This window comes from Collinsella sp. TF09-1AT (genome assembly GCF_003436895.1).
Taxonomy (GTDB): Bacteria; Actinomycetota; Coriobacteriia; order Coriobacteriales; family Coriobacteriaceae; genus Collinsella.
The window spans coordinates 115,344-230,686 of record NZ_QSRC01000004.1 but is presented as its reverse complement, the minus strand read 5'-3'; the positions used below and the strand labels follow the sequence as shown (position 1 = coordinate 230,686).

Sequence of the window (115,343 nt, the reverse complement as noted above, 5' to 3'; positions counted from 1 at the left end):
GTTACCTGGAAGGCTCGCGGCGGTGAGGATGCCGACCCGCTGTACACGGCGTTTAAACATCGCAACGCCGACTGGCTCGAGAAGTACTGCGTTTACATGGCCGTTAAGAAGTACTTTGAGGGCGAGTCGCGCCACGATTGGCCGGCAGATGTCGCGCGCTACAACGAGCATCTGATCGACGACAAGCGTTTCCACGACGAGGCCGAGCTGCAGGCGTACATGCAGTACCGCTTTGACCTGGCCTGGTGCGAGCTTATGAACTATGCGCACAAGAAGGGTATCGAGGTCATCGGCGACATTCCTATGTATGTCTCGGACGATTCGGCCGATGCGTGGAGCGAGCCCGAGAACTTCTGGCTGTCCGATACCGGCAAGGCGATTGAGATTTCCGGTGCGCCGCCCGACAACTTTGCGCCCAAGGGCCAGGTGTGGGGCAACCCGACGTTCCGATGGGATCACATGAAGCAGAACGGCTATAGCTGGTGGATGGATCGCCTGCGTCGCGCGTTCTCGCTCTACGACCGCGTGCGTCTGGATCACTTCCTGGGATTCCACAGCTACTTTAGCATTCCTGCGGGCAAGGCCTGCGCCGACGGTCGCTGGCTGGCGGGACCGGGCAAAGACCTGTTCCAGACCGCCTACGATGAGCTGGGTCCGCTCAACTTTATCGCTGAGGACTTGGGCTATCTGACGCCTGGCGTTCGCGCCATGGCTTTGACCTGCGGCTTCCCCGGCATGGACGTGCTGGAGTTTAGCGACTACGACGTCCGTTGCGGCGTGCACCCCACGCCTGGCAAGATCCTGTACACCTCGACGCACGATACGTCGACGTTGGCCGGGTGGTGCACGCGTTCCTTTGCGGGCGGCGATGGACCGAGCGGTGTCGAGGTGGCGGCCAAGCTGATGAGCGACGCGCTGGCAAGCGACGCTCCCCTCGTGATGATGCCGCTACAGGATGTTCTGGGGCTAGGCGACGACGCGCGCATGAACGTACCGGGCGTGGCCACGGGCAACTGGACCTGGCAGGCTGACGAGGCCGACGTTGCGGCCGCCGAGGGCAAAACTGCGCAGCTCCTGCGCGACACCCATAGATTCTGGGGCGAGGCGTGATAAAACGCCCGATATAGGGTACAGTACAGACGTTTGAATTTTTGCGGGCAGAGTAATCTGCCCGCTTTGTGCTGAAAAGGAAGTATTATGGCCCGCTACGATTACAAGTGCTCGAGCTGCGGCAACGTGTTTGAGGTTGAGCATCCCATGTCCGAGACCCCCGAGGTCGTTTGCCCGAGCTGCGGCGCTCCGGCGGCCAAGACGTTCTCGGCCAACGGCATTAAATTTGAGGGCAGCGGTTTCTACAACACCGACCAGCGAAGCGGCGGCTCAAGCACCAGCGCCACCAGCGGCTGCTGCGCCAATTGCCCGCACAACCACTAACAGCCGAACAACCAACCACACGCCAACATAAACACAAACGAGGGCGGCCTGCGACTACACCAGTCGCAGGCCGCCCTTTTTCGTAATGTCAACGCCTTTGCGCCAATACGGTCTGGGTAGCTAAAATAGCCCCGTCCAAAATTAGCTACTTTGGCGGACCAGGCGGGCGCAGAAGTGGCCGTCGTAGGAGTCGGCGTTTACCGGCACGCTTTGGAAGAGGCCTCGGTCGTTTTGGCGTACAGAAACGAGCTTCTTGGCCTGCTCGAAGTCGGGCAGTTGCAGAATCTGTGCCCCGGAAAGCGGTGCCATGGTAAAGCCGGCACTCTCGGGAGAAGCAAGGAACGCGTCCACGACCTGCGTGTTCTCCTCGTCGAAGACCGAGCACGTCGCATAGATGAGTTCACCGCCGGCAGCCACGCGCACGGCTGCTTCCTTGAGCATTGCCAGCTGCAGCTTGGGCAACTCGGTCGTAACGTCATTCTCAGTTAGGCGCCATGGGATCTCGGGATGACGGCGCATGGTGCCGGTGCCCGAGCACGGTGCATCGATAAAGACCGTGTCGAACTTTACCGGCTCGCCAAGCATGGCATCAAACGATGTGAGCACCTCATCAAGCTCGCAAGCATCGCCCGAAACCGTACGAACGCCCTGAATACCGGCCTTATGCAGGCGAGCGAGATTCAGATCGCACTTGCGATCATGCAGATCGAGCGCCGTATGCTGACGCTCATAGCCCGCACGCTTGGCCTGGCACATCATCACATAGGTCTTGGTGCCACGGCCGGCGCCAATCTCAAGACAACGCCCAGGACGGGTCGCCGCGGTCGCGATAAGCTGGGCATTGAGATCCGAGGCCACGGCCGCAGCGCGCTCAAACACGCCCGACGCAACCGTGACCTGCGCATCGACCGGAGCATGGCAGCCCGGGAAGACAGGCGCAACGAGCTGCGAGATATACGGATCGGGCTTAGTCGCAAACGCATTCTCGTGCAGGGCCAGCGGCGCGGGGGCCAGATTGCCGGCAAAGTTAAGCGCACCCCCTGGCGTGTCAAACGACGCCATAATGCGAGCGCACAGCCAACGCGGCAGACCCATCAGGCGCGACAGACGGACCAAGCGCCGCTCAGACTCATCCACATCGGACGCAGTAGCAAAGTCCTCAACATTGTCCGCAACCTTGTGCAGCACGGCATTGGCCAAGCCAGCGGCGGACTTAGCACCGCAGCGAACCAGCTCAACACCCTGACTTACGGCAACGCGGCCAGGCGTATGCAGATAGAGCATCTCGAAGACCGAGATACGAAGCGCCATGCGAACACGCGGTGCAACCTTTTTGGGCTTATCGAGAAACTGGTCGAGCAGCTCATCCAAAATGCCCTGCGTGGCAGCAACGCCCAGCGCCAAGCGGGCAGCAAAAGCGGAATCGCGCTGGTCAATAGCCTTGGCCGATGCGCGAGAGGACAGCACGTCACGCGCATACATGCCGCGGCGGTCAGCTTCCATTAGCACATCGAGTGAAAGCTTGCGCGCAGGAGACAGCTTGCTCACGACAAAACACCCCAGATAAGATCGGCACCCTGCAGGCCAGCAGCCCAAGCAGAAGCGGCCATAGCACGCTTGCCATCGGGCTTAACTTCGAGCAACTCAACCGTGCCATCGGAAAGACCAAGGTAAACACGCTTGTTCTTAACGTTAACGGCGCCCTCTCCAAGCGACACATCAGCCGGCGCAGCATCGAGCACGCGCACGGTCTTACCGGCAATCACGCAACGAGCAGGCGCGGTATCGGACGAAGCCAGCACATGGCGCACGCAATCAAGCGCCGCCATGTGCGGATCCAAGCGCATCTCCTGCTTAGAAATCTTGGCAGCATGAGTGACGAGCGCCTCATCCTGCTCAGTCCAAACAGCCGAACCATCGGCAAGCGAGGGAAGCGTATCGGCAAGCAACTTGCCGCCAAGCTCAGCAAGCTCCATGGTCAAAGCCTCGGCATGCTTACCGGCGACTGACGTAGACGCCTGGGCGCAATAAGCGCCGGTATCCACGCCATGCCCAATGCGCATGATAGAAACGCCAGCAATCTCATCACAAGCGAGAATCGCACGCTGAATAGGAGCAGCCCCACGCCAACGAGGCAGCAGGGACGCATGAACATTCACAATACCGAGCGGCGCCATATGCAGCACCTCATCGGGCAAAATGCAGCCATAGGCAGCCACACAGAAAATGTCAGCCTGGGCAGCCCGGAGCGCCTCAATAACCTCCGGCGTCATACGATTAGCTTCAATAACCGGCAACCCCAGCTCAAGCGAGCGAGCCTTAACAGGAGACGGCTCCAGCTTCTTACCACGTCCGCGAACAGCATCAGGACGAGTAATTACGAGCGCAATATCATTGCCAGCCTCTACAAGCGAAGTCAGCGAAGGCACAGCAAAATCAGGCGTACCCATAAACACAATACGCATAAAAGTTAGTCTCCTCTCAATAACGAGCCGAGACGGCTACAAAAAAGCGTTCCAGGTCGCAAGCGCACCCAGCGCAAGAACAGTTCAACAAAGACAAATATACCTAAAAACAAAGAAAGAGCCGCATAAAAGCAGCCCTCCCAACAAAGCACCTATCAGCGAAGACGCCCTTCCCTGGCCCGACGGCACCCGGGCGAGTCAAGCAGCGTCAACGTAGTCCCCGGGGCGCCCGCCTATATCGTCCCGCGCGCAGTTTCGCAGCGCAGCGAGAATGTTTGAGCACGGGATGATATAGGCGGGCGCCCCGGGGACGGACAAACCTACTCAGTCTCGCCCGGTCGAGCGCCGCGGGCCAGGGCGTCCTGGTACTCCTTGACAGCCTTGAGTCTCTGCATCGGCTTCAGTCGCTCAAACATGGTGTTGCCGTGCAGGTGATCGATCTCGTGCTGTAGGCACACGCAGAACAAATCGCCCGAAGCCTCGAAGCGAATCAGGTTGGCGTCCAGATCGTACGCCTCGACGACGACATGGTCGGGACGCTCGATCTCGCAGTTAATGCCCGGAATGGACAGGCAACCCTCACTAAAGGGCACCAGATGGTCACTCTGCTCAACAATGACGGGATTGATAAGCACGTACGGGTCGTAGTCGTTCTTGTCGGTGTAGTCGCAGTCGATGGTGACGAGCTGAATAAGCTCGCCGATCTGCGGGGCAGCCAGGCCGCAGCCGGCGTTCTCGAACATCATCTTCTTCATCTTCTCGGCAAGTGCCTCGATCGCCGGGGTAATCTCCTCGATGACGGCGCACTCCTGGCGCAGACGAGGGTCGGGCGACAGTACGATTCCGTTGGCTTCCATGGCCATCCTTTCGGGTTGTTACATCAAATCATAGGCATCGACGTCAACGCTCACGCTCACGCCGCGCACGGAGCCCACCTCTTTGAGGCAGGCGTCGATATCGTCAGAGACATGGTACCCCACGGGCGACTTCACAAGCAGGTGGAAGCGATAACGGTCCTTGGCTCTTTCGATTACACACGAAGCCGGGCCCAGCACCTGCGGCACGGCACTCCCCGCCCGCAAAAAATCGGGCGCGGCGGCATGCCAGCGACGCTTGAGGAGCTTCGCGATGCGCCCAATATAATCCCGTGCATCATCTGCATTCGCCGACCACACCAAAATGTTGACTAGTCGAACAAACGGCGGATACAGCGCGTCGCGGCGCTGGTCCAGGTCGTGGTCGGTAAAGATCGAACGGTCATGCTCGGCAACGGCGCGAATGACCGGATCATCGGGCAGGTAGGTCTGGATGATGACCTCGCCGGGGCGATCGCCGCGGCCGGCGCGCCCCGCCACCTGCTCCAGCAAATCGTAGGCACGCTCCCCCGCGCGAAAATCGGGCAGTTTGAGCGCAAAGTCGGCATTGACCACGCCCACGAGCGTGACCTCGGGAAAGTCGAGCCCCTTGGCGATCATCTGGGTGCCCAGCAGCACCGCGCAATCGGCGGCATCAAACTGCTCGAGCAGCTTTTTGTGCGCGTCCTTGCCACGCGTGGAGTCGGCGTCCATGCGAATGATGGCGACGTCCTCAGGAAGCATCTGGTGCAGTGCGTCCTCGATCTGCTGCGTGCCCAGGCCCATTTTTGCCAGGTAGCGGCTACCGCATTTGGGGCAACGGCTCGTGGGCGCCGGATACGGCTGCACGCGCCAGGACGATCCGCAGGTGTGGCACTGCAGGGTGTGCGTGCGCTCGTGATACGTGAGTGCGGTGGAGCAGTGGTTGCAGGTGGGCACGCAGCCGCATTCGCGGCACATCAAAAACGGCGCAAAACCGCGGCGGTTGTGCAGCAACACGGCCTTTTCGCGACGCTCGACCACACGCTCCAAGCCCTCCATCAGCGGCTTTGAGAACATGGAGCGGCTGCCGTGCGAAAACTCGCGGCGCAGGTCGGCAATACGGACCGTAGGCAGCACGGCGTGTCCCGGGCGCTCGAGCATCTCGACGCGCGTCCAGGTAACACCGTTGTACGTGCCGCGGCGGCAGCGGTCGAGAGCCTCGGCAGAAGGCGTGGCCGACCCCAGCACGAGCGGGCAGCGATAGCGGCGCGCCATCTCGGCCGCCACCTCGCGCGCGTGGTAACGCGGGCTGGAGCCTTGCTTGTAACTGGTCTCGTGCTCCTCGTCAATGATGATGAGGCCCAGGTCGTTAAGCGGGCAAAAGAGCGCCGAGCGTGCACCGACGACCACGCGGGCGGCACCGCTGACGACCATATCCCACTGGTCCAGGCGCTCGCCGGCCGAAAGCCGCGAATGGAAAACGGCGACCGTCTCGCCAAAGCGCGAGCGGAAGCGGCCGACGGTCTGGGCCGTCAGCGAGATCTCGGGCACCAGCACGCAGGCCGAACAGCCGGCTGCGAGCACGCGCTCGATGGCGGAGAGGTAAACCTCAGTTTTGCCGGAGCCAGTGACGCCGTCGACCAGCACCACGTCGCCATGAGCGTCCAGACGGGCGCGCTCAATCTGGGCGAGTGCCTGTTGCTGTCCGTTGGTAAGGGAGACTGGCGCCTTGCCGCTTGCCGAGGACAGCGTGGTCTGCTCGCTGCAGCCACGCCACGCACGGCGCTCCTCCACCACCACGACGCCGCGCTTTTCGAGCGCCTTGATGGTCGCCGACATGCTGTTATAGAGAAGGTTGAGGTCTCGGGTCGTGACCGGCCCGCACTGGAGTGCCTCGATAAGCTGACGCTGGCGGACCGCGGTCTTGGGCGGCGTATAGTCAAATCCCTCGGGCGTAAGCATGACCCAACGGTTTTGAATGGGCTTGACGGCGGGACGCTCAACCGCCCATACGCCGTCGTCGCCCTTGACCACACGCGGGCTGCCGCCCGGAGGCAAAAACAGACGCAGACACTCGGAAAGCGTTGCGACGTACTCGCGGCTCATCCAGCGTGCGATACGGGCAGCCTCGGCGGTAAAGAGCGGTTTGCTGAGGATGGCCTCGATGGCTTTAATGCGCGCGGGGTCGAAGGCGTTGTTGCCCTGCAGGTCGCCCAGCTCAGGCGCAATGTCGACGATATAGCCCGCGGCGGCACGGTTACCAAAGTGGACCAGGACCGTGGACCCGATCTGTGCCTCGTTAGCAAGGGTTTGCGGGATGCCGTAGGCAAATGGCTCGGACAGCGCACGCGTCGGGATGTCGAGGACCACGCTCGCGTAGGCGGCGATGGGGTCAGGTGTATGCTCGGGCTTGGCCGGTGCAGCGGCAGGCACGGGCGCCGCTGGAGCCTCCTCCGGTTCCGGCGAACCAAACAGCGACAGTTGTTGAGCCATACACCACCTCTAACGAACGGACCTGAAAGGGCTGGGACAAAATAATCAGTAGTGTTTGTCCCATGGCCGATACGAGTGTCGAGCGTGTTGCGTCGCTCGAACATGGGGCAAACACTACTGATTATTTTGTCCCAGCAACACGCTCATCGGTACAGAAACAAGAGCCCCGCTCGGGTGAACGGGGCTCGGATACATACGTGTGCGCAGCGATTACAGTGCCATCGTGCGGGCGCGGTCGATGCGCGCCAGGCAGTCGTCGCGGCCGACGAGCGCCATGGTCTCGCCCAACGGAGGGCTCACCATGTTGCCGCAAACGGCGACGCGCACGGTCTGGAACACCACGCGCTTCTTGAGGTCCATCTGCTCGGGCAGCGGCTCAAGCGCGGCGTCGATGTTGGCAGCCGTCCACTCGTCCACACCCTCGAGCGCGGCCTTGGCGGCATCCAGAATGGCACCCATGCCCTCCTTGGCCAGGCCCTTGTTGACGGATTTCTCGTCATACTCGAGCGTCTCGGCCGTGGCAAAGATGGGAGCGGCGACGGTCACGGTGTCGGCCGGCATCTTGGTGCGCGGCTTGACGATGGCAGCGAGCGCGTCGATCCAATCCTCGCCGTACTCGACATTACCCTCGATGAGACCTGCCTCGTGCAGCTCGGGGACCATGATCTCGTCGGCAAACTGAGCATCGGACATGCCATTGATGTACTCGGCGTTGACCCAATCGAGCTTCTTGGGGTCGAAGGTCGCCGGGTTCTTGGAGATGCGATCGAGCGAGAACTTGCTGGCCAGGACATCGCGCGGGATGATCGTGGTCTCGCCGTCGAGCGACCAGCCGAGCAGCGCCAGGTAGTTGACGAAGGCATCGGACAGGTAGCCGGCGTCGCGGTACTCCTCCACCGAGGTGGCGCCGTGGCGCTTGGAGAGCTTCTTGCCGTCGGCGCCCAGGATCATGGAGATGTGGGCGAACGTAGGCACGGGCGCGCCGAGGGCCTCGTAGACCATGACCTGGCGCGGGGTATTGGACAGATGGTCGTCGCCGCGAATGACGTGGGTGATCTTCATCATGGCGTCGTCGACGACGGTCGCAAAGTTATACGTAGGCGTGCCATCGGAGCGGAAGATGACAAAGTCGTCGAGCTCCTTGGCGTCGAAGGTCACCTCGCCGTGGACGGCGTCGTGGATACGGACGTCGCCGCGGTCCTCGGGTACCTTGATGCGCAGGACGTAGGACTCGCCGGCCTCGATGCGGCGACGGGCCTCCTCGGGATCAAGATCGCGGCAACGGCGCTGATAGCCCTGAAAGGGGTCCTTGCGCTCCTGCGCGGCCTTGCGATCGGCGTCGAGCTGCTCCTTGGTGCAGAAGCAGGGATAGGCCTTGCCCTCGTCCCAAAGCTTCTGGGCGGCCTGCTTGTACAGGTCCAGGCGCTCAGTCTGGGCGTAGGGGCCAAAGTCGCCGCCCACCTCGGGACCCTCGTCCCAGTCCAGGCCCAGCCAACGCATGGCGCGCAGGATGATCTGCGTATTCTCGTCGGTGGAGCGGGTGGGGTCGGTGTCGTCGATGCGCAGGATGAACGTGCCTCCGTTTGCGCGGGCAAAAGCCCAGTTATAAATAGCGGTGCGGGCGCCGCCGATGTGCAGCTTGCCCGTCGGTGAGGGTGCAAAGCGGACGCGAACGTCTGATGCCATGGAAATCTCCTCGATTGCAGGATGGATGTCGAACCGTACCAGTATAAAGCAACAATGCCCACCTCCGCACAAAGGGCACCGACCCAGTCATTGGGTAGCTAATTTGGGACGGGGCTTTTTTAGCCACCCTATGTCGAGGTAGGCCTCTGGCTCCGAAGACTCCGGATTGGGTAGCTAAAAAAGCCCCGTCCCAAATTAGCTACCCCCAAAGCGATGTATGACTAGGTGCGGAAAGGGTGTGAATGTTTGATTTACGCGCTATGATGTGCCCTTGCATAGAGAGCTCGGCGGAATGGTAACGGTCGCCGGGACACGTTTTTGAAGGGACTATCATGTCAGAAGAACTTCGTTCCATCCCACCCCAACACGGGTCCTTTGTTTTTACGTCGGAGTCGGTGACCGAAGGTCATCCCGATAAGATCGCTGACCAGATCAGCGACGCCGTCCTCGACGCAATCCTCGCCAAAGAAATAGAGCTCCAGGAACAGGGCTACATCGCCCCCAACGGCGTGCCTGCCAACGTGGAGAACGTCCGCTGCGCCTGCGAGACCCTCGTGACCACCGGCACCGTCATCGTCGCCGGCGAGATTCGCACCCAGGCCTACGTCGACGTACAGGAAATCGCCCGCGGCGTTATCCGCCGCATTGGCTACAACCGTGCCAAGTTCGGTTTTGACTGCGACACCTGCGGCGTTATGAGCCTCATCCACGAGCAGTCGCCCGATATCGCCCAGGGCGTCGACGAGTCCTTCGAGACCCAGACCGGCGCTACCACCGACCCGATCGACCTGATCGGCGCCGGCGACCAGGGCATGATGTTCGGTTATGCCTCCAACGAGACCAAGACCCTCATGCCCATGCCACACTACCTGGCAAGCCGCCTGGCCGAGCGCCTGGCCGCCGTGCGTCACGACGGCACCCTCGCCTATCTGCGTCCCGACGGCAAGACCCAGGTCACCGTGCGCTATGAGGACGGCAAGCCCGTGGAGGTCACGACCATCGTCATCTCCACGCAGCACGCCGCCGAGATCGAGGACATGGGCAAGATCAAGGCCGACCTCATCGAGCACGTCATCACCCCGGTCATGGCCGCCGAGAACATGCCGTGGGACAACGCGGACATCTACGTAAACCCCACCGGTCGCTTTGTCGTGGGCGGCCCCATGGGCGACACGGGGCTCACCGGCCGCAAGATCATCGTCGACACCTACGGCGGCTACGGTCGTCACGGCGGCGGTGCCTTTAGCGGCAAGGACTGCACCAAGGTCGACCGCTCCGCCGCGTATGCCGCGCGCTGGGTCGCCAAGAACGTGGTCGCCGCCGGTCTAGCCGACCGCTGCGAAGTCGAGCTTGCCTACGCCATCGGCGTTTCCAAGCCCCTCTCAATCATGGTCGACACCTTCGGTACCGCGCATGTTGCCGAGGACAAGATCGTCGAGGCCGTAGGGAAGATCTTCGACCTGCGCCCGGGCGCAATCATCCGCGACCTAGACCTGCGTCGCCCCATCTACGAAAAGACGGCAGCCTACGGTCACTTTGGCCGAGAAGACGCCGACTTCACCTGGGAGAAGACCGACCGTGTCGAAGAACTCAAAGCAGCCTGCGGCCTGTAAGCTAACCCGAAAAGCTACAGCAAATAACAACGCACCAAAAGAAGTACCGACTCCAACCGGTACTTCTTTTTTATTTAAACGGTGGTGAAGATAAGCCGACCTGGGACATGGAATAGGTCACATGCCGATAAATATTGCAGCAGAGCGACTCCAACCATGTATCCTAAGTTCCGAGGGCTTTAGTATTTGGTCGATCGCGAGTTCCGCACGAGCCGGAGGCCACTTAATGTGGCCTCCGTGCGAGCAGGACTGTCCGAGCAGGCGACCAAATACTAAAGCCCTCGGAACGGCGGGACAGTGCATGCCCCGCCCTCGGGACGATGGGACAAAACAAAGGAGCACCCATGGCAGGCAAGCCGCAAACACTAGCTACGACCTCCGCATTCGAGATCTTGGGCCCCGTCATGGTCGGCCCCAGCTCATCGCACACCGCCGGCGCCCTGCGCTGCGCCCAAGTTGCCGCCAGCCTGCTGGAAGGCCGCATCACCAAAGTCACCTTTGGCCTGTGGAACTCCTTCGCCCACACCTACCGCGGCCACGGCACCGATCGTGCGCTCGTCGCGGGCATCCTGGGCCTCGACACCGATGACGAGAACATCAAGCAGGCCTTCGACCTCGCACGCGAGCAGGGCCTCGAATATAACTTTGACATCAAGGGCGATGACGCCTCCATCCACCCCAACACCGTCGACATCGACATGGTCGACGACACGGGCGCTACGGCACAGGTCCGCGGCGAGAGCCTGGGCGGTGGCAAGATGCGCATCAGCCGCATTAACGGCGTCGGCGTTGACATCTCGGGTATGTACTCCACGCTCTTCGTGGCGCACCAGGATGTTCCCGGCGTGCTCGCCGCGCTCACGAACCTGCTCGCCTACGCCCACGTGAACATCGCCTTCTGCCGCACCTACCGCACCGAGGTGGGCGGCCAGGCCTACTCCGTCTTTGAGACCGACGGCGCGCCCGACGACACCGTCGTCCCTATGCTGCGCAAGCTCGACAATGTCGATTACGCGACCTTTATCGAGCTCCCAGGTTCTGCCTCGTCGCTCTCCCCCGGCGTCTCAGCAAAGGAAATCTTCGACGACGGCGAGCAGCTGCTCGATGCGTGCGAGGAACTGGGACTCAGCATCGGCGCCGTCATGGCCGTGCGCGAGGCGCGTCTGACCGGCGAGGCCCACGCCGTCGCCGCCATGCGCCGCGTGCTCGACGTCATGCGCGAGGAGACCACGGCCCCCATCGTCAATCCGCAGCGCTCGCTCGGCGGGCTTATCGGCGGCGAGGCCAAGCTTGTCGATGCCACCGGCCGCAACGACCTTGGCTCAAACTTAATGGGCCCCGTCCAGACCGATGCCGTGGCCCGCGCCATGGCCGTCCTGGAGCGCTCCGCCACCATGGGTGTGATCGTCGCTGCCCCCACGGCAGGCTCCGCAGGCGTCGTGCCCGGCTGCGTGCTGGCGCTCGCCGATCACCTTCAGCTCGACGACGAGCAGGTGATGGACGCGCTCTACTGCGCAGCTGCCATCGGCCTCAACCTCACCACGGGCGCCTGCGTCGCCGGCGCCGAGGGCGGATGCCAGGCCGAGGTGGGAAGCGCCGCCGCCATGGCTGCCGCCGCGCTGGTGCAGATGCTCGGCGGCACGCCCGAGCAAGCGCTCGACGCCAGCTCCATCGCGCTGAGTAACCTGCTGGGCCTCGTTTGTGACCCCGTCGGAGGCCTGGTCGAGGTGCCCTGCCAAAACCGCAATGCCATCGGCGTGGCAGCGGCCTTTAGCTCGGCACAACTCGCCCTCGCCGGCATTAAGAGCCTGGTGCCGTTTGACCAGATGGCACATGTCATGCTCTCGGTGGGCCACGCGTTGCCGGCCACGCTGCGCGAGACGGCAAAGGGCGGCATCGCGCAGGCTCCGGCCGCGCTTTCGGCCTGTGCAAAATGCGGTGTGTGCGGGTAGTGACCAAGAACGACTCGATAGTGGGACAACTGTCCCACCTCTTTTGAATGCCACCGTTTCCGTACCACAAACAACTAGGTAATAGCTATAATGCAAGCCCAGTAAAAACACGATGAGCCGCAAGGCGAAATTCGAAGGATATGCATACGATGTCGCAAAACGATCGAACTCAACTGATTCCCGATCCGCAGCAGCCGAGCAGGCACACCGGTGGCGTTCAGTCGCCGCGTCCTATCGCGCCGAGTCACGGTCAGCAGCGTGGTGCGGCAAACGCTCCCCAACGCCCGAACCATCAACGTCAGCAGCGCCAGGCAAACGGCAATGCGCCCAAGCAGCCCCCCGCGCACGGTCGAGGCGATCGCGGCCCCGCGCGCAAACCCGCCGAGAACAATAAGTCGGGCAAAAAGACGACGCTCTTTGTCGTCCTTGGTCTTATCGTCATTGTCTATATCGTAGGCGTCGTAGCGTTCTCCCAGCTAGCCTACCCCAATACCACCATCGCCGGCGTCGACGTCTCGTTCTCCAACGCTTCGTCTGCCGCCACCAAGGTCAACTCGGCATGGAAGCACTATAAGCTCACCGTGACAGGCGATGACTTTAGCTGGACATATCAGCCCGAGTCCGATGAGCCCATCGTCGACGGCGAAGCAGCCGCAAAAGAGATTATCAGCCACAACGAAGCCTTTGTATGGCCGGTCCGCCTTGCGGAATCCTTAAGCGGAAGGATCAAAACAACCGCTACCTCCAACGAAGTCGATCTTGATCAAGACGTCGACCTGTCCATGCTCTCCGACACTTTTGACCAAAAGAAGTTTGAGGAGGATCTGGGCGCCGCCATCGACGAGTTTAACGAGGGGCGTTCGGGCACGTTCGAGGCCAATAGCTCCTATGACGAGCAGGCCGGCAAGTTTACCGTCGAGAAGGCGCGCTCCAACGAAAAACTCGACCGCGAGCATGTCATTAAGTATGCCGAGCTCGAGCTTGCCTCGCTGTCCGAGACCGTAGACCTTTCCAAGCTCGGCAGCGATGCCTACGAGCCGCTCAATGGAACGCTTACCGATGATCAGATTCAGGCCGCATGCGATGCCGCCAACAACTTCCTGGGCGTCAACGTGACCCTCAAGCTCAACGGCGAGGATGCCGGCAAGGTTGATGGCAGCTCCGTATTGCAGTGGATCAGCTTTGCCGATCCGGCCAACCCCACACTCGATACGTCACAGATCAGCAGCTGGGCAACCGAGCTCGCCAACGGCTTTAACACCGTGGGCTCCACTCGCTGGTGGACGCGCGCCGATGGCAAGCAATGTGCCGTTGAAGGCGGCGACTTTGGTTGGTCCATCGACAGCGGCTCGCTCGCCAAGCAGGTCGAGGACGCCATTAACAACAAGCAGACCGGCGAAATCGAGATCAAGTACTCCCAGAAGGCCGACACCTTTACCGCAAAGGGAGAGCCCGACTGGAAGGCATACGTCGATGTCGATCTGTCCGAGCAGCACGCGCGCTACTACGACGAGAGCGGCAATATCGTGTGGGAGGCCAACTTTATCTCAGGAAAACCGGGTGAGGACGCCACTCCCGAAGGCGTCTGGCAGATCAACAGCAACGACGGCGCGAGCACGCTGATTGGCGCCAAGGACCCCGAGACGGGCAAGCCCAAATACGAGAGCCCGGTGAGCTACTGGATGCCGTTTGAGGGCAACATGATCGGCTTCCACGATGCCACCTGGCAAAACGACAAGAGCTTCGATAACGCCGAGTCGTACAAGTGGTGCGGCAGCCACGGTTGCATCAACCTGCGCCTGGCCGACGCCAAGGCACTTCACGACTGCATCAAAGTCGGCCTGTGCGTGGTTGTCCATTCGTAGTGCAACGCGCGCATTCATACAGCGTGGAACCGCTGCGACCAATCTAACAGTTCCGAAAGAAACCGTCCTATGCGCCCGCCCCAACCGGTGGGCGCATATACTTATCGAGGTTCTTTCTATAAAGGAGACGCTATGCCGAATGTCCCCACGATCACCCCGGGCCCGGATAATACCGAGCACACGCCCGAAGGTATCACCGAAACGCTTCCTCTGATCACAGACGTACATGCCGACAAGGAGAGCGGACGCACGAACGACACGGCCGAGATTTCCGATGAAGAGGCATATGCCAAGCTCAAGGCAAAACGTGCCGAACGTCGACGCAAAAAGCTGATTCGACGCGGCATTGCCGCCGGCATCGTGGGTGTCATCGCGCTCATTGCCATTGTCGCAACCCTGGTTATCAATGCGCAGCCACAGGGCGATAGCGGGCCTGCGACCGACATGGTGACCGAGGGCACGTTTAGCACAACGGTCGAAGCGAAAGGCCAGCTCAAACCCATTTCGTCCTCAGTGGTCTCCCCTTCTGTCGACGGCACGGTCGATTCGATAAACGTGCAGGCAGGCCAATCCGTCAACGAGGGCGACGTGCTTATGACCATTAAAAACGACGAGCTCGATCGCAACGTTGCCGAGGCGCAGCGCGCAGTTGCAGCAGCTCAGGAAGACCTCGCCAACGCGCAGAAAGCCGCAACTGCCGCGCAGGCCACCCCAACGACGGACGTCGACGAAGCTTCCGCAGCGGCTGGCATCTCCGCCGCATCAGCGGACACGAACGCCGTATCGGCCGCGCAGCGCAGCCTCGCATCGGCCCAGGCAAACCTCGATCAGGCGAACGCCAAGGCCGCCAGCCGTACGATCACGGCCCCGAGCTCGGGCAGCATCGTGGAGCTCAACGCCAAGGTGGGCGCCACGGTAACAGGCGGCATGATCATGGGCGAAAGCGATACGAGCGGCGGCAAGCAGTGCATGCAGATCGCCGACCTATCTAAGATGAAGGTGACCGTGCAGGTGGGCGAAAAGGACATCGCCAAGATCGCCGTTGGGCAGAGCGCCAACGTCACGTATCCAGCGTTTCCCGATATCGTGAGCCAGGGCACCGTCACGGCTATCGCCTCGGTGGCAAACTCCGACTTCTCCTCCGGGAGCGGCGGCAGCGTGACCTTTAACGTCGACATCCTCATCGAAGCACCCGACAGTCGCCTTAAGCCGGGTATGACTGCCGAGGTCTCGGTAGTGACCGAGAAGCTCGACGACGTGGTGATGGTGCCGACCATGGCGCTGATGACCGAAGATGACGAGCACTATTACGTCAACGTTGCTACCGATAGCGAGGGCAAGCAAACCCGTCGCGTGAAGGTGACCGTCGTGACGCAAAACGACAACGAGGCCGTAGTCGGTAAGACGCAGGTCAAGCGCGACGACCAGGGCAACGAGATCAACCCTGGCGTGCCGGTTACCAAGCTGCGCGATGGCGACACCATCGTGACGGATACCGGCACAGGCATGACGGCAGGCGGCGGCGACAACATGCCTGTCGACGAGGGCATGTAATGCGTCCCGTCATCGACATTCGCAACGCGCATCGCATCTTTGAGAGCGAGGCGGGTTGCGCCCATATCTTGCACAACGTGCGCCTGGCAGTAGATCCCGGCGAGTTCGTCACCATCACCGGCCCCTCGGGCTCGGGCAAGTCAACGCTCATGAACATCCTGGGCTGCCTGGACAAACCGACGGCAGGCGATTATTACCTGCAGGGCCTCAACGTGGCCGAGCTCGATGATGACGAGCTCACCGAAGTCCGCGCCCTGAGCATCGGCTTTGTCTTTCAGAGCTTCAACCTGCTGCCGCGCCTGTCGGTTATCGAAAACGTCATGCTGCCGCTGGCATACACTAACGTGCCCCGTAGCCAGCGAGAAATGCGCGCCGTGCACGCGCTGCAGGCCGTCACGCTGCCCGTCGACCACTGGGACCACCGCATATCCGAGCTCTCGGGCGGCCAGATGCAGCGTGTCGCCATCGCACGCGCCCTCGTCAACGATCCGCCCATCATTTTGGCTGACGAGCCGACGGGAAACCTGGACTCCGCCACGGGAGCGCTCGTCATGGAAACCTTCCGCAAGCTCCAGGAGCGCGGCAAAACCATCGTGCTTATCACACACGACCCCGGCATCGCCGCCGAGGCCGACCGCGCCGTGACCATCCGCGACGGTCGCATTCACGACGGCGCGTATATTCCGCATGCACCGCGGACCCTGCGCAGCGCCGTAGATAGCCTGCCCATGATTTCCGCCTCCGCCAACCCGTCGAAAGGAGTGATGGCATGAGCGCCCGCGATCTCATCCAGGAAGCCCTTCACTCGCTCGAGGCCAACAAGGGGCGCAGCCTGCTCACCATCCTGGGCATTGTCATCGGCATCGCCTCGGTCATTGCCATGACTTCGCTCATCGGCGGCATCCAAAACAGCTTGGTAAACAGCCTGGGCCTCAACGCAGCTCGCATGGTTCAGATCTATTCGTCCCAAGAACTCTCTGATTCTGACGTCCAGAAGCTTCAAAAACTGGTGCCGCAGATAGAACAGATCGGCATTGTCAACAGCGCGTACACCGAGTACAAGACCGGCGATAAAAGCTATACCGTCATGGCACAGGGTGTCGATAGCGACATGCTCGACGCCGTGGGTGCCAGTAAGCTCGTTGCGGGGCGCACCTACACCGATGTCGAGTCAAAGGCAGGCTCGCGCGTGGCGCTCATCAGCCGCGGCGGCGCCGATCAGCTTTACGGCAACGAACGAGATGCGCTGGGAAAAACCATCAAGGTGTCCAACGGCGAGGTGCAGATTGTAGGCGTGATTGATGGCGGCAGCGACTCCATGGGCTCGCTCACTTTGTATATGCCACGTGAAACCATCTCCGGCCTATTTGGCAACGAGAATCTTTCATTCCCCAGCGTGACGGCACTTGCCGCCGAGGGCACGGACATGGATGAGCTCTGCAAGACCATCGAGTCCAAGGTGCGCGCGATGAAGGGCATCGCGGAGGATGATGAGTACGACAGTGTATCGGCGACCTCCATGAAAGGAGCCATCGATGCACTCAACTCCTTTATGGGCGCATTTTCGCTCATCATGGGTGCTGTCGCCAGTATTTCGCTGCTTGTCGGCGGTATCGGCATTATGAACATGATGCTCACCAACGTGACTGAGCGCATCCGCGAGATCGGTATTCGCCGTGCCTTGGGCGCCAGTCGCCGCGATATCACCGCGCAGTTTTTGGCCGAGTCCTCGGCGCTGTGCGTCACCGGTGGCCTGCTGGGTGTCCTGATTGGCTATCTGCTGGCCTGGGGCCTCGCGATGTTTGCCGCAGGATCAGGGGTTCTCAGCGAGCTCGGTGCCAGCGGGCAAATCACACCGAGCTTTTCAATCGCCACGGTGCTGCTGGCCTTCGGCGTCTCCGTCGGCATCGGCGTAATCTTTGGCTTCTACCCCGCTCGCCGTGCGGCAAAGCTCGACCCCGTCGAGTGTCTACGCTACCAGTAAGCCACCACCCTTACGCTGCGGTGAAATAGTGACTGTTTATGCGTCTAAAAGCGCATATTAGACACTATTTCACCGTAACTTAGAAGGTGTCGGGGCATGACACTTCGCCCCAAATCAAATTGATTCGTTGAATAGACACATTACGGATTCTTTAGACGCATTTAATTCCACATATGGGTATTATCTCACACGAAGTACACGTGAAAGGATATACCCATGTCGCTTACACAGTCAGCGGAGCGCGCAGCACTCAACAAACTCATCGATTATCTCGACGACAACCCGCAGGAAAACATCGACAAAATCATGGACCTCGTGAACAAGCTGGTCCCCGACCGCGTGTTTCCCGCGCAGCGCGAGGCGTTCACCAACGTCATCAAGAGCCGCGGCAATTGGTATGACCTGATCATGCGCGTTTTCACCCTCAATCCCAAGATGCGCGCCAAGTTGCTCAAGACGCTTATTGTCGACGGCAACCTGCTCGCTTGGCCGCAACAGGAGAAGAGCCGCGAAAAGTACCAGTGCAATATTCCGTGGGCCATCTTGCTCGATCCCACGAGCGCCTGCAACCTGCACTGCACGGGCTGCTGGGCAGCCGAGTACGGCTATAAGCAGAACCTCTCGTTTGAAGACATCGACTCCATCATCACGCAGGGCAAAGCGCTCGGCACGCATATCTACATCTACACCGGCGGCGAGCCGCTCGTTCGCAAGCGCGACCTCATCAGGATCTGCGAAAAGCACCAAGATTGCGTGTTCCTTTGCTTCACCAACTCCACCCTGATCGACGAGGCGTTTTGCGATGACATGATCCGCGTGGCAAACTTTGTCCCTGCCATCAGCGCCGAGGGCAACGAGCACACCACCGATGCCCGCCGCGGCGAGGGCACCTACGTCAAGATCGAGCATGCCATGAAGCTCCTGCGCGAGCGCAATCTGCCCTTTGGAATATCGACCTGCTGGACGAGCGCCAACGCCGATACCGTCGCCACCGAGGAAAACATGGATTGGATGATCCGCGAGGGAGCGCTCTTCTGCTGGTACTTCCACTTTATGCCTGTCGGGCGCAACGCCACCTCAGAGCTCATGCCCACGCCCGAACAGCGTGAGCACATGTATCGTTTTATACGCGAGATGCGCGAGAAAAAGCCGCTCTTTACGCTCGACTTCCAAAATGACGGTGAGTTCGTGGGCGGCTGCATCGCCGGTGGTCGCCGCTACCTGCACATCAATGCAGCGGGCGACGTGGAGCCCTGCGTGTTCATCCACTATTCCAACGCCAACATCCACGATGTGAGCCTGCTCGATGCGCTGCGCTCTCCCCTCTTTATGAAATACTACGAGGGCCAGCCGTTCAACGACAACTATCTCAAGCCCTGCCCCATGCTCGAGAACCCCGACGTGCTGCCCAAGATGGTGGCCGAGACCGGTGCCAAGAGCACCGACCTGGTCGAGAAGGAATCGCCCGAGCAACTGCGCGAAAAGACCCGCGCCGCAGCCGAGGCCTGGGCGCCCGTGGCAGAACGCATTTGGAACGATCCCGACGATCCGCTCTACATCAAACGCCATGAGGACGAGACGCAGGGCATGGCCGACAGCGACATGCATAAGTTTGAACAGCAGGGCCGCAAGCTCAAGAGCAACTGCTAGCGCTTGATAACGGAGCAGGCAGCAAAGACGCGGGCGCCTCGGGAGGGGCGCCCGTGCTAGGACAAACGGGTCTCCAAGCTCGAAAGACCGTTCAGAGTCAGGTCGTTGGCAACCTCCGAGACGCGCTCGATGGGAACCGAGCCGTCAGACAGCGCCCACGTGCGATAGATACCGATGATACCCGATAGCAAAAACGCCAGATAGTAGTCGAACATCTCGTCCTTGAGACCTTGGGGCAGCAGATCGCGATCAGCAATCTCGTGCTCGAGCGGCACACGAAGACGAGCCATAAAATCATCGAGCGGAATATTCTCGATCAGCTGACGATTGAGCACCAGGTTGTTGCATAGCGCCTCGTTAACGGTTTTAAAGAAGGTCGCCGCCGCGCCCAGGGCGCGCTCGTTGGCGTCGCCGTTCATGGAAGCAAGCGTTTTCTCGACCGAGTCGACAATCATCTCCACCACATCGACGGCAATGGCATCGAGCAGGCCGTCAACCGTACCAAAGTGAACGTAAAAGGTCTTGCGGTCGACATTGGCCTCGCGCGCGATGGCACTCACCGTAATGTCTGCCAGCGGCTTTTCCATGAGCAGGCGCTCGAAAGCGGAAAGGATGGCAGTGCGGCTGCGAACGATGCGGCGATCAATACGCGATTTGCTGGTGGCCATGGGCGTGTCCCTTCGATATACGGGCACTCATCAACAGATGAGAGATAATCTACGTAAGAGGATTATCCCCCATACAGCACAAATATGCCCCGCATCATGAAGAACGCACGACTGCCCTACTGCGACTTAGGATGCTTCTTCTTATTGAGTGCCGACGGAGATACGCGAATACCGTCGCCTGTCTGACGCACATAGGCTTTATGAGCCGGCTTAGCGGTCCCAGAAGCCTTCTGAGCGTGCTTCTTGGGATCAACGGTAACAGCATTCGTGGGGTGCGGCTTAGTGGGCGCAGAGGGCGTCTGAGGCGTGCGGCCGAGTTTGCACATCACGCGATCCCAGCGCGCATGGATGCTCTCGTTGTGGGCGCTCTTAAGGCCCAGCAGGGGCGCAGCCAAAATGGTCGGCGCAATAAACGTAATGAGGCGCCACAGCAGATAGCCGGCGGTCGAAGCCGATCCAAAAAAATGACCCAGGAAAAGCGCGAAGCCACCCTCGGCACCGCCGGTGCCACCGGGCAGGGGAACAGCAGAGCTGAGGAGCTGAACAAAGGCGCTCGCGGCCATGACCGAGAAAAAGTCGACCTCGTGGTGGCCAAAGGCAAGCATCAGAAAATACGGCACCAGATAGAAAAACGCGAGCTGCAGCATGGTGATAAACACGGTGAGCAGCATGGACGAAAAATGGCCAGCCGAAAGCTTGAACTTCTCGGAGAACGAATAGACCTCGCCATCGACAAACGTGCGCCATCCCTCGATCTTAGTGGACGAGACACCTATGCGCTCGAGCCAATTAATGATGCAATGGGCGACGCGCGTGACGGTCTTAGGCATGAGCGCGACGGCAAAGATACCTAGCAAGATGCAGCAGTGTCCGCCAAAGCTAAAGACGCACAGCAGTGTCATGTCGCCATAGCGCTCGGCGAAAAACGGCATGCGAGCAAGTAGCAGGATAGCACCCCAGGCAACAAGGCCAAACTGATACACGATAAAACGCGTGAACTGCGTGGCGCCGGCCTCGCCGACATTTTGGCCCGCTTTGGTCAGGCGGTAAATCTGGGCAGGAGTCGAGCCCATCATCATGGGCGTCAGGTTACCAAAAAAGATGCCGCTCGCCTCGACAGAGATCAGGTCGCGAATGCCGACGGGTGAATTGGGGTCGAGCCAGACGGCGATCGCATAGGCCACAATGCCAAAGAACAGATACATGAACATGCATAGACACGCGACAACGAGCCAGGGCGCCTGGACGCTCGACATAGCAGCCCAGAACTGCCCCATCTGCCCGGTTACCACCAGATAGAGGATATAACCCACCAGCACAACGCCGATAAAGATGGCGCCGCGGCGTGCGCTCTTATTGTCATCGCCGCCCGAGGCCTCAACCTCGACCAGGGGCTTGGACGTATGCTGAGAGGACTCCGTCATGAGACTCCTTCTAACAGTCAAAATAACTTGGTTATTGTACCCGTAAGGGCCATAAGCAGAACGTAAAGCTCTTGTTCAAACGGGAATTGCAGACGGTTGTTTGATAATAAAAAACCCGGCCTTCCGTGGGAAGTCCGGGTATCAGATGCGTGGTAGCCCGTACCAGATTCGAACTGGTGATCTCCGCCTTGAGAGGGCGGCGTCCTAAACCGCTAGACGAACGGGCCATAAATCTCGGCAGAAAAGAAATGGTAGCCCGTACCAGATTCGAACTGGTGATCTCCGCCTTGAGAGGGCGGCGTCCTAAACCGCTAGACGAACGGGCCACATGACATCTGCACTGCCGTGCTGCGAGGAAATATATTACGGGACAAAAAACGCGAGCGCAAGAAAAAATTACAAATTGCCGAAAATTTGTCGGCAGGTTATGGAACGCGCAGGTCAGCAAGGTAGTTAATTTGGGACGGGGCTTTTTTAGCTGCCCTAGCCGTCAATCGACCGAACCGCCGGTGCTGCCAGCAGGGGTAGCTAAAAAAGCCCCGTCCCAATTTAACTACCCTAGGTTGAGATGGACCAAAAGAGCTTCGCGGTCGTTGGGGATGTTGTCCTCGATCAGGGCGTCGAGCGCTGCGTTGAGAAGCTGACCTAGCTCGGGCCCCGGCTTCACACCGGCGCGGATCAGATCGCCGCCGTTGATGGCGAGCATCTTGAGCGTATAGGGCTCCCCTGCCTCCAGTAGCTCGTGCGCCAGCGCGCGCATCTCCTCGATGGTCTCGACGTAATAGAAGCACGACGGGGCCTTGCCGAGCGTATCGGCACGCTTGAGATCCATGAGCTCGTCCATCAGGCGGGCGGTGTCGACGCCCTCGCCCGAAAGCAAGCGCATCATATTGAGCAGACAGGAACGCTCGGGGCGCAACGGTTTATCGTGATACTTGATGAGCAGACACACGTCACGGATCAGGTCATGCGAAAGCGCCAGGCGATCCATAATGACGCGCGCCTTCTTGGCCCCGAGCTCGGGATGACCGTAAAAGTGGCCGCTGCCCGCATGGTCGACCGTAAAACACTCGGGCTTGGAAACGTCGTGCAAAAACGCCGCCCACATCAGGCTCGACGAGGGCGCGACGCCGTCACACAGCGCCAGCTCCCCTGCCACCGTCAGCACGCGGGCAATATGCTCGTAAACGTTAAAGGCATGGTAGACGCTGCGCTGATCAAACCCGCGACCCGCTGCCAACTCGGGCACGGCGGCGCAAACAAGCTCGGGGTAGCGCAGCATGGCGTCTCCCCCGTGGCCGGTCGAAAGGATGCCCTCGAGCTCAATGCCCACACGCTCGCGCGTCACGGCATCGAGCAGCGGCGCGCACTCGGCAAGGGCACGCTTAGTCTCGGGCTCAATCACAAAGTCCAGGCGGCAGGCAAAACGCACCGCACGCAGCATGCGCAGGGCATCCTCGTTAAAGCGACGCTTGGGATCGCCGACGGCACGGATCAGCTTTCGCTCCAAATCACCCTGGCCGTCGTAGCGGTCGACAAGCCCGCGCTCGGGATGCCAGGCCATGGCGTTGACGGTAAAGTCGCGGCGCGCCAGATCGTCCTCAAGCGACGCCGCACGCTCCACGCTTTGCGGATGGCGGCCATCGGTGTAAAAGCCGTCCAGGCGGTACGTAGTGACCTCGATGCGCTCGCCATCACTAATGGCGGTGATGCCGCCAAATTTAATGCCCGATTCAACCACCGCAATGCCGGCAGCCTCGAGTGCTGCCTTGGACTCCTGCCACAGGCCGCTGCAGCACATATCAACATCGTGGCTGGGGCATCCCATAAGGGCATCACGTACCCAACCGCCTACGTACCAAGCCTCAAGACCAGCTGACTCGAGCGCGCGTAGGACGCGCAGGGAGGCGGCTGACGGCTGCGTAGCGTTAAGCGAAACTGTGCACATTCCTGTGGCCTCCTGCAATTGCGAGTGTATTGATTGTTGGTTCTCAAGAAGTCTAGCAAGAAACAGAAGAAGGCGCACACACGAACCCACTTCGCGCACGATTGAGCCCCAAGGGCTCGACAGCAATCTTAAAAAAACACCCGTCTCGAAAAGCCGAGACGGGTGATCGACAAGCAAAGAATGTAACCGTGTGCCGCGCTAGCAAACCTGACGGATGGCAATACCCTTCTTGTACTCCTCCACCTTGGCAAAGTCACCCAGACCCGGGCACTCGACCACGTTGGCGCCGGTTGCCATCGACAGGCGCAGGGCGTCCTCGACGCGCTCGGGGGCGTCGTGCCACACGGACAGGAAAGCGGCCAGGGAGGAGTCGCCCGCGCAGACGGTCGACAGCAGCTTAACCTCAAAAGTACGGTTGGCAAACCAGATGTGCTCGCCGTTGGAGAAGTACGCGCCGTTGCCGCCGAGCGTCAGCAGCACGTTCTTAGCGCCCTTGGCGTGCAGCTCGGCCATGGCACCCTTGACGGACTCATCGTCGCCGCCGCTTACCTTAATGCCAAAGATATCGAGCAGCTCGTCGTCATTAGGCTTAATCAGCAGAGGCTCCATGGCAATGAGGTCTGCCAGCTGATGGCTCGAGATATCGAGCACGAACTCGGCACCCTTGGCCTTGACGCGGCGAAGCACCTCGGACAGGAAACCCTCGGAAGTGTTGGGGGGCAGTGAGCCGCTAATGACCAGGCAGGTCATGTCGTCGAGCGAATCGATGAGCTCGAACATCTCCTGCTCGTTGGCCTCGTTGATGGCGGCACCGGCGTTGACCATGTTGTACTCGGTATCGGGGCCCGCGTTGAGGAACACGTTGACGCGCGTGATGCCATCGGTCCACACGGGCTTGACGGGTACGCCCAGGGCCTCGGCGCCCTTGACGATAAACTCGCCAGAAAAGCCGGCGAAGAAGCCCAGGATCGTGGTGTCGACGCCGTAGTGATCGAGGGTGAACGAGACGTTGAGACCCTTGCCGTTGGGCGTGTAAACGGCGTTGCGGGTACGCGTGACGGTGTTGGCGTCAAGACCGTCACAGGCGATATTGTAGTCGATGGCGGGATTTGCAGTGAGCGTGTAAATCATGAATGTTCCTTTCACAAGGCAACGTGTTAATGAAAGTATATTCCACACATCGGAAAAAGGCTAGGACAACTCGGTAAACGGTGTGAAAGCGATGAAGTACGGCAGAACATGTCTCCCCCATGGGCGAACAAAAAAGGCGCCCCGGGCGAAACCGGGGCGCCGCATGCGCACGAATATGTCGCGTTTCGATTACTGACGATCGAGCTTGCGGACAGCAATGCGCTTGCTGTACTCGTCGACGTGACCAAAGTCGCCAATGCCGACGGACTCGGCAACGTTGGCACCGGTGGCCATAGCGAGCTTCATGGCCTCCTCGACGTTGTCGCGGTTCTTGTACCACTTGTGCAGGAACGCAGCGAGGGTGCAGTCGCCGGCGCAGACGGAAGAGACCAACTTGATGTTGAACTCACGCTTCGCGTACCAGATGTCCTCGCCGTTAGAGAAGTAGGCGTCGCCGCGGCTACCACGGGTGAGCAGCACGTTCTGAACGCCGGCCTCGTGAGCCAGCTTCATGGCAATGCGGACCTCGTCGTCGGTATCGACCGGCACACCGAAGATAGCCTTCATCTCGTGATGGTTCGGCTTGATGAGCAGCGGCTTCTTGTGAGCGAGCTCCTTGAGCTTGTCGGAGGACAGGTCCAGGACGACGTCGGCGCCACGAGCCTGAGCGTGCTCCATGACCTGAGCCAGGAAGTCGGGCGTGGCTTTGGGAGGCACGGAGCCGGAGACGATCAGGCACTCAAGATCGCCCGCGGTGTCCAGGATGTTGTAGAGCTCCTCCTGGTGCTGCGGCGTAATCGGAGCGCCGGGGTTCAGGATGCCGTACTCGTGCTGGCCATCGTTGACGTAGGTGTTGATGCGCGTGATACCGTCGGTCCAGACCGGGCGGCACAGGCAACCGAGGTTCATGACCTCCTCGACGATAAACTTGCCGGTGAAGCCAGCGAAGAAGCCGAGCGCGACGGTGTCGACCCCCATCTTCTTGAAGGCGAAGGACACGTCGAGGCCCTTGCCGTTGGCCGTGTAGCTGGCCGAACCGGTGCGGACGTTCTCATCGGGCTCAAGCGGAGAGCTCGAAACCGTCATGTCGACAGCCGGGTTAGCAGTTAGCGTGTAGAACATTTACAGTACCCCCTGTATACGTGAGGGCCGCGTGGCCGGCCCATTCCAGCCACGCGGTTACCTCTGATACCAAATTAGCGAGCCGCGGACTCGAGCAGCGCCTTGACCTCGGCGGCGGTGTTGCAGGCGAGCGCCTTCTCGGCGAGCTCGTCGCACTCGGCCCTGGTCCACTGGCTGATGGTCTTGCGGGCGCGCAGGATCGACGGAGCGCTCATCGAGAACTCCTCCAGGCCCCAGCTGATCAACAGCGGCTCAAGCAGCGGATCGGCAGCGGCCTCGCCGCACATGCCGACCATGATGCCTGCCTTCACGCCGCTCTCGATGATGTTCTTGAGAGAGCGGAGCACGGCGGGATAGTACACCTGGTACAGGTTGGAGATGGTGTCGTTGCCACGGTCGGCGCACATGGTGTAGCCAATCAGGTCGTTGGTGCCGATGGAGAAGAAGTCGGCGACCTCGGCCAGGCGGTCAGCGAGCAGCGAGGCGGCAGGCGTCTCGACCATAATGCCGACCTCGATGTTCTCGTTGAACTTGCGGCCCTCTTCGGTCAGCTCAGCCTTGCACTGCTCGACGAGCTCCTTAACGGCCACGACTTCCTCGACGCAGGTGACGAGCGGGATCATGATCTTGACGTCGCCAAAGGCGCTGGCGCGCAGCAGGGCGCGGAGCTGCACCTTGTACTGGTCGGGGTTGGCCAGGCAGTAACGCACGGCGCGGAAGCCCATGAAGGGGTTCTCTTCCTTGACCATGTGCAGGTACGGAATCTCCTTGTCGCCACCCACATCGAGCGTGCGGATGATGACCGGAGCGCCCTTAAGCGCACTGGCGACCTTGCGGTAGGCGTTGAACTGCTCCTCCTCGGAAGGAAGCTCGGCGGAGTCCATGAACAGGAACTCGGAGCGGAACAGGCCGATAGCCTCGGCGTCGTGATCGAGCGCGTTGGGCACGTCATCGGGGTTGCCGATGTTGCAGGCGATGATCTTCTTGATGCCATCGGCAGTCACAGAAGGCTTGCCGCGGAAGGACTCGAGGGCTGCCTTCTCGGCAGCGAAGGCCTCGGCCTTGGCGGTGTAGGCGGCAAGCGTCTCCTCGTCGGGATCGGCCTCGACAACACCCTTGCCACCGTCGACGACGACGGTCATGCCGTTGCGCAGTGCGGTGCAGCTGTTGGAAACCGAAAGGACGGCTGGAATCTCGAGGGCACGTGCGATGATCGCGGAGTGCGACGTACGGCCACCGGTCTCGGTGACGATACCGGCAACGTGAGCCTTGTCGATCGTGGCGGTCATGGACGGCGTGAGGTCGTGCACGACAACGACGGTGTTCTCGGGCAGGACGGAGAGGTCGACGACCTCCTTGCCCAGCAGCTCGGCCAGAATACCGGTGCGGATGTCGGCGATGTCGGCCGCGCGCAGACGGAACATCTCATCGTCCATGGACAGGAACATGTTCTCGAACATGGTCGAGGTGTCCATGAGCGCCTGCTCGGCGCAGGTGCCGCCATCAATGGCGGCGTTGATGGCGTCGGTCATGCCCGGGTCCTGAGCCAGGACAATGTGTCCGCTCATGATCTCGGCCTCGGCCTCGCCCACCGTCTCCTTCATGTGGTCGGCCTGAGCCTGGGTCTTATCGCAGAAGACCGAAAGAGCGGTCTGATAGCGCTCCTTCTCTGCTGCCGAATCAGCAACCTCGTGCGGCTCAAACGTCAAGTCGGGATCGACGGCGACCATGACGGTGCCGATACCGATGCCCTCAGAAGCGTTGACTCCCTGATACATTCCCATTCCTCTCTCCGTGTCATGTGATAAAGCGTTTTGCCATATCCATGACAAAAGAGCGCAGCTACCTTAAAACAGGTCACTGCGCCCCTAAACATGAACTTAGTTGTTCAACATGCGACCCGTTTGAGTTCTACTCGCCAAGACCGCTCTTGATGAGCTCGATGGCAGCAGCCAGAGCCTCGGCCTCATCAGCGCCGTCGCACTTGACCTCAACCTCGGTGCCGCAGGGGATACCAGCAGCCATGAGGGCCATCGGGGACTTGCCGTTGACCTCCTTCTCGGGGGTGACGACTGTCACGTCACAGGCGTACTTGCCCATGGTGGAGGCGAACAGACCAGCCGGACGCATGTGCAGACCCTGAGGATTAACGAGGGTAGCCTTCTCAGAAACCATAGTTGACTCCTTTTTTGTGTTTAACCCCTGTCATGCATGTGGCAGGAGTCAGATTCACGACGTTGTTTATATTAACTCACATCAAACGGTTTTTCATTGTGTTTCAGACGAATTATTGGACAGATGTGTTTGTCGTCCGCTTGCTCGCCGGGCGGGGCGGTTAAGTTTGCTGCTCTACAGTCCTGCGCAAGACGGAAAGCACATTAAGTGCTTTCCTTTGCGTGCGGAACTCGCGACAAACTTAATCGCCCCGCCCAGCGAGCAAGCTGCGGAAACTCGGTCGGTCCAGAGCAATGTCGGCTGAAAGGAATTCTGGCTGATGGGATAAACCGGTGTGTTCTCTGTTTCCGAAAAAGGCGGAGGCCCTGGAGAGGGTCTCCGCCTTTATTACAGGGGGCGATGTAATTCGCGAACTGTGGGATTAGACCAGGCGGGCGTTGATCGTCTTTGCGATCTCGGCAGCGTCGGTGGAACCCTTGACGGTGGCACGGAAGTCCTCGTCCATGAGCGCCTCGGCGACCTTGGACAGGATCTTGAGGTGCGTGGTGCCAGCCTGGGCACCCGGGATGAGCAGAGCGATGGCCACGTTGACGGGAGCGCCGTCCATGGTGTCCCAACCGGTCACGCCAGACTCGTCCTTGACGACGATGACGGCAGCCTCGGTAATGGCGTCGGACTTGGCATGCGGAATGGCGAAGCCCTCCATCATGCCCGTGGTGCCCTCGGCCTCGCGAGCCAGGAAGGCGTTCATCACGGCGTCGGCGTCACTGGCGATACCGGCCTTGACAGCCTGGTTGGAAACGAAGCTCAGAGCCTCGTCACGAGAAGTGAAGTCCTCGGCGACAAAAACGTTCTCGACCTTCACGAAGTCGGCAGCCTCGGCCTTGGGGGCCTCGACAGCAGCGGGCTTGGGAGCCTCGACCGACTTAGAGGGAGCAGCAGGAGCGGCCTTCTGATTCTTCTCGAAGTCGTGCTTCTTGAAGGCCACGAACAGGATGCCACCGACCACGGCGCCGATGAGGATCGCGAGGACCCACAGCGGACCGTTCTCGACAACGGGCAGGACCAGGAAGCCACCGTGAGGCGCCGGATCGTGAACGTTGAACATAATGGTCAGGATCGAAGCGATAGAGGAACCGAGCATCATGATGGGCATGACGGGCCAGATGTTCTTGGTCATGAACGGAATGGCGCCCTCGGTGATGTGGGTGCAACCAAGGATGAGGTTGACGATACCGGCGTCATGATCCTCCTGGCTGAAGTACTTCTTGCCGACAACGACGGCGAAGGTGGTGATCAGCGGCGGAACGATGCAAGCGGCGGAGACGGCGGCCATGAAGTTGGTACCGAAGTTGTAGGTGTCGGTGCCAACACCGGCGGCCAGGGCCTCGGTGAGCATAGCGGTACCGGTGACATAAGCAGCCTTGTTGACCGGGCCGCCCATGTCAAAGGCGCACATGCAGCCGATAGCAAGACCCAGAACAACGGCGCCAGAGGCGGACAGACCCTTGAGGAAGTCCATCATGGCGGTGTTGATGGCAGCCATGGGGCCGGAAATGCCGAGCATGACCAGGCCGACGATAGCCGTCGAGAACAGCGGGTACAAAAAGATTGCCTTGAGGCCGTCCAGGTTCTTGGGCAGACCGGCAAAGACCTTCTCGAGCAGTAGGATGACATAACCGGCGAGGAAGCCACCGACGATGCCGCCGAGGAAGCCGAACCCCACGCCGGCGCCACCGGCGTCGATCATGCCGGTCTCGGCGTTAACAGGCAGGCCCTGGATGGCGATCATACCGGCAACAAAACCGGGGACGAGAGCCGGGCGCTTGCCGATGGATTCGGCGATATAGGCGGAAAGCACGGGAACCATGAGGTTCATGGCAATGCCGCCGATGATCTTGAGCATAGCGGCGAAGCTGTTGTAGTCGGCAGCCGTCGAATCGAAGGACGTGATGCCCCACAGGAACGAAACGGCGGTCAGGACACCACCGGCGACGACGAAGACCAGCATATGGCTGACGCCGTTCATAAGGTGCTTGTAGATGACGTGGCCGATGGACTCCTTCTCCTCGACCTCGTCCTCGACATCGGCAGCGGCTTCAACCGTGCTGTCGCCCTTGGCGGCGAGCGCGCGGTCAATCAGCTTACCGGCGGCCTCAACGGACAGGGCCTTGGATACACCAACGGAAACCATGGGCTTGCCGGCAAAACGCTCGGCCTGGACATCCTTGTCAGCTGCGACGACGACGGCCTTGGCGCCAGCGATCTCGCTCTTAGTGAGCTCGTTCTCGACACCGACCTGGCCATGAGTCTCGACCTTAATGGTCAGACCGCGCTCGGCAGCTGCCTTCTCCAGCGCCTCCTTCGCCATGAAGGTGTGCGCAATGCCGGTCGGGCAACCGGTCGCGGCAATGATGTCAAACTTAGCCATGTGTCCCTCCTTTTTAAGTTTTGCGCCCGCAGGCGCTCCCCTACACGCGCGTCCTTGCGCGCTTTTCCACAACTGAAAGATACCACCCTACCGTCCGCGTGAGAAGAGACAAGGCGCAATTCTCCGGTGAAAGGTTCTTTCATAACCGTAAACGGTAAGTGAAAGTTTACCATCAACACTTGAAACGGCAAGGTGTATCTTGTAATTGACAATCCCCCTATACTATGACATTACAAAACGAGTCCGATTTTCATGCCAACCAGGAGCCATCCATGACCGATAGTAGCAAGAGCGCGCTTTCCCTCATTAGTACCCATCAGGGATATAGCGAGTCCGAGCAGCGCATTGTCGACTATATATTGGAGCACCAGTCCGAGGCGCCACGCCTCACGGCGGCTCAGCTCTCGCGCGCCGCCGCCACGTCCGAGGCGACCGTTTCTCGCTTCTGCCGCAAGCTTGGCTTTGGTAGCTTCCGCAGCTTTCAGTTTTCGTTGGCAAGGGATTTGGAAAGCCAGCGCAACGAGGGCCTGACTGACGAAGTCTCGCTCGACAATATGGAGCAGAGCCTCAAGAACATTCTGGCTGCCAAGGTGAGCGAGCTTAATGCGACCATCGACGGGATCGACCACGATACGCTGGCGGCTGTTGTGCATGCCCTTAAGCATGCAGGGGTTATTGAGTTTGCGGCTGTGGGCAATACGAACGCGGTCGCGCTCGATGCGACGTTTAAGTTTTCGCAGCTGGGCCTGCGCTGCATGGCAAGCACCATTAGCGAGACATCAATCGGCTTTGCGCTCACGTTGCGCCCGGGTGACGTCATCGTGCTTATCTCAAACTCCGGCAAATCGCGCCGACTGAATCGCATGGCAAAAGCGGCTCGCGACTGCGGCGCAACCATAGTCGTCATCAGCAGCGACAGCAAATCCCCGCTCGCGCGCCTGGCAGACTACACCTTTAATACCGTCAACCACGAAGCGCTGCTGACGACGGGCGACTTTGCGTTCTCTAAAATCAGCGCAACGATGATCATCGAGGTTATCTACAACTTCCTGCTGCCCGAAATCGAGGACGCGCGCGAGCATATCAGCTACTACGAGGAGCTCATCCAGCCGGACAAGGTCGTAGAGTAAAACGCGTTGTGGGACAAAAATTACAGTCTATTTTGTCCCACCAACACCGCTGATACGACCTAACCTCGAGCTTCTTCGAGCATCTGCTTTGCGTGAGCCAAGCTTGCCTCGGACTGATCGCCGCTGAGCATGCGGGCGATCTCGGCGGTACGCGCTTCGCCGGTTACCTCGTCCAAATGCGTCTGGGGAACATCGCCCGGTTCCTTGCTGACAACATAATGCTTGTCGGCCATGACGGCAACCTGTGCCAAGTGGGTTACGACAATCACCTGATGTGTAGCGGCGAGATCTGCCAGCACGCCTGCAAGCGCACGCGCAGTGGAGCCACCAACACCAGCATCAACCTCGTCAAACACCAGCGTATCGACACCGTCTGCGTTACCGAGGACAACCTTGCTTGCCAGCATGACGCGGCTTAGCTCGCCGCCCGACGCAATTCGGCGCAGGGGGCGCGGCGTCAAACCGGCACCGCTGCGGTATAGCAACTCGTAGCTCGAAGGACCAACGGGCGTCCACTCAGCACGGGGAAGATCACGTGACTCCCAGACGAGCTCGGCACTGCCCATCTCCAAGCGCGCCATCTGGCGGCCAACCTCGTGGCAGAAGCGCGGGGCCGCCGTATTGCGAGCGCGCTTAAGTGCCTTGGCAGCGGCAAACAACTCGCGCTCGGCGATCCCGAGCGCCTCACGCGCCTTTTTGATCTGTTCATCGCCATCATCGACCAGGGACAGCAGTTCTTGCGAGCGATCGCGCATGGCAAAAACATCGTCCATGGTGGGACCCCACTGACGCAACAGGCCCTTGAGGTCGGAATACCGCTCACGCATGCGAGCGAGCTCGCGCGGGTCGAAGGCGACGCCATCGCGATAGGCACGAAGTTCGTTCGCGCAATCCTCAAGGGAGATACAGGCATCCGAAAGCGCATCGGCAATGTCACCCAGTTTGCGATCGACGGCAGCCATACGGGAAAGCTCTGCCACGGCACTGTTCACGGCATCGAGCGCTCCCCCTTCGGCGGCAAGCGATGCATGGGCATCGTTAGCTGTGGCAACCAGTACCTCGGCATGTTCGGAGCGCGGCAGCAGTTCCTCGAGTTCCTCATACTCGCCCGGTTTGGGATCGACCTCGCCGATGCGCTCGAGGGCAAAGCGCGCCTCCTCGACGCGGCTCCCCTGCGCACGCGAGGCCTCTTCGACACGTCGAACTTCCTTGGCGGCAGCGCGCGATGCCTTAAAGCAGGTGCGGTACGCATCCAGCGCCTCGAGCGCAGAGCGCCCCGCCCAGGCATCGACCATCGCAACGTGATGCGCCGGGTCGAGCAAGCGCTGATGCTCATGCTGCCCGCACAAATCCATCATCACGCCAACGCACTCCGAAAGCTCGCGCACGCTGGCGATGCGGCCGTCAATTTTAACGCGACTGCGGCCCTCGGCGGAAAGGCTGCGCTGCACGGTGAAGCCTTCCGTGTCGTGCGGCCCGTCGAACAAGCGCGCCTCGACGCTCGCCAGCGCCTCGCCCTCGCGCACCATCGACGAATCCGCGCGCTCGCCCAAAATGAGCTTGAGCGCCGAGAGCAGCGCGGTCTTGCCGGCGCCGGTCTCGCCGGTCAGGACAGTCAGGCCGGTACTCGGCACCAACGTCGCCTCGCGAATGAGTGCAATGTTAGAAACCTGAAGCTCATCGATCATGACGGACTCCGTAGAATACGCGGCTCACCGAGTTATAAAAGCTCTCGGGGCCGTAATCGAGCAGCAGCACATCTCCGGGCCCACGGCGCGCCGCCACGCTCTCGACGGTCCCATCGCAGGTAATAAACTGTCCATCGATAGCGATCGCCGGAACGCTCGGGCGGTCATCAGACATAAAGATTTCGACGACATCACTCGGCGAAGTCAAAAAGGCACGGGCCTGAATGGTGTGCGGGGCAATGGGTACGCAGACCATGCCCGTATAGTCGGGGCTCACGATGGGGCCACCGGCACTCAGCGCGTACCCCGTAGAACCAGTCGCCGTGGACACGACCACGCCATCACCACGCAAGCGATCGATATGGTGGCCCGACACTGTGATGTCAAACTCGACCATATCGGAAAGGGGGCCGCGCGTGAGCGCCATGTCGTTGAGGGCGAACGTGCGCACGACATCCTTCGTGCCATCGTCGCGCACGGACACGATATCCGCGGCGATCGTGGCGCGACGGCTCACGTGCAGCTCGCCGGACAGGGCATCGCTCACGACCTGCAGGATGTCGCGCTCCTCCGGACTCGCAGCAGTTAAAAAGCCCAGGTGGCCATAGGAAAGACCGAGGATAGGAATCTCGCGATAGTTGAGGATGCGAGCCGCGCGCAGCAGCGTGCCGTCGCCGCCGAGCGTAATGACCAGGTCGGCATCGTCAACATCGGGCGCGCTCTGGATCTTGGAGCGCTGATCGGCAGCCCATGCCACCTCGTAGCCCTGGCGCGAAAGCCAAAGCTCGAGCATCAGGCCACTCTCGACCGCCTCTTGCTTGTAGTAATTGGGAACCAGAAAGACCTTCATAGCGTTGCAGCTTTCTCGCTCAAAACCGATACCTGGGATTGCAGCTCATCGTCGGTGCGTTCACCGGGGGCAAACCTCGTGCCGTACAGGAAAAACTCAACGTTGCCCTTGGCACCATGAATGGGTGACACGCACACATCGACCGGGAACAGGCCCTTGGCAGCAAAGAGCTCAATCGCCGCCGCGAGTGTATCGCGGCGCACGGCGGGATCGGTCACAATGCCGCCCTCACCCACCAGCGCCGCCGGAGCCTCAAACTGCGGCTTTACGAGCGTGCAGAATGCGCCCATAGGTGCCAGGCACGCCAGCACCGCATCGATAATGTTCGCAATGCTGGTAAACGAGACATCACACACAGCCAGGTCGATGGCGCCCGCATAGCCAAGCTCGGGCAGCTGCGTCACGTTTGTGCGCTCATGCAGTGTCACGCGATCGTCCTGACGCAACGACCAATCGAACTGGGCGCGACCCACGTCCACCGAGACAACGGTCGCAGCTCCGCGCTTGAGCAGGCAATCGGTAAAGCCGCCGGTAGAGCAGCCAACATCCAGACAGGCAAGGCCCGTCGGATTGATGCCAAACGCATCAAGCGCGCCTTCGAGCTTAAGACCGCCGCGGCCGACATAGGGAATGCGCCCCTTCACGTGCAGCGGCAGACCCGGGGTCACCTTAAGGCCCGGCGAAGTCAAGCGCTTGCCGCCACCCGAGACCAAGCCGGCCATAAGAGTGCGAAGGGCATCCGCGCGATCGGCGCAGATGCCCTGTGAAATCAGTTCGTCATCAAGACGCACGCGTTTCATGAATGCCATCAACCATTCGTATCCGGAGATGCGGCTAGCTATCCTGGGATTCGTTTGCCGCGTCCTCATCGTATTCCTGCTGGAGCTTATCGGCCTCACGCGGAGTCAGCTCAAACTTGTCGACCATATCGACCGCGCGGGAGCCCAGCTCAATCGCCTCGTCAAACAGATCGAGTGAACGCTCCAAGGACGTATCCTTGGAGCGAACGGTAGCGATGATCTGGTCTAGACGGTCCGAGATCTCGTCAAAGTTGCGGACAGAACCCTCTGGCATGACTACTCCTCGACGGAGTCGGCCTCGACGGCCTCAGCAGCGTCCGCATCCTCGGCTAATACGCCGGCGGCAGCCTGAGCGGCAGCGACCTTGGCGGCCGCCTCGGCAGCCTGTGCCTCCTCGCGAGCGCGATCCTCGGCCAGCAGCTCCTGGTACAGGTCCTCGCCCGGCAGCTCCTCGCTGCGAGCGATCTTGCCCAGCACGCCGTTGACAAACGATGCGGACTGGTCGGTACCATAAGCCTTAGCGATTTCTACGGCCTCGTTGATCACGATAGCGTCCGAAACCTCTTCGTCGGTGAGGAAGCGCATCTCATAGACAGCGATACGCAGCAGATTGCGGTCGGCACCGGGCATGCGCATAAGATCCCAGTTCTTGGCGACGGCGCGCAGGGCACAGTCGATGCGATCAATATGCTCGTAGGCACCGCGGCAAAGCACCAACGCATAGGGGTCGAGGGGACCCTTCGAGATCAAGAAATCGCCCTCGAGGACGCGCTCGAGCGGGCTGTCCGTGGCCTCGGCCTGGAACAGCAGCTGCAGCGCCTGACTGCGGGCAAGCGTGCGCCCGCGATAAACCTTAAGGCTCAAAGGTTACTCCTTGGGGAAAACGAGGCCGTCGATGCAAACGTCAACGCGCTCGACCTCAACGCCCACCTGGGCATCGATGGCGGCGACCACTGCGGCGCGAACGGCCTCGGCGAGTTTCTTGAACGGATAGCCAAAGAACACCACGACGCGCACAGTGAGTGCGAGCTTGTCGCCGACGACCTCGGCCTCGACCGCCGGCTCGGAAGCCGGGGCCTTGGACGAGAGCATCATGGAGACAAGGTTGGTGGCAAGGTCCTTGACGCCAACGGAGGCGATGCCCTCGACATCCGACACGGCGCGCGAGACGATGGCGGTCAGAACATCGGGCGAAATGCCGATACCGTCAATCTTGATTTCCTGGGGCATGAGTCCTCCTAGAAGAGTTGGTTGCTAGACGCGGGAGACGAACTTGCCGTCGCGGGTGTCAACCTTGATGACCTCGCCCTCGTTGAGGTACATGGGGACCTGGATGACAGCGCCGGTGTCGATCGTGGCCGGCTTGGTGGAACCCTGGACGGTGTCGCCCTTAAAGCCCGGGTCGGTCTGGACAATGGTGGTCTCGATGAACATCGGCGGGGTCACGCCCATGAGCTCATCGTCGGCGAAGAGCAGCTGGCAGATGTCGTTCTCGCGCAGCCACTTGGAGTTCTCGCCCACCATGTCCTCGGGAACGGGAACCTGCTCATAGGACTCGTTGTCCATGAAGATGTAGTCGGTGCCATCGTTGTAGAGGTACTGGAACTCACGGGTGGTGAGCATGACGCTCTCGAACTTGGTGCCGGCGTTGCAGGTGTTCTCGACGACGCGGCCGCTCTTGATGTCGCGGGTCTTGTAGCGCACAAACGCGCCACCCTTTCCCGGCTTGACATGCTGGAACTCGACGATGGTGTAGACCTTGTCCTTAATGCGGAGACCGAGGCCGTTCTTGAAGTCGGCGGTAGAAATGGTAGGCATAGCGACCTTTCTTGTTATAGGCAGAACGCACAAGCGTCCAAATTACATACGACCGAAATTATACACTTGCAGACGGCGCCTGCAGAGAGCGCATAAAAAGAGAACGCGGGGCGCCCGAATCATTTCGGACGCCCCGCCTCAAACTATCTACGAAGTAGACTAGCAGTCGATAACGTGGAGGTCATGCGGGGTCTTGGTGAAGGGCTCGTAGCCGTTCTCGGTGACCACGCCGTAGTCCTCCAAGCGCACGCCGCCCACACCGGGCAGGTACACGCCGGGCTCCATGGTAATAACCGAGCCAACTTCGATGATGTTCTTGCTACGGTTGAAGTTGGGCAGCTCGTGGATGTCGATACCGACGCCGTGGCCCAGGCCATGGTTGTAGTAATCGCCATAACCGGCATCCCCGATAATCTTCTTGGAGAGCCTGAAGATGTCGTTGCCCTCGACGCCCGGATGGATGGCGGCGATGCACTCCTCGTGCGTACGGCGCACGAGCTCGTACAGGTCGAGCTGCTCCTGGGTAGGCTCGCCCATCACGACGGTACGCGTCATATCGGAGCGGTAGTCGCAATAGCCCGCGCCGTAATCCATGAGGACGAAGTCGCCCTTCTCGATCACGCGGTCACTCGGGACGGCGTGCGGGTTCGCAGTGTTGGGACCGCTCGCGACAATGGAACCAAAGGCCAAGCTGTCGGCGCCGTTGGCGAACATAAAGTTCTCAAGCTCGTTGCGAACCTGCTTCTCGGTCATACCAGGCTTAATAAAGCCGAGCATATGCTGGAAGGCGGCGTCGGTGATCGACTGTGCGTGGCGCATGAGCTCGATCTCCTCGGCATCCTTGACGGCGCGCATCTTACGGATGTCGTCGTGCATCAGCGGCAGCATGCAAGCGACGGAGCGGTCCTCCAGGCCGCGCTGAATGCCCTGGTAGAAGTTAATCTGCATATCGTCCTCGACAGCGCAGACGCGGCACTTGTTGGCCGCGATCTTGCCGGCGACCCAACCGGGGATGGTGCCCTCGTCCATGTCGTAGACCCAGGGACTGCCGGCGGGCGTGTTCTCCTCAAAGCTGTTGAGATAGCGCGAATCGGTATGGAACAGGCACTGGTCAGCCGTAATAAACGCCGCGTGCGGAAACTCGAAGGTGTAATCGAAGACGCCCTTCACGCCCGTAAGCCAACGAAGATTTGCCTCGTCGCGCACCACGATGGCGTCGTAGCCACGCTCGACCATCAGGGCACGGACACGCTCGATACGACCGGCAGGACCGGCAGCAAACTCAGACATGCAGATTCCTTTCTTGTTGTCGTCACATACAGACGGGACGGGCTCAATCAGCGTACGAAAACGCAAGCGATTCGTAACCGATTGAAAACCCGTCCCTCAACATGATACGAAAGACGATGGATGTCAATAAATCTTAGAGAAGTTCCTTACGAGAAGCCAGATACGCCTGGGCATGGCGCTCGAGAACCTCGTCCTCCACGCTGGTCAAACGAATAGCGCCAAGCGCCGCGGGCAACGGCAGCATGCTACGGTTCGAGCGCGCAAACTGCTGCCTGCGGAACTCCTCGACAAACGCGGTAGGCTCCAGGTCGAAGGCAAGTTCCTCGATGCCAAAGTCCTCCAGGCAGTCATCGACATCAAACACATAGTCGATATCGAAGTCGCAGGCATCATGTGCTAGGCGTGCCTCAAAGCGCATGCCCTCGGACAACAGCTGGTAGGCAGGGATCCGCGAAGCGGCATCTCCCAAGCAGGCGCGCAGGGTGCGTTCTCCCGTCTTGCCAAAATCGAGCGCATGCCGAGCGCTCGGGTTCGTGGCCATCAATACGTCCTTGCGGGCAGTCTGAGACCATTGGACGGCATTGACGAGCGCGACCTCCTCACCAGCAAGAATCTCGGGGACAGTCTCAATAAACTGATTCCAGCGCGACTTGCTGCTCGAAAGCATGGTGCCAACAAGTACCGCATAGCCGAGCTTGAGGTCCTCGGGGTCCGCTTCGCGAACAAGGTCGAGGTCACACACGACCAAGCCCGGTTCGGGACGGAACGCGATAGCGGGAAGCGCATTCGCCGACGAAGCGACGAGCGGCTTCATGGTCGTCGCGACCGTGAGCATGGCGTCGAAGGTCGTCGGCAGCAGCGCGCACTCAGTTCGGCCGCACCACTGGTTGGCGCACCAGCTAACAACCGAGCAGGTCGCCGTGTCGCCGACGGCGACAACGAGATCGTCACAGGTAATGCCGTTAGCCGACAGGGCGCCAAAGACGGTATCGGCATCGGCCAGCGTGGCACCGGCAGGCGAAACCTCGAGGACGAGCGGCGACACGGCAAAGCCAGCATCGACCAGAGCGTGCTCAACGACCTCGCCAAAACGCTCTGACGTGGCGGTGTTCCAAACGACCATCGCACGCTTAGGCTTGCCCACGGCCGAGGCAAACATACGCGACAGCTCATCGAACGCGCCCAATCCGACACGGACATCGACGCTGCGGTTTTGGAAATTGATCAGTTGACGGCGAATCATAGCAGTCCACGCTCCAAAAGCATCTCGGCACAAAGGTAGGAAACGTCCTCGAAGGACTTGTTGCGAATATCAAGGGTAAGGTCGGCTGCCTGGCGATACAGCGGACGGCGATGCTCAAACAGGCGCGCGGCATGCTCGGGCGAGCGGAAATCGGGGCGCGTGTCGCACCGACGAATCTGGCGCAACGAGTCCTCGAAGTCGCCCTCGAGGTACACGCACGTACCCATTTCGTGCATCAGTTTAATGTTCACTGGCGTCTCGACGATGCCACCCCCGCACGATACCAGCAGGCTGCGCTCGCTTTGAAGCGAACGGAGTGCCGAGGTCTCGAGCTCGCGAAAACGATCCTCGCCCTCGGTCTCAAAAATCTCGGTAACCGACTTGCCGCATCGACGCACGACCAGGCGGTCGGTATCGATAAAACGCCGCTTGAACATGGTGCCGACGTTGCGCGCGAGCGTCGATTTGCCCGCGCCCAAAAAGCCGATAAAGAAGATATGGTCGCAGCCGTGTTTGATGTGCTGGGACATAGCGAGACCTATTCCTCGCAGGGAAGGTCGCGCAGGGCCCGGCGCTCAAAGATACGGAAGATCTGCGTGTACCACAGGTCCTGGGTTGCTTGCGGCTTGACCAGGATGGTATCGACGCCGGCAAAGTTGCCGCTCCACACGTCCGTGTAGAGCTGATCACCGATCAGCACCGCCTCATCGGCCGTGGCGCCGAGGCGCTTAAGACCCGCCTTGAGGGCAAACGGAGCCGGCTTCATAGCGTGGCTGATGGCCTCGAGCCCCAACTCGCGTGCAGAGCTCATGACCTGGTCGCGATGCCAGTTGTTGGACACCATGCACAGCTTAAAGCCTTTGGCACGGGCGGCATCGAGCCAAGCGGAAACCGCGGCGGGAACCTGCTCGGTATCGCGCGGCACCAGGGTGTTATCGCGATCGAGCAGAATGGCGCGTTTGCCGTCGGCCCACAGGGTATCAAGGTCGATGCGATCGACCGAGGCAACGTATCGTTTGGGGCTAAAAATCCTCATGCTAATTCCAAGACTGTTGATGTTCTTCGTAGGTTTGCGAGAAATACTCCTCGTCCTGTGTAATGTAGAAATACAGGTCATCGGAGTCGGTCGGCTCAAGGGTGGCCTTGAGCGCCTCGAGCGACGGAGAACAGATGGGCGTGGGCGGCAGGCCCTCGTGCTTATAGGTGTTATACGGGCTATCGCTCTGCAGGTCGTCGGCGGTAACCTCGCCGCCGGTAACATACATCATGGTCGCATCGCTGTTGAGATAACGCAGACCGTCAAGCTTACCGGCAAGGCGGTTGTAGAAGACCGAGGCCACGTGCGACCGTTGATCGGCGTTGAGACCCTCGCGCTCAACGATAGAGGAAAGGTTAACGATGTCGTAATCGGACATCTCCACACCGTAGCGCTCCTTGATCTTGGCCTCGCAGCTGGCAAAGTCAAGCGACTTGTACTCGGTCTTAAACTGATCGAGCATGGCGCGAATCACTTCATCGGCCGTCGGCGAATCGCCCAGCGAATAGGTCTTGGGGAACAAGAAGCCCTCGAGCGAATCGTTTGCAGCACCCCTAAGGAAGCTATAATCGTCCACGTAGTTGGAGGCCTTGGCCTGGTTGAGGAAGTCTTCCTTAGAGATGCTGTCGTAGGCCTGGGCCACACGGTCGGCGACTTGATCGACCGTCAAGCCCTCGGGAATCGTCATCGCATTGGAGCCCGCGTTGGGGCCTTCCATGAGTTGCTGCACCACCTTAGTCGCATCCATGAGCGTGGTGAACGAATAAGTGCCGGGCTTAAGCGACATATCGGCGCTGAGCTTTTTTACCGCCGCATAGTAATCCTTGGGATTTTCGACGATATGATTCTCGGAAAGAATCGAGGCGATCGTATCGCCCGAAGCACCGTCGGGAATGGTCACCGTAACCTGCTGACCAGCCGTGACCTTCGAATCCTCGCCGGCAAAGAAGCCCTTGACGACTGGCACGACAAAGAACACGATCGCGACAAGCGCAAGCACGGCGACGACGCCACCGATAATCATAGGCACCGGGGAGCTTTTCTTTTGGGAACCACGGCGGGCGTGCGTGTTATAGCTCGATCGCGTGGCCGGAGCAACGCCGTGCGAGCCATGAGCGTGATGCGAATGCGATTGGGGGACCTGCGTTCGCTGGATAGGTGCCTGCTGCTTAAAGCGGGTACCGCCTGCAGGCTGGGCCGTACGAGCAGTGGGCTGCTGACCCGTCCACTGAGCAGGTTGGGCCGAACGAGAGGAGGACTGCACCGGGCGCGCGGCAGACTGAGCTGCGCGCTGTGTCGGCTGTGCCGGACGCTGGCCAGGTTGGGTAGGGCGCGGCACAGGCTGTCGTGTACGAATCGGCTGGCGCGGATCGGAAGCGCTAGGCATGCGAGACCTCCTCGTTTTTACGATCAAGCCACGTCTGCAAAAACAGGCTAGCGGCAATCATGTCAATCTTGCCCCTCATCTGCTTTTCGTTGAGTCCCTGCTCGCGCAAGATGCGCTTGGCCTCTTGCGAGGACAGACGCTCGTCCTCAAACTCCAGCGGTAGTTCGAGCTCGTCGGCAATCTTTTGCGCTACGGCGGCGACGCGCTCGGCCTGGGGGCCGGGCTCACCGGCCATAGTCAAGGGACGCCCGCTTACCAGGATATCGGGCTCATAGTCCTCGACCAGGTAGCGAAACGTCTTGGCCATACCGGTGACCTCGGCAGCCGGAAGCACCTTGACAGGCATTGCCATCTTGCCATCACGGCTTGAGACGGCAATACCGATCCTAGTCTCCCCTATGTCCAGCGCGAGCGCGACCACAGCGACTACTTAGGTTCTTAGGCGCCGAGCGCGGTCTTGGCGACCGCGAGGGCATCGGCGATACCGGCAGCGTTCTTGCCACCGGCCTGGGCCATGTTGGGACGACCGCCACCGCGACCATCGACCAGGCCCGCGATCTGCTTGATCACGTTGCCGGCGTGGAAACCGGCCTTCACAGCGTCATCGGAGCCGGCGGCGAGCAGGGCCGGGGTGCCCTTCTCGGTAACGCTGGCAACTACGCAGGCGACGGGGCCGGCAACCTTCTGGTGCACGGTATCCCAGACGTTGCGCAGGTCTGCGGCCTCGAGACCCTGGAGCTCAGCGACGACGAGCTTGTATCCATTCAGCTCGACAGCGCCGTCGATGGCGCTGGAAATGGCGTCGGAGGAGCCACCGGTCAGAGCCTTCTTGAGCTTGTTAGAAGTCTCGCGCAGCTCGGCCTGCAGGTTCTCCACGCGGGCGGGAACCTCGTCGACGCGGCACTTGAGCGCAGCGGCGGCAGCGTCAACGAGCGCCAGGCGGTCGTCCATGTAATCGAGAGCGCCCTTGGAGGTCACGGCCTCGATACGCCGGACGTTCGAACCCGTGGAGGACTCAGAAATGATCTTGAACAGACCGATCTCGGCGGTATTGGCGGCATGCGTACCACCGCAGAGCTCGCGGGAGAACGGCTGATCCTCGGCGCCCACGGAGACGACGCGGACGACGTCTCCGTACTTCTCGCCAAACAGGGCGACAGCGCCGGCGGCCTTGGCCTCATCGATGCCCATGACGCGGGTCACGACCGGCTTGGAAGCGAAAATCTGCTGGTTGACCAGGTCCTCGACAGCCTTGAGCTGCACGGAAGACAGAGCCTCGAAGTGCGTGAAGTCAAAGCGCAGGTGCTCGGGCGTCACCAGCGAGCCGGCCTGGGAGACATGCTCGCCTAGGACCTGCTTAAGCGCGGCGTCGAGCAGGTGGGTGGCGGTGTGGTTACGGCGCAGGAAACCACGGCGCTCGGCGTCGAGCGCGGCGGTCACGGTAGCACCGACGGTCAGCGTGCCCTCGGCAACGTGCGCGACGTGAGCATACAGGCCATTGTGGTTCTTGGTGTCGGCAACAGTCAGAACAACGCCCTCGGCGGAAAGCTTGCCGGCGTCGCCCTGCTGGCCACCCATCTCGGCGTAGAACGGAGTGCGGTCGAGCACGACCTCAACATCCTCGCCGGCGGCAGCGGACTCGACGGACTCGCCGTTGCGCACGATGGCGACAACCTTGGCGCCCTCAATCACATCGTTGTCGTAACCGTCGAACTCGGTCGCGGCAACCTTGTCGGAAAGCTCGACCCACACGTCGTTGAAGCTGCCCCAGGCGTCGCCCTTGGCATTGGCGCGAGCGCGGGCCTTCTGGTCCTCCATGCAAGCGGTAAAGCCATCCATGTCGACGTCGTGACCGGCGGTGCCGGCGATCTCGACAGTCAGGTCAATGGGGAAACCAAAGGTGTCGTGAAGCTTAAAGGCAACATCGCCCGGAAGGACAGCGCCGTCGGCGAGCGCGGCCAGGGCCTCGTCCAGGTAAACGCGGCCGTTGTCGAGCGTCGTTGAGAAACGCTCCTCCTCGGAGGCGACGATGCCCTTAACGAGCGCGACGTTCTTGAGCAGCTCGGGATAAGCCTCGCCCATCTGAGCGTTGACCTCGTCGATAAACTTGGTCAGGAAGGCGCCCTCGATGCCCAGCAGACGACCGTGGAACACGGCACGACGGAGCAGGCGGCGCAGGACGTACTCGCGACCCTCGTTACCGGGCAGGACGCCGTCGGAGATCATAAAGTCAACGGCACGGGAGTGGTCGGCGATGATGCGCAGGGAGCGGCTGGCACCGGAGTAATCGTCGGCGTCATAGGTCTTGCCGCTGATCTTCTCACCGAGCTTGATGAGGTGCTGCATCAGATCGCCGTCGTAGTTAGCGGTCTTGTGCTGCATGATAGCGGCCATGCGCTCCAGACCCATGCCCGTATCGAGGTTGCGGTGCGGCAGCTCCGGCATGGAGCCGTCCTCCTGGCGGTCGTACTGGGTAAACACGAGGTTCCAGAACTCAAGGAAGCGGTCGCAGTCGCAGCCAGGCTTGCAGTCGGGGCTGCCGCAACCGACCTCCTCGCCCATGTCAAAGTAGATCTCGGAGCACGGACCGCAGGGGCCGGTGGGGCCAGCGGCCCAGAAGTTGTCGTCCTCGCCCAGGCGGGAGATGTGATCCTCGGCAACGCCCAGAGAGCGCCACACATCGTGGGTCTCGTCGTCTTCGGTAAAGACGGTGAAGTACAGGCGGTCGAGCGGCAGCTTGAACTCCTTGGTGATGAGCTCAAAAGCCCAAGCGCAGGCCTGCTGCTTGGAGATGCCGCCAAAGGAGAAGTCGCCGAGCATCTCAAAGAAGGACAGGTGACGGCCGTCCTCACCGATGCAGTCGATGTCGTTGGTGCGGACACACTTCTGGCAGGAGATCGCGCCGATCTCCTTCATGGTCTTCTTGCCCTGGTAGTACTCCTTAAACTGGTTCATGCCTGCGTTGGCAAGCAGCAGCGAAGGATCGTCGGGGACGAGGGACGAAGAAGGATAGAGCTTAAGACCGCGCTCCTCAAAGAAGTTGAGGAACTTGGAGCGAATCTCGGCCGTAGTCATTGACGGGTAGTCAGCACTCATAGAGGGAATCTCCTCAGTTTCACATCGAAACAGTTCAAACGTAACGATATTACCATCCCACCGCGCCTGTGCAAAAAAGAGGGCCGCCAAACAGCGACCCTCCAGCGAAAGTGCACGTTATTTAGGTCTGTCAAATACTTTGAAAAAAAATGATTTCGGTAAAATTTCATATAAGAATCGTCCGGAAGGAGCGATCGATGAATAGCAAACGGTTTGTCGTGAATGCACTAACCTCAGTAGCCCTTTTAGCAATCTTCGCTTACTCGAGCTGGTATGTGAACCAGCCGAGATTTGGCTACGCATTGTACGCAGTAACATCTGGCGATAAAGCGTATTACACCCTAAGCGCAATTGACGCCATCTTTTTCTATGTGGCTGGCCCCTTATCAATCGCTTTGATCGCGTTTCTTGTCATTTACAACTTCAAGAAACGTTAATGGGACCTATTTAGCATCCGAATCGTCCATGGAGCCGTCGATGCCGGTTTTGGTGTCGTCCGTATTGGAATCGTCATCCCTGGCGAAGGGGTTCTTGAAAAAACCGGTCGCATCGGGCTGCAGGCCCGAGAGCTTAATCCAGGGATTATCGAGCTCAGGCTTGGGCATGGCCTTGGCCTCGGGCGCAGTCTCGTTGCCGATGAGCTCAGACTCGTAAATGAACGTATCATCTCCGAGCGCGTCGTAGGCGGCGACCGGGTTGCCATCGGCATCGCGGTACGGCGTGCCCTTAAACACGGCGCCGTCATAGGCCACGAGCTGGCGGCCGGTCTCATTCTCGAAGTAGTACACGAAGATACCCTTGAGGGCCGCACACAGCGGGATGGCAATAATCATGCCGATGGGGCCCATGAGTGCCGAGCCAATAACGAGCGCCGTGAGGCTCATGATGGGATGCACCTGCACCGAGCTCTGCATGACCTTAGGCGAAATCACGTTATCGGTGACGTTTTGTGCGACCATCGTCACGACGAGCGTCCATAACGCCAACATGGGGCTGAACATAAAGCCGAGTACCGTGGCGATTGCTGCGCTCACCCAGGGACCGACGACCGGAACCAAATGCATGATCCCCGTAAAGATAGCCATGAGCGCCGCATACGGATGGCCGATGATCATAAAACCGATAAAGGCAAGGAAGCCACCGCAGATGGACGTCACGACCATACCGCGCATGTAGCCGCCGACGGAGCGAGAAAGGATGGCGACCATAAAGCGGTACGAAGTCTCCTTCTCCTGACCGATGATGGTGCAAATCTCGCGGTGGATGCGAGGGTAGTCGCATGCCATCCAGTAGGCAAGCACCAGACCAAGGAAGATCACGAACAACTGCGAGGCCGTATTGGTGATGAGCGGGAAAACACCGCGGCCAAGCTCGGCAGCAATCTGTGACACATACTTCGATGCCACGGTAACCAGCGACGAAAGATTATCGTCCAAATACTCCTTGAGCGGCGTGTTGTTAAGCGTCTTGGCATGCGAGATCATCTCATTGAGATCGCCACCCGCAACACGAAGCTGCTCGGGCAGGCGGCTCAGGACTTCCATGATTTGACCGAGCAAAATAGGCGAGAGGATGCAGACGACGCCGACGAGCACGGCAACAACCACAATGAGCGCGATGAGCGAACCGAGGCCACGTCCGACGCCGTGATGCTCGAGCCAGTTGGTGATCGGGGACATCACAAAAGCAATAATGGAGCCGACGGCGAGAAACTCGATAACCGGTGCCAGGATGCCCATAAGGTTAAAGATGACAGCAGCAATAACAATGCAGCCGACAACAGCCCAAATGCGCAGCGTCATAATGCGGGTGCCGCGCAGCGCGCGATCGGTTTGCTGGGGGCGCTCACTCATGAACGAATCATCACTCCGTCGGGGTCGATCTTGTCCTGAATCTTCTTAAGCGTGCGGCGCAGCAGACGCGAAACCTGCACCTGAGAAATACCCAGCTTCTTGGCGATCTCGATCTGGGTCATGCCCTTCACGAAGCGCAGCTCGATCACCTCGCGCTCGCGCGGCGAGAAATCGCGAATGGCCTCCTCAATCACCAAGCGGTCATCGGTAAAGTCGAGTTCATTGTCCTCGTCGGCATAACGGTCGAGAATCGAAGGCGAATCGTCGGAATCAGATGTACCGGGAGCCTCGATAGGCACCGAGGTATAGGCCGAAGACGATTCCATAGCCTCGAGGACCTCGTCGACAGTCACATCTAGATACTCAGCGATCTCCTCAACCTTGGGCGAACGCTGCAGCTCGTTGGTAAGTTTGTCAGTAGCCTGGTTGACCTTGGCCGAGAGCTCCTGCAGACGACGCGGCACGCGTACGCTCCAGCCCTTGTCGCGGAAATGGCGTTTGATCTCACCCAGGATAGTGGGTGTCGCAAACGTCGTGAACTCAAGTCCGCGTTCAGGGTCAAAGCGGTCGATAGCCTTGAGCAAGCCCAGATAGCCGACCTGCAAAAGGTCATCGAGTGGCTCGCCGCGATTCTTAAATTTGTTGGCAAGAAACCTTACCAGGTTCATATGGGACATGACGAGCTGCTCGCGGGCGTCCGGATCACCGGTCTCCTTGTAGCGGCGAAACAGCTCGCGGGTTTTCTCCTTATCCCAAGCGGTCTTGCCGCTCCGGGAACGTTCGGTCATATTAGATATCCGCCTTGAGGTCGAGGGAAAGCGTCAGGGGCGCCGCGGTCTTTTCGTAGGAGTCGCACACGCTTGCAAGGATGAGCTCGGCATACACCGCAGCCTGGTCGTCTTCATCGACAGTCGCCTGATCGCCAAAGGTAAAGGTCATGCCCACGTGCGATTCGTCGACATCGAATTTGATCGAGATATCGTCGGAATCAACAGCCGTGCAGCCAAAGATGAAGGCTTCCTCGGCAGCCATGCGGATGTCCTCGATGCGATCGACAGACATGGAGCACAGGGCACCAACGTTGGCCGCCGTCATGCGCACAAGGCGAGCGAGACGCGGGTCACCAGCAACGGTAAGCGTGATGGGGCAGGTTGCTTCGCTACTCATCTCAGGACTCCTCAGAGGTCTCGGCGGGCGTATAGGTGTAATACTGAGCCGGCCTGGCTACAGACTTGTGAGCCACATCTGCGCCATCGGCGGCCTCGTCCTCGCCAATTAGGACGCGCTCGGTGGGCTGCTCGGCCTCCGCAGCGGCAGCGGCGAGCTTGCGCTCGGCGTCAGCTGCAGGTGCCTTCACCTTATTGAACAGCTTCTGCACGGCACCGGCGGCAGAATCGGTCACGCTCGACACGGCGTTGCTGGCCTCGGCCATACTGCCCGTGACCTCGGAAATGTCGCGAACGACGGCCTCAACCTCAACGAGGTTGGACGTCAGGGCGTCAACGGCGGTCTTGCTCGACTTAAGCAGCGGCTCAATCTGGGCAAGTGCCGGTGTAAGCTCGTCGACAGCGCCGTCGAGTTTTGCCACCACCGGCTGCGCCTCGGCGATAGTGTTGTTGAGGTCGGTTACGGTCTTATCGAGCGAGTCGACAACGGTGCGGGTCTTGCGCAGCGTGAGCGCGAGCTCAGCGATAGCCCACACGCCGGCAATGGCAAGCACCAGCAGGGCAATTTGAATGGGACTCATACAAGCCTCCCGGAAAAATCGAAATACAGACGCTGTTCATGGTACCCCAAAGAAGGGGAAAGATACCCAAAGGGAATGTGCGAGGTGCCAATGACCTACTTGGGCGCGTTACCGCTACGGTCACGTTCGCTTTGCTCCACACGCCACTCTTCCCAACCGCGGCCGGCAGGCTGCCAAAAGGCACCATGTTCCAGGCCGTCGGGCAAGTAGCGCTGATCGACCCAGCCTTCGGGATAATCGTGCGGATACTTGTAAACGCCGTACTCATCGCTACCAGGGCGATGGCGATCGCGTAGGTAACTGGGCACCTCGCGAAGACCACTGCTGTGGATATCGGCTAGCGCCGCATCGATCGAGGCCTCGCACGCATTGGACTTAGGCGCCAAGCACACATAGAGCGCAGCTTGTGCCAGGTTAATGCGACATTCAGGATAGCCAATAACTTCAGCAGATTTAAAGGCAGCATGCGCCACCAAAAGTGCCTGCGGATCGGCATTACCAACGTCCTCAGAAGCCTGAATCATAATGCGGCGGGCGATAAACTTAGGATCCTCACCCGCATCGATCATGCGCGCGAGCCAATAAATGGTGGCATCGGGGTCGCTGCCGCGCATGGACTTGATGAACGCACTGATAATGTCATAGTGCATGTCGCCGTTTTTGTCATACGAAAAACCGCGACGCGGATTGGCAATCTTCACGTCATCCACGGTAATGGGATAGCGCTCCCCCGCCGCAGGCGCTGGCGTTCCCTCGGTATCGGGACGCGTGACGGCAATCTCGCTCGCAAGCTCGAGCGTCGTGAGCGCCGAGCGAGCGTCGCCGGCGGCCAGCGTGCAGATGGTCTTAACCGTATCCTCATCGGCCGAGAACTTGCCGTTCAGACCCTGCGGCGCCTCGAGCGCACGCTCGATAAGCGTGGCGATATCCTCGTCTTTGAGGTGCTCAAGCTCCACCACGCGACCACGCGAGAGCAATGCCGAGTTGACCTCAAAGTACGGATTCTCCGTCGTGGCGCCGATCATAATGACGGTACGATTCTCGACTGCATGCAACAGGGCATCCTGCTGCGACTTGGAAAAGCGATGAATCTCGTCGATAAACAGGATGGTGCGACGGTCGTAGGTATTCAGGCGCGTCTTTGCCTCGTCAATCACGCGGCGCAGATCCTTCACAGTACCCGTGACGGCGCTGACCTCGACAAACTCGCTCTTGGTATGGTTGGCGATAATGTGGGCCAGCGTCGTCTTGCCCGTACCGGCCGGCCCGTACAGAATCACACTCGATAGCACGTCGTGCTCAATCGCGGCACGCAGCCATGAGCCCTTACCGACGGCCTTTTGCTGGCCCACGTAATCATCGAGCGAATTGGGGCGCATGCGCACCGCGAGCGGCGCATTTCTAAAGGAACGCTCGCGCGTCGAGGCAGAAAAAAGGTCGTCCATAGCCATCCCGTGCATCAATCAAAATCGTTGTTGACCAACAGTATACCGAAAGGATACGAACTACCGTTCGTTAATATAGGTGCGGTGCGGAAACTTTAAACCCGGGAACAGCTTGCTCGTGAGCTCGCAGAAATAACCGTCCGTCATGCTCGCGATGTAATCCACCACGGCTTGATCCTTGTCGTCCTGCCAGGCATACACGCGATCGTAGTAAGAAAGCTGCTGCTCAATGCGAGAAATGTGATGCTTAAAGATGTACGAAGACTCGTCGCCTTCGTTTATGTCCCGCAGGCAACGGCCGTAGAGCTTTTCGAAGGCCTCTCGCAGCTCCGCTTCGGAGTCGCCTTCGATACCGCCCTTGCTATAGATTTTCTCGTAGTTCTCGCGCTTGGCTCGGCGTATTTCCTCAAACAGGTCCTCGCTCATCTCGATGCGCGGCTTGCCATAGCTGTGCTCGACGATATCGATGGAAGCGTGCGTGAGGATCCAACTGTTGTAGGCACCGCCCCGGCCATCATCAAAAGCGTCTGGCGAAAGCAAGCCCGCCGCGATCGCATCCTGACGGTCACGACCGACGTAGGCGAGGATGTCCGAAATGCGAACGACGCAGCCCTCGAGCGTCATGGGACGCAGGTGCTCAATAGCGCCATAGCCCGTGGCGATACAGTCCTCAACTGTCCGATCGAACTGGTCAAAGGAGCCCATATCCGACAATTCAAACACGCGCTGCTCGTACTCGCCGTTATGGCATAGCACGCCGTCGAGCGTCTGGAGCGATACGTTGCGGCCATACAGGGCATCGAGCACGCGCACCGACTGCACGTTATGGAAAAAGAAGCGGCCGGTGCGCTCGTGGTAAATATCGTTGAGGAATCGCTCACCGGCATGGCCAAAGGGCGTGTGCCCCAAGTCGTGGCCCAGGCCAATCGCCTCGATCAGATCACAGTTGAGCCCCAAGGCGCGGCCGATATCGCGTGCGATGCGCGAAACAAGCTGCACGTGCAAACCGCGACGTGACAGATCGTCATTGCTACGGAAACTAAAGACCTGCGTTTTGCCTGCATAACGGGTGTACGCCGGAAGATGAAGTATCTTTTCGATATCGCGCATAAACGCTGGACGCATAAGCGTACCTTTGTCGGCGACACGATCAACACGACGAATGACCTGGTCGTCGTTGCAACGACACGGGTTGACATAGCCCGAAGCACGATCGGCGGCAATGCGCTCGACAAGTTCGGACGACAACGCCGAGGGAATACGGTCCATGCGCGCCTTTATGACGGCCGTTTCTTGATTAGTTGCCATGGCATGCTCCTTAAGAAGGATGCGCAATCGGTTACAATGTGCAGCCCACGACCTCGATTATGGCAAAAATCGGCACCAAAAACGGGAGCAATGGCAGGGAGCGCGATTTTGTGATGAGGCAGGAGAGGGCAAGGGCCAGGAGCGCGGCGGCAAATGCCACGATGCCACCCATAGGGTCGAGCGTGCAAAGCGCGAAGAGCGCCTTGGCATCTCCCATGCCGATGCCCGGGGTTTGGCGAAGACGACGCCAGAGGGACTCAGTCAGCACGAGAGCAAGATACATGATGACGGCTAGACCCGCGTGGTCAAGCGCTGTGCTCAAACCGAGATCGAGCCAAACGCCCGCAAACGCCGCCACCGCGCACACGCCGGCAAGCTCATTCGGGTACCGCCGCTCGCGGGCATCAACCACCGCACCGGCAAAGGCGCAGATCCAAAATGGGATATAGAACATCATGCACCTCCATGAACAGCTGCTCAAAAGCAAAAACCACCACAAAGGTGCCTGTCCCCTTTGTGGTGGTTTTGGTGGTGGTTATTTAGCGCCCTGCATGACCTCGTCGAGGGTAACGCTGACGGCGTGCTGCGTCGGGACCCAGTCGACCTTTAGGAACAGTGCGGCCACCGTGATGGGAATATAGCTGAACATAAAGATCGGGAAGGTAAACAGGTTGGTCACCAGGCGCCACTTTTGAGCGCAGTGAATGTGCTTGTACTCAAAGATGGTCGTGAGCAGCGCCAGGATAAAGAAGGTCTGATACATCATCGCGAAGGTCATAATGAGCGAGGCGGCACAAGCCTGCATCTCGACTTCGGTAGCCAAGAAGCCGTGTGAGAGTCCACCCACGATAAGGAACGTCGCGTTGGCTAACATGGAAATCAGGGACAGAAGCATGCCCGGAGCGATGGTCATAAACATGTCATATGCGGCAAAGCGATGATAGCGGAAGGTCGACTTGACCAGGTGCTTACCATACGTAAAGAACACCTGGTAAAAGCCCTTGGTCCAACGCATACGCTGCTTCCAGGATGCCTTGAACGTCACGGGCTGCTCGTCAAAGAACTCCGCCGGCGCATAGCCAATGCGGATGCCGTGAATGGCGCAGAACGTGGTGAACTGGATGTCCTCGGTCAGCGTATGGAACTGCCAACCGTGCATGCCCTCGATCACGCTCGCCGAGATAAGGTAGCCCGAACCCGAAACGGCACAGGAAGTCTTGCAGATATTACGTGCGTTATTGAGGAAACGCGCCTCGCGCAGATACCAAGTGGCATTCGCTGCCGAGATCCACGAGCTACCAAAGTTTTTGGAGTTGCGGTAGCTTGTGACCACATGGAAGCCCTGGTCAAAGGCGTCATTCATCTTGGAGACGTAATCGCGGGAGATAACGTTGTCGGCGTCGAAAATAAAGTAGCCCTCAAAGGTATCGGGATACTCGTTAAGAATGCGGTCAAAACCAAAGTCCATGACCCAGCTCTTACCCTTACGGGCCAGGTCGTTACGCTCATAGACGATGGCGCCAGCCTCGCGAGCGAGCTGCGCCGTGTTATCGGTGCAGGCATCGGCGACCACAAAGACCTCGATAAGCTCGGACGGATAGTCCTGGTCTTTGATGGAGCGCACGAGATTGGCAATTACCGCCTCCTCGTTATGCGCCGCAATGAAGAAGGCATAGCGATGGAGCTTTTTGGCCTTGGGAGGTGCAACCTCACCGCGCAGGGCGCCAATGACAAAGAAGACGACCTGGTACAGAAAGCAGACCGTGAGCAGCGTAACCACAATCTGGTTAAAGATCACGATGGGCGTGTTGGTTTGTAAAAAGGCGAGCATGCAGGCTCCCAGGAACGCGTTACGTAAACAACCGTATATCATACCGCAGGCTAGGGGCGTTCAAGAAACCACCTAATACCGACTAGGCTTCGAGAAGACCGAGCTGAGGAACGATCTCGTCGCCGGCAGTGGTGCGACCAAGCGAGCGCGGGGCCAGGTCGTCAAGAACCGCAGCTAGATCCCACGGCAGCTCGTCGCGGCACTCAATGCGCTCCCCCGTCACGGGATGGTCGAATGCGACGCGCCAGGAATGAAGGAATTGCCTGGTCAAACCCTGATCGGCGTGTGCATCGCACTTGCCGTAGAGCGGATCGCCCACGCAGGCGTGGTTGATATGGCGCATATGCACGCGTATCTGATGCGTGCGGCCCGTAAACAGGTGGCACTCGACGAGCGTATAGCCGTCGTCAAAACGCGTGGAATCGAAGCGCTCGAGGACCTTAAAGGTCGTAATGGCCTGACGCGCGAAAGGATCGTCCGAAACCGCCATCTTGACACGGTCACGCGTAGAACGGGCAATGCCGGTGTTAATGGTGCCCTCATCCATAGCGATATGTCCGTGAACGAGCGTAATATAGCGGCGGTCGAGCGTGCGCGTACGGATAAGATTTTGGAGCGCGCGCTGGGTGTCGTCGTCCTTCGCCGCAAGCATAAGGCCCGAAGTGTCGCGATCCAGGCGATGCACGATGCCGGGGCGATCCTCGCCCTGCACGGTGCCCAGATGGTCGATGCCGCAGTGATAGACCAGGGCATTCGCGAGCGTACCGCTCTCATGACCATGCGCAGGATGGCACACCAGGCCGCGCTGCTTGGAGAGCACAATGAGATAGTCGTCCTCGTAGCGAATATCGATGGGAATGGCCTCGGGAATCACGTCGGCCGGGTCGTGCGGCTCGAGCAAATCGACCGAAATGCGGTCGCCGGCTCGCACGGCGTACTTTTTGGAGAGACAGGTCTCGCCGTTGACGGCAACGGCACCGCCCTCGATCAGATGCGCGCAGGCAGAGCGCGTAGGGCAGCCGTCATTGGCACCCAGATAGGCATCAAGACGCTGACCAGCGGAATCGTCAGCAACAAGAATATGAATGTCGGCCATTATCGCTCATTCCTATCGCGAATCTTGCGGGCACGCTCCCCACGCTGCTTGGCTTTGCGCTTGGCGCGGGCCTCATCACGGGCGTTGAGCTCGGCGGTCGCATCGACCTCGCGAGCGGCGGGGCTCAAGAACATGTAGCCGATGAGCGCCAGCACGACACCGACCGTAATGCCGATATCGGCAACGTTAAAGACGGGGAAATCGATGAAGGTGGTGGCAATAAAATCGGTCACGAACCCAAAGGCGAGACGGTCGATCACGTTGCCGACGGCACCGCCCGCGACCATAGCCATACCAACGACCTCCAGGCGAGCAAGCTGAGGCGCACGAACCAAGTACACGGCAATGGCGGCAATGACCGCAAGCGCCAGCATAGCGAACGCAACGCCATGGCCCTCGCCCATGCTAAACGCAGCTCCGATATTGCGAACAAACACAAAATCGATCACGCCAGGGATAACGGTCATATGCAGGGCATCGCCCACGGCACGAACCGCAAGCTTGGTCAGCTGGTCAACAAGTAGCACAACCAGCGCCACCCCACCAGCAATACCCAGCCGCCAACGCAAAGACGGCGCCATATCCGCAGTACGACCCAAATCAATCCCCTACCCTCAAAAGCTCAAGTTACGTTCTGTGCAAGTAACCATCTTATATTGCCATACGCAAACCGCACGACATATCCACCAATGTGACAAAGGGACAGTCCCTTTGTCACATCATTAAAACACCGCAGGTAGAACAAAAATCAGCGAGCGGGCTGCATTTGAGACAAGGTGCCGCGAAATGAAAGGGCGCTGACCTTTCGGTCGCGCCCTTGAAATTGAACGGCAGATTGTCCAAATGCGGCCCGCGCAGCGTCGGCCGGTTACGGCGTTTGGTAAAACGCCGTAACCTACAGGGCCTCTGCACAACGCTTGCAGATGTGCGCGTGGCCGTTGTACTCGCCGACCGTGGTGCGGTAGTTCCAGCAACGGTCGCAGCACTCGCCTTCGGCAGCCTCGATGGCAACGGAAAGCTCCTCGCCCTGGGTCAGCTCAACATCGGAGACGATGTAGAACTCGGCCAAGTCGACAGCCTTATCACCGGTCAGCAGCGCATACATCTCGGCGGGAACGACCGCCTTGACGCGGACCTGCTGGCTCTTGGTGAAGGTGCCGGCGGAGCGGGCATCCTCAAGGGCCTTGGTCACGGCGCCACGGAGCTCGAGCGAAGCCTCAAGCACGCCCTCAAACTCGTTGGCCTCGTCGACCGTGATGGGCGACTTGTACCAATCGAGCAGCGCAGCGTACTTCTGGTGATCGACGCAGCCAGCAGGCGCATAGGCCATGGCCTCGTCGACGGTGTAGGACAGGATCGGCTGCAGGTCGCGCATGAGCATCGAGAAGAGCTCGGCCAGCACGGTCTGGGCGCTGCGACGCTCGAGCGAGCCGGGCTTGTCGCAGTACAGACGGTCCTTCAGGGCGTCAAGGTACACGTTGGAAAGCTCGGTAACCACAAAGTCGTAGAGCGCACGGTAGGCGCGCGGGAACTCGTAGCTAGCGTAGGCGTCGTCGACCTCGGCCTGGACCTGGGTCAGACGGGCGACCATGAGCTTGTCGAGCGGCAGCAGGTCGGCAAAGGCGACGCCGTCGGTCTCGGGCTCAAACTGGCCCTCGAGCTCGGAGAGCAAGAAGCGCAGCGTGTTACGGAAACGACGGTAGGCATCGGACGTACGAGCGAGAATCTCGTGGTCGATGGAGACGTCGGAGCTGGTGTCGACGGAGGCAACCCACAGACGGATGATGTCGGCGCCCATCTCGTCGCAGACCTTGTTGGGGTCGATGACGTTGCCGAGCGACTTGGACATCTTGCGGCCCTGGCCGTCGAGGGTAAAGCCCTGCGAGACGACCGCCTTGTACGGAGCATGGCCGTTGGCACCCACCGAGGTGAGCAGCGAGCTCTGGAACCAACCGCGGTGTTGGTCGGAACCCTCGAGGTAGACGTCCGCCGGGTACTCCAGCTCGGGACGATACTCGCAGACGGCCTTCCAAGACACGCCGGAGTCCCACCATACGTCGAGGATGTCCTTATCGGCCTTGAGGTGATGGCCGCCGCACTTGGGGCAGACGCAGGCCTCGCCCAGATAGCTCTCGGGAGCGTCGGTGAACCAAGCATCGGAGCCCTTCTCGTGGAAGAGCTTGATGACGGCGTCGAGCGTGGCGTCGTTCATGACCTTCTCGCCGCAGTCGGCGCACGTGTAGCTGGGGATCGGCACGCCCCAGTTGCGCTGACGGCTGATGCACCAGTCGGGGCGTTGCTCGACCATGGCGCCAATGCGGTTGGCGGCGTGGGCCGGATACCACTTGACGTTCTCGCGGACCTCCTTGCCAGCCTGCTCGCGCAGACCGGTCTTGTCCATCGAGACAAACCACTGGTCGGTAGCACGGAAAAGCACCGGATGCTTGCAGCGCCAGCAGTGCGGATAGCTGTGCGTGATCTTCTTCTCGAGGACCAGGGTGCCGCGCTCGCGCAGGAACTCGACGATGTGCGGGTTAGCCTCGTCGGTGTCCATACCGCTGAAGGGACCACCGGTGCCAAACTCCTCGCCGGTGTAGAACTTACCGTCGTCGTCGACCGGCATGCAGATGTCGGTGATGCCCTCCTTGAGGCAGGCAAAGTAGTCGTCGACACCGTGGCCGGGCGAGTTGTGGACAATACCGGTACCGTCATCGACACCGACGTAATCGGCCAGCAGCGCCACGCCCTCAACACCGTCAAAGATCGGCTGCTTGTAGTGGATGTGGTGGAAGGTCTCGGCGGGAACCACATAGGGCTTGCCGTCGACCGTGACCGGGGTGTACTCCCAGCCAAACTCCTCGCAGCACTTGGGAGCCAGGTCCTCGAGCATGACCTCGGCGCGGCCGTCGTGCTCAACGGCGACGTAGGCGGCACCGGGCTTTAGGGAAACTGCCTGATCGGAGGGGATGGTCCACGGCGTGGTCGTCCAGATGATAAAGTCAACCGGGCCATCGAAGCTCTCGAGGCCAGCGGGCTTGGAAGTCATCTCAAAGCGCACGAAGATGGAGGGGCTCGTCTCGTCGGAGTACTCGATCTCGGCCTCGGCCAGCGCGGTATGGCAATGCTTGCACCAGTGAACCGGCTTGTGGCCGCGATAGATCATGCCTTTGTCGAACATGGCCTTGAAGACCTCGATGTCGGCGGCATCGTGCTGGTGATAAAGCGTCAGATACGGGTTGTCCCAGTCACCAAGCACGCCCAGGCGACGGAAGCCGGCCTTCTGCAACTCGATGTTCTCGACAGCGAACTTGTTGCAAAGCTCGCGAATCTTAGCCGTGGAGGTCTGGTTGAACTTCTCGGTGCCGAGCTTCTCCTCGACCTTGTGCTCAATCGGCTGACCGTGGCAGTCCCAACCGGGGACATAGGGAACTTCGCAGCCCTGCATCATCCAGTAACGGTTGATCATGTCCTTAGAGATCTTGTTCATGGCATGGCCGATGTGGATCGGGCCGTTGGCGTACGGAGGGCCGTCGTGCAGCACGAATTTCTTGTGACCCTCGTTCTTTTTCAAAACCTGCTCGTAGACCTTGTTGTCCTGCCAGTCCTTGAGTCGCTTGGGCTCGGACTTGGAAAGACCGGCACGCATGGGAAATCCGGTTTTGGGCAGATTCATCGTCTGCTTGTACTCGTTTGCCACGGTACCCCTTTCATGTCGTGGGCGCACACGCCCTCTGGGCACCAAAAATAGCGCCCGTCCCTACAAGCTGGGACGAAGCGCCACAAAACGGGCAGACTGCCCGTAAAAGCTCTTCGCTTAACCACCCAGCTTAGATGCCCTCGCCCGCGTCGCCACGCGCTCGCATCCGTTACTCGGCTGGCCTGTATCGACGACCACCTCGGCGATGTCTACTAAGACGTGCCTGTGCGGCGCGTCCGTTGGGACCGCAGCTCCGGGGTGATTTTCATCGGTCGCATGCACGGGTTCTCAGCACTCCCCGCTCTCTGTAGCATGCGGATGGCTGACTACTCGTCCCCATCAACGCTCATGTGGAGTATGCTAGCACGTTCCGCGCCGGCGAAAAACCCTCAGCACTGGTTTTATACGTTCGAAAAATCTCGCGGCTGTGGACTTTCTCTTGGAGCAAAATACCGGGCGGCCAACGCCTACGGTCACACGCTCCTCGCCTAACCTACCAAAACCACCACAAGGGGGACAGGCACCTTTGTGGTGGTTTTTTATTGCTCCAGCAAGCTGGGATCAAATTCACTCGCTGGGATAACACGGTACCCATTGCGCAAGAGCAGGTCGACGAAAACGCCGTTACCCGCAGTGAGTGCGCCGCTGAATGTACCATCGTAGATGCGGCCCGCGCCGCACGAGGGGCTACGGTCCTGAAGGACGCAAGTAGCGATCTCGGACGGGCCGCCAAAGTGCTCGCACATATCGAGCGCGCGTTGAGCACCCAGGCGAAACTCGCGATCGACCGAGGTGCCCTCGCAGGTGCGGACCTCACCGTCCACAATCTCGGACGGCTTGCGCGGCGTAGGCAGACCGCCAAAAACCTCGGGGCACACCAGCAGGACCTCGGTCCCCGTACGCTCGCAAGCCTCGACCAGCTTGCGATGGTAATTGTCAAGCCCGTTATATTTACAGTTCTCGCCCATCAAGCAGGCGCTCACCACGATCTTCATTTCCATCCCTCTCAAGCAAAACGCCCCATTTGAGAAAGCTGCTCAAATGGGGCGTCGGCGATAACTGGCTCGGCCGCGGCTTTACTGCTGCTTTGGCATCAGCGGATTCTCACGCGTGAGGAGGTTCATGAACTCCTCACCCGTAATCGTCTCCTTCTTGTACAGATAACGAGCCAGCTCGTGAAGCTTAAACTTGTTCTCCTTGAGGATCTGCAGGGCGCGATCATGTGCATCCTCGATCAGCTTGGCGACAATCGCGTCCACGCGCTCAGCCGTACCGGGGGCGCAAGTGAGCGACGTGTCCTGGTTGAGGTACGCGTTCTGAACGGTACCGAGCGCCATCATGCCAAACTCATCGGACATACCAAAACGCGTCACCATGTTGCGGGCGAGCTTGGTGGCCTGCTCGATATCGTTGGCCGCGCCGGTCGTCATCTCACCAAAGATGAGCTCCTCGGCAGCACGTCCGCCGCAGTAGACAGCGAGCTTGTCGAGCACCTCCTGGCGCGTGGTCAGAAAACGCTCGTCCTCCTCGACCTGCATGGTATAGCCAAGAGCACCGCTCGTGCGCGGCACGATGGTGATCTTGGTGACCGGGGCAGAGCCCTTTTGGCGGGCAGCGACAATGGCATGGCCAATCTCGTGGTAGGAAACAACCTGCTTCTCGTGGTCGGAAAGCACCGTGGACTTACGCTGCTGGCCGGCGATAACAACCTCCACCGACTCCTCGAAGTCGTCCTGGGTTGCACGCTTTCGACCCTCGCGAACGGCGCGCAGGGCGCCCTCGTTGATGATATTGGCCAGGTCGGCGCCCGAGGCACCGGGCGTAGCGCGGGCAATCGCGGTCAGATCAATCGGTGGCTGGGTCTTCACACTCTTGGCGTGGAGCTCGAGGATGTTCTTGCGGCCGGTCAGGTCGGGCAGCTCGACGGGAATGCGGCGGTCAAAACGGCCGGGGCGCAGCAGGGCCGGATCGAGGCTGTCGGGGCGGTTGGTGGCAGCAAGGACGACAATACCCTTGTGGTTATCGAAGCCGTCCATCTCGGTCAGCAGCTGGTTGAGCGTCTGCTCGCGCTCGTCGTTGCCGCTAAAGCCGCCGCCATCGCGCTTCTTACCGATGGTATCGATCTCATCGATAAAGACGATACACGGGGCCTTTTCCTTGGCCTGCTTAAACAGGTCACGCACCTTAGCAGCGCCGCGACCAACAAACATCTCAACGAACTCAGAGCCCGAAATGCTAAAGAACGGCACGCCCGCCTCGCCGGCAACAGCCTTGGCAAGCAGGGTCTTACCGGTACCCGGAGGGCCAACAAGAAGAGCGCCGCGCGGCAGCTTGGCGCCGATCTCCTCGTAGCGCTGCGGCTTCTCCAGAAAGTCGACGACCTCCTTGAGGGACTCCTTGGCCTCTTCCTGGCCGGCGACGTCCTTAAAGGTCACGCCCACGTCCTTGGAGGCGATCACGCGCGCGCCGGACTTACCCAGTCCGCCGCCGCCAAAACCGCCGCCGCCAAAGTTCATCGACGGACCGTCATCGCCCATGGCCTTCTTCATGCGGCGGTTGAGCCACCAGCCAATCAGGAAGAAAATCGCCATGGGAAGAATGAGGGTGAGCAGGTAGTAGGTCATCAAACCCGAGTTTTTATCGGGAACGACCGACTCAAGCGAGGCGCCAGATTCAAGCACGCGATCGGTAAAGCCCGCGTCATTCGGCACACCGGTCGTCTTGTAGGCGATGTTCTCGTCCTCGCCCTTCTTGGTGTAATAAATCGAGTAATCGTCCGTGTTGTACTCGACCTTGTCAACGCTCTTCTTATCGAGCGCTTTGACAAACGTCGAGTAATCGGTCTTCGTAATCTGCTGCGTGTGACCGATGTTGGGGAACAGAACGGTCGAGAGCACGAGGTAGACGACGAAGGCGATGAGCACGTAGAGGATCATATTCCGTCTACGTTTGTTGTCATCCATCTCCATCTGCTTGAACTCCATCTACTGGGGTTGATAATGTTTTTAGAATACCCAACCCGGACGGCGATAAACCGACGCCGGGCACGAAAGGACAGAGATGGCATCACTGGAAGTCGGCAAGGTTCAAATCTATACGGGCGACGGCAAGGGCAAGACAACGGCTGCGTTGGGGCTCGCCTTGCGCGCGACGGGCTACGGACTTAACGTGCTTATGCTGCAGTTTGCAAAGAAGCTGCACTGCGCCGAGCATGATGCGGCGCCCCGTTTGGGTCTGCGCATCGTACAAGCCGACCGCGACACGCCCGAAGCCTGTGCCGCACAAATCATGGAGCTGGCGCGCGAGCAGATTAGCCAGGTCGACGTGTTGATCTTGGATGAGCTGGGAGAAGCCATGCGGCGGGGCTTTGTGACGCGCAAAGATGTCGAAGCGCTGATCGCGATGAAGCCCGACACCACGGAGCTCGTACTGACCGGCCGAGGCTTGCTGCCCCTCGCCGACCTTGCCGACCTGGTAACCGAAATGCGCCCTGTCAAACACTACTTCGACGAAGGCCTCCTAGCCCGCCAAGGCATCGAATACTAATTCGGCACTTAGGGACGTTCCCTTTCTGCCGGCTAGGCGGTGGCGCGGCCTAGCCAGTTGCCGCTGTGGTGGTAGATGGTGAACATGGTTGCGGTGATGAGCCAGGTTACGGGATAGACCAGCAGCAGGTGCTCGAGCGACGGATCAAAAGGCATAATCGCAAACACCCAGATTACCCTTAGGACGACGGTACCAAAGATGGTGAGCATCATAGGCTGCAGACTCACGCCGGCGCCGCGGATGGAGCCCGACGCGTTCTCGATAATCGAGAAGATCGCGTAGAACGGTGCAATGAAATGGATGATGGTCGTGGTGTAGCCCGAAATCGAAGCATCATCGACAAACAGGCGCGACAGGGGACCAGAGAACACCAACAGTACACCGGACAGACCGCCGATGAGCAAAAACGACAGCACGAGCGACGTGTGGTAGCCCTTGCGCATGCGCTCGTAATTGCGCGCGCCAAAGTTCTGCGCCGAGAACGTGGTGATGGATACGCCGAGCGCCTCGGTCACCATCCAGATGATGCCGTCGAGACGGCCCGAAAGACCCCACGCCGTCGTAACATCGGCGCCAAACGAGTTGACCGATACCTGAATCAGAACGTTGGAAATCGAATACGCCGCCGATTGAAAACCCAGCGGCAAACCGCACGAAAGCATGCTCTTGCAAATACCGCGATCGATGCCGAGCTTGGATATCGACAAACGCCATGCGCCCGGAGCACGCATCATGCGAATCACAATCATCGTGGCATTAGAGCAAATGGTCAGTGCCACCGCGATACCACAGCCCAAGGCCTCCAAATGCAGCACAGCAACAAAAATGATATCGAGCACCACGTTCACGAGGCAGCCGGAAGCAATAATCACGGCAGGGCCACGCGTATCGCCCACGGCACGCAGCAGCGCGGTACCCATATTGAGCAGCAGCGCCGCAAACATGGCGGCAAAATAGCAGCGAGCATAGGCTACGCCCTCGGCGAGAAGCTCGTGCGGCGTATTCATCAAAACGAGCATGGGCTCGACAAGCACTATGCCAAGAATGGAAACGACGATACCGCCCACGAGCGCAAGCGTCATGGCTGTATGGATCGAACGGCTCAAGCGCTCGTCATCGTGCTGGCCAAAAAACTGCCCCGTGATAACGGCGCAACCGGCGCCAACGCCAACGCAAAAACCAATGCAGAGCTCCGTGAGCACCATCGTGGCTTGAATGCCGCCCAGCGCAAGCTTGCCGCCAAACTGACCGACGATATAGGTGCCGATAAGCGTGTAAGCCTGCTGGAAAAACGAACTAAAAAAGATGGGAACGCACAGCGACAGCAATTGCTGCCAAATGACACCTTGCGTTACATCGATAGCCGTAGATTTCTTAGCCACACGCCCTCCCCACTCGTATACGTCAAACAACAAGTCAGCAATTTAAAACCAAAGCCAAAACCAGCTTAGCACCGACTGGCGGCGACCGAAACGCCCCGAATCAGAGCGCGGTGCAGAATATCTGCCTAGTGATACAAACCCGGCTGGTAGTGGTACTCGTTGCTCACGTGCGGGCACAGCTGCCAAAAGGCGACGGCGCTCGCCGCGGCCACGTTGAGCGAATCGACCCCGTGCGCCATCGGAATGCGCACGGCTCGGTCGCAGCCGGCAATGGTCTTGGCGCCCAAGCCGGCACCCTCAGTACCCATAAAAATCGCCAGACGGTCAATCTCGCGCAGCGCAGGGTCGTCCAGCGAAACGGAGTCATCCGTCAGCGCCATGGCGGCACAGGAAAACCCGGCATTGTGCAGCGCCGCCAGGCCATCATGCGGCCATACGCGCGCCTCGCTGCCAACACGAGTCCACGGCACCTGAAACACCGTGCCCATGCTCACACGAGCCGAGCGACGATACAGCGGATCGCAGCACGTAGGGCTCACCAGAATACCGTCGACATTGAGCGCGGCGGCCGAGCGAAAAATCGCGCCAACATTGGTGTGATCAACAATGCCCTCAAGCACGCACACGCGCACCGGACGCTCCCCTGCCGCCTCAGCGACGCCGCCGAGAAACTCATCGACCGAAATCTGCCGCGGGCGACGAAACGCCGCCAGCGCGCCGCGCGTCACATTAAAGCCCGTCAGCTGCTCCATGAGCTCCATCGAGGCCACGAACACCGGAACAGGACCCGCTCCCTCGCGCACGACCAGACGCTCAAACAGCGGCATCATCTGATCGAGCCAGCGCTCGCCCAAAAGAAAACTCACCGGGTCGTAGCCGGCGCGTACCGCACGCTCGATGACCTTGGCGCTCTCTGCGATAAAGATGCCCTTTTGCGGCTCCAGCACGCAACGTAGCTCACGCTCCGTCAGTCGCACGTAGGCATCGAGCCGCTCGTCCTCGAGCGAATCGATTCGAAGCACCTCAACGGCATCAGTCATAGTAGCCAGCCCGCACCTTTCTTTGCAGCACCTATACAAATATCGGGGCAACGCCATGCGCCGCCCCGTCATTCATTTCATCCCGATAATACCGAAGGGATAATCGGTTTTACGCCTCGATGCGACGATACGTCACGAACTCATAATCGACGCCCTCGTCACCCTCACCGGCGGCAATCGTTGCGACCCCGCTACGCTGCGCAATCTCCCACGCAGGATCGGTTCCCAAATCGGGAAAGTACGTATCCACGACATGCACGCAATGGTTGTGCGTGACCTCGGCCTCTGCGCAATACGGCAAAAACTGCCGATAGACATCGCCGCCACCGATCACCCACGCAACGGGCTCATCGGCAACCGCAGCGAGCGCCTCATCAATACTATGCACCACATCGACGTCCACGGGAGCAAAGTCCACGTCGCGCGTGAGCACGATATTGCGGCGGTTCTTGAGCGGACGCCCCCCGGGAAAACTCAGCAGCGTCTTGCGCCCCATAATGACCGGACAGCCCTTGGTGCACGCCACAAAATGGCGCATGTCGGCGCGATTGGACACTACCATGTCGCCCTCGCAGCCAATGCCCCAGTCGTCACACACGGCGACGATGGCAGAAAGCTTACACGTCATAAGCGCCACCTACACCGCAATAGGAATGTTCTTGACTTGCGGGCCGTGCTCGTAGCCCTCGACGATCAGGTCGTCGGTCGTAAACGCGTAGAAATCGTGCACGTCGGGATTGAGCGAAACCTTAGGCGCCGCAAACTGCGGACGCTCGATAAGCTCGCGGACGATATCGACATGGCGGTCGTAAATGTGGGCATCGGCAATCACATGCAGCAGCTCGCCGGGAATCATATCGACGGACTGCGCAACCATCATGAGCAGAATGGCGTACTGGCACACGTTCCAGTTGTTCGCGGCCAAAATGTCCTGGCTGCGCTGGTTGAGAATCATGTTGAGCGTCGGTTTGTCATCCTGCGGGCGCTGCGTCACGTTATATGTCACGCTGTAGGCGCACGGATACAGGTGCATCTCGGACAGGTCGCTGAACACATAGGTGTTCGTCATGATGCGACGGCTATACGGCGTATGCTTAAGGTCGTACAGCACGCGGTCCATCTGGTCAAAGTCGCCCTCGGCATAATGGCTCTTCTGGCCAATCTGGTATCCGTAGGCCTTACCGATGGAGCCGGTCTCGTCAGCCCACTCGTCCCAAATATGGCTGTGGAGGTCATGGACGTTATTGGACTTCTTTTGATAGATCCACAGGATCTCGTCCATGGCAGACTTAAGCGCCGTGCGGCGCAGCGTGAGCGCGGGGAACTCCTCGCGCAGGTCGTAGCGCGCCGTAACGCCAAAGTTTTTAATGGTATAGGCAGGGGTGCCGTCCTCCCACACCGGACGGACCTTTTGGCCCTCGGTGGTGGTGCCATGGTCCAAGATATCGCGGCACATGGCTACAAACTGTTGATCAGCTTTGCTCATTGACCCTCCTGTCAGTCGCCTATAAGCAATTTTTATTGTAGCCCAGGCGCACAGCATCGGATGGGACACTTGGGCCGGCACACGCAATGCACGGCAGCTCACTCTCAGTCGCAACGGCTTTGCCTTTTTCTGACATATGCCAAAAATGCCTTGCGCTGGTCCGCAGGTGCGCTATCCTATTTTTGACATATGTCAGATTTGGAGTGTATATGGCAGGAAGACGCAAAAAATTGCGCCGTGTTGGGATTATTCCCGAATATCGCGGTTTTACCCCCGATGGCCTTGCCAGCGGAGACGCCATCGACATGACGGTCGACGAGCTCGAGGTGCTGCGGCTGTGCGACCTGGAAGGCCTCAATCAGGAGGCTGTCGCCCAGCACATGGGCATCGCTCGTGCCACCGTGGCGGCCATCGGTAGCCGCGCGCATCGCAAGGTGGCAAACGCGCTGGTCAACGGGCGCGCGCTGAGTATCGAAGGTGGCAACATCGCGTACTCCCCCATTACCACGACGACGGCCGCATGGCCAGCAAAGGAGGTTGACACTATGAGGGTGGCAACGACGTACGACAACGGCAACATCTTTATGCACTTTGGCCGCAGCGAGCAGTTCAAGATCTACGACATCCAGGACGGCGAGGTGATCGACGAGCAGGTCGTGGGCACCGGTGGCACCGGTCATGGCGCGCTGGCGGGTCTGCTCGCCAACGGCGGCGTCGACACGCTCATCTGCGGCGGCATCGGCGGTGGCGCTATCAACGCGCTTGCTCAAGCCGGCATCACCGTCTATGCGGGAGCCCAGGGCAGCTGCGATGCGTGCGTCGAAGCCCTTATCGCTGGCACGCTCGCACAGAACGGCGAGGCCACGTGCGGCTGCCACGGCCATGACCACGAGCATTCCCATGAGCATGGCGAGTCCTGTGGCTGCCACGGCCATCACGAGCACGAGGGCCATGAGGGCTGCGGCTGCCACTAGCGGCAGGCAATCGATGCCATCACGTGCCTGCTCACACAACAAATAACGCACCAACGACGAAGGCCGCCTGGAATACCATCCGGGCGGCCTTCGCCATACACGACTCAGCCAGTCGCTACTTTTTCTTACGCATCTGCGCTTCCATCTGGCGCAGCAGATCCATATCGGACTTGGGGCCACCCGTTCCCAGGCCGCCCATGCCGCCCAGGCCCATGGCATCCAGGCCGGGAATATTGGGCATGCGCATCTTTTTGCCCTTCTTACCCTTTTTGCCCTTCTTGCCGCCGGCCTGTGCCTGATTGGCCATCGTGCGCATGCGGCCCATCATCTTGTTCATCTCGCCCCACTGCTTCATAAGGCTGTTGACCTCGGTTGGGGTTACGCCAGCTCCCTTGGCAATGCGGGCACGGCGCTGACCGTTGATGATGGAGGGACGCAGGCGCTCCTCCTTGGTCATCGACATGATGATGGCCTCGTTCTTATCGAAGATGCCCTCGTCCAGGTTGCCGCCCATCTGGCTGAGCGCGCGCTGGCCACCGGGAAGCATGCCCAGAATGCCCTTCATGCCGCCCATCTTCTTAACGGCCTTCATCTGGTCGAGCATATCGTTCATGGTGAAGCCCTCGCGCAGCATGCGCTCGGCAGCCTCGAGCTGCTCGGCATCGGCTGCCTCCTGGGCCTTCTCGATGATGCCGACGACGTCGCCCATGCCCAAAATACGCTTGGCCATACGATCGGGATAGAACGGCTCCAGCGAATCGGGCTTCTCGCCCATGCTCACAAACTTGATGGGCTTGCCGGTCACCTGGCGCACGGAAAGCGCGCCGCCGCCACGGGCATCGCCGTCGAGCTTGGAGATGATCACACCGTCAAAGTCGGTGCGCTCGGCAAAGGTCGAGACCACGTTGACGATATCCTGGCCGGTCATGGCATCGACGACCATCAGCACCTGATCGGGCTTGACGGCTTTCTTGATGTCCACGGCCTCCTGCATCATCTGCTCATCGATCTGCAGGCGACCGGCGGTATCGACGATGACCACGTCGCGCAGGTGGTCGACGGCCTCCTGGATGGCGCCCGTGGCAATGTCGACCGGATGCACACCGTCACCGCGGAAGACCGGCACGCCAATCTCGCCGCCAAGCGTTGCCAACTGGTCGGCAGCGGCAGGGCGGTAGACGTCGCACGCGGCGAGCAGCGGCGAGCGGCCCTGCTTCTTGAGCAGGTAGGCCAGCTTTACGGCCGCCGTGGTCTTACCGGAGCCCTGCAGACCCACAAGCATGATGACGTTGGGGATACGGTTGCTAAAGACGAGCTTGCTCTCGGTGGAGCCGAGCATCTCGGTGAGCTCGTCGAGCACGATCTTGACGACGTTTTGCGCCGGCGACAGCGACTCCATGACCTCTGCGGTCATGCAGCGCTCCTTGGTCTTGGCGACGAACTCCTTGACGACCTTAAAGTTGACGTCGGCCTCGAGCAGCGCCATACGGATGTCGCGCATGGCCGAGGTGATATCGGCCTCGGTCAGCTTGCCTTTGCCGCGCAGGCGGTCAAATGTGTCGTTGAGGCGATCGCTCAGGGAATCAAACACTAGTCACTCCTTAATTGGACTCGCCCACCAGGGCGCGGCAGAAATCTTTGGCATTGAACTCCTGCAGGTCATCGACCTGCTCACCCACGCCGATGCGCAGGATCGGGAGCTTGAGCTTCTCAGCCACGGCCATGGCGATACCGCCCTTTGCCGTGCCGTCGAGCTTCGTCATGATAATACCGTCCAGACCCAGCGCCTCGTTAAACTCGAGCGCCTGGTTCAGACCGTTCTGACCGGTGGCGGCATCAATCACGAGGACAACCGAGACGGGCATGGGGCCGGCGGCCATATTGGCGGCGCGCTTACGCGTCACGTTGACCACCTTGGCAAGCTCTCGCATGAGCTCGGGGCTTGTGTGCAGACGACCGGCGGTGTCGATCAGCACCAGGTCGCTGCCGCGCTTATCGGCCTCGTCGAGCACGTCATAGCACACGCTCGCCGGATCGGAGCCGCGGTCGCGCTTGATGACGGGGACGCCGGCGCGCTGGCCCCACACATCGAGCTGCTCGATGGCGGCGGCGCGGAAGGTATCGGCCGAACCGATCACGACGTTCTTGCCGCGGGCGGCCATGGCGCTCGCGATCTTACCGACCGTCGTGGTCTTGCCGGCACCGTTAATGCCCACAAACAGCACGCAGCTTGGAGTATCGGAAAACGGATCGCGCTCAACAGGCACAAAATGGCCCTCGAGCTGCTCGGCCAGGGCACGACGAAGCTGCGGAGCGGTCTTGAGGTTCTTCTTTGCCGCGGCATCGCGCAGGTCATCGGAGACCTGAATGGCGACCTCGGCACCCATGTCACCCATAACGAGGGTGTCCTCAAGGTCCTCCCAAAAATCCTCGTCGACCTCGCCGCCAAAGTAGAAGACCTCGTTGAGGGCCTCACGGCTGCGCTCAAGTCCGCGCGAGAGTGCGTCAAAGAATCCCATTATGCATTCACGACCTTTCCGGTTTCGCGATCGAGTTTTTGCGAGACGACGCGGCTGACGCCGTCGGCTTGCATCGAGACGCCATAGAGAACGTCAGCGTCCTCCATAGTACGGCGCTGATGCGAAATGACCAAGAGCTGCGTATCGGAACGCAGCACATCGAGGGCGCCGATGAGCTTGGACAGGTTGGCGTCATCAAGCGCCGCCTCGACCTCGTCCAGCACATAGAACGGCACCGTGCGCGTGCGGTACACGGCAAAGAGCAGGGCGAGCGCCGTCAGACTCTTCTCGCCGCCCGACATGAGCATCATCTTGGTGATGCGCTTGCCGCGCGGCTGCGCCACGACCTCAATGCCCGTCTCGGCCGGATGCTCGGGATCGGTCATCTCCAGATGAGCCTGACCGCCCGGGAAGAGCATGGCGAAGATCTCGCGGAAGTTCGCGTCGACCTTCTCAAAGGTCACCAGGAACGCCTTGCGCATCTTGCGATCAATGGCCACCGTGATCTTGGTGAGCGCCTTGCGCGCGCTCTCCAGATCGGCCAGCTGCTCCTCGATGTAGTCGGCGCGGCGCTTGAGCTGCTCGTACTCCTCCATGGCAACTTGGTTCACAGGGCCCAGGTTGTTGATCTGGCGCACAAGCTGGTTGAGCTCGCGCTCGGCGGCATCGCGGTCCGTGGGCGCGGGAAGCATGAGCGCTTCCTCGAGTACCGTGGTGCCATCGGCGGTAATGGCCTTAATGGCGGCCTCTACCTGCACCTCGAGCTTGCCACGCGCGACCTTAAACTCGTTTTGCGTGGCGGTGGCGGTATCGACCCGCTCCTTAGCGCGGGCAACCTCTGCCTTGGCATCCTCGATGGTCTTCTTGAGCGAAGCGGAGTCCGCCTCTTCCAGAGAGGCCTGGTCACGCAGGCGCGCTGCCCAATCCGACGCGCGTTCCAACAGGGCAGAATATCGTTCGTGCATGGGGTCGACGCGCAGGCGCAGCAGCTCGAGCGAGCGCGAAGCCTGGCGTGTTCCGCGGATACGACGGTCGATGCCCTCAAGACGATGCTCCAGGTCGGGCACGCGGCCCTTCAGCGAACGCAGGCGCTCGCTCGTCCGAGCTAGGCGAACCTTGGCGTCGGCGAGCTTGCCAGCAGCCTCGGAATCGTCACGACGAACGCGGTCAAGTTCATCGTTGGCCTGGGCAATCTGCAAGCCCAGGTCGCTCGCCTGCGCACGAGCCTCGTCACGCGAACGAGCGAGCTCGTCCACGCGCGGACGCGCAGCGCGAACGGCTTCGGAAGCCTGCTCACGGCGCTTGGAAATGCGCATGCGCTCGACCTCTGCGTTGTTGGCGCTTTGCTCCAAGCGGCCGATCTCGGAGAGCAGCGAGCGACGCTCGCCCTCAAGACGGGCAATCTCGCCGGCGGCATCGCCCTCAGCGGCACGCGCTTCCTCAACGGCCGCATTGGCCTCGACGACCTGATCCGACACATGCTCAAACACGGCAGCCAGATCGGGCTCCAGGCCCTCCAGCTCGCGAATGCGACGCTTGCGCTCCAGAGCACCCGAGGCCTCGCCAGCATCGAGCCCCACACGCACCAAGCCGCCGCAGGCAACGCGGGCACCATCGGGGGTCACATAGGTCACACCGTCAACGACCGGCGCCGACAGCGCGGCAGAAAGATCGTCCACTACGTAATAGCCGCCGAGCAGCGCCTCGACAATCGGACCATAACCGGCACGCACGGAAAGGCGATCAACCAGACGCGAACCGGCAGCGCCCTCGGCGGCAGCAGTGCCGCTCACGCCGCGCGCTACCAGCAGCGCCTCGCCCGAGGCCTTCTTCTGGTCCAGGGCCGCACGACCGGCACGCTCAAGCGCGGACGTATCGTCGAACAGCAGCGCATCGATATCGCCGGCGAGCAATTGCTCAACCAGGCCCTCAAGCTCACGCGGGGCCTCGAGCACGTCGCCCAGACGACCCGAGACATCGTCGCCCAGCGCACCCACCAGGCGGCTCACGAGCGGCGAGCTGTCGGCCATGCGGGCATCGAGTTTCTTTTGACTGGCAAGCTCCGAGCGCACCTCGGATAATTTGTCGCGCGCCTCGCTCTCGCGGGCACGCAGGCCCTTCAGGACCGCGCGTGCCGTCTCGGTGGCTTCACGCGCATCGACCTGAGCCTGGCGCGCTTCGTCAAGAGCGCACTCAAGCTCCTCGGCGCGGTCGCGACGGCTCTCGAGCGAAGCCGTGACCTCCTCGAGCTGTTCATCGATCTGCTCCAGGCGCGAGGCGTACATGTTGTCCTCGACCTCGGCATTGCTCAAGGAATCCTTCACCTTAGCGAGCTCGAGCGCGGCGTTATCGGCCACGCGCTGCACATCGCGTTGCTCACGCGTAAGCTGCGAAAGCTGATTGTCGAGCGCCACGCGGCGCTCGTGGAGCTCGGCGGCGGCAGGACCAGCGGCGTCAACGTCCTCCTGGGCCTGCATGTGCGCACCGGTCACCTCCTCAAGCTGCGCACGCGCGTCCTCGAGCTCCTCGACCACGCGACGACGCTGATGCTCGGAGCTCGAAATCTGGCCGCGCATGTCAGACAGGCGCGACACCATGTTGTGGCCCTTTTCCTCGAGCAGGCGCATATCGGAGTTAATGCGACCGACCACGTCTTGCATATGGCGGCGCTGCTCGCCCAGATCGCCCACAAACAGGCCCTTTTCCTCGAGCATAACCTGGAGCTTCTCGAGCTCGCGCTCCTTTTCGCCCATGCGGTACTGCGCAAGCTCCAGCTCGGCGGCACCTTCCTTGGAGCGGCTCTCCAAGTCGTTCCACTGCGACTGCAGCGAACGCAGCTCGTCGACAGCCAGCATCTGCGTAAGCTCATTCGCGCGCGAGGACAGCTCTTTGTACTTGCGCGCGCGATCGACCTGACGCTCCAGCGGTCGCAGTTGACGGGCGATTTCCTTATTGATGTCGCGGGCACGCGTCAGGTGCTCGTCCATCGACTTGATCTTTTTGAGCGCACGCTCCTTGCGGCGCTTGTGCTTGGAGATGCCGGCGGCCTCCTCGATGAGGGCACGGCGCTCCTCGGGGCGGCTCTGCAAAATGGCGTCGAGCTTGCCCTGACTGATGATGGAATGCGTATCCTTACCCAGGCCCGAATCGTGCAGGATGTCCTGAATGTCCATCAGGCGGCACGGACTCGAGTTGATGAGGTACTCGCTTTCGCCCGAGCGATACATGCGACGGGTGATGGCGACCTCGTCAAAATCGACGGGTAGCACATGGTCCGAGTTATCGAGCACCAGCGTGACCTCGGCGACACCCACCGGCTTGCGAGCCGACGAGCCCGAGAAGATGACATCCTCCATGGCCTGGCCGCGCAGCTGCTTGGCGCTCTGCTCGCCCAGAACCCACAGGATGGAGTCGGAGATGTTCGATTTTCCCGAGCCGTTGGGACCGACGATGACGGTCAGGCCCGGCTCAAACGTCATATGGGCGCGGTCGGCAAACGACTTGAACCCTTTGAGCGTGAGGGACTTGAGATACACGGTTCCTCGCTTACACAGGCTTCTTGTTGAGAATCACGCCGTTAGTGGTGTAGCCCATGCGGTCAAGTGCCTCGAGTGCAGCGGCCCCCTCGGCTTCCTTCTTTGAGGAGCCGGAGCCGCGACCCTGGCGAATACCATCGATCAACACCACGGCGGTAAAGGTGGGCGCATGCGCCGGACCCTCGGAACCAACCAGCTTATACGCCGGAGGCTCGTGGCCGTCGGCCTGCACGCACTCCTGCAAAAACGACTTGGGATTCGCAGGATGTTCGGCACGCTCGGAAGCCAAGTGCGGCTTAAGCGTGCGATGAATGAACTCCGCTGCGGCATCCCAGCCGGCATCCAGGTACAGCGCGCCCACGAGCGACTCATAGACGTTCTCGAGCGCCGAATGCAGGCCGCGTGCGCCCGTACCGGTCTCGGAGGCACCAAAGATGATGATGTCGTCGATACCCAGCTCGTGCGATACCTCGGACAGCGTGGCGCCCGAGACAAGCGACACCTTCAGGCGCGTGAGCTTGCCCTCGTCAAACTCCGGATAGGACTCAAACAGGGAGCGTGCGACCACGGCGCCCAAAATGGAATCGCCCAAGAACTCAAGGCGCTCATAGCTGGCAGAAACCGGCTGGCCCTCGACTGCCGAGGGATGCGTAAGCGCCGCGCGCAGCAGCACCTTATTATTGAACTCATGGCCCAGAATTTCCTGGGCGCGCGTAAGTCGTTCAGACAAAGCCAAGACCTAGGCCTCCCTGGCGTTTTCGATCGCGTCGACGGCGTCGACGACAGAGTTGAGCGAAAGCAGAGTCTCGTCATCGATCTCGAGGTTGAACTCGTCCTCGATAGCCGTAACCAGCTGCAGGCGCTCGAGCGAGTTGGCATCGAGGTCGTCAAAGGTGGTCTCATCGCTAATTTCGGCAACATCGACGCCCAGAACGTCAGCAGCGACCTCGGCGATCTTGTCGAAGATTTCGGAGCGGTCCATAGCGCTTCCTCTCATAGTGCATGAATACCAAAAGAATGGTACCGCCCGGGCGGTACCAAGACACGGTTCTGATTCTACCCCACGACGCACGCCCCGAGGCGCATAACAGCGCTCTAACTCGCTCTTATAAAACGATACCGTCCATAGAGTTGGCGACATTCTCGACCAGCCCGGCGCGCACAGCTTCGGCCGCCGCGAGCGTACCGTTTTTGACAGCTTCGACCGACGTGGCGCCGTGGCCGATCAGAACCACGCCGCGCAGGCCCAAAAGAATCGCGCCGCCCTTGGCGTCGCCAGAGAGCTTGGCCTTGATCTCGCGCATCTGCTTTTTAATAAGCAGCGCGGCGATCTTGGTTCCAAGTGAAGACATAAAGACGCCCTTGAGTTCCTGCAGCAAAAACTTAGCAGCGCCCTCAGTGGCCTTGAGCGCGATGTTGCCCGACATGCCGTCGGCGACCACGACTTCAAAATTGCCCGACGTAAGATCGGTGCCCTCGCAGTTACCAACAAAGCCGGGAACGACGGCTTTCATGGCCGGGAAGCACGCCTTGGTAAAGTTGGAGCCCTTCTCGTCCTCGGTGCCGTTAGCAAGCAGGCCCACGCGGGGATGCTCAATGCCCAGGACGACGCGGGCATAGGCGCTACCCATCTGAGCAAAACGCACCATGTCATCGACCTCGACATCGGGGTTGGCGCCCATATCGCACAGCACCGTCAGACCGCCGGCGCGATTGGGCAGCGCATTGGTCAGACAGGGGCGCACCGGCTGCTTCTTGCCTTCGGCCTGATACCTAAACGGCGTCACATAGGCGGTGGCGGCGGCGGTCATGGCACCGGTCGAGCCGGCAGAGAAGAACGCGTCCGCATTTCCCTTCTTGATGGCACGGCACGACAACACGATCGAAGACTTGCGTTTGGTCATCACGGCGCGAATGGGATTGTCATCCATGGCGATAACGTCGGGTGCCTCAAGGGCCTCAACACGTGCATGGGAAGCTGCAAAGGGATTGACGATTTCGGCGGGGCCAGCTGCCAAGACCTCGATATCGGGATCGGCGGCAAGCGCAGCCTCGATACCATTGAGAACAACCTGAGGTTTCTCGTCTCCGCCCACAACGTCTACACAAACGCGAACGTTACTCATATACATGCTCCTTATACAAAAATGGCCGACTCATTGAGCCGGCCATTGTGGTTCCATTTGGAACGGCATCGCATCCAGAGTATACCGTTACTCGGTAACGATAACCTCGCGGTCCTTGTAGAAACCGCAGCTGGGGCACACGTGGTGCGGGAGCTTGACAGCGCCGCAACGGGGGCACGTGGACTGAGCCGCAGCCGAGATCTTCATGTTGGCGGAACGACGGGTGTGAGTGCGGATACGACCCTGCTTTTGTTTAGGTACGGGCATAGTGACCTTCCTTATGAACTATCCAGTGTGGCGATTACGCGCAAGTAGCGATACTACCACAGTTTTACTCGTCAAGCTTGAGATTCTTCAATGCTGCAAATGGATTTTCCGTGGCAGCGGCCCATTCGGCCTCCGCCTGGGCGGCGCAATCGCATTGCTCGACGTTGAGATTGCAACCGCAAGTGGAGCACAGACCGTGGCAATCGGGCTTGCAGAGCACCACAAACGGCGTGTCCATGACGACCGCGTCATTGATGGGCTCACCCAGATCGACGATGCGGTCCTCACCCAGGAGCTCGTAGCCGTCCTCGTAGGCCTCGGGGTCCTCGGGCTCCTCAAAGAGGTAGAACTCCTCGATCTCGCCGGCGATATCAAACGAAGCGGGCTCCAGGCAACGGTCGCACTCGCCGGTGGCGTGCGCGCGGACCATACCCGTGAGCAAGACACCGGTACCGGCGTTGGTAAAGACAACGTCGTAGTCGATGCCGTCCTGTAGCTGGTACTCCTTCTCGCCCACCGTGTAGGTGGCGACATCGACCTTACCGGTCAGCGGATACGAATCTCCAGGAAACTCGAGCTGCTCAGATAGATCGACGGTAACGCTCGGGAACTCAGCCATTACCACTGACCATTCTGTTGGGCGGCACCCTCGTTAAGCTGCTGACGGCAACGAGTAACGGTGCCGGTCAGGCTCTTGAGGTTCTCCTCCAGGTGCGTAAAGACCTGCTCTGCGTAGTCCTCGGCAGCATAACGCGTCTCGCGCTCGTACTGCTGGGCACGATCACGGATGTCGTCGGCCTGCTGCTGCGCTAAGCGGACGATCTCCTGCTCACCGGCAATGGTAAGGGCCTGCTGCTGAGCGTCGGCGATGATGGAATCGGCCTGAGCGGCAGCGGAAGCCATAAGCTCCTCGCGCTCCTTAAGGATACGGCGGGACTTCTGCCACTCCTCGGGATAGCTCATGCGGATCTCGTCGAGGATGTTGAAGAACACGTCGGCGTCGATGACCTTGAACTGAGCGTTCTTGCCGAAAGGCGGCTTGGCTTCCTCGATCAGCCCTTCGAGCTCATCGACCAAGCTGACGATCCTATCGCCAGGAAAATTCTCGCCCGGCATCCGGTCTCCTTTCATAGGTAACATATCATCGTGCTAGTTTACCACATGCCACCAGGCAATAAGAAACGTCACGAAAAGCGAAGTCTGAGCGCTTCGACCACGTTGGGCGGGACAAACGTCGATACATCGCTGCCGAGTGAGGCGATCTGGCGAACGACCGAGCTCGAGATGTAGCCGTACTGCGGCGCACTCATGACAAAGATGGACTCCAGCTCGTTATCCAAGCGATAGTTGAGATCTGCCTGCTGCAGCTCGTACTCAAAGTCGGTCATGGCGCGCAGGCCCTTGACCACGGCCCCCGCCCCCTGCTCACGTGCAAAGTCGACCAAGAGGCCGGTGAAGGGCAGTACCTCAACGCCGTCCAAATCACCGAGGGCCTCGCGGGCCAGCGCCACGCGCTCATCGAGCATAAACGTCGTGCCCACACCGTTTTTACCCTGCGACTCGGCAACAGCGACGATCACGCTGGGAAAGATGCGGCGGGCGCGGCGGATTACATCGATATGGCCAAACGTAATGGGGTCGAAGGTGCCCGGAACGATGACGCGGTTAATGGTGTCACTCATGGGCGTCCTCCTGAAACGTCGTGGCATCGTTGTTGTCAGCATCGGTGCCGGCGTTATCACCCTCACCATCGTCATCGCCGACCCAACGAAGCAGATCGACCGAGGTGATGCCATAACGCTTCTCACGCACGGTCTCAAAACCTGCCGGATGCGCGCCCGCATCGGCAGCGGCATGCTCAAACAGGGCATAAGCGCCAGATGCAAGCAGACCCTGCTGAGCCAGGTTCTGCAGCAGCTCCTCGACCGGCTCGGCACCAAAAGCATATGGTGGGTCGAGCAGGACCAGATCAAAGGGGCCGCCCGGCACACGACCGCGCGAGGCACTCGCCAGCATGTCGCCCGCTACCACGCGCCAACGCGCACGGTCACAGCAGAGCGACTCGATATTCTTGGTAATGAGCCGCGCGGCGTTGCGATCGATCTCAAACGTCGTGAGCGAGCGGGCCCCACGAGAGAGCATCTCTAACCCTAAGGCACCGGAGCCGCCAAAGGCGTCCAGCACACGGACCTCGTCCAAATCGAAGTCGAATGCCGACATGACCATAGATGCGCACGCCTCGCGTACGCGATCAGTCGTGGGGCGGGTGACATCGCGACCACGGGGCTCCTCGATCTTACGACCGCGCCATTCGCCGCCGATGATTCTCATCCTCCGCTGACCTCCTTAAAAATGTGTCGATATCGCATGGCGACCGCATCGCGCAGGGGGCGCGTCGCCACGGAGTCAAGGGTGCAAGCATACCGCAAGAGCTCGACCGCGTCCAAATGGGCCCACTCAATCAGCTCCTCGTCGGCATCCAGGTCGACAAAGCGCAGGGTCACACCGCCATGTTGGCGGTATCCCAGGATCTCGCCCTCGTGGCGCAGACGCAGGTCCATCTGGGCGAGCGTAAAGCCATCCGAGGTCTTCTCGAGCGATTGTAGGCGATCTTGTGCTGCCGACGCGCCGCCGTTGCCCTTGGAGTGCGTCATGACCAGGCACGTGCCCGACACGCTGCCACGGCCCACGCGACCGCGCAGCTGGTGCAGGGCAGCCAAACCAAAGCGCTCGCCGTTCTCGATGACCATGACGGTGGCATTGGGCACGTCGACGCCTACCTCGACCACCGTAGTCGAGACGAGCACGTCGATCTCGCCACGCTTGAAGGCATCGATGACCCGATCCTTCTCCCCCGCTAGCATGCGGCCGTGAAGGCGCTCGACGGTAAGCCCCGGCAACGCAAGACGCAGTCGGTCGAGCTCGGTTGCCGTATCGTGCAGCGGCACGGGGACCGTCACGCGGCCCTCATCGTCGCGGGCAATACCGGGCACGTCTTCCAGCTCATCGGCCGAGTCACTCGGCTCCACGAGCGGGCAAATCACGTAGGCCTGCTGACCCTTTTCATGCGCCTCGCGGATGGCTCCATAGGCGAGGTCACGGCTCGACTCGGTGAGAACACGCGTCGTCACGCCAGCGCCAGGGATTGGCCGATGGCGGATGATGCTCGTGTCCAGATCGCCGTAGACCGAAAGCGCCAGCGTACGCGGGATGGGCGTTGCCGTCATTACGAGCAGATCGGCACCGGGGCCCTTCGCGCGCAGGGCGTTGCGTTGGCCGACGCCAAACCGGTGCTGCTCATCGATGACCACGAGCGACAGGTGCTTGAACGCAACGTCATCCGAAAGCACCGCGTGGGTGCCAAAGAGCACGTCAAGCTCGCCCGATTCCAGCTGTGCATGGATGCGCTCGCGCTCTGCGGTCGGCGTGGCGCCCGTCAGGAGCGCCCAGGATATGCCGGCCTGCGAGAGCAGAGGGCCAGTCTTATCGGCATATTGGCGCGCCAGCACGCCCGTGGGCGCCATAACGCAGGCCTGGGTGCCCGAATCGGCCGCGACAGCCAGTGCGCAGGCGGCGACGGCTGTCTTACCGGTACCGACATCACCCAGCAGCAGGCGGTTCATCACGCGCCCGCCATCGCACATATCGCGCAGGATATCCTGGAACGCGGCTTCCTGCTCGTCGCTCAGCGAAAACGGCAAGGCCTGCTTGAGCGCGGCCAGGTGATCGCCCGCGGTATGGGCATAGGGCACCACATCGACCAGGCCGCCGTCGTTGCGCAGGCGCAGCGCCAGCTGCAGGTAGAGGCACTCCTCGTAGGCAAGCCGTGCGCGCGCGATATCGCGCTCAGCCATGCTCGAGGGAAAGTGGATCGAGTACAAAGCACGGGCATTGCTCATGAGCTTCCGCTTTGCGCGCAGCGGTGCCGGAATGGGATCAAAGGGATTGCCGACAACCTCGAGCGCGCCGCTTACAATGCGGCGCATCCATGCCTGGCTCACCCCATCGCTCACATAATGGACCGGCAGGATCGTGCCCGCGGCACGCCCGTCCTCGAGCTTTTCGAAATGCGGAGAGGCCATCTGCTTAAAACCATAGGCAAACTCGACCTTGCCCATCACGGCCAGGCGGTCGCCCTGCTTAAGCTGCTGGGCAATCCAGGGCTGGCGGAAAAAGGCGACCTGCAGCACGCCCGTCTCGTCAACGAGCGAGACCTCGGTCACCTGCATGCGCGGACGCGGCTGCTTTTGGACGATACGGTCAACCGTGGCGATGATGGTGCACACGATACCGATGGGCGCCATCTCGATGGACCACGAGCGGGTAAAGTCGAGGTATCGATGAGGGATATGGAGAAGGAGGTCCCCCACCGTCCGAATTCCCAGACGGCGAAGGGCCTCCTCACGTTTACCCGAAACATATTTGAGTCGCGCGATATCCTCGTCGAGCGCATTGCTCTGGGCAAAGCGCTCCGAGACGCGCGGCACGGAGCACAGCTCGGACATGGGCAGTTGCCTACTCGATCGAGAAGATCACGGGATAGAGCGGCTGCTCGCCACGATGGGCGTCAATCTCCAGATCGGGCTGAGCCCCCTCAATGGCGTCGACGATCTCCTGGAAGGCTTCATCGGACAGCTCCTCGCCGGCCAGAATCGTCAGCGCGTCACCCTCCTCTTCCTCCTGCATGCGGTTGATGCAATCGAGCGTGACCTGCTTCACATCGGAGCCGACCACGTCAATGGAACCGGCAATGATACCCATGACGTCACCGGAGTGAATCGGCGAGCCGTCGGAGGCGCTGGAGTCGCGCACAGCGCGGGTGACCTCGCCATCGCGGACCTCGCTGATGGCGTCGACCATAGCGGCGACGGCGTCCTCGAGCTCGGAATCGGGCAGGACCGCGAACAGCGCGGAGAAGGCCTGCGGAACGGTCTTGGTGGGAACGACGGCAACCTTCTTGTCGGTGCATGCAGAAGCGGCAGCCTCGGCGGCCATGCGGATGTTACCGTTATTGGGCAGGATGATGACCGAGGTCGCGTTGACCTGGTCGACGGCGCCCAGCAGGTCTGCAGTCGAGGGGTTCATAGTCTGACCACCCGACACGATCACGTCGACGCCGAGGGACTTGAGGATATCGGCCTCGCCGGAACCGGCGGCAACAGCGACAAAGCCCAGCGCCTTGGCGGGCTCGGCGGCCTTCTCCTGGTCCTCATGGATCTTGGCGGTACGGTCGTGGGCCTCCATCTCCATGTTGTGGATAAAGACCTCATAGATCTGACCAAGCTGCAGCATGTGCTCGAGCACCAGGTTGGGGGTGTTGGAGTGCACGTGAATCTTGTAATCGGGGTAAGCACCCACGAGCAGCTCGCAGTCGCCCATGGAGCCCAGGAACTTAAGGCATTCGTCCTCGTCAAAGGGAGCGTCGGCCTTAAAGAGGAACTCGTTGCAGTAGCGGAATTCCGAGCCCTCCCAGTCGTCGTTGGCCTCGATCTCAACGCGGTCGAGGGCGGCGTCGCGGGCAGAGCCAGCGGAGTCAAACATGGTGGAGAAATCCTCGACAACGGTGCTGCGACCAAGCGCGGCGGCAACAAAGTTCTCAAGGAAGATGGCAAATCCAAAGGCGCCGGAGTCGACCACGCCGTTCTCCTTCAGAACAGGCAGCAGGTCGGGCGTACGGGCGACGGACTGATAGGCCTCGACGACGATGGCGTCGAGCGCTTCCTCGGCCGAGAACTTCTTCTTCTCGCACTCGTCTGCCTTGGTCGAGACATCGCGCAGGACCGTGAGGATCGTACCCTCGATGGGCTTACGCACTGCCTGGAAGGCAACCTTGACGGCTCGGCGGAAGGCATAGGCGATGTTGGCGGACGTGATGGGCTCATCGGCAGAGACAAGGCCCTCGGCCACACCACGCAGAATCTGCGAGGTGATGACGCCGGAGTTGCCACGGGCACCCATCAGGGAGCCGTGAGTGATGGCGCCGGCGATGGCCTCCATGTCGGCGTCAGCAGGAAGGGCGGAAAGCTCCTTGGTCACCGAGGCGAGTGTGAGCGACATGTTGGTACCGGTGTCGCCGTCGGGTACGGGGAAGACGTTGAGCTTGTTGATCTCCTCGGCCTTGTCGGAAACAGCAGCCGCAGCGATCGGAAAACAGGTGCGAATGGTCTTTGCAATCATGGGTATTTGAATCTCCGTTTTCGGATGCTAGTTCAGACGGCTCTTGAGCGCGTCGATGTGAATGCCGATCTTAAGGCTGGCGGGATCGATCTGGGCGACCTCCTGCAGAGTGAAGGCAACGGAGCTCGAAAGATTGTGGCAGACGGACTTCATGTTGACGCCGTTCTCGAGCACGACGTGAAGGTCGACCGTGAGGCCGTTCTCGTCGGCGGAGACAAGCACGCCCTTGCGGAGGCGCTGACCGGCAAGCAGGCGCACGCTCTCGGCGCCCTGGAGCTGCTCGGCCATACCGACAACGCCATAGCACGTCATCGCGGCATAACCGGCAATATCGGCAATAACGTCGTTCGAGACGCTCAGGCTGCCGTTAATGGTCTCAGACACAAGAATCTCCTTATCTGGTGCTCGCGGCACCATCTCGTGGGAGCAATCATTGCAATATTCTACAACGAGCGCGCCATGTTGAGGTGGTGGGTCGCGGGATTACATCCTCGACACGAAATGTTGATATGGTAACGTTCGCGCCAGGCGATCGCGGTATGAAAAAACCCGCCGCATAAGCGACGGGTTTTACAACCTGGCTCCCCGGGTAGGACTCGAACCTACAACAGCGCGGTTAACAGCCGCGTGCTCTACCATTGAGCTACCGAGGAATTTAAAAGCCCAGCGGAATGGGCTGAAAAATTCTGGCTCCCCGGGTAGGACTCGAACCTACAACAGCGCGGTTAACAGCCGCGTGCTCTACCATTGAGCTACCGAGGAATAGGTGCGTGCTCTCAAGCAACGAAGTTTATTATACGGACGAATCAGCTCAGGGCAAGAACTTTTTTAAGAAATTTTCCGACCCAACCGTTGCGGCAAGGAGTGTCCCAAAGTGCCGGCAAAAAAGGAACGTCCCTAACTGCCGAAACGGAAACGCCGTGACTACTAAGACTCAATGTAGTCCTTGAGCTTGCTTGAACGGCTCGGGTGGCGGAGCTTGGCCAGGGTCTTGGACTCGATCTGGCGGATACGCTCGCGCGTGACACCAAACTCGCGGCCGACTTCCTCGAGCGTGCGAGGATGTCCGTCGACAAGGCCAAAGCGCAGCTCGATAACCTTGCGCTCACGATCGGCAAGCGAATCGAGCACCTGGGTGAGCTGCTCCTGCAGCATGGAGAAGCTGGCCGCATCTGGCGGAACGATGGCCTGGGAGTCCTCGATGAAGTCGCCCAGCTGGGAATCCTCTTCCTCGCCGATGGGAGTCTCGAGCGACACGGGCTCCTGCGAAATCTTCTGGATCTCGCGGACGCGGTCGGCACTCATGTCCATCTCGGCACCGATCTCCTCGGGGGTCGGGTCGCGACCCAGGTCCTGGAGAAGTTGACGCTGCACGCGGACAAGCTTGTTGATGGTCTCGACCATGTGCACGGGAATACGGATGGTACGGGCTTGGTCGGCGATAGCGCGCGTGATGGCCTGACGGATCCACCACGTAGCGTACGTGGAGAACTTAAAACCCTTCTGGTAGTCGAACTTCTCGACGGCGCGGATCAGACCGAGGTTGCCCTCCTGGATCAGGTCCAGGAACAACATACCGCGACCGACATAGCGCTTGGCAATGGAGACGACCAGACGCAGGTTTGCGCTGATGAGTGCCTGCTTGGCTTCGAGGCCCACGTTCTCAATGCGCGTAAGACGACGCATCTCGGCACGCGTGAGCTCGAGCTCGCCCGCCTCGGCAGCCTCGAGCTTCTCGGTGGCCTCGAGACCGGCCTCGATCTTCATGGCCAGATCGACCTCTTCGGAGGCGGTCAGCAGGTCGACCTTGCCGATCTCCTTGAGGTACATACGAACCGGATCGCCGGTCAGCATCACCGTGGAGGCATCGATGCCACGCACGCGGGAGCGTGAGCGGGACGTGCGCACGGTGCGCTTCTTCTTGCTCTTGGAAGAACCCATCTCGGCGTCGGCCTGACGGGCCATCTTGAGCTCATGATCGTCGAGCGAGCCGGAATCGTGCTCGTCGTCGTCGTCGAAATCGTCGGTATCGGTATCGTTATCGTCATCGTCGACGTCCATGGGGGCGTCGTCGCTACCGCTCGCGGAGATAATCTGAATGCCGCTGTTGCGCAGCGCGGAATACACCGCGGTGAGCTGCTCGTCAGAAACATCGATATCCTTCAGGGCGACCTGAATCTCGTCCTCGGTTACCGAAGTCCTGTTTGAGCCGTTGCCCATGAGCTTTGCAACGCAGGATTCCAGCCCAGTACCCGTGCTCTCAGTCTTTTTTGGCACAGATTCTCCCTTCATAGTCCACAGGACTCAATACTTTAGCACACACATAGACGTCTATACCCAAAAAGAGAACTGGATATAGGCGAGAATACGCTGGTTGACCACAACATCTAGGCCTGTTCGGTGCCCGCGGTCTCCAAACCGATCAAACGGAACGGGTCCGCCACGCCGCCGATAGACTTTTGCAGCTCGCGTTGACGCTGCGAATCCTGCGCGGCCTGCACGGTCAGCGCGCGGCGGGCCTCATCATCGAGCGATCGATCCTGGCGCAGCTTGGCCTGTGCGGCACGCATGCGGCGCTTAATGGTGTAGAGCTCGAGCGTATCGAGCATGAACACGATGTTCGTCTCGGTAGGGTGTTTGCTCGTCGCGGAGATGCGCCCGGCACTCACAAGCGTTGCCGCCTCGGGACACACCGAGCGCGCCGCATCCATGCAGGTCGCAGGATCGGTACCCGGCGGCGTTGCCAGCACGGCCCACGCGATGGACTCGTGGCGCGGGTCGACCCACTCGATGGAGCAGATGCGGTCAGCATACGTGCGGAACAGGTCGGGGTAGCTCGTGAGCATGGTCAGCAGCTCGCGCTCCCCTGCCAAGGACTTGCGCTCTAGATCGGTCAAAACCATAGGGAACGAGGCGTCTACCGGAGCACCGGCGGGCGCAGTGCCCATACCATCAGGCACGTCGATCGGCGGCAGGTCGTCGACGACCTCCACAGGAGCGGCACCGTAAGCATCGAGCGGGACATAGTCGTACGGCTCTTCCTCGACCGGCGCCGCTACTGGCGGCGTCGCGCCCGACGCCCAAGCACCACGAGATGTCCCCTGCAAACCAGACGACCGACCGCCCGCGCTACCAGATCGCTCGGCTTGCGCCCGCTGGCGTTCATAATTCTGCTCACGACGTCGTTCCGCATCTTCGCGCTTGGCGACATCGCGAAACACGCGACCCGAACTCGCGCGCACCGTCTCCAAATCCAAACCCAGCAGATCGGCAATCTGGATAAAGTACGTGTCGATCATATAGCTATCGCGCAGCGGATAGATAAGCGTCAGCGCATCTTCCAGCGCCTTGGCGCGACCGCCCGGCGTGGTGATGTCGCTCGCTTCCTGCAGCGAACGGTACACGAAGTCCATGAGCGGCTCGGCGGCGTCGATGCGCGCCTGCAGCTCCTTTCCGCCGTGCGCCGTGATGAACTCCATGGGATCGTTGCCGTCGGGCAGCACCACGCAGCGCAGGTCCATCGAATCCTGCTCGATAAACTGTATCGCGCGACGGGCGGCCTTCTGGCCCGCGGCATCGCCGTCAAACATATACACGATGCGCTTGGCAAAGCGGGTGAGCGTCTTGACGTGATGCTCCGTGAGCGCAGTGCCCAGCGTGGCGACGACGTTTTTAATCCCCGCCTCCCAACAGGCGATGCAGTCGGTATAGCCCTCTACCACGATAGCGGTATCCTGCGCGACGATAAACTCCTTGGCCCAATTAAAGCCGTAGAGGTTTCGCTTTTTATGAAACACGCTCGTCTCGGCGGTGTTGAGGTACTTAGGTTGGCCGTCTCCCATGATGCGACCGCCAAAGGCGATGTTATGCCCCTGCTCATCAAAAATGGGAAACATCACGCGGTCGTAGAAGCGGTCGGCAAGCTGCCCGCGCCCGCGACTCACAGCCACGTTGGCGTCGATCATCTCCTGCGGAGTAAAGCCTGCCTGCGACAGATGAGCCACCAGCATGTTACGACCCGGTGCAAAGCCCAGGCAGTAGCGGCGGCAGACGTCGCCACCCATGCCGCGGCTGGCAAAGTACTCACGTGGACGGCCGTCCTTACCGCGCATAAGCATGGTGTGGTAGAACTGGGCGGTCTGGGCGCACAGATCGTAGATTCGGGCACGCTTAGTACCGCGCTCGCGGCGGTCTCCGGTGTCGTGCAGCTCAATACCCGCGCGATCGGCTAAATAACGGATTGACTCGGGAAAGCTCAGGTTCTCGCGCTTCATGATATAGGTGAAGACGTCGCCGCCCTCGCCACATCCAAAGCAGTGCCACACCTGCGTGGCAGGGATAATGTGAAACGACGGGGTCTTTTCGCCATGAAAGGGGCAGCAGCCCCAAAACTCATGGCCGCGGGGCTTGAGCTCAACCGTTTCCTGCACGATGGCTACCAGATCGGACGCAGCGCGGACCTGGTCTTTCTCCTCATCGCTAATCACGGATACTCACCCCCTGCTCACCCAAGTTATGACGGATATCATCGATATTACCCTCGACGGTCGCGATCAACTCGTCCAGGGAATCGAACACGCGTGACGGACGCAGCCAGCGCGTAAACGCCAGCGAAACGGAAGCGCCGTACAGGTCGCCCGTATACCCAATTAAGTTGGCTTCGAGATGCGCAGATGCCGCATCGTCGGCATACGTTGGCGGCAGGCCGACGTTGACAGCAGCGGGCCGCACGGTGTCATCGACCAGCACCAGACCCTCATACACGCCATCGGCAGGCACCTGAATGCCGCTGGGAACCTGCAGGTTTGCCGTGGGAAAGCCCATGCCAGAACCCTCGTGACGGCCGTGAATAACACCGCCACGCACCATATACGGGCGGCCGAGTAACCCAGCAGCAAGCCCCACATGGCCCTGTCCCAGCTCGTGACGAATGCGGGTGGCGCAAATGGCCTCACCGCCCTCGCAAAGCAGGTCGTGACCATACACGTCAACGCCGCGCTCGGAACCCCAGACGCGCATCTCGGCAACACCAGAAGCACCGCCGCGACCCAGCCTAAAGTCGCTGCCAACGCGAATCGAACGAATGTCGACCACGCGTGACAACAGTGCGAGAAAACCGACATGGTCGAGTGCCGCAACCTCAGGCGTAAAGGGAACGGCCACCACTGCATCGACCCCGGTTTGAGCCAAGGCATGCAGACGGTCGGCCGTCGTCATCAATTTTTGAGCGGGTGAAGGGCTCACGACAACGTCCGGGTCGGGATCGAAGGTAACTACGACCGCCTTGCAGCCGTGGGCACGGGCATCACGGACGAGCGCCGCAATAAGCTCCTGGTGTCCACGGTGCACACCATCGAACACGCCGATGGCGATGGAGGCAGCACCCAAGTGCTCGCACTCATCAAACACATCGGCAGTAACGATGCGAGCCTCGTCCGACTCGCCCGCGAAAAAGATACGCGCGAGCTCGCGAGCGGAAAACATCATCGAACACCGCCGATTGCCTGCGGAAACACGTGATCCATGACAAAGCGGCCACTCTCAATGCGGGTGAGCGCCTTGAGCCCGCCATCGAGCACCAGCGCGAACGGCGCCTTCGAGGAATCGAAATCGGCAAGCGCACGCTCAACGGGAATGCGTCGGCCGCAGAGCAGGTCGTCGGCAAGATTGCCCGGCAAGTCAACACGCGTGGCGCCCAGGGCCGCAATGGGATCCAGGGCAAAGCCAGCCGCGGACTCGGGAGAAAGCTCCTCGACCGCATGACAAGCGCCAATGGAAACAACACCGGAGGCCGTGCGGCGCAACGCGGAAATGTGCGCGGCGCTCTCACAGGCGCGGCCCAAGTCGCGAGCGAGCGCACGGATATAGGTGCCCTTGCTCACCGAGAACGCCACGGTCCACACACACGTATCACCTTCACCGCCCACGGCGATCAGGTCGGCGGCATAGACCTCGACAGGGCGCGGAGGTAGGTCCACCGCATTGCCCTCTCGAGCAGACTTGTAGGCGCGAACGCCATTTACCGAGATAGCCGAAAAAGCCGGCGGCACCTGCATCTGCGGGCCCAACATGGCGACCAAGCGCTCGCGGGCATAAGCCGGATCGCGCAGCTCGGGTGCAACGGGCACCGTGCGGACCGCCTCGCCCTCCGCATCATCGGTATTGGTCTCGGCACCAAACGAGATGTCGGCGACGTAGCTTTTGGTATCGAGCGTGAGCATGCCCAGCAGACGGGTGGCTTGGCCTACACCCACCACCATGACACCCGATGCCATGGGGTCGAGCGTGCCGGCATGGCCGACGCGCCGCTCATGGAGGGCGCGCCGGCATTGCGAAACCACATCGTGGGACGTGCAGCCCACCGGCTTATCGACAGCAAGCAGCATATTCAGTTGAGAAGGTGTACGACGAGCCATGTACCATCCAAAAAGTTAAAGCTCGACGGTCACCGAAGCGGGATCCTCCCCCACCAGCTCGGCCAGCATGGGAAGTGCCACGGTAAGCGTCTCGAGAATCGTTCCGTTGTTGGAGAAACCGGCGGCAGCGGGATGTCCGCCACCGCCAAAAGCAGCAGCGATCTCGGATACGTTGAGGTCGCCCTTGGAGCGCAGGTTGCCGCGCACCTTGGTATCGCCCTCAATGCCCTTCAGGAACAGGCAGACCTCGACGCCCATCACCGAACGCACCACGTCAACTAGGCCGTCACACTCATCCGCGGTGACACCGCAAGCCTCAAGGTCACTCTGGTACGCGTAGCTATACGCGACGCGTCCGTGGGCCACCGTCTTGATGCGGCCCATAACGATGGACTTGAGGTGCAAAAACTCAACGCGCATGCTCTGGTAGACCTCGAGCGCAACACGGGCCGGATCGGCACCGTGAGCAACCAGACGCGAGGCCGCATGGAATGCGGCGGCATCGGCGTTTTGGTACTGAAAACGACCGGTGTCGGTGACTAGGCCACACAGCAGACAGGTGGCGACGCCATCACGTGCGACAATGCCGCAATTGTCCAAGAAGCGGTCGATAATCATAGCGCAGGCTGCAGCTTCGACGCGTCTCAGGCTGAGCTCGGCAAACTCCTCGCGCGCCGGATGGTGATCGAAGCACACCACATGCTTGGAGCGGCGAAGCACCTCGGCGGAATTATTGAGGCGCTCGACGACCGGTACGTCCACCGAGATGAACAGGTCAGGATTGCCGGTGTACGCAGATGCCGGCACCAGGCGATCGGAGCCTTCCATAAAGCGGTAGATGCGCGGAACCGGGTCATCGTCTGCTAGCAGCAGGGCAATGTCCTTGTTGGGGAAAAACTTCATAAGCGAGAGGCCCAGACCCAGCACGGAGCCCAGGGCGTCGCCGTCGGGAGAAGTGTGTCCCGAAATCGCAATGGAGGACGCATCCTCGATGAGCTCGAGGATGCGTCGCTGAATATCTGCAGACTCGCACGAGGCGAGGTCGGCGGAATTAGTCATCTAAAGCTGCCTCCTGGGCGGCATCCGCTATGGGGTAGCCGTCCTCGTCCTTTTCGATCGCAAGCGTGGCGGGAACGTTTTCCAGCGCACGCGTGATGCGCTCTGCCTCATCGGTCGAGCGATCGATGCGAAAATCGAGCTCGGGCGTAACACGCCAATCGAGCGAGCGAGCCAACAGGCTGCGAATACGGCCCTTGGCGCTTGCGAGCGCCTCCATGACCTCATCGTAGCGGCTCGCATCGCACGACACGTACACGCGCGCGAACGAACGGTCCACCGCGACCTCGACCGCGGTCAAAGTAACCAGGTCGAGACGCGGATCGGAAACCTCAAAGAGCAGGATATAACCGAGCTTCTCGCGAAGCTGCTCGCCCAGACGGCGGGTTGCCTGCGTTTGCTTCATAGCGCTACCCCCTACTCGGTGCGGGCAACCTGGTCGATGCGGTAACCCTCGATCTGGTCGCCGGGCTTGATGTCCTGGAAGTTCTCCAGGCCAATGCCGCCCTCGGAACCACTCTTGAGGCTCTTGGCCTCGTCCTTGTAGTGGCGCATCGAGGCGATCTTGCCGTTAAAGACCACGATGCCGTCGCGCACCAGACGCACGGAATCGGTCGCGGCGATCTCGCCCTCTTCGACGCGGACACCGGCGGCGATACCGACTTTGGGCACCTTGAAGGTGTCCAGGACGGTCGCGGTACCCGTGGAGACCTCGACCTCGGTGGGCTTGAGCATGCCGATACGGGCAGCGTCGAGCTCCTCGAGGCACTTGTAGATGACATCGTAGCAACGGATCTCGACGCCCTCGCGCTCCGCAGCGGAGCGGGCCTTACCGTCGGGACGGACACCAAAGCCGATGATGATGGCGTTGGAGGCGTCGGCCAGGACGACGTCGGTCTCGTTGATGGCACCGACTGCGGAGTGGATCGTGTTGATGCGCACCTCGGACTGGTCCATCTTGTCGAGCGAGTCCTGAAGGGCCTCGATAGAACCCTGAACGTCGGCCTTGATGATCAGGTTGAGCTCCTTGACCTCGGCGTCGGCAATGGTCTCGAAGAGGTTCTCGAGCGTGACGTGCTTAACGCGACTCTGCTCCTCGATACGGGCCTTGAGCGAACGCTCGTCGGCAAGGGCGCGAGCCTCGCGCTCGTCCTCGAACACGCGGAACTCATCACCGGCGTTGGGCACGGACTGAAGACCCAGAATCTCGACGGCGTCGGAAGGACCGGCCTCGGTGACGGCGTTGCCCTTCGGGTCGAGCATGGCGCGGACGCGGCCGTAGGTAAGGCCGGCGACCAGCGTATCGCCCACGTGCAGGGTACCGCGGGTGACGAGCACCGTGGCAACCGAGCCGCGACCCTTGTCGAGCTTGGCCTCGAGGACGTTGCCGGAGGCAAAGGTGTCGGGATTGGCCTTGAGCTCGAGCACGTCGGCCTGGAGCAGCACGGTCTCGAGCAGATCATCGATACCAATCTTCTGCTTGGCCGAGATGTTGACGAACATGTTCTGTCCGCCCCACTCCTCGGGGATGATGCCGTACTCGGTGAGCTCTTGGCGCACGCGGTCGGGGTTGGCACCCGGCTTATCGATCTTGTTGACGGCGACGACGATGGGTACGCCGGCGGCCTTGGCGTGGTTGATCGACTCGATGGTCTGGGGCATGACGCCGTCGTCGGCAGCCACGATCAGAATGACGATGTCGGTCACCTTGGCACCACGGGCACGCATGGCCGTAAAGGTGGCGTGGCCCGGGGTATCGATGAAGGTGATCTTGCGGTCGTTAATCATGACCTGCGAAGCGCCGATGGCCTGGGTAATGCCGCCCGCCTCGCCGGCAGCGACACCGGTGTGACGGATGGCGTCGAGCAGCGACGTCTTACCGTGGTCGACGTGGCCCATGACGGTGACGACCGGTGCGCGCGGCTTAAGGTCGGCGGGATCGTCGTAGAACGAGAAGGTGTTCTCCTCCTCGGGGGTGATGATCTTGATCTGACGACCCAGGTCGTCGGCAACGAGCTCGACGAGGTCGTCGGACATGGACTGCGTCATGGTGAGCGGCGTACCCAGCAGGAACAGGCGCTTGATGATATCGTTGGCCGGAACGTCAAGCGCCTCGGCGAGCTCCTGGACCGTAACGCCCTGGGAGACCTTGATGGCATCGAGCTCCTCGGGGTTCACGCCCTGGGCCAATGCCTCCTCTATCTTGCGCTCCTCCTGAGCCTTTGCAGCCTCGCGCTCGCGCTTCTCCTTGCGCTTCTTGCGGCGACCGGTGGACTCGCGAGAGGCCTCCTCGACGGCGGCACGGGCCTCCTCGAGCACCTTCTCGCGGCTGTACTCCTCGGCCTCGCGAGCCATGCGGCTGTAGTGGTCCTCTTCGTTGTTGTGACCGCCCTTGCGCTTCTTACCCTTGCCCTGCTTGTCGGGGTTGGGGAAGTCCATGCCGGCAGCGACGTTGTTGCTGGCGTTGGTGCGATGGCTGTGCGGGCGGCTCTCGGAGACGTTGCGCTCGGAGTTGTTGTCGGAGGCGTTGCGGTCGTTGCGACGGCCACCGCGGCGGTCGTTGTTACCGCCACGACGGTTACCGCGCTCGGCGGCGCGCTCGGCCTTGGCCTTGTCCTCGGCGTCCTTCTTCTCCTTGAGCACGGTCTCCTGTGCGGCGATCTGGTCGAGCAGCGAACGGAAGCGCGAACCGGAGTCCGAAGCGGGAACGGCGCGGCGCTGAGCCTCGCGGGCTGCCTCCTCCTTCTCGCGGGCAAGGCGCTCCTGCTCGGCCTTCTTTTTGGCCTCGGCCTCGGCGCGCGCAGCCTCCTCGGCAGCCTGGGCTGCGGCAAACTGGCGGCGCTCCTCCTCGCGGGCCTTCTCGGCGGCGATGCGCTCGCGCTCGGCCTCGGCGGCGCGAGCGGCCTCCTCGGCGGCGGCAGCCTCCTCCTCGGCCTGCTTGGCGGCCTCGACTTCCTGAGCGCGGGCCTCGATCACCGAAGCGAGCTGCTTGCGGACCATAGCGACATAGGCGTCCTCCAAGGTGGAGGAAGCGGACTTAGCGGGAATCTTCATATCGGCGAGATGACCCATCAGTTCCTTGGAGGTCATGCCGAACTCTTTGGCCAGGGTGGACACACGGACTTTTGCCATATGACTTCACCTACCCTTTCTGGCACCTTGGGTGCCTAGAGACTGAACGAGCGTGGGAGATGCGCCGGGACCCGCCCGGCGCGACCGCGCGCTAGATCAGGTCCTCCGCATCATCGAAGGCGTCGGTGTCGTGGACACCGCAGAAACGGGAGCCGGGACGAGCCTGGTTGCGGCACTGGATGCCGTCCTCGGACACGTACTCGCAGCGGCGGACATCCTCGTCCTCCTCGTCACCGATCAGGTCGGCGGCGGGCTCCTCGTGAACGGGAACGTTCTTGAGGATGTCGGCGGCAAGCGTCTCGGACTTGATGTCGATGTGCCAGCCGGTCAGGCGCGCGGCGAGGCGGGCGTTCTGGCCCTCCTTGCCGATGGCGAGGGACAGCTGGTCGTCGGGCACGATGACGCCGGCGTAGGCCTTCTCCTCGTCGATGAGGACGCGGGTGACCTTAGCGGGCGAAAGGGCGTTGGCGACGTAGACGGCAGGATCGGCATCCCACAGGATGACGTCGACGCGCTCGCCACGGAGCTCGCCCACGACAGCGCGAACACGGCTGCCCTTGGGGCCGACGCAGGCGCCCACGGGATCCAGACGATCGTCGAGCGAGTGGACGGCGACCTTGGAGCGCTGGCCGGGCTCGCGGGCGATCGACTTGATCTGGACAGTGCCCTCATAGATCTCGGGCACCTCCTGCTCAAACAGACGACGCATGAGCTCGGGGTGGGTACGAGAGATGACAATCGGCGGACGGCTGTGTTCGCCGCGAACAGGCTGCAGGTTGGAGTTGGGGTCGCGAACGTCGATGATCACGGCCTTGATGTGCTGGTTGTGCAGGTAGCGCTCGCCCATCGGACGCTCGTTGCGCTCGTTCTCATAACGACGCTGGTCAAAGTGCGGAAGCTCGGCCTCGACGCCCTCGCGAATCTTGACGATCGTGAAGTCGGGCGTGGACTGCAGCACGGTACCGCTGATGAGGTCGCCGATGCGGCCGGAGAACTCCTCGTAGATCTGCTCGCGAGCGGAGTTGCGAACGATGGCGTTGATCTCGGCCTTGGCGTGCTGGGCGGCGATGCGGCTCGTGTTCTTGGGAGTGACGTCGATCTCCTCGAACTCGGTGAAGTTGCCCTCCTCGTCCATGGAATCGTCGATCGGTTCCAGGCGGTAGACATAGATCTTGCCGGTGGTGCGGTCGATGGTCACCTTGGCGCCCCACTCAAGATGCAGGATCTCGGCGTAGCTCTTGGCGAGCGACTGCTCCAGGCGGTCGATCAGGTAGAGCTGGTCGATGTGCTTCTCCTGGCAAAGCTCCATCAGGGCGGACATCATGTCGGATGCTGCCATCTTACTTTCCTTCCTTCGCGGGCTTGAAGTCGTAGGTGGGCTTCAACTTGCACTTTTTAACATCAGTGAAATCGAGGGTGACGGACTCGCCGTCCTCGAGCTCGAGGGTCACGTTCGTCTCGGTGGCGGCGGCAATCTTGCCGGCGTACTTGCGACGGCCCTCGGTGGCGGTGGAGGTGAGCTCGCAGTCCTCGCCCACAAAGCGGGCAAAGTCGCACGGGCGGCGCAGCGGGCGCGCCATGCCTGGGCTCGACACCTCGAGCGTATAGCTCGAAGAGATGGGGTCGAGCTCCTCAATCACATCGCCGACCCACTTGGTGTTGGCCGTGACGTCGTTGAGGGACAGGCTCTGACCCTCGGCACCCTCGATACGCACACGCACGCAGGGGGCCTTGGTGGCACCCACGAGCTCGACGTCGACGATGTCGACATCGTGCTGGGGAGCGACGGCCTCGAGCGCGTCGATGATCGCCTGCTCGGTCTTGGTCTTGACCATTGCGGCACCTCCATCCATACAAAAAAGAAGCGGGGCCGAAACCCCACTTCTTTCAATTACAACTTCATTTGCAAGCAAACTATACCAATACCTGCGGAAACACGCAAGTGCCACAGAAACCCGCAGGTCAGCGTGCCCACAGCATCTCCACAAGAATAAGACAATTGACCGCGGTCTCGAGTGAACGACAATAAGACGAGGGACGACCCAACCGGATCGTCCCTCGTCTTTTACACGTCAGCTGCGCATGCGGCGTTTACTTGACCACCAGGTTGACCAGCTTGCCGGGCACGCAGACGGCCTTGATGACCGTCTTGCCCTCAAGCCACTTGGCGACGGCGGCCTCGGCGGCAGCCTGCATCTCCTCGTTGGAGGCATCGCGGGCCACGTCGATGCGGCCACGGACCTTGCCGAGTACCTGGACGACGATCTGCACCGTGTCCTCGATGGACTCGACCAGGTCGAACTCGGGCCAGGCGGCGGTGTAGGCGTTGCCCTCGCAGCCGAGTGCCTCGTGCCATAGCTCGTCGGCCCAGAAGGGGCAGATAGGAGCAAGGACGCTCACGATGTCCTTAGCCACGCCGTAGCACAGGGCCTTATCGCGCGCGGCACCCTCGGTGGCGTTGAGGTAGGCGCTCGCCGCGTTGACGAGCTCCATGACGGCCGAGATCGCGGTGTTGAACTGGCCGCGGTCAAAGTCCTCGGTGCACTTGGCGATGGTGCGGTGACGCTCGCGATAGAGCTTGAGCGCGGTCTCGTCGAGCACGGACTTGTCAAAGGCCACGTTGGCATCGCCGGACTGGACGAGCTGCCACACGATACGCCAAGCACGCTTGATAAAGCGGTTGGCGCCCTCGACGGCCTTGGGATCCCAGTCGAAGTCCTTCTCGGGCGGGGCGATAAACAGGATTGCCAGACGCATGGTGTCGGCGCCGTAGGGCTCGATAACCGAGCTCGGGGGCACGACGTTGCCCTTGGACTTGGACATGGTGTCGCCGTTCTCGTCCTTGACCATGCCCTGGCACAGCAAGTTGGTGAAGGGCTCGTCCACGCTCAGCAGGCCCAGGTCGCGCAGCGCCTTGGTAAAGAAGCGGCTGTAGAGCAGATGCAAAATGGCGTGCTCAATGCCGCCGATGTAGTTATCGACGGGCATCCAACGGACGGCAGCTTCCTTAGAGAAGGGCAGCTCGGTGTTGTGCGGGTCGGTATAGCGCAGGTAATACCAGCTGGAGCAGGTGAAGGTGTCCATGGTATCGGTCTCGCGCTTGGCCGGGCGACCGCAGACCGGGCAGGTGGTCTCGTAGAAGTCCTTGCACTCGGCGAGAGTCTCGCCGGCGCCCAGGTCCAGGTTCTCGGGCAGCGTCACCGGCAGCTGATCCTCGGGCACGGGCACGATGCCGCAGTGCTCGCAGTGGATGGCCGGGATGGGGTTGCCCCAATAGCGCTGACGGCTGATGAGCCAGTCGCGCAGGCGGAACTCGACCTTGCGACGGCCGCAGCCCATGGCCTCAAGGTCGGCAACGATGGCAGACTCGCCCTCGGAGTGCTTACCGCCGCGCATGCCGGTGTACTTGCCCGACTGCACCAGCGTGCCCTCGGCGGCATGGGCGCAATCCCAGTCGACGGTCTCGGCATGGAAGGTGTCGATGGTCTCGCCGCTGGCCTCGACGGCAGCGCGATCCTCATCGTCCAGAATGATCGGCACGATCGGCAGGTCGTACTTGCGGGCGAACTCAAAATCGCGCTGGTCGCCGCAGGGAACGGCCATGACGGCACCGGTGCCGTAGTCGGCCACGACGTAGTCGGCAACCCATACGGGGATCTTCTCGCCGTTGACGGGGTTCACCACGTAGCGACCCGTAAAGGCGCCGTGCTTCTCGAGGGTGCCCTGGGCGCGCTCGACGGCAGAGATATGCTTGGAGTCCTCGACGATCTTGGTGACGGCTTCCTCGTACTGAGTGCCCTCGACGAGCTCGTGCAGACGAGCGTACTCGGGAGCGAGGACAAAGAAGGAAACGCCAAAGAGCGTGTCGGCGCGCGTAGTGAAGACGGTGATCTTGCCCTCGTCGCCCTCAATGGGCTCGCCATCGGCATCGCACAGGGTAAAGTCGACCTCGGCGCCCTCGGAGCGGCCGATCCAGTTGGCCTGCATCTGCTTGACGCGCTCGGGCCAGCCGGGAAGCTTCTCCAGGTCGTCGAGCAGCTCCTGGGAGTACTCGGTGATCTTGTAGTACCACTGCTCGAGGTCGCGCTTCTCGGGCTCGGTGCCGCAGCGCCAGCACTTGCCCTCGGTCACCTGCTCGTTAGCCAAAACGGTCTTGCAGGTGGGGCACCAGTTAACCGGGTTCTTCTTGCGGTAGACCAGGCCCTTTTCCCACATCTTCTCAAAGATCCACTGACCCCAGCGATAGTAGTCGGGGCTGCAGGTTTTAACGGTACGATCCAGATCGTAGGAGAAGCCCATGCGCCTCATCGTGGCGAGCGCCTGGTCCATGTTCTTATACGTCCAGGCGGCAGCCTGCGTGTTGTGCTTGATGGCGGCGTTCTCGGCGGGCAGACCAAAGGCGTCAAAGCCGATGGGATGCAGCACGTCAAAGCCGCGCATGCGGGCCTGACGGGCCATGGCATCGCCGATGGTGTAGTTGCGCGCGTGGCCCATGTGCAGGTCGCCCGACGGATACGGGAACATCTCGAGCACATACTTCTTGGGCTTGGTGGCATCGGTGTCGACGGCAAAGAGGTTCTCGTCGTCCCACGCCTTCATCCACCGGGACTCAATGGCCTGCGCGTCGTAGGCAGGGATCTCGTCCTTATGATCTGTGCAATCGCACATATCAGCTCCTTTAATCTTAGCTGGGGTCGGACGGCTTAGCTTTGTTCGCTACTGCGGACAGTCCTGCGCAAGACGAAGAGCACATTAAGTGCTCTTCTTTGCGTGCGGAACTTGTAGCGAACAAAGCTAAGCCGACCGACCCTAAGGTTAACTCGCATGATGATAGCAAATACAACAAGCGAGATGTCTGCGACTTGCAGGCATCTCGCTTTATCTAAATAACGTGGTTGGAACTCAACCTTTATGTGCAGCTCTTATCCTATCGATAAGACACAGACTGCTGGGAGTCTTTCACGACAACGTCGTGGGCTCCGCCTTCGACGATCGAGGTCGAGCTTACCAGCGTCAGGCGTGCCTTTTCCTGGAGCTCGGGGATCGAGAGGGCGCCGCAGTTGCACATCGTGGACTTGACCTTGTAGAGCGTGCCGCCTACGCCGTCCTTGAGGGAGCCGGCGTAGGGAACGTAGGAGTCGACGCCCTCGACGAAGCTGAGCTTCGCGGCGCCGCCCAGGTCGTAGCGCTGCCAGTTGCGGGCACGCGCAGAACCCTCGCCCCAGTACTCCTTCATGTACTGGCCGTTGACGTTGACGCGCTCGGTCGGGCTCTCGTCAAAGCGGGCGAAGTAGCGGCCCAGCATCATAAAGTCGGCACCCATGGCAAGGGCGAGCGTCATGTGGTAGTCGTAGACGATACCGCCGTCGGAGCACACGGGCACGTAGACGCCGGTCTCCTCGTAGTACTCGTCGCGAGCGCGGCAGACGTCGATCAGCGCGGTGGCCTGGCCACGGCCGATGCCCTTGGTCTCGCGGGTAATGCAGATGGAACCGCCGCCGATACCGACCTTGATGAAGTCGGCACCGCAGTCGGCCAAGAAGCGGAAGCCTTCGGCGTCGACGACGTTGCCGGCACCGACCTTGACGTCCTCGCCGTAGTTGGCACGAATCCACTCGATGGTACGCTTCTGCCACTCGCTGAAGCCCTCGGAGGAGTCGATGCACAGGACATCGGCACCGGCCTCGATAAGCAACGGCACGCGCTCGGCATAGTCGCGGGTGTTGATACCGGCGCCGACCATGTAGCGCTTATCGCCGTCGAGCAGCTCGTTGGGGTTGGTCTTGTGGCTGTCGTAGTCCTTGCGAAAGACGATGCCCATGAGGTGATCGTTGTCGTCGACGATCGGCAGGGCGTTGAGTTTGTTGTCCCAGATGACGTCGTTGGCAACCTTGAGGCTGATGTTCTTGTCGCCCACGATGAGCTGCTCACGCGGGGTCATGAACTCGGAGACCTTCTTTTGGTGATCATCGCGGCTGGGGCGATAGTCACGGCTGGTGACGATACCCACGAGCTTGCCCTTGGGGGTGCCATCGTCGGTAACCGGCATAGTGGAGTGACCGGTCTTCTCCTTGAGCTCGATGACCTGCTCCATGGTCATGTCGGGGGTCAGCGTGGAATCGGACTGAACAAAGCCGGCCTTGTGATCCTTGACGGCCTTGACCATAGCGGCCTCGGACTCGGGGGTCTGGGAACCGTAAATGAAGGACAGGCCACCCTCGGTAGCGAGCGCGACACCCATGTCGACGCCCGAGACGGACTGCATGATGGCGGAAACCATGGGGATGTTCAGGGTGATTGCCGGCTTCTCACCGCGCTTAAAACGGGTCAGCGGCGTCTTAAGAGAGACGTTGTTGGGGATGCACTGCGAGGACGAGTAACCAGGGACCAGCAGATACTCCGAAAACGTGTGGGACTCACCGGGAAAGAACGTAGCCATGTTTCTCCTTTTTCCATGCGACCGGTCGGCTGCAGGCCTCGTAGGACCCAGCCCAACCTTGGGCGCCCAATACTGGGGAAGTATCTTAACGCACTTTGACTGCTACAAAGCATGAATTAAGAAGAGCACACGAGGGCTTGACGCAGGCTTTGTGTTTGCCCAGCAAACACTTTAGCGGGGAGACGTGGAGCATATGGAGTACAAGACTACGGCGCGACTGGTCATTCAATCGTGCGACAACGATCTGCCGGGCGTGTTCGGCCACGGCTGCGTCTTGCTGCTGCAGGGTATCGCCCGCGAGCACTCGCTCAACCGCGCCGCCAAAAGCATGGGCATAGCGTATTCCAAGGCCTGGCGCATCATAAATGAGGCCGAAGGACAGCTGGGTTGCAAGCTCATCGAGCGCGACGGCGCCCGCGGATCCACGCTCACCCCCGCCGGCGAGCGAGCCGTAGCGGTCTACGAGGGCCTGCAAGCAGAAATCAACCAAGTGATCGCCACCAAGGCCAACAACCTCATCGCCAGCATCAAAGAGTAGCTAATTTGGGACGGGGCTTTTTTAGCTACCCATCCAGAGCATTCTTGACTCATAGCCAAAAATAGACATTGGGTAGCTAAAAAAGCCCCGTCCCAAATTAGCTACTTGCGGAGGGCGTGGTCTAGGGTGGCCGCTACTGCCAGAGGATCGTCGGTGCCGGCGAAAAGGCGGATGGTACTCCCCTGCTTGCCGCGTGGAGCAGAAAGGCGCGTCGCGGCGCCGCCGGCGGGCGATGTGCGAAACTCCCCCGGCAAAGCCTCGAACAGCTCACCTGCGCTGCGCTCGATAAGGTCAAACTCAACTACCGGACCAAAGCCGTGCTCGAGGATTCCCGTTGCAACTGCATGATCGGGATGCGAACTCAGCCCGGGGTAACGCACATTGCGCACCATCTCGTTCGCAGCCAAATACTCGGCCAGCGCACGGGCGCGATCGAAGTGAGCCTGAATGCGAGCGTCGAGCGAGGAAAGCCCACGCTCCAGCACATCGGCCTCGTCAGCAGGCAAATCAAGCTTAGCCAAGCCGCAGCCCTCAAGCAGGGCATGTGCGCACTCGGCAGCAGCATCCACACGATGGCGCTTGAGCTGCGAACGCGCCACCGAAGCGGCAACTAGCTTGCGCGGAGCTTTGCCGGCGCACACGCGATCGAGCGCCTCGAGCGACAGCGCAGCACCCAGCCGCAGCGGATCGCAGCCAAAAGCAGACGCCACGGTGTTATCTACAACAAGCAGCGCGCGGGCTTCGCGAGCCACGCGACCCAGAGCGCGAAGATCGGGGACGCGCAGACCAAACCCGCCGATAGAGTTGACGAACCACCACAGGTGCGGCCCCTCGGCATCAAACGAAGCATCAAAACCCTCGGACGCGGCGGCAAATGCCTCGGCGCACGGATCCCCCACCAGCACAACGTCGCGGCCATCAAAGCCGTGCGCAAACGCATCGACAAAGTCATCGGCAAACGCAACTAGGCGGTCACCGGGGCGCACAATCCCCAATTGCGACAACGCTGCTGGCACATGCGAGGCCGTGAGCAACCGCGCTTCACGCGCGCCGGTCCTCAAAACCCAAGCCTCTTCTAGCTGCTGTACGCTCATACGGCACCGTCCCCTCAAAACAAAAACCCACGCTGCGGGTGTTCCCCGCATCGTGGGCAACGGCTGCAGTATAGCGCCGATATGAGACGAATCACCTAGATGATGAGCGTGTGATAGTTCACGCTCGCACCCGGAGCGTCAACGGTCACGCCATAGGCCTCGGGATAGATGCGTGTCGAAAACACGAGCGCGCCATCGTTCACAAACACCTCGACCGACGAGACATCGCCAACAACGCGCACGTTACGAACCTCGTCGACGGGCTCCCAGCGCACGGTACGACCGCAGCCGGCAGAAGCGCGGCCTTCATCGGCAAATCGCATCTCAAAGCGCGCGGGCAGCTCGCCCTCGGCGGGCACAAACGCCAGCTTCAGCTCGTCATAAACGGTCGCGGTAAACGCGTCGTTGACACCGTCGACAACAACGTCAAAGCAGGTATCGCCGGCAACCTCCAACGAGCCCACCCCCACACGCACCGAGGCATAATGGCGCTCGATCTCGCGCGCCGGCTGCTGCAGCACCACGCCGCCGGCACCGGCTGTAAGCTCACGCGGCACCGTCATGCAGTGCTGCCAGCCGCACACCACGGTGGGCGCGTTGCCATAGGTCGGCTCATCGGGCATGCCCATCCAGCCGATCAGCATGTGGCGACCGTCCTCGGCCGTGAACTCCTGCGGAGCATAGAAGTCAAAACCGGCGTCCCACAGGCGGAACTCGCCCAGCTCATAGGCACCGTCGCCGCCGGTAATGTCGCCTGTTACAGGCATGTAGCCAGCAGCGTATACGTTGCCGCGGTCCCAACGACCGCCTTCGAGCCCCTGGGGAGAGAAGGACAGCCACTTCGCCGGCGCACCGCCATCCGCCTCAAGCTCAAGGTATCCCGGGCACTCCCACATAAAGCCAAAACGCTCGGGCGTAGACACACGGCTCTCGAGTTCCCAGCTCAACATATCGGCCGAGCCATACACCAAGATCTCACCCACATCGCGCCCGGCACCCTCGCCGTGCATCGCACAAAAATGGCTTTCGATATGCGGTCCATCCACGCGACGACGGGCGCCCAGCACCATGTGATAACGCCCGTCCGCGTCACGCCACACCTTGGGATCGCGCACGTGGCAGGTCAAATCCTCGGGATAATCATCGGACGCCAGCACCACGCGCTTTTGGCTGAACTCCCGACCGGCAAGACCATCAATGCTCTCGACATAAACAGTATCGGCTCGTCGACCGGTATTGACGTAGTCGTACGTGCCGTCTGCATCGGAAAGCTTAACGTTGCCCGTGTACAGCACGCGAATGCGGCCGTCCTCAGCAAGCGCGGAGCCCGAATACACGCCATGGCAATCGAACGGCTCGTCGGGCAGCAGCGGGGCGCCAACGTAGTCCCACGTCATAAGGTCGCGGCTCGTCGCATGACCCCAGACCTTAACGCCACCCTCGACATCAAACGGCGCATATTGAAAATAAGCGTGGAACACGCCGCCCGCTTGGCAAAGACCGTTGGGGTCATTGAGCCAACCCGCCGGCGGCATAATATGGAAGTGCTGGCCATACGCGCCATGACCGCACTCAGAGGCGGCAGCGTCAACAGCGGCAACCAGCTTTACAAGGTCGCGACCAAGTGCATTAGACATATCAAAGTCCTAACGGATCGAAAGTTACTAGGCACCAGATATCGGCACCAGATACGGGAAACGCCCGCGAGCATACAACCCGCGGGCACCCCCTCAATCAAAAGCCCTTAGGCCTGCTCGGAAGCCTTGGGCTCGTCCTTGTACAGGACAAACGAGACGCCAAAGGAAACCAGCGCGGCGACCGCAAACATGATCGCGTACTGCACGGGCTGGGCCAGGCACAGCAGGATACCGAAGATACCGGTAACGCCCGTGCCGGAGGCAGCCAGCGAGGTGAGCGCGCAAACCAGGGCACCGCAGCCGGCGCCGATGCAGCCGGCGATGAAGGGCTTAAAGAAGCGCAGGTTCACACCAAAGATGGCAGGCTCGGTAATGCCCATAAAGGCGGACAGAGCCGAAGGAAGCGCCAGGCCCTTGATCTTGGCATCGCGGGTCTTAAAGGCAACGGCAAGCGCGGCGCCACCCTGGGCGATATTGGCAGCGCTAGCGATGGGCAGCCAGTAGGTCACGCCGTACTGGGCGAGCTGGCCCAGGTCGATGGCGGTGTACATCTGGTGGATACCGGTAACGACCGTGGGGGCATAGAACAGGCCGACGATAAAGGAACCAATGCCGAAGGGCAGGGTCAGCAGGGTCTGGATCAGACCGAGGATGGCGTTCTCGGCCCAAACAAAGATGGGGCCGACGGCAACGAGCGTCACGAGCACGGTCACGAACACCGAGACAAGCGGGGTCACAAAGAGGTCGAACATCTCGGGGACAACCTTGTGGAGACGCTTCTCGAGGAAGGCGAGAATGGCGCAGGCGATAACGATGGGAATCACATGGCCCTGATAGCCGACCCACTCAAAGCTGTACACGCCGGGGATGACGGTGACCATGGTCTGCACGCCCTCGGAGGCAACCGTGTAGGCGCTCTGCAGCGAGGAGTTGATGAACGCACCGCCGACGACGGCACCCAGGTACGGGTTGGCGCCAAAGGCCTTGGCGGCGGAGTAGCCGATCAGGATCTGCAGAATGCCGAAGGACGTTCCCGAGACCAGGTCGGCGATCTTGTAGATAAAGTTATTGGTGTCGAGCGCGATAAAGCCGTTGGAGGCCATAAAGTTGAGGGCGCTCATGATTCCCAGCAGCAGGCCCGAAGCCACGATGGCGGGGATGATGGGGACAAAGACGTCGCCGAGTACCTTAATGGCGCGCATAAAGATGTTCTGCTGCTGCGCCGCGGCCTCCTTGACCTCGGCCTTGGTGGCAGCCTCGACGCCACTAAGCGCGATGAACTCCTCGTAGACCTTGTTGACAGTGCCGGTGCCAAAAATAATCTGAAGCTGGCCCTGAGCCTCAAAGACGCCCTTGGCGCCGTCGACGTTCTCGATGGCCCCCTTGTTAACCTTGGCGTTATCGGCGATCACCAGGCGAAGACGCGTAGCGCAGTGCGCGGCCGAAACAACGTTGTCGGCGCCACCGACGTTGTCGAGCACCTCTTGGGCTGATTTGCGGTAGTCCATGACTTCCCTTTCCTCCAACGGGTGCATTCGCACCCGGCCATCTTTGACACTTATACTGTAATCGTTTTCAGTTTCATAATTCTGTAATCGTTTTCATAATAGGGTGAACGGTAGGAAAAAGCCGGCGAAAGGTAGTTTTAAGGCAAAAACAGGCGACTCAGAGGCAGACAGACGTGCCCAAAACCTAGACATTCATAAGCTGATGGCCGAGCTTGAGCGTCTTGAGACCGCTCTCCCCCTCCACGCCATCGAGCGTGTTGAGCAACATATTGGTCGCCTCGACGCCACTGGTCAGGTAGCCATAGTGCACGGTGGGAATGCCGCCCGTCAGCGCGCGCAAAAACGCGTTGTCACCAAAACCGCTTACGCGGTGCATGCCCTCGCCCACGCCGCGAACCTCATCGATGGCACGCAGCGCACCCGCCGCCATGGTGTCGGTCGCGCAGGCGATAAACGAAACATCGGGAGCGGCGGAAAGCAGTTCACGCGCCGCACCATAGCCCGAGTCGAGCGTAAAAGACCCCTGGCGAATCAGGCTCGGATCAAGCGCCACGCCCGCGGCGCGCAAGCCAGCCTCAAAACCGCGACGGCGGTCATAGCCAGCAGCGCGGTCCTCCTCGGTAACTCCAATGTAGGCAATCTTGCCATCCACGCAACCCGCAAGCGCATGACCCAGCTCAAAGGCGGCCTCGTAATCGTCGTGATAGACGCACGCCGCGCCCTCAACATTCTGACCGATCAGCACGATGGGCACGCGGCACGACTCAATCGCCCGGCGATGCTCGTCGGTAATCATGGTTGCCACCAGCACAATGCCATCGACCGGGTGGTTTTGGAATAAATCGAGGTATTCGAGCTCGCGATCGGCCGCGTTGTCGGTATTGGCAAGCAGCATCTGGTAGCCACGGCGACCGAGCACCTGGCCAATGCCGGCGGTAATGCGGCTCACGGATTCCGAGTTAATCTTAGGTACGATGACGCCGATGAGCTTGGTGGAACCGGTGCGCAGCGCGCGAGCCTGGCTGGACCGCACGTATCCGGTCAGCTCAATCGCCTGCTTAATGCGCTCGGCCTTGTCCGTCGATATGTAGCCACCGTTGAGGTAGCGCGAGACGGCGGCGCTCGAAACGCCGGCCAGCTCGGCCACATCTTTCATCTTTACCACGAGTACCCCTGTCGTTGAAATCGCTTTCACCATGATACCCGTGAAGACGGCATGCGAACCAAATCGGCCCACTCAGGTCGAGCAAACGTCAGCGAGCGGGCAGCTGCCGTGGCGAGGTGCCGCGAAAGAGGAGCGAAGCGTACTTTATGTACGCGAGCGACGGTTTGAGCGGCAGATCGCCCGGCAGATGTTCGCGCAGCGTCGACCGGTCCGGCGTTCGGTAGAACGCCGGAAATAGTTAGCCGTGGTACTCGCCGTTGTACTGGATGAGCGTCAGGTCTTCCACGCCGTCGAGCGCGCGGATGGCGTCGGCATAGGGCATATCAACGCCGTCCGAGAACACCTCGACGGCCGTCTCGACCTTGTCACCGCGCATGGTCTTGGACTTGACGGTGAACTTGGTGCGGCCAAAGGCGCGCACAATGTCGTCGCCGGCGGTCTGGCCCGTGTAGTGGATGACCATCATGTACACGCGCGCCTTGTCCTGGTGGCTCGCAAAGCCGGCAATCATCACCACAATCACCACCGCCGTGAGCCCCACGAGCGCATACATGCCGGCACCCGCCGTAATGCCCGTGGTAATGGCCCAAAACAGATACAGCAGGTCGAGCGGGTCCTTGACCGCCGTGCGGTAGCAGACAATAGACAGAGCACCGACCATACCGAGCGAGATAACCACGTTCGTCGAGATCGCGAGCGTGACCATGCAGGTGAGCACGCACATGCCCACGAGCGTCACGGCGAAGCTGCGCGAATACACCACACCGGTAAAAAAGCGCTTGTACACGTAATAAATCAAGATGCCCATGGCGAGCGCCACGAGCAGCGACAGGCCAATCTTGGCAGGATAGACCTGACCAAACCCACGCTCAGCGGCACCATATCACGCACCAGCTGTGGGCAAAACTCGGTAAACTTGACCTCCATCACCAGTTTGCCGGGCTCCAGTACGGGCAATGCGGACAGCGTTGCATCAAAAATGTCAAAGCTTCCCACCGCCGCGTGCATGTTCATGTCAAACGAAATGCGCACGGTACCTTCGTCCATCACCCACGGCTCACGCTCATAGTCCACGATGGCCCACGGGCGCATCATGTTGTAGATGCACTCGATGTAGAGCTCGCGACAGAGCGGATAGGGGCTCCTCAGCAAAAAGCCGTAGTCGCCAGCCAGAATCTGCTCAAACTCACCGCGTGTAAGTGGCGCGTCCTCCTTGTAGATCCAGCTGCCGTACTTCTTTTTGCGCTCGAGCTTAATCACCTTGTCGCTGCCGTTATAGATTTAGAACAAACGAATACCCAAACCCCTCTTAATCGCCTTATTCAAAACGTCGTTAAGTCGCTTAGGCCAATTCGAAATAAAGAATAGACAAGTGCAGCATGCGCAAAATGAATCATTGTTCAGACGATCAATCTCGTTGAGCAAAAGTTCAGAATGATTGATGTCCGCCACAGTCGCAGCTAAGTCAGCCATACACTCGTTTGCATTTTGCGTCGCCTGTTCATTAGTTAACCATAGCGACCTCAGGGCATGAACGGCAATAATGCAAGCAAATGTATAGCCATCAATACGCCCAATATCCGCAAGCGAATCTCCCCTCCTGGCAACCCAGTCCTTGTAAGATCGCTGGCCAAAAATCACATCTGAAGGAACAAGGGCATCATCCAGAGAGAAAAACTTCGAGGGATCAAAATCACGATATGCTTCAACCGATGGATAGCTTAGATATAGCTGACCCATATCAGTGCTGTCGCAGTAATAGTCTTGCATTAGCTCAAGCCGCTTAAAATCGAGCCGATTGTCCTGAGGATCTAAGTCAAATATAAGCAAGGTGTCTGTAAAACTGGATTCGAGAAGCTGGGCCGCATCATCTTTATCCGAAAGAAGCTCTGCGACAAAGGATTTAAGATCAATGGACTCGAAATCGCAACCGCATTCTTGAAAGAGCTTGTCTAGAAAGTCATGAACATTAATCTCGACAGGAACAATTTGATGATCATCTGCGAGGCTAAAAGAATCAAACATGCGCTCCATCAGCTGAGGCTCGCGTTTAGCACCTTCGACAATGAGCAGGACGTTCTTTACGGACGCATTGTTCATGACTAGTCAAACTCTCCGGCACGGAGGAGCTTCTCAATGTTGTTGCCAAGCCTCAACTCGCGATCGGTGGAATCGGCCAAAGTTCGAATGCCCCCTTTTGCAGAGATTTGATAAACGCAGTCAGGCCTCATTACGCCATTCTTAACAAGCGAGGTATTGTGGGTCGAGCACAGTATCTGACACGATGCCTTTGAAGCAAAGAGCTTCAAAAGGCTCTCTGCCATCTCAAAGTGACAAAAAGCGTCAAACTCATCTATGAACAAAAAGCTGGCCGACTCGTTAAGCTCAAGCTCAGAGAACAACTTAACCAGAGTTCTTGTACCGCTAGAACATGCCTCGACAAACGGGATGCATCGCATGGGATGATTGAAATACAGAACAGGTAAGCCGTCGGACTCTTTAATAACGATCAGGGACTCATCGACTCCAAAATTGCGAATAAATGACTCGAATTCCGCGACCTTGTTCTCGCGTATGATCTTGTCGATTACCTTTCTTGTTTCAAACCCTTTCAATCGAAAACTGTCCATGCGAATCAGTCTCATGCGCGAGACAAATCGGCGCAACTCCGCCAAGACGCCTAAAACATTAGTTGGAAGACTGCTCGTTATGTATGAAAGAAGGCTCAACGAGGTATCGGAGAATTCAAAATTGATCCCAGCAGCACCGATTCGTTCAAGATGGTTCTCTTCGAAAACGCCGCTTGCATTATTGAATTCGAAAATTCGTTCCCCATCAATCAATAGGGTCTCGTGAAGCCAAGTAGTCGGAGAAGTCTTCTCATAGCAGTAATTGATTTCGCGACCGTCAAATTCAAAGACATAGGTGAACTGTGCCGTACCTCGCCCGCAGTCAGCACTCAAAAACAGACGATCATCCTGGTCAGAATAATCGAATGCCTTTGGAAAGCCGAGTGTAATGTCGAATAAAGCTGAACCGAAATTCGATTTACCAGACGCATTTCTGCCGATCAAAAGTGCAATTTTCACGGTTCCGTTTTTAACGTTATTTTCTGCAAACTGGTAATCACGAGAAGCTGCGAAATTAAATGAAACCGGAGTCGAAAAATTCCTATAGCCATCAACAGTAAAACGCTTAAGCATGAGAGTCTCCTATCTCTTGCCGTAATTATATTACGGCAAGAGATAGGAGACCTGCATCAATTACGTAACTACGGGAAACGTCATGTAACCAAAGCCAATCCGAACCATGAAAACCTACTGAGAGAGCCACTCAAACCTGTAGTATGCGGCAAATTCCAGACATTTCAACCACACTGGATAGTGACAAAGCTTCTACCTGCGGTTTCGTTTCTTGAAAAGGGCGGCGTGCTCGAGAGTTCCGAAATTTGTCGCATACTTCCATCGAGCGGTTCCGGAAGTGCGGTGAAAAACAGAGAGCTGTCGACCACACCCCGGTTTTGGGCATCAGCGACCTGCGGTTTTGTTGGTAAAAATCCGGGTGTGCTCGGAGGTTTCCGATTTTTCCCCGCACTTCCGGAAAACACGACAACACCAAGCACCCTAAAACTGAAGACGCGATAAGAGACCCCTCAGAAAACAACCTTTTGAGCAGATCGACCTAAATCTCCCGAACGACAAGTCGGCCTTCGAGCATGAGCTTGTGTGCAAGGTTGTTGCTACGTCCGGCAATACCAAGCGAAGCGCCATAGTAATCGAGAAGGGCAAGTACCTTGGCCACCTCTGAGTCGCGAACACCCTTGGCGTAGCTTGAGTATAGGAAGACCAGGCTGGTATGCCCGTTATACAAATCCACCGTGCTAAAAATAGACTCAAAATACGAATAATCGGCTCGCGAAAGCGAATGGCCAAAAAAGACTATCGAAGATGTCTTAAGACCATCCCCTCCCCTTTGCGAAGGATAAGCAATCGAGCCACTTGGAACCCCTCGGGCAGACTTCAATACACGATATGTCTTGGTAAATGGGAGGATATCCCGATTATCCAAATTGCCGGAACCGTCGATTCCAAAAATGCATTCACCATCAAGCGTGCCGTGGATATTGACAAGATCGGCATCCCCAAACCGCTGTTTAAGCCACCGATATGGAGACGTATAGTTAAAGTTGAGAACAGTCACCGCATCATCGGGCACACCATCGGGCACCACGGTATGCTCAATCAGCTTGCGCATTAAGTTATCCGAACAATCTGAATAGCCATCGTTGCGAGCAACCTCATCTTTGAGATAGCAATTGAAGTAGTGTTCCATACGCTCGAGTTCCGACATGAGGATGGAAGAAAACTGCCCCTCGGGATCCTCAAGGACCCGAGGGAACGCATGGGCGAGGTAATGCCCCACACGCTCGGTCCAAGGATTGGGCTCGTGTCCCAAAAGGCGAGCACCCTCTCTCAATAGAGCAGAATATACCTCTGAGTCATCCGAACTCTCCGAATCTTCAATGCTCAGCTCAGAAAGAACCCCTTGATTACCATCGTCAATGCCGTCTCCAAGCCGTTCGATCTCGTCGACCCGATTCTCGATGTAGTCACTTACATTGAGAGCGTTCGCTTCATTTGCTATATAAAAGTAGTCCTGCAGAGAACCGAACGAGACGGCATAGTCGGATATCATTACGCCCTCATCGTCGATGCCGTCCTCGGGCAGGTTGATGCCAAACACATTGGCAATAGCCGTCTCGACATCGCACCAGTTCACGTTGAAGGCTCTTGCCTCCATGTCCTTCCGGCTTCTAAGGATTAGATCCCAAGCAGTCAGGCCTCTCGCTTTGATGGCTCCGTAATCACAAGCGCCCTCTTCCGAGACAAGAGAATCTATGACCTTCATTCGAGGCTCAAAGAAATCCTTAAACGAAGACGCCAGGCCACAGGAAAGATCGAAACCGTTGCCAACCACTATAAGATGATGATTGCGGCATCTCTTCCCATCATCCTCACCGGTAAACCTGATATCTTCTGCACTCACATTAGTCCTTAATACACCGTTTAGACTCATTCTCAGTCAGATAACGCTCAGGCATCCAAACCATTCGGATGTAATTAACGATTTTATGTCCGCCAACCTTGGCGTAATAAGCCCTCACAATAAGCATAATGAAGAAAGACGGCCATCCAAAAGAACGGCCGCCTCTCCGCAGGACGTAGGCCCGTAGGTTGACTACGTCAATACCAACTATTTACTCTATCGTCTAGGCTCCAAGGGGTCAATTCAATTTAAAGAGCGGCACCGTAAACATCGCTGTCCTGACTACCAGACGATTGATCGAGGAGTTCAGGTACGCCGACGGCTGAATCGGCATCGTGAGGTATGCCTGCTTTGAGCGGCCGCTGGATCGCAGGGGCAATTCTGGAGATGACATTATCCAGAACGATTCCATGCAGCCATCTCACGCATGCTGTAAAGAAATCGACAAAAAAAGAGGGCCGACGCATCAACCCTCTTCAGGTGTCGCCCGAAGGCTTCCACCGCAATTGGCTATATTTTAGTCGATATCCTATGTTTGTCTACGGGCCCAGCACCAAAGAATGTCATCTCCATCTTTAACCTCCATCTTTAGCTACCGCTTCTTAAGAAGCAGCTATATAGCTACGAAGTGCATCCATCTTGCTCCTGGCCCCAGTCTTTACTATTTTATGAAAATCTGAGGAAGACAGGGAGCCGTGCAAGTCTTCCAGCACGCTAGAGTAGTTCCGAATTAACTGATAGCACTCAGTTTTGGAAACCATCATCTTTCTGAGCAGATAGACAATTAGGACGACATAATCAGTAATAGTTGAAAAGTCTATCGAAGGAACGCCAACCTCGGATGACAGCATCTGGCCAAGCTGATTTCCCACTTTTGCCCTCTTAAACCTAACGTCATAAATGGCACTGTTATGAGCAATCGCGTTACGGAGATCTTTGAGCACAAAGATAGTACGTTCGAGAAGCCCGGGGCCGTCGTAATTGTTCGGAAGCTTTAGGTCATCAGATATGCTCTGTCTAACCGAGCCCTTTAAGCACGAATAGAAAACACCGAAGTTTCCTAGAGTCATGACCTCGAATAGCGCCCAAATAGGCAAGGGTTTATCGCTGTCATAAAAATGCCTAACAACAGGGTTCTTGGAATAATTGTACTGAATCAACCTATTGATTTCCGCACGCAGGCCTAAGCGCTTTTTCATGGCATCGCTATAGTTGCTACTTTTTCTAGGGTAATCACGATATGCCACGAGCGTTCGAGAGAAAATATCCTCCAGCGCGAACGAGCGAGAATCTTCAAGCACGGCCTCCAGCGTATAGTTCTTTAGCGCAGTTTCAATAAACATTACGCTTGGATACAAGAGCGCCTTAACCGCCATATCAAACTCATTTAAAGCAATTACTTCATCAAAGCTTGTTAAACCCAAACAGTTGGAAGAATTGCCCACAAAACGATGGCCCTTATAGCCATGGTAATAACCGTAATTCTTCATCTTTCTTTTATGGACAGAGCCATGCGTCTCTATCCCTTTATCCCTAAGATGTTTCATGAGGCCATTGAGAGTTTTCATTATGGGTCCTTAAGCGCGGAGCCGAAATTGAATTAATTATATCCGCTACCGGGCAAACCTAGGATATCGGTACAAATGGCCCAGCCCCACTTCCCTAAAGCCGTAGAATAAAAAGCTATACAGCGTCGCGCATCCTCAGAAGAATGCCCTCAATATACTTAAACCCGCAATTAGGCAAACACCAAACCCATAATCCGGACAACAGAGGTGAGCCATATGCATAGCCCCATTGATAGCGAAAGCTACGTAAAGCCCATCCTTGGCAGGACCAAAATCGATATCTGGGAGTGTTATGCGAGACATATTCTGCAATTTATCGATAGCGACAAATACGGCAATTTGGCTTACAGCGATAAACCGGATCTGATCGATCGGGCACATTCCCTGGGCATCGAGGTAACAGCTTCCCAATCACAAGACAGCAGAAAGGCAGAATCCCTCTATTCCAAACTCCTATACGAGAATGATTCCTCTCAAGAAAAACGCCGAATCGAACTTATTGAGCAATGTGGAGCACATTTCGAAAAAGGAGTCCTGTTTGGTCCAAATGGTACGGATTCATTCAAGCAGGTTATTGAAGCTCTTCGCAAAAAGCTGGACAGACTCGACTCTAATGACTACGAACTCTTTAGGAGAAACGAGTTGTTTATCAGATCCAACATTCTTGCTGACGAGGAAATGCTTCGCGAAGCGCTCTCCAACATGAAAAAAGAATCCAGTGGCCACTCATGCCACTTCGCATCTGTTATCGTCTCGGTCCCTGGATACAATTATGTTTTCGATCTCGATGCATCGACATGCGTATCTCTTGAATTCGGATACGAAGACCAGCATCGTATTGCTCGCGAAGCAAACAAGGAAGTGAACATCGCACAGTCAAGCTGAACCGAGCTGCTATAACCGATCTACTAGCAGACCATTTCTTAGCGGGTCGGAAAAAAGCCCCCGGAGCTCTTTGCTGCGCAAGCCTCAACGTCCTAATGAGCCAGCACGCTCAAGCGGCGCAGATTCACGCCAATCCGGCACGAAGGTTCTTAAAATTTCCCTTATCTTGGCAGTGAGAAACCGGAATGCACAAGGCGACCCGGGCACCTCCACCCAAGAAAGGATCTTATATGCTCAAAGACGGCATCGCATATCTACTCAAGTTCGCCCCCAAGGAGGCATACATCGTCGACCTGCTGAATGGTCACCTCTACATGAACGCGGCCGGCTACTACCATGGTCTGCCTGGTGAGCAGGGCGATCCGCTCGAGGCTTCCATGGCTCCCGGGGTGTGCCTCTACGGATATACTTGCTTGCCCATCTACTGCATGTACACGGTCCGCGAGAACGATATCGTCGACAACGCCGTGAAAATCCCGATGCGCATGATCCAGGAGTTCGGGTGCGCGGACGGGTGGATCGGCATCGTGCAGTACGACAGCTTCGCGCGCCTCGCCGACAGACACATAGCCGACGACGGAAGCATCTACGCTCACGGCCCCATCTCCTACGGCGTCCCCGGGCCAGAACTGATCCGCGAGATCTTTGAGGGCATCCCGCACAATCTCGTTATCAAAACGCCCAAGTACGCATATCAGAAGGAGTATCGAATCATCGGGTCGCGTCCGGTCGAATGTCGCCTTTTACCAGACGAGAATCGCCCGGGCTGCAAAATTGAAAAATACGACCACGCAGAACTTGACCTAAGCAGCAGCCTCGCGGACTTTTCCTGTAAGGTCTCGGTGGCGAGTCTCGAAGAAGCGCAAGACGGCCTCATGCTGGAGCTCCCGCATCGCGTATAGGCAACGAAGCGCGGGCGGGACGCCACCAATGGGCAACGTCCCGCCCGCTCTGCGCGATCTCATGCGCATCCAACTTGTAGGGTAAATTCATCACTCGCGTCGATTACGACCCCAATATTTCCTTAGGAAACACGCTCGGCAAATCGTTAACGCCCATAGCGAAAAGCACCTTTGCGCTGGCATCGTTGCTGAGCTCGTCACTCAACTTAAGTGCATCAAGCAGTATGTTTCGGCGTAACATCTTATAGTCATCCTCAGTCAGCACTAGCTCAAGATCGCTTAAAACCCCTACTAGATTGACATCGCGAGACGGAGACACCTTCGCGCAGAACAGACGCTCGTCATGCGCGCAGATGTTTCGAAAATCTTTGATGTGATCGTATGCGAGCCTTAGCCTTCGGGGGCTGATGCGCTTATCGACTTCATGCGTCTCGGAATAGAGATCGGAAAACGACTTGGCAATGGAATTTCTCATGCTTTCTGGTTGAAACTCGTAAAACTTGAACGCCTGACCAAGCATCAAATAATTCATAAGAATCCATACCGGCGTATTGTCATGATTATTCTCATAATGCCGAATGTAGTCCCTTTTATAATCGCTTTTCCATTTTTGAGACCTACATAGCACCTTCTCGAAATCACAAATAAGCGTGTCGATCTTTTTTCGATAACTAGCATCGGCACGGTAGGATCTTCTATCCAGATATGCTTCCGGGCTATCTTTATGGGCCATCGCGAAACGATAAGAACAGACGGTTTTAAGCACTGCTTCCGCCTTGTTAAAGTACTCAAACATGAGCAGACGCAATGAACGGTCAAATTCGAATAAACGATATATATCAGAAAACTTCGTACCTTTTACGAATAGCTCGTGGCAAGAATCTCCACGCTGGTCGAGAAACAAATCCTTGTAGCCGTTAATAACCGGATAGTATCCCTCGCGTTCCAAAACTAAACGAGTATTGTTATCGCATTCGAGTCCACGGCTTTCAAGAATAGCAATCTGCTCATCAATAGATTTAAATGGTTTATCCATTTGGGCCCCTTAAACGCGAAAACCGCCTTTCGGCGGTTCCCACGGACCAAGCCGGACGTACCGTCGCAAGGCCTCATCACAACGATTACTTTAAGGGAGAACTCGGGGTTCGTCAATCTGATATCGCCAATCTGAGCGGGACCGACATATGTCAGCGCTGAAAGGTCGTTATTAGCTGACAGCAGCCGACACTCCCCTGCCCGGAAACAGCCCCCGGAACGCTCCACAGACATGCAACCCCGGCGCCGAGGGCGATCACAACCCCAGCAAACGCCAGGCGCGCACCATTCCCGCACGAGGGCCCCGCCTGACACCCTTACCTTGGTAGCAAGCAACCCGGACACACAAAGCGACCCAGAGCATCACTACCCAAGAAAGGAAACACCATGTCCAACAACAACATCGCCTACCTACTAAAGTTCGCATCCAAGGAGGTGTACATCGACGACCTGCTGAACGGACATCTCTATATGAATGCAGCCGGCTACTATCATGGCCTGCCTGGCGAACAGGGCGATCCGCTCGAGGCGTCCATGGTCCTCCCGGCATGCATCTACGGCAATTACCGTCTGCCCATCTACTGCATGTACACGGTCCGCGAGAACGACATCGTCGACGGTTCTGTCCAAATCCCGAAGCGCATGATCCGGGAGTTCGGATGTGCAGACGGATGGATCGGCATCCTGCGGTACGACAGCTTCGCGCGCCTTATAGACAGCCACACCACCGGCGGCGAGGAGGTATACGCCCACGGCGCCATCTCCTATGGCATCCCCGGACCAAAGCGGATCGAGGAAATTTTCCAAGGCACGATCTGCAACCTACTTATCAAAACGCCCAAGTACGCTTACCAGCAGGAATATCGAATCATCGGGTCGAACCCGGTCGAGTGCCGCCTGAGGACCGATACCAAGCACCCTGGATGCAAAATCGAAGAATATGGCCACGCAGAGCTGGATCTGGGTAGCCAACTCACAGGCTTTTCTTGGAAGACGCCCGTGTCGAGCCTCACGGAGGAACAACACAGACTCGCACTGAAGCTTCCGCAGCACGCATAGACAACCCAACGCATGCCGCATAGCCGCCAGATGGGGAAACAGAAAGCCACCGCCCCTCCCCTCCCCAACATCCCCCAAAAAGTTCGCTGATGTAGACTGGGGTTCCCGTAAAATAAACTCAACAAAATATGTGCGGAGTGCTGGCCTGGAGCTGCCTTCGGACCCTATTGGCTGCTCACCGAGAGGCTCCGCTATGAAACGACCCCTTTACTACCTGCTCTGCGCGATCGCGTGTACGTCCATGGTCGGCGCGACGATGCCTATGGCAGCCATTGCGGAGGCGATTCAGCCTCAGGAAACCGTCGAGCAGCAGGCGCGAGCCGACGCCACGAGCAGCGACACAGGCAAGGTTGAAGACGGCACCAACAAAAATGCGACAGCAGATACCGTAGAGGACGGCACCGCAACATCCACCGGCACCAGCGCAGCCGACACGGAAAACGCTGACGACACCGCTGCCGCAACCACCACCCCCGCCCCATCCCTCCGCGCCCAGACCACCCCCCACGCCCGAGGCGATCTCCATCACGGCGGAAACCGGCTACTCCCACTCCGTCACCGCAAGCCAAAACGGCGTCACCTTCACCGTCTCGTGGAACGACGCCCCCGCGGGCACCGTGACGACCTTCCACGTAACCCAGGCCAACGGCTCGTCCCAGGCCAAGGCGCGCATGGACGTGCCCACCTATTGGGACGGCGACAGCCAGGAAAGCGTCTGCGACCCGTCGCGCCAGGCATGGGCCGGCTACCACAGCCTGGGCACCGCCGGCCACGACTTTGCCTTTGACTTCACGGCATCGGGCACGTACCGCATCTACTTCTACTTTATGGACAACGACAGAAACGACCCCCAAAACGACAAGGGGATCTACTACCTGCGCACCACGGCGGAGGTGACCGTAAACGACGCCGCCCGCCCAAGCGTCACGCAGATCGTCAACGACGCCGTGGACCTGTGCAGGCAAGAGACAAACGGCTCGGAATACGACATGGCGCTGTGGCTCCACGACTGGACGATCGACCAGCTGGAGTACGACCACGGCCTCAACTGGTGCTCGGCCGAA

The 115,343-nt window shown here is 59.7% G+C and carries 98 protein-coding genes and 4 tRNA genes (2 of these 102 cut by a window edge); 18 read left to right on the top strand and 84 right to left on the bottom strand.

The window, feature by feature from the left end; genetic code table 11:
- Together DXC90_RS05485 and DXC90_RS05480 are read left to right on the top strand one after the other, a co-directional pair.
- Positions 1–1,110: the end of a 4-alpha-glucanotransferase gene (locus DXC90_RS05485; RefSeq protein WP_117735091.1), read on the top strand. 2,187 nt of this gene lie to the left of the window's left edge; the window shows 1,110 of its 3,297 coding nt (coding positions 2,188–3,297); its start codon lies beyond the left edge, outside the window; the stop codon is at positions 1,108–1,110.
- Between the two features lie 87 nt (positions 1,111–1,197).
- Complete coding sequence (locus tag DXC90_RS05480; RefSeq protein ID WP_117735090.1) at positions 1,198–1,434, top strand: FmdB family zinc ribbon protein; 237 nt, start codon at positions 1,198–1,200, stop codon at positions 1,432–1,434.
- Between the two features lie 141 nt (positions 1,435–1,575).
- On the opposite strand, the gene DXC90_RS05475 is transcribed toward DXC90_RS05480, so the two are convergent.
- The 5 genes from DXC90_RS05475 to gltX all read right to left on the bottom strand — a co-directional run bounded on the left by DXC90_RS05475 (position 1,576) and on the right by gltX (position 8,914).
- A complete protein-coding gene (locus tag DXC90_RS05475; RefSeq protein WP_233502187.1) occupies positions 1,576–2,982 on the bottom strand; it encodes an RsmB/NOP family class I SAM-dependent RNA methyltransferase in 1,407 nt (468 codons plus the stop codon).
- Complete coding sequence (gene fmt, locus DXC90_RS05470) at positions 2,979–3,899, bottom strand: methionyl-tRNA formyltransferase (RefSeq protein WP_117735089.1); 921 nt, start codon at positions 3,897–3,899, stop codon at positions 2,979–2,981. The genes DXC90_RS05475 and fmt overlap by 4 nt, the downstream gene beginning before the upstream one ends.
- 320 nt (positions 3,900–4,219) lie before the next feature.
- The gene (def, locus tag DXC90_RS05465; RefSeq protein ID WP_117735088.1) at positions 4,220–4,756 is read right to left on the bottom strand and encodes a peptide deformylase; all 537 of its coding nucleotides are present in this window, start codon (positions 4,754–4,756) and stop codon (positions 4,220–4,222) included.
- A gap of 18 nt (positions 4,757–4,774) precedes the next feature.
- Positions 4,775–7,228 carry a primosomal protein N' gene (priA, locus tag DXC90_RS05460; RefSeq protein ID WP_117735087.1) on the bottom strand — a complete coding sequence of 818 codons (2,454 nt, stop codon included), beginning with the start codon at positions 7,226–7,228 and terminating at the stop codon, positions 4,775–4,777.
- A gap of 210 nt (positions 7,229–7,438) precedes the next feature.
- Complete coding sequence (gltX, locus tag DXC90_RS05455; RefSeq protein ID WP_117735086.1) at positions 7,439–8,914, bottom strand: glutamate--tRNA ligase; 1,476 nt, start codon at positions 8,912–8,914, stop codon at positions 7,439–7,441.
- Positions 8,915–9,246: 332 nt separating this feature from the next.
- On the opposite strand from gltX, the gene metK reads away from it, so the two are divergent.
- The 7 genes from metK (at position 9,247) to DXC90_RS05420 (ending at position 19,532) form a co-directional block, all read left to right on the top strand.
- Positions 9,247–10,527 carry a methionine adenosyltransferase gene (gene metK, locus DXC90_RS05450; RefSeq protein ID WP_117735085.1) on the top strand — a complete coding sequence of 427 codons (1,281 nt, stop codon included), beginning with the start codon at positions 9,247–9,249 and terminating at the stop codon, positions 10,525–10,527.
- A gap of 344 nt (positions 10,528–10,871) precedes the next feature.
- Entirely contained in the window at positions 10,872–12,479 is a 1,608-nt protein-coding gene (sdaAA, locus tag DXC90_RS05445; RefSeq protein ID WP_117735084.1) for an L-serine ammonia-lyase, iron-sulfur-dependent, subunit alpha, read from the top strand.
- Positions 12,480–12,628: 149 nt separating this feature from the next.
- Positions 12,629–14,344, top strand: coding sequence for a L,D-transpeptidase (locus tag DXC90_RS05440; protein WP_158550227.1), 1,716 nt, complete (start codon positions 12,629–12,631; stop codon positions 14,342–14,344).
- Positions 14,345–14,476: 132 nt separating this feature from the next.
- Positions 14,477–15,898, top strand: coding sequence for an efflux RND transporter periplasmic adaptor subunit (locus DXC90_RS05435; protein WP_158550226.1), 1,422 nt, complete (start codon positions 14,477–14,479; stop codon positions 15,896–15,898).
- A complete protein-coding gene (locus tag DXC90_RS05430; protein ID WP_117735081.1) occupies positions 15,898–16,671 on the top strand; it encodes an ABC transporter ATP-binding protein in 774 nt (257 codons plus the stop codon). Before DXC90_RS05435 ends, DXC90_RS05430 begins: the two co-directional genes overlap by 1 nt.
- A complete protein-coding gene (locus DXC90_RS05425) occupies positions 16,668–17,882 on the top strand; it encodes an ABC transporter permease (RefSeq protein WP_117735080.1) in 1,215 nt (404 codons plus the stop codon). Before DXC90_RS05430 ends, DXC90_RS05425 begins: the two co-directional genes overlap by 4 nt.
- Before the next feature lie 216 nt (positions 17,883–18,098).
- Positions 18,099–19,532: a radical SAM protein gene (locus DXC90_RS05420; RefSeq protein WP_117735079.1), complete on the top strand. Its 1,434-nt coding sequence runs from the start codon at positions 18,099–18,101 to the stop codon at positions 19,530–19,532.
- Between the two features lie 56 nt (positions 19,533–19,588).
- On the opposite strand, the gene DXC90_RS05415 is transcribed toward DXC90_RS05420, so the two are convergent.
- From DXC90_RS05415 to DXC90_RS05370, 10 genes are all read right to left on the bottom strand, one after another.
- Positions 19,589–20,200, bottom strand: coding sequence for a TetR/AcrR family transcriptional regulator (locus tag DXC90_RS05415; protein WP_117735078.1), 612 nt, complete (start codon positions 20,198–20,200; stop codon positions 19,589–19,591).
- 116 nt (positions 20,201–20,316) lie between these two features.
- Complete coding sequence (locus DXC90_RS05410) at positions 20,317–21,624, bottom strand: lysylphosphatidylglycerol synthase transmembrane domain-containing protein (protein ID WP_117735077.1); 1,308 nt, start codon at positions 21,622–21,624, stop codon at positions 20,317–20,319.
- A gap of 150 nt (positions 21,625–21,774) precedes the next feature.
- A tRNA-Glu gene (locus DXC90_RS05405) sits at positions 21,775–21,851 on the bottom strand.
- Positions 21,852–21,873: 22 nt separating this feature from the next.
- A tRNA-Glu gene (locus tag DXC90_RS05400) sits at positions 21,874–21,950 on the bottom strand.
- Between the two features lie 227 nt (positions 21,951–22,177).
- Positions 22,178–23,572, bottom strand: a complete 1,395-nt coding sequence (locus tag DXC90_RS05395; RefSeq protein ID WP_117735076.1) for a CCA tRNA nucleotidyltransferase — start codon at positions 23,570–23,572, stop codon at positions 22,178–22,180.
- 198 nt (positions 23,573–23,770) lie between these two features.
- Positions 23,771–24,703 carry a 1-phosphofructokinase family hexose kinase gene (locus tag DXC90_RS05390; RefSeq protein WP_117735075.1) on the bottom strand — a complete coding sequence of 311 codons (933 nt, stop codon included), beginning with the start codon at positions 24,701–24,703 and terminating at the stop codon, positions 23,771–23,773.
- A gap of 189 nt (positions 24,704–24,892) precedes the next feature.
- Complete coding sequence (locus DXC90_RS05385; protein WP_117735074.1) at positions 24,893–25,825, bottom strand: 1-phosphofructokinase family hexose kinase; 933 nt, start codon at positions 25,823–25,825, stop codon at positions 24,893–24,895.
- Positions 25,826–25,899: 74 nt separating this feature from the next.
- Entirely contained in the window at positions 25,900–27,603 is a 1,704-nt protein-coding gene (gene ptsP / locus DXC90_RS05380; RefSeq protein ID WP_117735073.1) for a phosphoenolpyruvate--protein phosphotransferase, read from the bottom strand.
- A gap of 133 nt (positions 27,604–27,736) precedes the next feature.
- Positions 27,737–28,000 (bottom strand): HPr family phosphocarrier protein, encoded by a 264-nt coding sequence (locus DXC90_RS05375; RefSeq protein ID WP_022094575.1) that lies wholly within the window; start codon positions 27,998–28,000, stop codon positions 27,737–27,739.
- A gap of 421 nt (positions 28,001–28,421) precedes the next feature.
- The gene (locus DXC90_RS05370) at positions 28,422–30,431 is read right to left on the bottom strand and encodes a fructose-specific PTS transporter subunit EIIC (RefSeq protein ID WP_117735072.1); all 2,010 of its coding nucleotides are present in this window, start codon (positions 30,429–30,431) and stop codon (positions 28,422–28,424) included.
- 272 nt (positions 30,432–30,703) lie between these two features.
- Here DXC90_RS05370 and DXC90_RS05365 point away from each other — a divergent pair, with 272 nt between their 5' ends.
- Positions 30,704–31,561 carry a MurR/RpiR family transcriptional regulator gene (locus DXC90_RS05365; RefSeq protein WP_118273438.1) on the top strand — a complete coding sequence of 286 codons (858 nt, stop codon included), beginning with the start codon at positions 30,704–30,706 and terminating at the stop codon, positions 31,559–31,561.
- A 59-nt stretch (positions 31,562–31,620) separates the two neighbouring features.
- Here DXC90_RS05365 and DXC90_RS05360 read toward each other — a convergent pair whose 3' ends face one another.
- From DXC90_RS05360 to alaS, 14 genes are all read right to left on the bottom strand, one after another.
- Positions 31,621–33,249, bottom strand: a complete 1,629-nt coding sequence (locus DXC90_RS05360; RefSeq protein ID WP_117735070.1) for a DNA repair protein RecN — start codon at positions 33,247–33,249, stop codon at positions 31,621–31,623.
- Positions 33,239–34,099 (bottom strand): NAD(+)/NADH kinase, encoded by an 861-nt coding sequence (locus DXC90_RS05355; RefSeq protein ID WP_117735069.1) that lies wholly within the window; start codon positions 34,097–34,099, stop codon positions 33,239–33,241. Before DXC90_RS05355 ends, DXC90_RS05360 begins: the two co-directional genes overlap by 11 nt.
- The gene (locus DXC90_RS05350) at positions 34,096–34,899 is read right to left on the bottom strand and encodes a TlyA family RNA methyltransferase (RefSeq protein WP_233502192.1); all 804 of its coding nucleotides are present in this window, start codon (positions 34,897–34,899) and stop codon (positions 34,096–34,098) included. Before DXC90_RS05350 ends, DXC90_RS05355 begins: the two co-directional genes overlap by 4 nt.
- A 34-nt stretch (positions 34,900–34,933) precedes the next feature.
- On the bottom strand, positions 34,934–35,173 hold the full coding sequence (locus DXC90_RS05345; protein WP_117735067.1) for an exodeoxyribonuclease VII small subunit: 240 nt from the start codon (positions 35,171–35,173) through the stop codon (positions 34,934–34,936).
- A 2-nt stretch (positions 35,174–35,175) separates the two neighbouring features.
- Positions 35,176–35,763, bottom strand: a complete 588-nt coding sequence (gene nusB / locus DXC90_RS05340) for a transcription antitermination factor NusB (protein WP_147326609.1) — start codon at positions 35,761–35,763, stop codon at positions 35,176–35,178.
- Between the two features lie 3 nt (positions 35,764–35,766).
- Positions 35,767–36,129 carry an Asp23/Gls24 family envelope stress response protein gene (locus tag DXC90_RS05335; protein WP_006233982.1) on the bottom strand — a complete coding sequence of 121 codons (363 nt, stop codon included), beginning with the start codon at positions 36,127–36,129 and terminating at the stop codon, positions 35,767–35,769.
- Between the two features lie 24 nt (positions 36,130–36,153).
- On the bottom strand, positions 36,154–36,717 hold the full coding sequence (gene efp, locus DXC90_RS05330) for an elongation factor P (RefSeq protein WP_006233983.1): 564 nt from the start codon (positions 36,715–36,717) through the stop codon (positions 36,154–36,156).
- A 159-nt stretch (positions 36,718–36,876) separates the two neighbouring features.
- Positions 36,877–38,007, bottom strand: coding sequence for a Xaa-Pro peptidase family protein (locus DXC90_RS05325; RefSeq protein ID WP_117735066.1), 1,131 nt, complete (start codon positions 38,005–38,007; stop codon positions 36,877–36,879).
- Between the two features lie 133 nt (positions 38,008–38,140).
- Positions 38,141–39,250 (bottom strand): hypothetical protein, encoded by a 1,110-nt coding sequence (locus DXC90_RS05320; RefSeq protein ID WP_117735065.1) that lies wholly within the window; start codon positions 39,248–39,250, stop codon positions 38,141–38,143.
- The gene (locus tag DXC90_RS05315; RefSeq protein ID WP_117735064.1) at positions 39,247–39,780 is read right to left on the bottom strand and encodes a shikimate kinase; all 534 of its coding nucleotides are present in this window, start codon (positions 39,778–39,780) and stop codon (positions 39,247–39,249) included. The genes DXC90_RS05320 and DXC90_RS05315 overlap by 4 nt, the downstream gene beginning before the upstream one ends.
- An 8-nt stretch (positions 39,781–39,788) precedes the next feature.
- On the bottom strand, positions 39,789–40,286 hold the full coding sequence (locus DXC90_RS05310) for a YqeG family HAD IIIA-type phosphatase (RefSeq protein WP_117646451.1): 498 nt from the start codon (positions 40,284–40,286) through the stop codon (positions 39,789–39,791).
- Position 40,287: 1 nt separating this feature from the next.
- The gene (gene mltG, locus DXC90_RS05305; protein WP_233502184.1) at positions 40,288–41,673 is read right to left on the bottom strand and encodes an endolytic transglycosylase MltG; all 1,386 of its coding nucleotides are present in this window, start codon (positions 41,671–41,673) and stop codon (positions 40,288–40,290) included.
- Positions 41,666–42,094 carry a Holliday junction resolvase RuvX gene (ruvX, locus tag DXC90_RS05300; protein WP_089571740.1) on the bottom strand — a complete coding sequence of 143 codons (429 nt, stop codon included), beginning with the start codon at positions 42,092–42,094 and terminating at the stop codon, positions 41,666–41,668. The genes mltG and ruvX overlap by 8 nt, the downstream gene beginning before the upstream one ends.
- 17 nt (positions 42,095–42,111) lie before the next feature.
- Positions 42,112–44,769: an alanine--tRNA ligase gene (alaS, locus tag DXC90_RS05295; RefSeq protein ID WP_117735062.1), complete on the bottom strand. Its 2,658-nt coding sequence runs from the start codon at positions 44,767–44,769 to the stop codon at positions 42,112–42,114.
- A gap of 197 nt (positions 44,770–44,966) precedes the next feature.
- On the opposite strand from alaS, the gene DXC90_RS09530 reads away from it, so the two are divergent.
- Complete coding sequence (locus DXC90_RS09530) at positions 44,967–45,206, top strand: hypothetical protein (RefSeq protein ID WP_117735061.1); 240 nt, start codon at positions 44,967–44,969, stop codon at positions 45,204–45,206.
- A 6-nt stretch (positions 45,207–45,212) separates the two neighbouring features.
- Here DXC90_RS09530 and DXC90_RS05285 read toward each other — a convergent pair whose 3' ends face one another.
- The 13 genes from DXC90_RS05285 to ftsH form a co-directional block, all read right to left on the bottom strand.
- Positions 45,213–46,622 carry an AI-2E family transporter gene (locus DXC90_RS05285; RefSeq protein ID WP_117735060.1) on the bottom strand — a complete coding sequence of 470 codons (1,410 nt, stop codon included), beginning with the start codon at positions 46,620–46,622 and terminating at the stop codon, positions 45,213–45,215.
- Positions 46,619–47,410 (bottom strand): RNA polymerase sigma factor SigF, encoded by a 792-nt coding sequence (locus DXC90_RS05280; protein WP_117735059.1) that lies wholly within the window; start codon positions 47,408–47,410, stop codon positions 46,619–46,621. The genes DXC90_RS05285 and DXC90_RS05280 overlap by 4 nt, the downstream gene beginning before the upstream one ends.
- 1 nt (position 47,411) lies before the next feature.
- Positions 47,412–47,789 carry a hypothetical protein gene (locus tag DXC90_RS05275; RefSeq protein WP_022094590.1) on the bottom strand — a complete coding sequence of 126 codons (378 nt, stop codon included), beginning with the start codon at positions 47,787–47,789 and terminating at the stop codon, positions 47,412–47,414.
- A 1-nt stretch (position 47,790) separates the two neighbouring features.
- Positions 47,791–48,369: a hypothetical protein gene (locus tag DXC90_RS05270; RefSeq protein WP_117735058.1), complete on the bottom strand. Its 579-nt coding sequence runs from the start codon at positions 48,367–48,369 to the stop codon at positions 47,791–47,793.
- Between the two features lie 95 nt (positions 48,370–48,464).
- On the bottom strand, positions 48,465–49,814 hold the full coding sequence (locus tag DXC90_RS05265; protein WP_199406626.1) for a replication-associated recombination protein A: 1,350 nt from the start codon (positions 49,812–49,814) through the stop codon (positions 48,465–48,467).
- Positions 49,815–49,874: 60 nt separating this feature from the next.
- Entirely contained in the window at positions 49,875–51,122 is a 1,248-nt protein-coding gene (locus DXC90_RS05260) for a deoxyguanosinetriphosphate triphosphohydrolase family protein (RefSeq protein WP_117735056.1), read from the bottom strand.
- A gap of 31 nt (positions 51,123–51,153) precedes the next feature.
- A complete protein-coding gene (locus tag DXC90_RS05255) occupies positions 51,154–51,579 on the bottom strand; it encodes a prepilin peptidase (RefSeq protein ID WP_117735055.1) in 426 nt (141 codons plus the stop codon).
- 78 nt (positions 51,580–51,657) lie between these two features.
- Entirely contained in the window at positions 51,658–52,953 is a 1,296-nt protein-coding gene (locus DXC90_RS05250) for a glycosyltransferase family 2 protein (RefSeq protein WP_089571721.1), read from the bottom strand.
- A gap of 82 nt (positions 52,954–53,035) precedes the next feature.
- A complete protein-coding gene (locus DXC90_RS05245; protein WP_199406625.1) occupies positions 53,036–54,049 on the bottom strand; it encodes an RluA family pseudouridine synthase in 1,014 nt (337 codons plus the stop codon).
- Positions 54,049–54,648 carry a signal peptidase II gene (lspA, locus tag DXC90_RS05240; protein WP_233502182.1) on the bottom strand — a complete coding sequence of 200 codons (600 nt, stop codon included), beginning with the start codon at positions 54,646–54,648 and terminating at the stop codon, positions 54,049–54,051. The genes DXC90_RS05245 and lspA overlap by 1 nt, the downstream gene beginning before the upstream one ends.
- A gap of 296 nt (positions 54,649–54,944) precedes the next feature.
- Positions 54,945–57,722, bottom strand: coding sequence for an isoleucine--tRNA ligase (gene ileS / locus DXC90_RS05235; RefSeq protein ID WP_370446333.1), 2,778 nt, complete (start codon positions 57,720–57,722; stop codon positions 54,945–54,947).
- 563 nt (positions 57,723–58,285) lie between these two features.
- Positions 58,286–58,741: a DUF523 domain-containing protein gene (locus DXC90_RS05230; protein WP_117735052.1), complete on the bottom strand. Its 456-nt coding sequence runs from the start codon at positions 58,739–58,741 to the stop codon at positions 58,286–58,288.
- Positions 58,742–58,822: 81 nt separating this feature from the next.
- On the bottom strand, positions 58,823–60,715 hold the full coding sequence (gene ftsH / locus DXC90_RS05225) for an ATP-dependent zinc metalloprotease FtsH (RefSeq protein WP_172544932.1): 1,893 nt from the start codon (positions 60,713–60,715) through the stop codon (positions 58,823–58,825).
- A gap of 91 nt (positions 60,716–60,806) precedes the next feature.
- Here ftsH and DXC90_RS05220 point away from each other — a divergent pair, with 91 nt between their 5' ends.
- Positions 60,807–61,292, top strand: coding sequence for a cob(I)yrinic acid a,c-diamide adenosyltransferase (locus DXC90_RS05220; RefSeq protein ID WP_117735051.1), 486 nt, complete (start codon positions 60,807–60,809; stop codon positions 61,290–61,292).
- A gap of 32 nt (positions 61,293–61,324) precedes the next feature.
- Here the strand turns inward: DXC90_RS05220 and DXC90_RS05215 are convergent, their stop codons facing one another.
- The 4 genes from DXC90_RS05215 to thyA all read right to left on the bottom strand — a co-directional run bounded on the left by DXC90_RS05215 (position 61,325) and on the right by thyA (position 65,200).
- Positions 61,325–62,674, bottom strand: coding sequence for an MATE family efflux transporter (locus DXC90_RS05215; protein WP_117735050.1), 1,350 nt, complete (start codon positions 62,672–62,674; stop codon positions 61,325–61,327).
- Between the two features lie 125 nt (positions 62,675–62,799).
- Complete coding sequence (locus tag DXC90_RS05210; protein ID WP_117735049.1) at positions 62,800–63,714, bottom strand: RNA methyltransferase; 915 nt, start codon at positions 63,712–63,714, stop codon at positions 62,800–62,802.
- Between the two features lie 109 nt (positions 63,715–63,823).
- Positions 63,824–64,342: a dihydrofolate reductase gene (locus tag DXC90_RS05205; RefSeq protein WP_117735048.1), complete on the bottom strand. Its 519-nt coding sequence runs from the start codon at positions 64,340–64,342 to the stop codon at positions 63,824–63,826.
- Between the two features lie 9 nt (positions 64,343–64,351).
- Positions 64,352–65,200 (bottom strand): thymidylate synthase, encoded by an 849-nt coding sequence (gene thyA, locus DXC90_RS05200; protein WP_117735047.1) that lies wholly within the window; start codon positions 65,198–65,200, stop codon positions 64,352–64,354.
- Positions 65,201–65,409: 209 nt separating this feature from the next.
- Here thyA and DXC90_RS05195 point away from each other — a divergent pair, with 209 nt between their 5' ends.
- Positions 65,410–66,174 carry a NifB/NifX family molybdenum-iron cluster-binding protein gene (locus tag DXC90_RS05195; RefSeq protein WP_117735046.1) on the top strand — a complete coding sequence of 255 codons (765 nt, stop codon included), beginning with the start codon at positions 65,410–65,412 and terminating at the stop codon, positions 66,172–66,174.
- 115 nt (positions 66,175–66,289) lie between these two features.
- On the opposite strand, the gene ffh is transcribed toward DXC90_RS05195, so the two are convergent.
- The 27 genes from ffh to DXC90_RS05060 form a co-directional block, all read right to left on the bottom strand.
- Positions 66,290–67,765, bottom strand: a complete 1,476-nt coding sequence (ffh, locus tag DXC90_RS05190) for a signal recognition particle protein (protein WP_117735045.1) — start codon at positions 67,763–67,765, stop codon at positions 66,290–66,292.
- Between the two features lie 10 nt (positions 67,766–67,775).
- Positions 67,776–68,693, bottom strand: a complete 918-nt coding sequence (gene ftsY, locus DXC90_RS05185) for a signal recognition particle-docking protein FtsY (protein WP_117564147.1) — start codon at positions 68,691–68,693, stop codon at positions 67,776–67,778.
- Positions 68,693–72,229, bottom strand: coding sequence for a chromosome segregation protein SMC (smc, locus tag DXC90_RS05180; protein ID WP_117735044.1), 3,537 nt, complete (start codon positions 72,227–72,229; stop codon positions 68,693–68,695). The genes ftsY and smc overlap by 1 nt, the downstream gene beginning before the upstream one ends.
- Before the next feature lie 10 nt (positions 72,230–72,239).
- Positions 72,240–72,965, bottom strand: a complete 726-nt coding sequence (rnc, locus tag DXC90_RS05175) for a ribonuclease III (RefSeq protein ID WP_117637759.1) — start codon at positions 72,963–72,965, stop codon at positions 72,240–72,242.
- A 3-nt stretch (positions 72,966–72,968) separates the two neighbouring features.
- Entirely contained in the window at positions 72,969–73,211 is a 243-nt protein-coding gene (locus tag DXC90_RS05170) for an acyl carrier protein (protein ID WP_117735043.1), read from the bottom strand.
- Positions 73,212–73,335: 124 nt separating this feature from the next.
- Complete coding sequence (plsX, locus tag DXC90_RS05165) at positions 73,336–74,355, bottom strand: phosphate acyltransferase PlsX (RefSeq protein ID WP_117735042.1); 1,020 nt, start codon at positions 74,353–74,355, stop codon at positions 73,336–73,338.
- Positions 74,356–74,442: 87 nt separating this feature from the next.
- Entirely contained in the window at positions 74,443–74,622 is a 180-nt protein-coding gene (gene rpmF, locus DXC90_RS05160; protein WP_022094017.1) for a 50S ribosomal protein L32, read from the bottom strand.
- A gap of 64 nt (positions 74,623–74,686) precedes the next feature.
- Positions 74,687–75,241, bottom strand: a complete 555-nt coding sequence (locus tag DXC90_RS05155; RefSeq protein ID WP_117735041.1) for a DUF177 domain-containing protein — start codon at positions 75,239–75,241, stop codon at positions 74,687–74,689.
- Entirely contained in the window at positions 75,241–75,738 is a 498-nt protein-coding gene (locus tag DXC90_RS05150; protein ID WP_040358176.1) for an ATPase, read from the bottom strand. Before DXC90_RS05150 ends, DXC90_RS05155 begins: the two co-directional genes overlap by 1 nt.
- A 68-nt stretch (positions 75,739–75,806) precedes the next feature.
- A complete protein-coding gene (coaD, locus tag DXC90_RS05145; protein ID WP_117735040.1) occupies positions 75,807–76,304 on the bottom strand; it encodes a pantetheine-phosphate adenylyltransferase in 498 nt (165 codons plus the stop codon).
- Positions 76,297–76,953: a 16S rRNA (guanine(966)-N(2))-methyltransferase RsmD gene (gene rsmD, locus DXC90_RS05140; RefSeq protein WP_117735039.1), complete on the bottom strand. Its 657-nt coding sequence runs from the start codon at positions 76,951–76,953 to the stop codon at positions 76,297–76,299. The genes coaD and rsmD overlap by 8 nt, the downstream gene beginning before the upstream one ends.
- Positions 76,950–79,127, bottom strand: coding sequence for an ATP-dependent DNA helicase RecG (locus DXC90_RS05135; protein ID WP_117735038.1), 2,178 nt, complete (start codon positions 79,125–79,127; stop codon positions 76,950–76,952). Before DXC90_RS05135 ends, rsmD begins: the two co-directional genes overlap by 4 nt.
- Positions 79,128–79,137: 10 nt before the next feature.
- Positions 79,138–80,799, bottom strand: coding sequence for a DAK2 domain-containing protein (locus DXC90_RS05130; protein ID WP_117735037.1), 1,662 nt, complete (start codon positions 80,797–80,799; stop codon positions 79,138–79,140).
- A gap of 27 nt (positions 80,800–80,826) precedes the next feature.
- The gene (locus DXC90_RS05125) at positions 80,827–81,216 is read right to left on the bottom strand and encodes an Asp23/Gls24 family envelope stress response protein (protein ID WP_195919456.1); all 390 of its coding nucleotides are present in this window, start codon (positions 81,214–81,216) and stop codon (positions 80,827–80,829) included.
- Between the two features lie 161 nt (positions 81,217–81,377).
- Positions 81,378–81,452: transfer RNA gene (locus DXC90_RS05120), tRNA-Asn, on the bottom strand.
- Between the two features lie 34 nt (positions 81,453–81,486).
- Positions 81,487–81,561, bottom strand: a tRNA-Asn gene (locus tag DXC90_RS05115).
- 165 nt (positions 81,562–81,726) lie between these two features.
- Positions 81,727–83,076, bottom strand: a complete 1,350-nt coding sequence (gene rpoD, locus DXC90_RS05110) for an RNA polymerase sigma factor RpoD (protein ID WP_117735036.1) — start codon at positions 83,074–83,076, stop codon at positions 81,727–81,729.
- 110 nt (positions 83,077–83,186) lie between these two features.
- On the bottom strand, positions 83,187–85,286 hold the full coding sequence (gene dnaG / locus DXC90_RS05105) for a DNA primase (RefSeq protein ID WP_117735035.1): 2,100 nt from the start codon (positions 85,284–85,286) through the stop codon (positions 83,187–83,189).
- A complete protein-coding gene (gene ribF / locus DXC90_RS05100) occupies positions 85,279–86,286 on the bottom strand; it encodes a riboflavin biosynthesis protein RibF (RefSeq protein WP_233502180.1) in 1,008 nt (335 codons plus the stop codon). The genes dnaG and ribF overlap by 8 nt, the downstream gene beginning before the upstream one ends.
- The gene (gene truB / locus DXC90_RS05095; protein WP_233502179.1) at positions 86,283–87,215 is read right to left on the bottom strand and encodes a tRNA pseudouridine(55) synthase TruB; all 933 of its coding nucleotides are present in this window, start codon (positions 87,213–87,215) and stop codon (positions 86,283–86,285) included. Before truB ends, ribF begins: the two co-directional genes overlap by 4 nt.
- Positions 87,216–87,230: 15 nt before the next feature.
- A complete protein-coding gene (locus DXC90_RS05090; RefSeq protein ID WP_117735033.1) occupies positions 87,231–88,274 on the bottom strand; it encodes a bifunctional oligoribonuclease/PAP phosphatase NrnA in 1,044 nt (347 codons plus the stop codon).
- Positions 88,267–88,677, bottom strand: a complete 411-nt coding sequence (gene rbfA, locus DXC90_RS05085) for a 30S ribosome-binding factor RbfA (RefSeq protein WP_006234038.1) — start codon at positions 88,675–88,677, stop codon at positions 88,267–88,269. Before rbfA ends, DXC90_RS05090 begins: the two co-directional genes overlap by 8 nt.
- A gap of 11 nt (positions 88,678–88,688) precedes the next feature.
- Positions 88,689–91,403 (bottom strand): translation initiation factor IF-2, encoded by a 2,715-nt coding sequence (gene infB, locus DXC90_RS05080; RefSeq protein WP_117735032.1) that lies wholly within the window; start codon positions 91,401–91,403, stop codon positions 88,689–88,691.
- 91 nt (positions 91,404–91,494) lie between these two features.
- Complete coding sequence (gene nusA / locus DXC90_RS05075) at positions 91,495–92,742, bottom strand: transcription termination factor NusA (protein WP_006234042.1); 1,248 nt, start codon at positions 92,740–92,742, stop codon at positions 91,495–91,497.
- 1 nt (position 92,743) lies between these two features.
- Positions 92,744–93,238: a ribosome maturation factor RimP gene (rimP, locus tag DXC90_RS05070; protein ID WP_117735031.1), complete on the bottom strand. Its 495-nt coding sequence runs from the start codon at positions 93,236–93,238 to the stop codon at positions 92,744–92,746.
- 256 nt (positions 93,239–93,494) lie between these two features.
- Positions 93,495–96,071: a leucine--tRNA ligase gene (leuS, locus tag DXC90_RS05065; RefSeq protein WP_117735030.1), complete on the bottom strand. Its 2,577-nt coding sequence runs from the start codon at positions 96,069–96,071 to the stop codon at positions 93,495–93,497.
- 259 nt (positions 96,072–96,330) lie between these two features.
- Entirely contained in the window at positions 96,331–97,842 is a 1,512-nt protein-coding gene (locus DXC90_RS05060; RefSeq protein WP_117735029.1) for an IMP dehydrogenase, read from the bottom strand.
- 193 nt (positions 97,843–98,035) lie between these two features.
- On the opposite strand from DXC90_RS05060, the gene DXC90_RS05055 reads away from it, so the two are divergent.
- Positions 98,036–98,380 (top strand): winged helix-turn-helix domain-containing protein, encoded by a 345-nt coding sequence (locus DXC90_RS05055; RefSeq protein WP_117735028.1) that lies wholly within the window; start codon positions 98,036–98,038, stop codon positions 98,378–98,380.
- Between the two features lie 101 nt (positions 98,381–98,481).
- Here DXC90_RS05055 and DXC90_RS05050 read toward each other — a convergent pair whose 3' ends face one another.
- The 10 genes from DXC90_RS05050 to DXC90_RS05005 form a co-directional block, all read right to left on the bottom strand.
- Positions 98,482–99,474 carry a PLP-dependent transferase gene (locus DXC90_RS05050; RefSeq protein ID WP_158550225.1) on the bottom strand — a complete coding sequence of 331 codons (993 nt, stop codon included), beginning with the start codon at positions 99,472–99,474 and terminating at the stop codon, positions 98,482–98,484.
- A 95-nt stretch (positions 99,475–99,569) separates the two neighbouring features.
- Positions 99,570–101,111 (bottom strand): glycoside hydrolase family 32 protein, encoded by a 1,542-nt coding sequence (locus DXC90_RS05045; protein ID WP_117735026.1) that lies wholly within the window; start codon positions 101,109–101,111, stop codon positions 99,570–99,572.
- A 107-nt stretch (positions 101,112–101,218) separates the two neighbouring features.
- The gene (locus DXC90_RS05040) at positions 101,219–102,619 is read right to left on the bottom strand and encodes a PTS transporter subunit EIIC (protein WP_117735025.1); all 1,401 of its coding nucleotides are present in this window, start codon (positions 102,617–102,619) and stop codon (positions 101,219–101,221) included.
- A gap of 184 nt (positions 102,620–102,803) precedes the next feature.
- Positions 102,804–103,775, bottom strand: coding sequence for a LacI family DNA-binding transcriptional regulator (locus DXC90_RS05035; protein ID WP_233502191.1), 972 nt, complete (start codon positions 103,773–103,775; stop codon positions 102,804–102,806).
- A gap of 247 nt (positions 103,776–104,022) precedes the next feature.
- Complete coding sequence (locus DXC90_RS05030) at positions 104,023–104,592, bottom strand: DUF4956 domain-containing protein (RefSeq protein WP_199406623.1); 570 nt, start codon at positions 104,590–104,592, stop codon at positions 104,023–104,025.
- Positions 104,580–105,044: a polyphosphate polymerase domain-containing protein gene (locus DXC90_RS05025; protein ID WP_199406622.1), complete on the bottom strand. Its 465-nt coding sequence runs from the start codon at positions 105,042–105,044 to the stop codon at positions 104,580–104,582. The genes DXC90_RS05030 and DXC90_RS05025 overlap by 13 nt, the downstream gene beginning before the upstream one ends.
- Positions 105,045–105,065: 21 nt before the next feature.
- Positions 105,066–105,884, bottom strand: a complete 819-nt coding sequence (locus DXC90_RS05020; RefSeq protein ID WP_117735023.1) for a hypothetical protein — start codon at positions 105,882–105,884, stop codon at positions 105,066–105,068.
- Positions 105,885–105,886: 2 nt separating this feature from the next.
- Positions 105,887–106,987, bottom strand: coding sequence for an ATP/GTP-binding protein (locus DXC90_RS05015; protein WP_117735022.1), 1,101 nt, complete (start codon positions 106,985–106,987; stop codon positions 105,887–105,889).
- A 478-nt stretch (positions 106,988–107,465) separates the two neighbouring features.
- Positions 107,466–108,830, bottom strand: a complete 1,365-nt coding sequence (locus tag DXC90_RS05010; protein WP_158550224.1) for an AbiH family protein — start codon at positions 108,828–108,830, stop codon at positions 107,466–107,468.
- A 602-nt stretch (positions 108,831–109,432) separates the two neighbouring features.
- Positions 109,433–110,398, bottom strand: coding sequence for an Abi family protein (locus DXC90_RS05005; protein WP_117735020.1), 966 nt, complete (start codon positions 110,396–110,398; stop codon positions 109,433–109,435).
- Between the two features lie 216 nt (positions 110,399–110,614).
- Here DXC90_RS05005 and DXC90_RS05000 point away from each other — a divergent pair, with 216 nt between their 5' ends.
- Positions 110,615–111,283 (top strand): hypothetical protein, encoded by a 669-nt coding sequence (locus DXC90_RS05000; protein WP_117735019.1) that lies wholly within the window; start codon positions 110,615–110,617, stop codon positions 111,281–111,283.
- A 230-nt stretch (positions 111,284–111,513) separates the two neighbouring features.
- Complete coding sequence (locus tag DXC90_RS04995) at positions 111,514–112,185, top strand: hypothetical protein (RefSeq protein ID WP_117735018.1); 672 nt, start codon at positions 111,514–111,516, stop codon at positions 112,183–112,185.
- A gap of 103 nt (positions 112,186–112,288) precedes the next feature.
- Here DXC90_RS04995 and DXC90_RS04990 read toward each other — a convergent pair whose 3' ends face one another.
- Positions 112,289–113,221 (bottom strand): Abi family protein, encoded by a 933-nt coding sequence (locus DXC90_RS04990; RefSeq protein ID WP_117735017.1) that lies wholly within the window; start codon positions 113,219–113,221, stop codon positions 112,289–112,291.
- Positions 113,222–113,607: 386 nt separating this feature from the next.
- On the opposite strand from DXC90_RS04990, the gene DXC90_RS04985 reads away from it, so the two are divergent.
- Together DXC90_RS04985 and DXC90_RS04975 are read left to right on the top strand one after the other, a co-directional pair.
- Positions 113,608–114,279 carry a hypothetical protein gene (locus tag DXC90_RS04985; RefSeq protein WP_117735016.1) on the top strand — a complete coding sequence of 224 codons (672 nt, stop codon included), beginning with the start codon at positions 113,608–113,610 and terminating at the stop codon, positions 114,277–114,279.
- 671 nt (positions 114,280–114,950) lie between these two features.
- Positions 114,951–115,343, top strand: the 5' end (the start) of a protein-coding gene (locus DXC90_RS04975) for a transglutaminase domain-containing protein (protein ID WP_117735015.1). The gene runs 1,332 nt beyond the window's last position; only the first 393 of its 1,725 coding nucleotides appear in the window; the start codon lies at positions 114,951–114,953; the stop codon falls past the right edge of the window.

What these genes read in the sequence shown, in the direction of transcription:
- thyA (WP_117735047.1), bottom strand. Translation starts at nt 65,200, where the DNA reads ATGAGCAAAGCTGATCAACAGTTTGTAGCCATGTGCCGCGATATCTTG.
- sdaAA (WP_117735084.1), top strand. Translation starts at nt 10,872, where the DNA reads ATGGCAGGCAAGCCGCAAACACTAGCTACGACCTCCGCATTCGAGATC.
- DXC90_RS05090 (WP_117735033.1), bottom strand. Translation starts at nt 88,274, where the DNA reads ATGACTAATTCCGCCGACCTCGCCTCGTGCGAGTCTGCAGATATTCAG.
- DXC90_RS05195 (WP_117735046.1), top strand. Translation starts at nt 65,410, where the DNA reads ATGGCAGGAAGACGCAAAAAATTGCGCCGTGTTGGGATTATTCCCGAA.
- DXC90_RS04995 (WP_117735018.1), top strand. Translation starts at nt 111,514, where the DNA reads ATGCTCAAAGACGGCATCGCATATCTACTCAAGTTCGCCCCCAAGGAG.
- DXC90_RS05135 (WP_117735038.1), bottom strand. Translation starts at nt 79,127, where the DNA reads ATGTCCGAGCTGTGCTCCGTGCCGCGCGTCTCGGAGCGCTTTGCCCAG.
- DXC90_RS05015 (WP_117735022.1), bottom strand. Translation starts at nt 106,987, where the DNA reads ATGCTTAAGCGTTTTACTGTTGATGGCTATAGGAATTTTTCGACTCCG.
- DXC90_RS04985 (WP_117735016.1), top strand. Translation starts at nt 113,608, where the DNA reads ATGTCCAACAACAACATCGCCTACCTACTAAAGTTCGCATCCAAGGAG.
- DXC90_RS04990 (WP_117735017.1), bottom strand. Translation starts at nt 113,221, where the DNA reads ATGGATAAACCATTTAAATCTATTGATGAGCAGATTGCTATTCTTGAA.
- def (WP_117735088.1), bottom strand. Translation starts at nt 4,756, where the DNA reads ATGGAAGCCAACGGAATCGTACTGTCGCCCGACCCTCGTCTGCGCCAG.
- DXC90_RS05245 (WP_199406625.1), bottom strand. Translation starts at nt 54,049, where the DNA reads ATGGCCGACATTCATATTCTTGTTGCTGACGATTCCGCTGGTCAGCGT.
- DXC90_RS05285 (WP_117735060.1), bottom strand. Translation starts at nt 46,622, where the DNA reads ATGAGTGAGCGCCCCCAGCAAACCGATCGCGCGCTGCGCGGCACCCGC.
- DXC90_RS05005 (WP_117735020.1), bottom strand. Translation starts at nt 110,398, where the DNA reads ATGAAAACTCTCAATGGCCTCATGAAACATCTTAGGGATAAAGGGATA.
- DXC90_RS05000 (WP_117735019.1), top strand. Translation starts at nt 110,615, where the DNA reads ATGCATAGCCCCATTGATAGCGAAAGCTACGTAAAGCCCATCCTTGGC.
- DXC90_RS05360 (WP_117735070.1), bottom strand. Translation starts at nt 33,249, where the DNA reads ATGATCGATGAGCTTCAGGTTTCTAACATTGCACTCATTCGCGAGGCG.
- DXC90_RS05265 (WP_199406626.1), bottom strand. Translation starts at nt 49,814, where the DNA reads ATGGACGACCTTTTTTCTGCCTCGACGCGCGAGCGTTCCTTTAGAAAT.
- DXC90_RS05430 (WP_117735081.1), top strand. Translation starts at nt 15,898, where the DNA reads ATGCGTCCCGTCATCGACATTCGCAACGCGCATCGCATCTTTGAGAGC.
- DXC90_RS05315 (WP_117735064.1), bottom strand. Translation starts at nt 39,780, where the DNA reads ATGTCCCAGCACATCAAACACGGCTGCGACCATATCTTCTTTATCGGC.
- DXC90_RS05125 (WP_195919456.1), bottom strand. Translation starts at nt 81,216, where the DNA reads ATGGTGCCGCGAGCACCAGATAAGGAGATTCTTGTGTCTGAGACCATT.
- DXC90_RS05365 (WP_118273438.1), top strand. Translation starts at nt 30,704, where the DNA reads ATGACCGATAGTAGCAAGAGCGCGCTTTCCCTCATTAGTACCCATCAG.
- DXC90_RS05170 (WP_117735043.1), bottom strand. Translation starts at nt 73,211, where the DNA reads ATGGACCGCTCCGAAATCTTCGACAAGATCGCCGAGGTCGCTGCTGAC.
- DXC90_RS05345 (WP_117735067.1), bottom strand. Translation starts at nt 35,173, where the DNA reads ATGCCAGAGGGTTCTGTCCGCAACTTTGACGAGATCTCGGACCGTCTA.
- DXC90_RS05435 (WP_158550226.1), top strand. Translation starts at nt 14,477, where the DNA reads ATGCCGAATGTCCCCACGATCACCCCGGGCCCGGATAATACCGAGCAC.
- rsmD (WP_117735039.1), bottom strand. Translation starts at nt 76,953, where the DNA reads ATGAGAATCATCGGCGGCGAATGGCGCGGTCGTAAGATCGAGGAGCCC.
- priA (WP_117735087.1), bottom strand. Translation starts at nt 7,228, where the DNA reads ATGGCTCAACAACTGTCGCTGTTTGGTTCGCCGGAACCGGAGGAGGCT.
- nusA (WP_006234042.1), bottom strand. Translation starts at nt 92,742, where the DNA reads ATGGCAGCATCCGACATGATGTCCGCCCTGATGGAGCTTTGCCAGGAG.
- DXC90_RS05410 (WP_117735077.1), bottom strand. Translation starts at nt 21,624, where the DNA reads ATGACGGAGTCCTCTCAGCATACGTCCAAGCCCCTGGTCGAGGTTGAG.
- rpmF (WP_022094017.1), bottom strand. Translation starts at nt 74,622, where the DNA reads ATGCCCGTACCTAAACAAAAGCAGGGTCGTATCCGCACTCACACCCGT.
- ptsP (WP_117735073.1), bottom strand. Translation starts at nt 27,603, where the DNA reads ATGTATCAGGGAGTCAACGCTTCTGAGGGCATCGGTATCGGCACCGTC.
- alaS (WP_117735062.1), bottom strand. Translation starts at nt 44,769, where the DNA reads ATGAGTGCTGACTACCCGTCAATGACTACGGCCGAGATTCGCTCCAAG.
- DXC90_RS05325 (WP_117735066.1), bottom strand. Translation starts at nt 38,007, where the DNA reads ATGTCTGAGTTTGCTGCCGGTCCTGCCGGTCGTATCGAGCGTGTCCGT.
- plsX (WP_117735042.1), bottom strand. Translation starts at nt 74,355, where the DNA reads ATGAGTAACGTTCGCGTTTGTGTAGACGTTGTGGGCGGAGACGAGAAA.
- DXC90_RS05270 (WP_117735058.1), bottom strand. Translation starts at nt 48,369, where the DNA reads ATGAGTCCCATTCAAATTGCCCTGCTGGTGCTTGCCATTGCCGGCGTG.
- DXC90_RS05020 (WP_117735023.1), bottom strand. Translation starts at nt 105,884, where the DNA reads ATGAACAATGCGTCCGTAAAGAACGTCCTGCTCATTGTCGAAGGTGCT.
- truB (WP_233502179.1), bottom strand. Translation starts at nt 87,215, where the DNA reads ATGGCTCGTCGTACACCTTCTCAACTGAATATGCTGCTTGCTGTCGAT.
- DXC90_RS05150 (WP_040358176.1), bottom strand. Translation starts at nt 75,738, where the DNA reads ATGCCGGGCGAGAATTTTCCTGGCGATAGGATCGTCAGCTTGGTCGAT.
- ribF (WP_233502180.1), bottom strand. Translation starts at nt 86,286, where the DNA reads ATGATGTTTTCCGCTCGCGAGCTCGCGCGTATCTTTTTCGCGGGCGAG.
- coaD (WP_117735040.1), bottom strand. Translation starts at nt 76,304, where the DNA reads ATGAGTGACACCATTAACCGCGTCATCGTTCCGGGCACCTTCGACCCC.
- DXC90_RS05040 (WP_117735025.1), bottom strand. Translation starts at nt 102,619, where the DNA reads ATGGACTACCGCAAATCAGCCCAAGAGGTGCTCGACAACGTCGGTGGC.
- DXC90_RS05155 (WP_117735041.1), bottom strand. Translation starts at nt 75,241, where the DNA reads ATGGCTGAGTTCCCGAGCGTTACCGTCGATCTATCTGAGCAGCTCGAG.
- DXC90_RS05230 (WP_117735052.1), bottom strand. Translation starts at nt 58,741, where the DNA reads ATGAAGATCGTGGTGAGCGCCTGCTTGATGGGCGAGAACTGTAAATAT.
- DXC90_RS05480 (WP_117735090.1), top strand. Translation starts at nt 1,198, where the DNA reads ATGGCCCGCTACGATTACAAGTGCTCGAGCTGCGGCAACGTGTTTGAG.
- DXC90_RS05440 (WP_158550227.1), top strand. Translation starts at nt 12,629, where the DNA reads ATGTCGCAAAACGATCGAACTCAACTGATTCCCGATCCGCAGCAGCCG.
- metK (WP_117735085.1), top strand. Translation starts at nt 9,247, where the DNA reads ATGTCAGAAGAACTTCGTTCCATCCCACCCCAACACGGGTCCTTTGTT.
- DXC90_RS05390 (WP_117735075.1), bottom strand. Translation starts at nt 24,703, where the DNA reads ATGATTTACACGCTCACTGCAAATCCCGCCATCGACTACAATATCGCC.
- ftsY (WP_117564147.1), bottom strand. Translation starts at nt 68,693, where the DNA reads ATGGGATTCTTTGACGCACTCTCGCGCGGACTTGAGCGCAGCCGTGAG.
- rbfA (WP_006234038.1), bottom strand. Translation starts at nt 88,677, where the DNA reads ATGAAGCAAACGCAGGCAACCCGCCGTCTGGGCGAGCAGCTTCGCGAG.
- rimP (WP_117735031.1), bottom strand. Translation starts at nt 93,238, where the DNA reads ATGGTCAAGACCAAGACCGAGCAGGCGATCATCGACGCGCTCGAGGCC.
- efp (WP_006233983.1), bottom strand. Translation starts at nt 36,717, where the DNA reads ATGCCTACCATTTCTACCGCCGACTTCAAGAACGGCCTCGGTCTCCGC.
- DXC90_RS05055 (WP_117735028.1), top strand. Translation starts at nt 98,036, where the DNA reads ATGGAGTACAAGACTACGGCGCGACTGGTCATTCAATCGTGCGACAAC.
- DXC90_RS05255 (WP_117735055.1), bottom strand. Translation starts at nt 51,579, where the DNA reads ATGATGTTCTATATCCCATTTTGGATCTGCGCCTTTGCCGGTGCGGTG.
- fmt (WP_117735089.1), bottom strand. Translation starts at nt 3,899, where the DNA reads ATGCGTATTGTGTTTATGGGTACGCCTGATTTTGCTGTGCCTTCGCTG.
- DXC90_RS05060 (WP_117735029.1), bottom strand. Translation starts at nt 97,842, where the DNA reads ATGGCTACGTTCTTTCCCGGTGAGTCCCACACGTTTTCGGAGTATCTG.
- DXC90_RS05260 (WP_117735056.1), bottom strand. Translation starts at nt 51,122, where the DNA reads ATGGCAACTAATCAAGAAACGGCCGTCATAAAGGCGCGCATGGACCGT.
- DXC90_RS05280 (WP_117735059.1), bottom strand. Translation starts at nt 47,410, where the DNA reads ATGACCGAACGTTCCCGGAGCGGCAAGACCGCTTGGGATAAGGAGAAA.
- DXC90_RS05030 (WP_199406623.1), bottom strand. Translation starts at nt 104,592, where the DNA reads ATGGGCATCTTGATTTATTACGTGTACAAGCGCTTTTTTACCGGTGTG.
- DXC90_RS05310 (WP_117646451.1), bottom strand. Translation starts at nt 40,286, where the DNA reads ATGAGGATTTTTAGCCCCAAACGATACGTTGCCTCGGTCGATCGCATC.
- DXC90_RS05350 (WP_233502192.1), bottom strand. Translation starts at nt 34,899, where the DNA reads ATGAAACGCGTGCGTCTTGATGACGAACTGATTTCACAGGGCATCTGC.
- mltG (WP_233502184.1), bottom strand. Translation starts at nt 41,673, where the DNA reads ATGCCTAGCGCTTCCGATCCGCGCCAGCCGATTCGTACACGACAGCCT.
- DXC90_RS05205 (WP_117735048.1), bottom strand. Translation starts at nt 64,342, where the DNA reads ATGACGTGTAAGCTTTCTGCCATCGTCGCCGTGTGTGACGACTGGGGC.
- DXC90_RS05385 (WP_117735074.1), bottom strand. Translation starts at nt 25,825, where the DNA reads ATGTTCTACACGCTAACTGCTAACCCGGCTGTCGACATGACGGTTTCG.
- ftsH (WP_172544932.1), bottom strand. Translation starts at nt 60,715, where the DNA reads ATGGAGATGGATGACAACAAACGTAGACGGAATATGATCCTCTACGTG.
- ileS (WP_370446333.1), bottom strand. Translation starts at nt 57,722, where the DNA reads ATGAATCTGCCCAAAACCGGATTTCCCATGCGTGCCGGTCTTTCCAAG.
- DXC90_RS05045 (WP_117735026.1), bottom strand. Translation starts at nt 101,111, where the DNA reads ATGTCTAATGCACTTGGTCGCGACCTTGTAAAGCTGGTTGCCGCTGTT.
- DXC90_RS05210 (WP_117735049.1), bottom strand. Translation starts at nt 63,714, where the DNA reads ATGACTGATGCCGTTGAGGTGCTTCGAATCGATTCGCTCGAGGACGAG.
- DXC90_RS05130 (WP_117735037.1), bottom strand. Translation starts at nt 80,799, where the DNA reads ATGATTGCAAAGACCATTCGCACCTGTTTTCCGATCGCTGCGGCTGCT.
- DXC90_RS05395 (WP_117735076.1), bottom strand. Translation starts at nt 23,572, where the DNA reads ATGTGCACAGTTTCGCTTAACGCTACGCAGCCGTCAGCCGCCTCCCTG.
- DXC90_RS05355 (WP_117735069.1), bottom strand. Translation starts at nt 34,099, where the DNA reads ATGAAGGTCTTTCTGGTTCCCAATTACTACAAGCAAGAGGCGGTCGAG.
- DXC90_RS05420 (WP_117735079.1), top strand. Translation starts at nt 18,099, where the DNA reads ATGTCGCTTACACAGTCAGCGGAGCGCGCAGCACTCAACAAACTCATC.
- DXC90_RS05250 (WP_089571721.1), bottom strand. Translation starts at nt 52,953, where the DNA reads ATGCTCGCCTTTTTACAAACCAACACGCCCATCGTGATCTTTAACCAG.
- DXC90_RS05220 (WP_117735051.1), top strand. Translation starts at nt 60,807, where the DNA reads ATGGCATCACTGGAAGTCGGCAAGGTTCAAATCTATACGGGCGACGGC.
- DXC90_RS05370 (WP_117735072.1), bottom strand. Translation starts at nt 30,431, where the DNA reads ATGGCTAAGTTTGACATCATTGCCGCGACCGGTTGCCCGACCGGCATT.
- DXC90_RS05275 (WP_022094590.1), bottom strand. Translation starts at nt 47,789, where the DNA reads ATGAGTAGCGAAGCAACCTGCCCCATCACGCTTACCGTTGCTGGTGAC.
- gltX (WP_117735086.1), bottom strand. Translation starts at nt 8,914, where the DNA reads ATGGCATCAGACGTTCGCGTCCGCTTTGCACCCTCACCGACGGGCAAG.
- DXC90_RS05050 (WP_158550225.1), bottom strand. Translation starts at nt 99,474, where the DNA reads ATGAGCGTACAGCAGCTAGAAGAGGCTTGGGTTTTGAGGACCGGCGCG.
- DXC90_RS05320 (WP_117735065.1), bottom strand. Translation starts at nt 39,250, where the DNA reads ATGATTCGCCGTCAACTGATCAATTTCCAAAACCGCAGCGTCGATGTC.
- leuS (WP_117735030.1), bottom strand. Translation starts at nt 96,071, where the DNA reads ATGTGCGATTGCACAGATCATAAGGACGAGATCCCTGCCTACGACGCG.
- DXC90_RS09530 (WP_117735061.1), top strand. Translation starts at nt 44,967, where the DNA reads ATGAATAGCAAACGGTTTGTCGTGAATGCACTAACCTCAGTAGCCCTT.
- DXC90_RS05415 (WP_117735078.1), bottom strand. Translation starts at nt 20,200, where the DNA reads ATGGCCACCAGCAAATCGCGTATTGATCGCCGCATCGTTCGCAGCCGC.
- DXC90_RS05425 (WP_117735080.1), top strand. Translation starts at nt 16,668, where the DNA reads ATGAGCGCCCGCGATCTCATCCAGGAAGCCCTTCACTCGCTCGAGGCC.
- DXC90_RS05335 (WP_006233982.1), bottom strand. Translation starts at nt 36,129, where the DNA reads ATGCCCCAGGAAATCAAGATTGACGGTATCGGCATTTCGCCCGATGTT.
- DXC90_RS05035 (WP_233502191.1), bottom strand. Translation starts at nt 103,775, where the DNA reads ATGAAAGATGTGGCCGAGCTGGCCGGCGTTTCGAGCGCCGCCGTCTCG.
- DXC90_RS05375 (WP_022094575.1), bottom strand. Translation starts at nt 28,000, where the DNA reads ATGGTTTCTGAGAAGGCTACCCTCGTTAATCCTCAGGGTCTGCACATG.
- infB (WP_117735032.1), bottom strand. Translation starts at nt 91,403, where the DNA reads ATGGCAAAAGTCCGTGTGTCCACCCTGGCCAAAGAGTTCGGCATGACC.